103 protein-coding genes (2 of these 103 running past the window's edge) are annotated in these 114,579 nt (G+C 62.1%); 46 read left to right on the forward strand and 57 right to left on the reverse strand.

Going from position 1 to position 114,579, the window contains the following annotated elements; translation table 11 throughout:
• The 3 genes in view from CAY82_RS09410 to zigA are tightly spaced (at most 39 nt apart) and all read right to left on the reverse strand, a layout consistent with a single transcriptional unit that may run on beyond the window.
• Positions 1-753 carry the 5' portion of a GTP-binding protein gene (locus CAY82_RS09410; protein ID WP_087500961.1) on the reverse strand. Its footprint begins 219 nt before the window's first position, so the window shows 753 of its 972 coding nt (coding positions 1-753); the start codon lies at positions 751-753; its stop codon lies beyond the left edge, outside the window.
• Between the two features lie 39 nt (positions 754-792).
• A complete protein-coding gene (locus CAY82_RS09415; protein ID WP_087500962.1) occupies positions 793-1,419 on the reverse strand; it encodes a DUF1826 domain-containing protein in 627 nt (208 codons plus the stop codon).
• Positions 1,416-2,624, reverse strand: a complete 1,209-nt coding sequence (gene zigA, locus CAY82_RS09420; RefSeq protein ID WP_087500963.1) for a zinc metallochaperone GTPase ZigA — start codon at positions 2,622-2,624, stop codon at positions 1,416-1,418. The genes CAY82_RS09415 and zigA overlap by 4 nt, the downstream gene beginning before the upstream one ends.
• A gap of 221 nt (positions 2,625-2,845) precedes the next feature.
• Here zigA and folE2 point away from each other — a divergent pair, with 221 nt between their 5' ends.
• Complete coding sequence (gene folE2, locus CAY82_RS09425; RefSeq protein WP_087500964.1) at positions 2,846-3,751, forward strand: GTP cyclohydrolase FolE2; 906 nt, start codon at positions 2,846-2,848, stop codon at positions 3,749-3,751.
• On the opposite strand, the gene CAY82_RS09430 is transcribed toward folE2, so the two are convergent.
• Positions 3,735-4,262 (reverse strand): DUF3617 domain-containing protein, encoded by a 528-nt coding sequence (locus CAY82_RS09430; RefSeq protein WP_015272374.1) that lies wholly within the window; start codon positions 4,260-4,262, stop codon positions 3,735-3,737. The two genes, folE2 and CAY82_RS09430, sit on opposite strands and share 17 nt — an antisense overlap.
• Positions 4,263-4,394: 132 nt before the next feature.
• Between CAY82_RS09430 and cls the strand changes: the two genes are divergently transcribed.
• Positions 4,395-5,834, forward strand: a complete 1,440-nt coding sequence (cls, locus tag CAY82_RS09435; RefSeq protein WP_087500965.1) for a cardiolipin synthase — start codon at positions 4,395-4,397, stop codon at positions 5,832-5,834.
• A gap of 141 nt (positions 5,835-5,975) precedes the next feature.
• Here the strand turns inward: cls and cfaB are convergent, their stop codons facing one another.
• The gene (cfaB, locus tag CAY82_RS09440) at positions 5,976-7,160 is read right to left on the reverse strand and encodes a C17 cyclopropane fatty acid synthase CfaB (RefSeq protein WP_087500966.1); all 1,185 of its coding nucleotides are present in this window, start codon (positions 7,158-7,160) and stop codon (positions 5,976-5,978) included.
• Positions 7,161-7,367: 207 nt separating this feature from the next.
• Between cfaB and lpdA the strand changes: the two genes are divergently transcribed.
• Positions 7,368-8,768: a dihydrolipoyl dehydrogenase gene (gene lpdA / locus CAY82_RS09445; RefSeq protein ID WP_087500967.1), complete on the forward strand. Its 1,401-nt coding sequence runs from the start codon at positions 7,368-7,370 to the stop codon at positions 8,766-8,768.
• Between the two features lie 109 nt (positions 8,769-8,877).
• Here the strand turns inward: lpdA and CAY82_RS09450 are convergent, their stop codons facing one another.
• The 4 genes from CAY82_RS09450 to CAY82_RS09465 all read right to left on the reverse strand — a co-directional run bounded on the left by CAY82_RS09450 (position 8,878) and on the right by CAY82_RS09465 (position 13,550).
• Entirely contained in the window at positions 8,878-9,201 is a 324-nt protein-coding gene (locus CAY82_RS09450) for an isochorismate lyase (RefSeq protein WP_087500968.1), read from the reverse strand.
• Between the two features lie 31 nt (positions 9,202-9,232).
• Positions 9,233-10,453, reverse strand: a complete 1,221-nt coding sequence (locus CAY82_RS09455) for a histidine decarboxylase (protein ID WP_087500969.1) — start codon at positions 10,451-10,453, stop codon at positions 9,233-9,235.
• A 64-nt stretch (positions 10,454-10,517) separates the two neighbouring features.
• Positions 10,518-12,353, reverse strand: coding sequence for a (2,3-dihydroxybenzoyl)adenylate synthase (locus CAY82_RS09460; protein WP_087500970.1), 1,836 nt, complete (start codon positions 12,351-12,353; stop codon positions 10,518-10,520).
• 27 nt (positions 12,354-12,380) lie between these two features.
• Complete coding sequence (locus tag CAY82_RS09465; RefSeq protein WP_087500971.1) at positions 12,381-13,550, reverse strand: isochorismate synthase MenF; 1,170 nt, start codon at positions 13,548-13,550, stop codon at positions 12,381-12,383.
• Between the two features lie 137 nt (positions 13,551-13,687).
• Between CAY82_RS09465 and CAY82_RS09470 the strand changes: the two genes are divergently transcribed.
• Positions 13,688-18,004, forward strand: coding sequence for an amino acid adenylation domain-containing protein (locus CAY82_RS09470; protein WP_256576247.1), 4,317 nt, complete (start codon positions 13,688-13,690; stop codon positions 18,002-18,004).
• A gap of 74 nt (positions 18,005-18,078) precedes the next feature.
• A complete protein-coding gene (gene basC / locus CAY82_RS09475) occupies positions 18,079-19,398 on the forward strand; it encodes a putative histamine N-monooxygenase (protein ID WP_087500973.1) in 1,320 nt (439 codons plus the stop codon).
• A 64-nt stretch (positions 19,399-19,462) separates the two neighbouring features.
• Here basC and CAY82_RS09480 read toward each other — a convergent pair whose 3' ends face one another.
• The gene (locus tag CAY82_RS09480; RefSeq protein WP_087500974.1) at positions 19,463-21,610 is read right to left on the reverse strand and encodes a condensation domain-containing protein; all 2,148 of its coding nucleotides are present in this window, start codon (positions 21,608-21,610) and stop codon (positions 19,463-19,465) included.
• A 224-nt stretch (positions 21,611-21,834) separates the two neighbouring features.
• Between CAY82_RS09480 and CAY82_RS09485 the strand changes: the two genes are divergently transcribed.
• The 8 genes from CAY82_RS09485 (at position 21,835) to CAY82_RS09520 (ending at position 32,106) form a co-directional block, all read left to right on the forward strand.
• The gene (locus CAY82_RS09485) at positions 21,835-22,353 is read left to right on the forward strand and encodes a sigma-70 family RNA polymerase sigma factor (protein ID WP_087500975.1); all 519 of its coding nucleotides are present in this window, start codon (positions 21,835-21,837) and stop codon (positions 22,351-22,353) included.
• 131 nt (positions 22,354-22,484) lie between these two features.
• Positions 22,485-24,287 carry an ABC transporter ATP-binding protein gene (locus CAY82_RS09490; RefSeq protein ID WP_087500976.1) on the forward strand — a complete coding sequence of 601 codons (1,803 nt, stop codon included), beginning with the start codon at positions 22,485-22,487 and terminating at the stop codon, positions 24,285-24,287.
• On the forward strand, positions 24,281-26,050 hold the full coding sequence (locus CAY82_RS09495; protein ID WP_087500977.1) for an ABC transporter ATP-binding protein: 1,770 nt from the start codon (positions 24,281-24,283) through the stop codon (positions 26,048-26,050). The genes CAY82_RS09490 and CAY82_RS09495 overlap by 7 nt, the downstream gene beginning before the upstream one ends.
• Positions 26,047-26,991, forward strand: a complete 945-nt coding sequence (locus CAY82_RS09500) for an ABC transporter permease (protein ID WP_087500978.1) — start codon at positions 26,047-26,049, stop codon at positions 26,989-26,991. Before CAY82_RS09495 ends, CAY82_RS09500 begins: the two co-directional genes overlap by 4 nt.
• The gene (locus CAY82_RS09505; RefSeq protein ID WP_087500979.1) at positions 26,988-27,938 is read left to right on the forward strand and encodes an iron chelate uptake ABC transporter family permease subunit; all 951 of its coding nucleotides are present in this window, start codon (positions 26,988-26,990) and stop codon (positions 27,936-27,938) included. Before CAY82_RS09500 ends, CAY82_RS09505 begins: the two co-directional genes overlap by 4 nt.
• Positions 27,935-28,717 carry an ABC transporter ATP-binding protein gene (locus tag CAY82_RS09510; protein ID WP_087500980.1) on the forward strand — a complete coding sequence of 261 codons (783 nt, stop codon included), beginning with the start codon at positions 27,935-27,937 and terminating at the stop codon, positions 28,715-28,717. Before CAY82_RS09505 ends, CAY82_RS09510 begins: the two co-directional genes overlap by 4 nt.
• A complete protein-coding gene (locus CAY82_RS09515) occupies positions 28,714-29,703 on the forward strand; it encodes a siderophore ABC transporter substrate-binding protein (protein WP_087500981.1) in 990 nt (329 codons plus the stop codon). Before CAY82_RS09510 ends, CAY82_RS09515 begins: the two co-directional genes overlap by 4 nt.
• 153 nt (positions 29,704-29,856) lie before the next feature.
• Entirely contained in the window at positions 29,857-32,106 is a 2,250-nt protein-coding gene (locus CAY82_RS09520; RefSeq protein ID WP_087500982.1) for a TonB-dependent siderophore receptor, read from the forward strand.
• Between the two features lie 181 nt (positions 32,107-32,287).
• Here CAY82_RS09520 and glmS read toward each other — a convergent pair whose 3' ends face one another.
• The 21 genes from glmS to rpmH all read right to left on the reverse strand — a co-directional run bounded on the left by glmS (position 32,288) and on the right by rpmH (position 52,669).
• Complete coding sequence (gene glmS, locus CAY82_RS09525; RefSeq protein ID WP_087500983.1) at positions 32,288-34,123, reverse strand: glutamine--fructose-6-phosphate transaminase (isomerizing); 1,836 nt, start codon at positions 34,121-34,123, stop codon at positions 32,288-32,290.
• A 3-nt stretch (positions 34,124-34,126) separates the two neighbouring features.
• Positions 34,127-34,903 (reverse strand): DeoR/GlpR family DNA-binding transcription regulator, encoded by a 777-nt coding sequence (locus CAY82_RS09530; RefSeq protein WP_087500984.1) that lies wholly within the window; start codon positions 34,901-34,903, stop codon positions 34,127-34,129.
• Between the two features lie 277 nt (positions 34,904-35,180).
• Positions 35,181-36,548 carry a bifunctional UDP-N-acetylglucosamine diphosphorylase/glucosamine-1-phosphate N-acetyltransferase GlmU gene (gene glmU, locus CAY82_RS09535; RefSeq protein WP_063912288.1) on the reverse strand — a complete coding sequence of 456 codons (1,368 nt, stop codon included), beginning with the start codon at positions 36,546-36,548 and terminating at the stop codon, positions 35,181-35,183.
• Between the two features lie 114 nt (positions 36,549-36,662).
• Positions 36,663-37,088, reverse strand: a complete 426-nt coding sequence (locus tag CAY82_RS09540) for a F0F1 ATP synthase subunit epsilon (protein ID WP_023383131.1) — start codon at positions 37,086-37,088, stop codon at positions 36,663-36,665.
• Positions 37,089-37,132: 44 nt separating this feature from the next.
• Positions 37,133-38,509 (reverse strand): F0F1 ATP synthase subunit beta, encoded by a 1,377-nt coding sequence (gene atpD, locus CAY82_RS09545; protein ID WP_087500985.1) that lies wholly within the window; start codon positions 38,507-38,509, stop codon positions 37,133-37,135.
• A 27-nt stretch (positions 38,510-38,536) separates the two neighbouring features.
• Positions 38,537-39,397, reverse strand: a complete 861-nt coding sequence (atpG, locus tag CAY82_RS09550) for a F0F1 ATP synthase subunit gamma (protein WP_087500986.1) — start codon at positions 39,395-39,397, stop codon at positions 38,537-38,539.
• A 48-nt stretch (positions 39,398-39,445) separates the two neighbouring features.
• Positions 39,446-40,990 carry a F0F1 ATP synthase subunit alpha gene (gene atpA, locus CAY82_RS09555; RefSeq protein WP_087500987.1) on the reverse strand — a complete coding sequence of 515 codons (1,545 nt, stop codon included), beginning with the start codon at positions 40,988-40,990 and terminating at the stop codon, positions 39,446-39,448.
• A 21-nt stretch (positions 40,991-41,011) separates the two neighbouring features.
• The gene (locus tag CAY82_RS09560; RefSeq protein ID WP_043214190.1) at positions 41,012-41,548 is read right to left on the reverse strand and encodes a F0F1 ATP synthase subunit delta; all 537 of its coding nucleotides are present in this window, start codon (positions 41,546-41,548) and stop codon (positions 41,012-41,014) included.
• Between the two features lie 12 nt (positions 41,549-41,560).
• Positions 41,561-42,031, reverse strand: coding sequence for a F0F1 ATP synthase subunit B (locus CAY82_RS09565; protein WP_023383136.1), 471 nt, complete (start codon positions 42,029-42,031; stop codon positions 41,561-41,563).
• A 57-nt stretch (positions 42,032-42,088) separates the two neighbouring features.
• Positions 42,089-42,346, reverse strand: coding sequence for a F0F1 ATP synthase subunit C (gene atpE, locus CAY82_RS09570; protein WP_003097235.1), 258 nt, complete (start codon positions 42,344-42,346; stop codon positions 42,089-42,091).
• A gap of 145 nt (positions 42,347-42,491) precedes the next feature.
• Entirely contained in the window at positions 42,492-43,361 is an 870-nt protein-coding gene (gene atpB / locus CAY82_RS09575) for a F0F1 ATP synthase subunit A (protein ID WP_087500988.1), read from the reverse strand.
• A 16-nt stretch (positions 43,362-43,377) separates the two neighbouring features.
• Positions 43,378-43,785, reverse strand: coding sequence for a F0F1 ATP synthase subunit I (locus tag CAY82_RS09580; RefSeq protein WP_008092225.1), 408 nt, complete (start codon positions 43,783-43,785; stop codon positions 43,378-43,380).
• Between the two features lie 148 nt (positions 43,786-43,933).
• Positions 43,934-44,806, reverse strand: a complete 873-nt coding sequence (locus tag CAY82_RS09585; RefSeq protein WP_087500989.1) for a ParB/RepB/Spo0J family partition protein — start codon at positions 44,804-44,806, stop codon at positions 43,934-43,936.
• A gap of 9 nt (positions 44,807-44,815) precedes the next feature.
• Positions 44,816-45,607: a ParA family protein gene (locus tag CAY82_RS09590; RefSeq protein WP_060499722.1), complete on the reverse strand. Its 792-nt coding sequence runs from the start codon at positions 45,605-45,607 to the stop codon at positions 44,816-44,818.
• 18 nt (positions 45,608-45,625) lie between these two features.
• On the reverse strand, positions 45,626-46,276 hold the full coding sequence (rsmG, locus tag CAY82_RS09595) for a 16S rRNA (guanine(527)-N(7))-methyltransferase RsmG (RefSeq protein ID WP_046615330.1): 651 nt from the start codon (positions 46,274-46,276) through the stop codon (positions 45,626-45,628).
• A complete protein-coding gene (mnmG, locus tag CAY82_RS09600; protein ID WP_087501088.1) occupies positions 46,273-48,165 on the reverse strand; it encodes a tRNA uridine-5-carboxymethylaminomethyl(34) synthesis enzyme MnmG in 1,893 nt (630 codons plus the stop codon). The genes rsmG and mnmG overlap by 4 nt, the downstream gene beginning before the upstream one ends.
• Positions 48,166-48,734: 569 nt before the next feature.
• On the reverse strand, positions 48,735-50,105 hold the full coding sequence (mnmE, locus tag CAY82_RS09605) for a tRNA uridine-5-carboxymethylaminomethyl(34) synthesis GTPase MnmE (protein ID WP_087500990.1): 1,371 nt from the start codon (positions 50,103-50,105) through the stop codon (positions 48,735-48,737).
• Between the two features lie 88 nt (positions 50,106-50,193).
• A complete protein-coding gene (gene yidC, locus CAY82_RS09610; RefSeq protein ID WP_087500991.1) occupies positions 50,194-51,876 on the reverse strand; it encodes a membrane protein insertase YidC in 1,683 nt (560 codons plus the stop codon).
• A gap of 2 nt (positions 51,877-51,878) precedes the next feature.
• Positions 51,879-52,124: a membrane protein insertion efficiency factor YidD gene (gene yidD, locus CAY82_RS09615; protein WP_015268406.1), complete on the reverse strand. Its 246-nt coding sequence runs from the start codon at positions 52,122-52,124 to the stop codon at positions 51,879-51,881.
• Positions 52,117-52,521 (reverse strand): ribonuclease P protein component, encoded by a 405-nt coding sequence (gene rnpA / locus CAY82_RS09620; protein WP_003253166.1) that lies wholly within the window; start codon positions 52,519-52,521, stop codon positions 52,117-52,119. The genes yidD and rnpA overlap by 8 nt, the downstream gene beginning before the upstream one ends.
• A 13-nt stretch (positions 52,522-52,534) precedes the next feature.
• The gene (gene rpmH, locus CAY82_RS09625) at positions 52,535-52,669 is read right to left on the reverse strand and encodes a 50S ribosomal protein L34 (protein ID WP_003253163.1); all 135 of its coding nucleotides are present in this window, start codon (positions 52,667-52,669) and stop codon (positions 52,535-52,537) included.
• Between the two features lie 595 nt (positions 52,670-53,264).
• Between rpmH and dnaA the strand changes: the two genes are divergently transcribed.
• From dnaA to gyrB, 4 genes are read left to right on the forward strand one after another with little or no spacing between them, the layout of a single operon-like run.
• On the forward strand, positions 53,265-54,803 hold the full coding sequence (dnaA, locus tag CAY82_RS09630) for a chromosomal replication initiator protein DnaA (protein ID WP_087500992.1): 1,539 nt from the start codon (positions 53,265-53,267) through the stop codon (positions 54,801-54,803).
• 40 nt (positions 54,804-54,843) lie between these two features.
• Positions 54,844-55,947 (forward strand): DNA polymerase III subunit beta, encoded by a 1,104-nt coding sequence (gene dnaN / locus CAY82_RS09635; protein ID WP_003260019.1) that lies wholly within the window; start codon positions 54,844-54,846, stop codon positions 55,945-55,947.
• Between the two features lie 15 nt (positions 55,948-55,962).
• Entirely contained in the window at positions 55,963-57,066 is a 1,104-nt protein-coding gene (gene recF / locus CAY82_RS09640; protein WP_087500993.1) for a DNA replication/repair protein RecF, read from the forward strand.
• 4 nt (positions 57,067-57,070) lie between these two features.
• On the forward strand, positions 57,071-59,491 hold the full coding sequence (gene gyrB, locus CAY82_RS09645) for a DNA topoisomerase (ATP-hydrolyzing) subunit B (RefSeq protein ID WP_063912295.1): 2,421 nt from the start codon (positions 57,071-57,073) through the stop codon (positions 59,489-59,491).
• A 63-nt stretch (positions 59,492-59,554) separates the two neighbouring features.
• On the opposite strand, the gene CAY82_RS09650 is transcribed toward gyrB, so the two are convergent.
• Both CAY82_RS09650 and CAY82_RS09655 read right to left on the reverse strand, forming a co-directional pair.
• Positions 59,555-59,962 carry an RcnB family protein gene (locus CAY82_RS09650; RefSeq protein WP_087500994.1) on the reverse strand — a complete coding sequence of 136 codons (408 nt, stop codon included), beginning with the start codon at positions 59,960-59,962 and terminating at the stop codon, positions 59,555-59,557.
• A 185-nt stretch (positions 59,963-60,147) separates the two neighbouring features.
• Positions 60,148-61,440: a sigma-54-dependent Fis family transcriptional regulator gene (locus CAY82_RS09655; protein WP_087500995.1), complete on the reverse strand. Its 1,293-nt coding sequence runs from the start codon at positions 61,438-61,440 to the stop codon at positions 60,148-60,150.
• A 222-nt stretch (positions 61,441-61,662) separates the two neighbouring features.
• Between CAY82_RS09655 and CAY82_RS09660 the strand changes: the two genes are divergently transcribed.
• Genes CAY82_RS09660 through CAY82_RS09670 form a run of 3 tightly spaced genes read left to right on the forward strand, consistent with a single transcriptional unit; the run spans position 61,663 to position 64,673 of the window.
• Complete coding sequence (locus CAY82_RS09660; RefSeq protein ID WP_087500996.1) at positions 61,663-62,547, forward strand: MBL fold metallo-hydrolase; 885 nt, start codon at positions 61,663-61,665, stop codon at positions 62,545-62,547.
• 39 nt (positions 62,548-62,586) lie between these two features.
• Positions 62,587-63,858 carry an FAD/NAD(P)-binding oxidoreductase gene (locus tag CAY82_RS09665; RefSeq protein ID WP_087500997.1) on the forward strand — a complete coding sequence of 424 codons (1,272 nt, stop codon included), beginning with the start codon at positions 62,587-62,589 and terminating at the stop codon, positions 63,856-63,858.
• The gene (locus CAY82_RS09670; protein ID WP_087500998.1) at positions 63,855-64,673 is read left to right on the forward strand and encodes a sulfite exporter TauE/SafE family protein; all 819 of its coding nucleotides are present in this window, start codon (positions 63,855-63,857) and stop codon (positions 64,671-64,673) included. Before CAY82_RS09665 ends, CAY82_RS09670 begins: the two co-directional genes overlap by 4 nt.
• Here CAY82_RS09670 and CAY82_RS09675 read toward each other — a convergent pair.
• A complete protein-coding gene (locus CAY82_RS09675) occupies positions 64,662-65,549 on the reverse strand; it encodes a LysR family transcriptional regulator (RefSeq protein WP_087500999.1) in 888 nt (295 codons plus the stop codon). The genes CAY82_RS09670 and CAY82_RS09675 overlap by 12 nt on opposite strands.
• A gap of 178 nt (positions 65,550-65,727) precedes the next feature.
• Here CAY82_RS09675 and CAY82_RS09680 point away from each other — a divergent pair, with 178 nt between their 5' ends.
• Positions 65,728-67,374 (forward strand): GMC family oxidoreductase, encoded by a 1,647-nt coding sequence (locus CAY82_RS09680; protein ID WP_087501000.1) that lies wholly within the window; start codon positions 65,728-65,730, stop codon positions 67,372-67,374.
• A gap of 99 nt (positions 67,375-67,473) precedes the next feature.
• Positions 67,474-69,093, forward strand: a complete 1,620-nt coding sequence (locus tag CAY82_RS09685) for an MFS transporter (protein WP_087501001.1) — start codon at positions 67,474-67,476, stop codon at positions 69,091-69,093.
• Positions 69,094-69,458: 365 nt separating this feature from the next.
• Here CAY82_RS09685 and CAY82_RS09690 read toward each other — a convergent pair whose 3' ends face one another.
• The 4 genes from CAY82_RS09690 to glyQ are packed head-to-tail and all read right to left on the reverse strand — an operon-like array spanning position 69,459 to position 73,817.
• Positions 69,459-70,244 (reverse strand): 1-acyl-sn-glycerol-3-phosphate acyltransferase, encoded by a 786-nt coding sequence (locus CAY82_RS09690; protein WP_087501002.1) that lies wholly within the window; start codon positions 70,242-70,244, stop codon positions 69,459-69,461.
• A 46-nt stretch (positions 70,245-70,290) separates the two neighbouring features.
• The gene (gene gmhB, locus CAY82_RS09695; protein WP_013970259.1) at positions 70,291-70,818 is read right to left on the reverse strand and encodes a D-glycero-beta-D-manno-heptose 1,7-bisphosphate 7-phosphatase; all 528 of its coding nucleotides are present in this window, start codon (positions 70,816-70,818) and stop codon (positions 70,291-70,293) included.
• A 3-nt stretch (positions 70,819-70,821) separates the two neighbouring features.
• Entirely contained in the window at positions 70,822-72,873 is a 2,052-nt protein-coding gene (gene glyS / locus CAY82_RS09700) for a glycine--tRNA ligase subunit beta (RefSeq protein WP_087501003.1), read from the reverse strand.
• Entirely contained in the window at positions 72,870-73,817 is a 948-nt protein-coding gene (glyQ, locus tag CAY82_RS09705; protein WP_023377955.1) for a glycine--tRNA ligase subunit alpha, read from the reverse strand. The genes glyS and glyQ overlap by 4 nt, the downstream gene beginning before the upstream one ends.
• An 83-nt stretch (positions 73,818-73,900) precedes the next feature.
• Between glyQ and CAY82_RS09710 the strand changes: the two genes are divergently transcribed.
• Complete coding sequence (locus CAY82_RS09710) at positions 73,901-74,452, forward strand: DNA-3-methyladenine glycosylase I (RefSeq protein WP_087501004.1); 552 nt, start codon at positions 73,901-73,903, stop codon at positions 74,450-74,452.
• A gap of 41 nt (positions 74,453-74,493) precedes the next feature.
• Entirely contained in the window at positions 74,494-75,381 is an 888-nt protein-coding gene (locus tag CAY82_RS09715; protein WP_087501005.1) for a lysophospholipid acyltransferase, read from the forward strand.
• A gap of 139 nt (positions 75,382-75,520) precedes the next feature.
• On the opposite strand, the gene CAY82_RS09720 is transcribed toward CAY82_RS09715, so the two are convergent.
• Genes CAY82_RS09720 through def form a run of 5 tightly spaced genes read right to left on the reverse strand, consistent with a single transcriptional unit; the run spans position 75,521 to position 80,049 of the window.
• A complete protein-coding gene (locus CAY82_RS09720; RefSeq protein ID WP_046615308.1) occupies positions 75,521-75,835 on the reverse strand; it encodes a tetratricopeptide repeat protein in 315 nt (104 codons plus the stop codon).
• Between the two features lie 11 nt (positions 75,836-75,846).
• Positions 75,847-77,220, reverse strand: coding sequence for a Trk system potassium transporter TrkA (gene trkA, locus CAY82_RS09725; RefSeq protein WP_013970264.1), 1,374 nt, complete (start codon positions 77,218-77,220; stop codon positions 75,847-75,849).
• Between the two features lie 23 nt (positions 77,221-77,243).
• Positions 77,244-78,554, reverse strand: a complete 1,311-nt coding sequence (gene rsmB / locus CAY82_RS09730; RefSeq protein ID WP_087501006.1) for a 16S rRNA (cytosine(967)-C(5))-methyltransferase RsmB — start codon at positions 78,552-78,554, stop codon at positions 77,244-77,246.
• Positions 78,551-79,483, reverse strand: coding sequence for a methionyl-tRNA formyltransferase (gene fmt / locus CAY82_RS09735; RefSeq protein WP_087501007.1), 933 nt, complete (start codon positions 79,481-79,483; stop codon positions 78,551-78,553). The genes rsmB and fmt overlap by 4 nt, the downstream gene beginning before the upstream one ends.
• Before the next feature lie 59 nt (positions 79,484-79,542).
• Positions 79,543-80,049: a peptide deformylase gene (gene def / locus CAY82_RS09740; RefSeq protein WP_051097836.1), complete on the reverse strand. Its 507-nt coding sequence runs from the start codon at positions 80,047-80,049 to the stop codon at positions 79,543-79,545.
• Between the two features lie 207 nt (positions 80,050-80,256).
• Between def and dprA the strand changes: the two genes are divergently transcribed.
• Together dprA and CAY82_RS09750 are read left to right on the forward strand one after the other, a co-directional pair.
• The gene (gene dprA, locus CAY82_RS09745) at positions 80,257-81,354 is read left to right on the forward strand and encodes a DNA-processing protein DprA (protein WP_087501008.1); all 1,098 of its coding nucleotides are present in this window, start codon (positions 80,257-80,259) and stop codon (positions 81,352-81,354) included.
• A gap of 42 nt (positions 81,355-81,396) precedes the next feature.
• A complete protein-coding gene (locus CAY82_RS09750; RefSeq protein ID WP_023660948.1) occupies positions 81,397-81,954 on the forward strand; it encodes an L-threonylcarbamoyladenylate synthase in 558 nt (185 codons plus the stop codon).
• Between the two features lie 535 nt (positions 81,955-82,489).
• Here the strand turns inward: CAY82_RS09750 and CAY82_RS09760 are convergent.
• On the reverse strand, positions 82,490-83,467 hold the full coding sequence (locus CAY82_RS09760) for an NADPH:quinone reductase (RefSeq protein ID WP_087501009.1): 978 nt from the start codon (positions 83,465-83,467) through the stop codon (positions 82,490-82,492).
• Positions 83,468-83,601: 134 nt separating this feature from the next.
• On the opposite strand from CAY82_RS09760, the gene hemF reads away from it, so the two are divergent.
• Both hemF and aroE read left to right on the forward strand, forming a co-directional pair.
• On the forward strand, positions 83,602-84,513 hold the full coding sequence (gene hemF, locus CAY82_RS09765; RefSeq protein WP_087501010.1) for an oxygen-dependent coproporphyrinogen oxidase: 912 nt from the start codon (positions 83,602-83,604) through the stop codon (positions 84,511-84,513).
• Positions 84,514-84,538: 25 nt separating this feature from the next.
• Positions 84,539-85,363 (forward strand): shikimate dehydrogenase, encoded by an 825-nt coding sequence (aroE, locus tag CAY82_RS09770; protein WP_087501011.1) that lies wholly within the window; start codon positions 84,539-84,541, stop codon positions 85,361-85,363.
• A 131-nt stretch (positions 85,364-85,494) separates the two neighbouring features.
• On the opposite strand, the gene CAY82_RS09775 is transcribed toward aroE, so the two are convergent.
• The 3 genes from CAY82_RS09775 to betC form a co-directional block, all read right to left on the reverse strand.
• Entirely contained in the window at positions 85,495-87,060 is a 1,566-nt protein-coding gene (locus CAY82_RS09775; protein WP_087501012.1) for a SulP family inorganic anion transporter, read from the reverse strand.
• Between the two features lie 130 nt (positions 87,061-87,190).
• The gene (gene choX / locus CAY82_RS09780; protein WP_087501013.1) at positions 87,191-88,120 is read right to left on the reverse strand and encodes a choline ABC transporter substrate-binding protein; all 930 of its coding nucleotides are present in this window, start codon (positions 88,118-88,120) and stop codon (positions 87,191-87,193) included.
• Between the two features lie 14 nt (positions 88,121-88,134).
• The gene (betC, locus tag CAY82_RS09785; RefSeq protein ID WP_087501014.1) at positions 88,135-89,652 is read right to left on the reverse strand and encodes a choline-sulfatase; all 1,518 of its coding nucleotides are present in this window, start codon (positions 89,650-89,652) and stop codon (positions 88,135-88,137) included.
• A gap of 108 nt (positions 89,653-89,760) precedes the next feature.
• Here betC and CAY82_RS09790 point away from each other — a divergent pair, with 108 nt between their 5' ends.
• A complete protein-coding gene (locus CAY82_RS09790) occupies positions 89,761-90,660 on the forward strand; it encodes a LysR family transcriptional regulator (protein WP_087501015.1) in 900 nt (299 codons plus the stop codon).
• Positions 90,661-90,697: 37 nt separating this feature from the next.
• Here CAY82_RS09790 and CAY82_RS09795 read toward each other — a convergent pair whose 3' ends face one another.
• Entirely contained in the window at positions 90,698-91,315 is a 618-nt protein-coding gene (locus tag CAY82_RS09795; RefSeq protein ID WP_087501016.1) for an NAD(P)-dependent oxidoreductase, read from the reverse strand.
• A gap of 52 nt (positions 91,316-91,367) precedes the next feature.
• Between CAY82_RS09795 and CAY82_RS09800 the strand changes: the two genes are divergently transcribed.
• Positions 91,368-91,700, forward strand: a complete 333-nt coding sequence (locus tag CAY82_RS09800) for a DOPA 4,5-dioxygenase family protein (protein WP_087501017.1) — start codon at positions 91,368-91,370, stop codon at positions 91,698-91,700.
• A gap of 120 nt (positions 91,701-91,820) precedes the next feature.
• Here the strand turns inward: CAY82_RS09800 and trpA are convergent, their stop codons facing one another.
• Together trpA and trpB are read right to left on the reverse strand one after the other, a co-directional pair.
• Entirely contained in the window at positions 91,821-92,630 is an 810-nt protein-coding gene (trpA, locus tag CAY82_RS09805) for a tryptophan synthase subunit alpha (protein ID WP_087501018.1), read from the reverse strand.
• Complete coding sequence (gene trpB, locus CAY82_RS09810; protein WP_015268451.1) at positions 92,627-93,844, reverse strand: tryptophan synthase subunit beta; 1,218 nt, start codon at positions 93,842-93,844, stop codon at positions 92,627-92,629. Before trpB ends, trpA begins: the two co-directional genes overlap by 4 nt.
• Positions 93,845-93,954: 110 nt before the next feature.
• Here trpB and CAY82_RS09815 point away from each other — a divergent pair, with 110 nt between their 5' ends.
• The gene (locus tag CAY82_RS09815) at positions 93,955-94,851 is read left to right on the forward strand and encodes a LysR family transcriptional regulator (RefSeq protein WP_087501019.1); all 897 of its coding nucleotides are present in this window, start codon (positions 93,955-93,957) and stop codon (positions 94,849-94,851) included.
• Between the two features lies 1 nt (position 94,852).
• Here the strand turns inward: CAY82_RS09815 and CAY82_RS09820 are convergent, their stop codons facing one another.
• Positions 94,853-95,176 carry a YqjD family protein gene (locus CAY82_RS09820; RefSeq protein ID WP_087501020.1) on the reverse strand — a complete coding sequence of 108 codons (324 nt, stop codon included), beginning with the start codon at positions 95,174-95,176 and terminating at the stop codon, positions 94,853-94,855.
• Positions 95,177-95,326: 150 nt separating this feature from the next.
• Between CAY82_RS09820 and CAY82_RS09825 the strand changes: the two genes are divergently transcribed.
• The gene (locus CAY82_RS09825) at positions 95,327-95,542 is read left to right on the forward strand and encodes a dodecin (protein WP_013970282.1); all 216 of its coding nucleotides are present in this window, start codon (positions 95,327-95,329) and stop codon (positions 95,540-95,542) included.
• 102 nt (positions 95,543-95,644) lie between these two features.
• The gene (locus tag CAY82_RS09830; protein WP_087501021.1) at positions 95,645-95,866 is read left to right on the forward strand and encodes a DUF1161 domain-containing protein; all 222 of its coding nucleotides are present in this window, start codon (positions 95,645-95,647) and stop codon (positions 95,864-95,866) included.
• A 99-nt stretch (positions 95,867-95,965) separates the two neighbouring features.
• Here CAY82_RS09830 and CAY82_RS09835 read toward each other — a convergent pair whose 3' ends face one another.
• Positions 95,966-96,970, reverse strand: coding sequence for an LLM class flavin-dependent oxidoreductase (locus CAY82_RS09835; RefSeq protein ID WP_087501022.1), 1,005 nt, complete (start codon positions 96,968-96,970; stop codon positions 95,966-95,968).
• Positions 96,971-97,122: 152 nt separating this feature from the next.
• Here CAY82_RS09835 and CAY82_RS09840 point away from each other — a divergent pair, with 152 nt between their 5' ends.
• Together CAY82_RS09840 and CAY82_RS09845 are read left to right on the forward strand one after the other, a co-directional pair.
• Positions 97,123-97,548, forward strand: a complete 426-nt coding sequence (locus CAY82_RS09840) for an OsmC family protein (RefSeq protein ID WP_087501023.1) — start codon at positions 97,123-97,125, stop codon at positions 97,546-97,548.
• 73 nt (positions 97,549-97,621) lie between these two features.
• Positions 97,622-97,855: a DUF1161 domain-containing protein gene (locus tag CAY82_RS09845; RefSeq protein ID WP_020191563.1), complete on the forward strand. Its 234-nt coding sequence runs from the start codon at positions 97,622-97,624 to the stop codon at positions 97,853-97,855.
• Between the two features lie 35 nt (positions 97,856-97,890).
• Here the strand turns inward: CAY82_RS09845 and CAY82_RS09850 are convergent, their stop codons facing one another.
• A complete protein-coding gene (locus CAY82_RS09850) occupies positions 97,891-98,304 on the reverse strand; it encodes a hypothetical protein (protein WP_087501024.1) in 414 nt (137 codons plus the stop codon).
• A gap of 54 nt (positions 98,305-98,358) precedes the next feature.
• A complete protein-coding gene (locus CAY82_RS09855; protein ID WP_087501025.1) occupies positions 98,359-98,772 on the reverse strand; it encodes a hypothetical protein in 414 nt (137 codons plus the stop codon).
• Between the two features lie 85 nt (positions 98,773-98,857).
• Between CAY82_RS09855 and CAY82_RS09860 the strand changes: the two genes are divergently transcribed.
• Entirely contained in the window at positions 98,858-99,931 is a 1,074-nt protein-coding gene (locus CAY82_RS09860) for an aminopeptidase (protein WP_087501026.1), read from the forward strand.
• A gap of 33 nt (positions 99,932-99,964) precedes the next feature.
• On the opposite strand, the gene CAY82_RS09865 is transcribed toward CAY82_RS09860, so the two are convergent.
• Both CAY82_RS09865 and CAY82_RS09870 read right to left on the reverse strand, forming a co-directional pair.
• On the reverse strand, positions 99,965-100,615 hold the full coding sequence (locus tag CAY82_RS09865) for an HAD family hydrolase (protein ID WP_087501027.1): 651 nt from the start codon (positions 100,613-100,615) through the stop codon (positions 99,965-99,967).
• A gap of 122 nt (positions 100,616-100,737) precedes the next feature.
• A complete protein-coding gene (locus CAY82_RS09870) occupies positions 100,738-101,286 on the reverse strand; it encodes a gamma carbonic anhydrase family protein (RefSeq protein WP_003261048.1) in 549 nt (182 codons plus the stop codon).
• Positions 101,287-101,352: 66 nt separating this feature from the next.
• Between CAY82_RS09870 and prlC the strand changes: the two genes are divergently transcribed.
• The 6 genes from prlC to CAY82_RS09900 all read left to right on the forward strand — a co-directional run bounded on the left by prlC (position 101,353) and on the right by CAY82_RS09900 (position 109,706).
• On the forward strand, positions 101,353-103,440 hold the full coding sequence (prlC, locus tag CAY82_RS09875) for an oligopeptidase A (RefSeq protein ID WP_087501028.1): 2,088 nt from the start codon (positions 101,353-101,355) through the stop codon (positions 103,438-103,440).
• The gene (locus tag CAY82_RS09880) at positions 103,437-103,718 is read left to right on the forward strand and encodes a YheV family putative zinc ribbon protein (protein WP_013970292.1); all 282 of its coding nucleotides are present in this window, start codon (positions 103,437-103,439) and stop codon (positions 103,716-103,718) included. The genes prlC and CAY82_RS09880 overlap by 4 nt, the downstream gene beginning before the upstream one ends.
• Positions 103,719-103,828: 110 nt before the next feature.
• A complete protein-coding gene (locus tag CAY82_RS09885) occupies positions 103,829-105,823 on the forward strand; it encodes a M3 family metallopeptidase (protein ID WP_087501029.1) in 1,995 nt (664 codons plus the stop codon).
• Positions 105,824-105,900: 77 nt separating this feature from the next.
• Entirely contained in the window at positions 105,901-106,959 is a 1,059-nt protein-coding gene (locus tag CAY82_RS09890; RefSeq protein WP_087501030.1) for a PA0069 family radical SAM protein, read from the forward strand.
• Positions 106,960-107,262: 303 nt separating this feature from the next.
• The gene (locus CAY82_RS09895) at positions 107,263-107,982 is read left to right on the forward strand and encodes a carbonic anhydrase (RefSeq protein ID WP_087501031.1); all 720 of its coding nucleotides are present in this window, start codon (positions 107,263-107,265) and stop codon (positions 107,980-107,982) included.
• Positions 107,983-108,173: 191 nt separating this feature from the next.
• The gene (locus CAY82_RS09900; RefSeq protein ID WP_087501032.1) at positions 108,174-109,706 is read left to right on the forward strand and encodes a SulP family inorganic anion transporter; all 1,533 of its coding nucleotides are present in this window, start codon (positions 108,174-108,176) and stop codon (positions 109,704-109,706) included.
• A gap of 141 nt (positions 109,707-109,847) precedes the next feature.
• Here the strand turns inward: CAY82_RS09900 and CAY82_RS09910 are convergent, their stop codons facing one another.
• Positions 109,848-110,489, reverse strand: coding sequence for a hypothetical protein (locus CAY82_RS09910; protein ID WP_087501033.1), 642 nt, complete (start codon positions 110,487-110,489; stop codon positions 109,848-109,850).
• Positions 110,490-110,858: 369 nt separating this feature from the next.
• Here CAY82_RS09910 and coxB point away from each other — a divergent pair, with 369 nt between their 5' ends.
• The 4 genes in view from coxB to CAY82_RS09930 are tightly spaced (at most 43 nt apart) and all read left to right on the forward strand, a layout consistent with a single transcriptional unit that may run on beyond the window.
• Entirely contained in the window at positions 110,859-111,986 is a 1,128-nt protein-coding gene (gene coxB / locus CAY82_RS09915) for a cytochrome c oxidase subunit II (RefSeq protein ID WP_087501034.1), read from the forward strand.
• Between the two features lie 43 nt (positions 111,987-112,029).
• Positions 112,030-113,619, forward strand: coding sequence for a cytochrome c oxidase subunit I (gene ctaD / locus CAY82_RS09920; protein WP_087501035.1), 1,590 nt, complete (start codon positions 112,030-112,032; stop codon positions 113,617-113,619).
• Positions 113,620-113,629: 10 nt separating this feature from the next.
• Positions 113,630-114,196, forward strand: a complete 567-nt coding sequence (locus CAY82_RS09925; RefSeq protein WP_087501036.1) for a cytochrome c oxidase assembly protein — start codon at positions 113,630-113,632, stop codon at positions 114,194-114,196.
• 16 nt (positions 114,197-114,212) lie between these two features.
• Positions 114,213-114,579 carry the beginning of a cytochrome c oxidase subunit 3 gene (locus CAY82_RS09930; RefSeq protein ID WP_087501037.1) on the forward strand. The gene runs 521 nt beyond the window's last position, so only the first 367 of its 888 coding nucleotides appear in the window; its start codon is at positions 114,213-114,215; its stop codon lies off the right edge, out of view.

A 114,579-nucleotide genomic window follows, 5' to 3' on the forward strand; every position in this document is an offset into this window, starting at 1 on the left:
TGGATAAAACTGCTGGCCGGGATGCCAGCGCCAGCCGATGCTCCAACCTCCCTCTCCTTGGTGGGCAATACAGATCGGCTGCCCAGGGTCGGCCCATAGCGCTGCCGGAGGATTTACAAGATTGTCGATAATCCTGTTATCCACAACCGAGCTGTCAACAATGCCCTTGGGTACCGCCGGAAGGTCCGACAGGGGCAGCTTCCCTTGGACGGTCCAGAACATTTTCTTTCCAGTAAATTTGTTATTTATCAATGATTTATATATTTCATCCACAGCCTCTGATTTGTTGAAAACAATGCTTTCAGAAGCATCGAACGCTTGCTGTTGAGCCTCCGGCAGGCGCTCGTTCCGAACCATCGACTGCGCATCCACGACCATCAGCAATGGCTGTATTGTCAGCACGCCAGCCCAAGGGGTTTGCTGCAACTGATCGAGTAACTGCAAGGGATGACCCAGCCCGGACGGTTCGATGAACAACCGGTCCGGCCGGGATTTGCGCAGCAGCCGGCCCAGACCCACCTGGAACGGCATACCATTGACGCAGCACAGGCAGCCACCTGCAACTTCGGCGAGGGCAATACCGTCTTCGTCACGGCTTAGCAAGGCGGCATCCAGACCTACCTGGCCGAATTCGTTGATCAATACAGCCCAGCGCTCATTGGCCGGACGCTGAGCCAGCAGATGACGGATCAAGGTAGTCTTGCCGGCCCCCAGCGGGCCGGCAATTACGTGGGTCGGAATGTTCTGCAGCATGGGTGGCTTCGGGCAGTGGTGATGCCTCACTATGCGCCGTCAGGCCAGCCAGTCAAGGCTGAGCAAAAGGCGCCCCTGTTGCCCCGAGGGCGAACGATGCACCAGGCCTGCACCTTCGTTGCCCTGCCACTTCTCGCCCTTGAGCACGGCTACCTCACCGGCTTGCAGGTGCTGGATGTTATCCACAGATGGCTGGGTTGTGTGTAACTCACCACGCTGACTCGCATGCTCTTGCAACCACTCGCTGCCCGGGCCTATGTAGGTGGTGAGCAAACGCAGCGGCACATTATCCACATGAAAGCGCGGGCACATGGGGCCTGCCAGTACCCGCAGGCGCAATCCGATCCTCCGCGCACCCACCAGGCAGGTATAGGCCGCCACCAACCAGGCCACATCGGCTACGAATGCCTCATAGCCGTGCAAGTCCGCCGCTTCGCGCAACAGCTCGGTCAGTACCGGCATGTGCTGTTCATCCACATCGATGACGCGCTGGTCTGCCAAGGGCTGGCCAAGACTTAGCACCAGCGCGGCAAAGTCCTCCAGTTGCGGCGGCAAACGTCGGCGCCACACCGCCAGGTTCACGCCATCCTGCAGCACATCGGTCAGCACCTGCGGTGTTTCTCCAAATACCTGGCAGATATCCACAGGCTTGCGTGCGGGGTTCATGCTGCCGACGCCTCATGCCATGGACCGAAGGGATCGGGCAAACGCAACCATCCCATGTGCCCCAGGTCCATTTCCTGATCGGTCAACAGGCATGCATTGAGGTCTGTGGATAATTTTACGAAGTTGATATTTTGCCCGATAAATACCAGTTCCTGGCGGCAGTCACCGCTCTCGGCAGTCCAGTTTTTCATGATCGCAGCGGTGTTATCCACATCCTGTGGCCACTGCTCGCGCGGTACGAAGCGCCACCAGCGGCCCGCCAGGCCATGGCGCATCATGCCGCCCGCCTGCGACCAGCTACCAGCCTCCTGGTACTTGCTGGCCAACCAGAAAAAACCTTTCGAACGCAACAGTCGGCCATTGCTCCAGGGCTTGTGGATAAAGTCGAAAAAGCGCTGTGGGTGAAGCGGGCGCCGGGCCTGCCAGGTGGTGGCGGCAATGCCGTACTCTTCGGTTTCCGGCACATGCTCGCCGCGCAACTCCTGCAGCCAGCCCGGTGCCTGGGCAGCCTGCTCGAAGTCGAACAGGCCGGTGTCGAGGATGCGCGCCAACGGCACCTGGCCCATGACCATGGGCACGATCTGCGCCCGGGCATTGAGGCTGCGCAGAATGGCCATGAGCTCTTCGCGTTCGTGCTGGCTTATCAGGTCGATCTTGCTCAGCAACAGCACATCGGCGAACTCGACCTGTTCGATCAGCAAATCACTGATCGAGCGCTCGTCTTCCTCACCCAGGGTTTCGCCACGGCTGGCCAGACTGTCTGCCGCCTGGTAATCACGCAGAAAGTTCAAGCCATCGACCACGGTGACCATGGTGTCCAGCCGAGCCATGTCGGACAGACTGCGCCCCTGTTCGTCGCGGAAAGTGAAGGTCTCGGCCACCGGAAGTGGCTCCGAGATCCCCGTAGATTCGATCAGCAAATAATCGAAACGCCCTTCTTCGGCCAGCCGCGCCACTTCCTCGAGCAGGTCTTCACGCAGCGTGCAGCAGATGCAGCCATTGCTCATCTCCACCAGCTTCTCCTCGGCACGGTTGAGGCTGACGTTGCGCTGCACCTCGCTGGCGTCGATGTTGATTTCGCTCATGTCGTTGACGATGACCGCAACCCGCAGGTCGTCGCGGTTACGTAGCACATGGTTGAGCAAGGTGCTCTTGCCGGCGCCAAGGAAGCCGGACAGCACGGTGACGGGGAGACGGTTGGACATGGCGAAACCTCTTCAGGCGAGCGCATTCAAAACGATGCATTGCACAATGTTATAAAGTAACAATACAATTTCGCCAAGCCGTTCTTGACGGACGAGTGCCCACCGGGGATGAAAATGAACTGCCACACGCCATGGTGCTGCTGTTATTCACCGTGCTTCATTCCCGCATTGCCGCTTGATCGGTGGTGGCTGCTGATCGCCCTTTTTGTTTGGAATGCCAGATGACCCAGCTCAAGCTCCCCGACATAGCCGCACAAACCCAGGAATATGCCTTGCCTCTGAACTGGGTGGGCATGTGCGGGATCGCTCAACCCGTGCAGTTCGAAGGGCGCACAGCGGCCGCCACTGTCGATGCAGGCGTTAGTCTGGTAGACGGCAGTTCACGCGGCATCCATATGTCGCGGCTTTATCTTGCCCTGGAGTCGTTGGAGCATCAGCCCCTGACACCGCTCACCATACGCCAGCTACTGTGCAACTTTCTCGGTAGCCATAAAGGCCTCTCTTCTGCGGCCTATCTGCGTCTGCGCTTCAAGCATCTGCTGAAACGGCCTGCTTTGATCAGCCCGCTGGAAGGTTGGAAAAGCTATGCAGTCACCGTCGATGCCAGGATCGAAAATGAAATGTTCCACGTGGAACTATCCGTTTCCGTCCCCTACTCCTCGACTTGTCCGTGCTCGGCTGCACTTGCACGGCAACTGATTCAGCAACAGTTCCAGGCGCATTTCAGCGATGAGCAGGCCAACAAATCTGCAGTGCTGCAGTGGCTTGGCAGCGCCGAAGGCATCGTAGCGACGCCCCATAGCCAACGTAGTAGCGCGGAAATCCAGGTAAGGCTGCGCAGCAATCAGCAGGAACTACCAATCACCGAGCTGATCGATCGCATAGAAGCAAGCTTGGGGACAGCGGTACAGACCGCGGTAAAACGCGCAGACGAACAAGCCTTTGCCTTGGCCAACGGCCAGAACCTGATGTTCTGCGAAGACGCCGCACGACGCCTGCATAAGGCGCTACGACAAATAGAATGGGCCACGGCCTTCAAGCTGCGTGTAGAGCATGCAGAAAGCCTGCATGCCCACGACGCTGTCGCGACCAGCCAGTGGCAATGGGATATCAGCTACGCGGCTTGACAGAACCGCAGTCATTACCCAACCACACGGCACGGGTGTTCATACTGCCTTGCTGCTGCACACCCGAGGCGTTGAACGTGCCATTGACCTGAGTGGTGAATTCCCGGTCACTGAGGAAAGTCGCCTGGCCACTGCCCTGTGCTTTGGGGCAACTGAACTGGAATTTCCACACATTGCCAGTGCGGTCGGTGATCTTCTGAGTACAACCTGACTTCGGGTCCTGCAGCGGGATATCGTTGGTTGCCACCTGTTCTGGCGTCAGGCAGGAGCGCACCCCCTTACCACCAACAGTCACCCCTTGCTTGGCCAGCACCCCTTCCATCATTGCGCGCTGCTCCGGCGGCAGGTTCTTCAACTGACCGAGCATGAACTCCATATCGGGTAACGGCTTGCCATCGACCTGCATGTTGCTGGTGGTCAACTCCCACAAGCCTGGCTGCAGCATCTGAGCATGCACCAGCGGGCTGCTCACACCTAGGGCCAAGGCCAACAGTGGCAGACGAATCTTCATGGACGAACGCTCCTGGAAAAAAACCGGCCAAGCGGGCCGGGCTGAGCCTTAGACGCCAAATCCACCTGCAGGTTGCAAGGCGGACCGGGAACGTGTTCTGTTACTCAAGTGTACTCGGCAAGCAGGATGCATATGGACTACCACAGCCCCTACTTCTTCGGTTACCTACTCGGCCTGGTTCACCTGCTGGGTATCGTCGCCGCACTGCACGCACTGTTCACCGTGCGCACTGCCCAAGGCGCAATCGCCTGGGCGATGCCGTTGTTCTTCATCCCCTACCTCACCCTGATCCCTTACCTGATCTTCGGTGCCCGATCGTTCTATGCCTACATCAAGGCCCGGCGCCAGGCCAACCAGGAAATGCACGTGGCCATGGCCAACCTAAACTGGCGGCCTTGGGTAGAAGAAGCCCTTACCGCTCGCGAGTCAGAAAGTTATGCGGCCTTGCGCGCCATGCCCAAGCTCGGGCGCATGCCCTGCCTGGCCAACAACCAGGTGAAACTACTGATCGATGGCAAGGCGACATTCGATGCCATCTTCGCCGCTATCGAAAAAGCTCGCGACGTGGTGCTGGTACAGTTCTTCATCATCCATGACGACAGCCTCGGCAAGGCACTGCAGCAACTGCTGCTGCGCAAGGCCGCCGAGGGGGTGCAGGTGTTCGTGCTGTACGACCGCGTCGGCAGCCATGCCTTACCGTCCAGCTACAGCCAGCTGCTACGCGACGGAGGGGTGCAGATCCATGCCTTCGCCACCCGTCGAGGCTGGTTCAACCGCTTCCAGGTGAACTTCCGCAATCACCGCAAGATCGTGGTAGTGGATGGCCTGCTCGGTTTCATCGGCGGGCACAACGTGGGCGATGAGTACCTTGGTGGCCACCCGCAGCTCTCACCCTGGCGCGACACCCATGTGCAGATCAGCGGGCCGGTGCTGGCCTGCCTGCAGGAGTCGTTCGCCGAGGACTGGTATTGGGCCACGCGCCAGCTACCGCCGCTGATCCTGCCAGACGCCTACCCGGATAACGGCGTGCTGTGCCAGGCCTTGGCCAGTGGCCCGGCCGACCCACAGGAAACCTGCTCGCTGTTCTTCCTTGAGGCGATCCATTCAGCCACCCGCCGCGTGTGGATCACCAGCCCGTACTTCATCCCCGACGAGGCAGTATTCGCCGCGTTGCGGCTGGCGGTACTACGTGGGGTCGATGTGCGTGTGCTGATCCCGTCACGCCCAGACCATCGCATCGTTTATGCCGCCTCCAGCCTGTTCGCCTTCGAAGCGGTACGGGCGGGTATACGCATGTTCCGCTACCAACCGGGCTTCCTGCATCAGAAGGTGGTACTGGTGGATGACGATGTCAGCGCGATCGGCAGTGCCAACCTGGACAACCGCTCGTTCCGCTTGAACTTCGAGATCACCCTGCTGACGGTCGACCGCGGCTTCGCTGACCAGGTCGAGAACATGCTGATCAATGACTTTGAACAGGCACGGGAAATTACTGCGGAGGACAGCCGCGATACCCATCGGCTGCAGCAACTGGGCATGCGTATTGCGCGGCTGATTTCGCCGATTCTGTGATGCGTCTGCGCACCTCGCAAGGTATCGCGGCCCTTGTGAGAGCGTGTTTACCCGCGAAGACGTCAGTGGCTGTACCGACGCATTCGCGGGTAAACCCGCTCCCACAGGGTATGGTGTCGCGCTTGCGTGCTTGGTCGCAATTCAGCGATACAAGTCTTCACGCGTCCAGGGCAGGTCATGGTGCCCATCGGCGTAGGGCTTCACGGCCAGTATCTGGTGCAGGTTGATCCAGCCCTTCTGGAAGGCATATGCACACCCGGCCAGGTACAGGCGCCAGATGCGCAACGTCTTCTCGGGCACCAGCGCCGCCGCCTTGTGCAGCTGGTTCTCCAGGTTCTCACTCCAGTGGTGCAAGGTCTTGGCGTAGTGCAAACGCAGGCTTTCCACGTCTACCACCTCCAGCCCCGCTTCACAGATGCTGGCACTGATCATCGACAGGTGCGGCAGCTCGCCATGGGGGAACACGTAGCGATCGATGAACTCGCCAGCGCCACGCCCGACCGGGCGGCCATCGACATGCTTGGCAGTGATACCGTGGTTCATCACCAGCCCCCCTTCCCTCACGGCACCGAACAGCTTCTGGCTATACAGGGCCAGGTTGGCATGCCCGACATGCTCGAACATGCCAACGCTGACAACCTTGTCGAAGCGGCCATCCTGAGGCAGGTCGCGGTAGTCGAGAATCTGCAGGTCGACCTTGTCGGCCAGCCCCTCTGCCTTGACCCGCTCGCGACCGAGCTTGAGCTGCTCCTTGCTCAAGGTGATACCAAATACCTTGGCGCCATATTCGCGAGCAGCGAAACGCGCCAGGCCACCCCAGCCACAACCTACGTCGAGCAGGTAGTCACCGGCGTCCAGGCGCAGCTTGCGGCACAGATGATCGAATTTGTCCTGTTGTGCCTGATCAAGCGTGTTGTCCGGCTCGCGGAAGTAGGCGCACGAGTAGGCCATGTCCTGATCCAGCCATAGCTGGTAGAACGCGTTGGAAACATCGTAATGGTAGGAAATGGCTTCGGCGTCGGTGCTCTTGTCATGGGCCCGCCGCTGCGGTGGTGTGTCATCCGCATCGGTCAGTAGCGCTTCGCTCAGCTCATCGCATACGCGGATGGCTTCACCAATATCGCCTTCCAGCTCCAGCTTGCCTTCGACGAATGCCGTGCCCAGCTGGTCCATGCTCGGGTGGCTCAACTGGCTGATCAGCTGTGGCTCTTTGACCAGGATGGTGACCTGCGGGCTAGGCCCCAGATCGAACTGGTTACCGTCCCACAGTTTCAGCCTCAGCGGCAGATGCAGGCTCTGCAGTGCCGGTGGAAGTTGCGCAAGCATGAACGACCCTCCTGTCCGTATTTGGCCACGACGCCTGATAATTCGAACGTCGCCGGATCAGAGTAGTTCATTCGTGGGATGTTTCCTCTAAACCAGACCATGGTCTAGACCCGGCTGGTCTTATCCATGCGGCAGATTGTATACAATTTTTGCATCTCAGCTTAACCTTGTGGCCCTCTTGCGCTTCTTCATCCTGGAGTTGAACCCATGAAATCCTATGACGTGGTGATCATCGGCGGCGGCCCTGGTGGCTACAATGCAGCCATCCGTGCCGGCCAGTTGGGCTTGAGCGTAGCCTGCGTGGAAGGCCGCTCGACCTTGGGCGGTACTTGCCTGAACGTGGGCTGCATGCCTTCCAAGGCGCTGCTGCATGCATCCGAGCTGTACGAAGCCGCCAGTGGTGAGGAATTCGCCCACCTCGGTATCGAAGTCAAACCCACCCTCAACCTCGCCCAGATGATGAAACAGAAGGACGAGAGCGTGACCGGCCTGACCAAGGGCATCGAGTACCTGTTCCGCAAGAACAAGGTCGACTGGATCAAGGGCTGGGGCCGCCTGGATGGTGTCGGCAAGGTTGTGGTCAAGGCTGGGGACGGCAGCGAAACCGCACTGCAGGCCAAGGACATCGTCATTGCCACCGGCTCCGAGCCTACGCCACTGCCGGGCGTGACCATCGACAACCAGCGCATCATCGACTCGACCGGCGCGCTGTCGCTGCCACAAGTGCCCAAGCACCTGGTGGTCATCGGCGCTGGCGTGATCGGCCTCGAGCTGGGTTCGGTATGGCGTCGCCTGGGCAGCCAGGTCACGGTCATCGAATACCTCGACCGCATCTGCCCGGGCACCGACGAAGAAACCGCCAAGACCCTACAGAAAGCATTGGCCAAGCAAGGCATGGTGTTCAAGCTGGGTAGCAAGGTGACCCAGGCCAATGCCAGCGCCGATGGCGTGAGCCTGACCCTGGAGCCGGCCGCCGGCGGCACCGCAGAAACGCTGCAAGCCGACTATGTACTGGTCGCCATCGGCCGTCGCCCCTATACCAAAGGGCTGAACCTGGAAAGCGTGGGCCTGGAAACCGACAAGCGTGGCATGCTCGGCAACGACCACCACCGCACTTCCGTACCGGGTATCTGGGTGATTGGCGACGTCACCTCCGGCCCGATGCTGGCGCACAAAGCCGAAGACGAAGCCGTGGCCTGCATCGAACGCATCGCCGGCAAGCCCCACGAGGTCAACTACAACCTTATCCCCGGCGTGATCTACACCCGCCCCGAGCTGGCCACCGTGGGCAAGACCGAAGAGCAGCTCAAGGCCGAAGGGCGGGCCTATAAAGTCGGCAAGTTCCCCTTCACCGCCAACAGCCGCGCCAAGATCAACCACGAGACCGAAGGCTTCGCCAAAGTCATCGCCGATGCCCAGACCGATGAAGTGCTGGGTGTGCACCTGGTAGGCCCAAGTGTCAGCGAGATGATTGGCGAGTTCTGCGTAGCCATGGAATTCTCGGCTTCGGCGGAAGACATCGCCCTCACCTGCCACCCCCACCCCACTCGCTCCGAGGCCTTGCGCCAGGCAGCGATGAATGTGGACGGGATGGCGATGCAGATCTGATGCGGAACAAGGCCGCGCCTACAGGAAAATGCCCCTGCGGGAGCGGCCTTGTGCGCCTGATGCGTCTGCCTTCGACCTTGATCGAGCACCCACATTCGAGCCGCTGCGTTCAGGCGCCTTCGCCTGCAGGGTGCAGTGAGCGCCAATGCATTATCTGCCGCTGGATATTCCAGTGGATGATGTGCTCATACAACGCTTTTATGAAACCTGCATCGAATTCGCTGCCGCCGGCCCAGGCCAGGCGCTCCTGGAGCATGGCGGCCACCCGCTCAGGTGCCGGGATGGCTTGCTCGTTGGCCTTGAACTGCACAGCGGCCTTGACGTAGCCCAGGCGCTTTTGCAGCGCCTCGAAGATCTGCCGGTCGTGGAAGTCGATGCCAGCGCGGATGTCTTCGAGGCTGGTGCAGGCATCGGGTTGTTTCGGGAGCGACATATGAGGGTCTCTAAAGTGCGAAGTGGAGTATTCAGATGACATCGAAGCGCGCGTCGAACACCCGCCCCGCTGCTGTCAACGGCAGGTCGCGCGACTCAGCGTGATCGCGCGGGGCGCGCCATACGCCAGGCTGCCGTTCGGCAATGACCTCGTCGATCAGCGCGTCGACCATGCGCGTGTCCTGGTGATGCGGGGTGGTGATGAGGTGCGCGGTGTCGCCCGAAGTCGCCAGGCTGTACTTCCTGGCGATACGCGCCGAGGGGCAGGGAAACACCACCGTAATGGAGTTGTCGTGGCGCCAGGCATCGATGCCGGCGGCCCTCATGCGGTCGACGGCGTGTTGAGCGGTGTTCAGGCTGTGTTGCACTCGACGACGCCATTGCGCGGGCGAATGACTGCGCAGCGCCGCCCACATCATCATCGGTGTATGGCCATTGCGCGACCCGCTGATGGTCTTGTCGCTCGCGCTGATGTAGTCGACCTCCACCGAGATACGCTCAACCGCCTCGCGCTTGGCCACGACAATGCCACAGGGGATCGGCGAGCCAATCATCTTGTGCCCGGAAACACAGATCGAATCGACACCGTCGGCGAAGCTGAACGGCTGCGGGTTGTCGACGAACGGCAAGATCATCCCGCTCAGCGCGGCGTCCGCATGCAGGTAGTAGTCTTCACGCGCGATGCCTGCCTCTGCCAGGCGCTGCTGAATCACCAGGATGTCGTCGACGGCCCCGCGCATGGTAGTACCGATGTTGGCGAAGATGATCGGATGGCGCTCCTGGTCAACGGCTATTTTCGCCAGCAGGTCGTCGTAGTCGATCTCGCCGTTGGGCTGCGATTCCACGGCACGGCACTTGATCCGCAACAGCTTGAGGATCTTGGCCACCGAATAGTGGGTATCCTTCGAGTAGTACAGGGTAGCGTCGGGGAACATCTCCCGGGCCAGGTAGCAGCCGAACATGTTGCCCTCGGTGCCGCCATTGGTAACGTAACCCCAGCTGTCCTCGTGAGGGATGGCGAACAATTCGGCGAAATACGCCATGACCTCTCGCTCGAAGTCAAAGGAGTTGAGTATGTAGTTGCTCGGCTGCGCCCAGTCCCCGCAATTATTGATGGAGAACCGCAGGAAGCGATGCAGCGGGGTGTAGTCGAATTCGGCGTTCTCGGGGTAACCGATGTTGAAGTACTGGTGCTTCAGGCAATGTTGCCAGAAGGCATCCAGCCGGGCCTTGTCGGCGGATGACATAGTCATGTCCAACTCCTTTTAAACTGACTTGCGGGCCGCAACCTGCACCGTGCGGCCCTCTGCGGGGGTATCAGGCTGCCTTCTGCCGCGACTCGACCAGCGCCCACCAATCCTGCAAGGTCGGCGAGGCGGCCAGCTCCTCGAAGCTCACGTCAATGCCACGCGCCTTCAACTCGCTAGCCAGTTTCATCACCTGCAGCGAGTCCAGACCGTAAAAGATCAGGTTCTCCTGTGGGTCCAGATCTTCGCCGTCTTCCAGCAACTGCATCAGGCGCGTCTGCAGCCACTGGCGAGTGGTTTCCACTGCCAGCAAGTGGCGCAACTGCTTTTTGTCGATCTTGCCGACGGCGGTCAGTGGCATGACATCGATCATGCGAATGCGGTCCGGCAGCTTGAACTCAGCGATGCCCAGCTCCAGCAGATGGCGACGCAGGGCCGGGCCCTTGAGCGCGGGGTTGCGCGACACCACAAAGGCGCAGCTCTTCTCGCCGAGCTTGTCGTCAGGCATGGCTACCAGGCCAGCGTGGGTCACCTCCGGGTGCAGCACCAGCAAGTTCTCGATCTCCTCGGAAGCAACCTTCTCGCCGCCGCGGTTGATCTGGTCCTTGATCCGACCTACCACGCGCAGGTCGCCGCTCGGGGTCATCTGCACCAGATCGCCGGAATAGTAGAAACCGTCCCGGTCGAAAGCCTTGGCGTTCTGCTCCGGGCTCTTGTAGTAGCCACAGAAGGTATACGGACCGCGGGTCGCGAGCATGCCTGCAACGCCCGGGGCCACCGGCACACCGTCCTCGTCGACGATCTTGATTTCGTCGCCAGGGCTGACCGGGCGGCCCTGGGTAGTAAACACCCGCTCGTCGCTGTCATCCAGGCGGGTGTAATTGATCAACCCTTCAGCCATACCGAACACCTGCTGCAGGCGACAACCGAGCACCGTCGGCACCTGGCGCGCCAGAGAGTCGGCGAACACCGCCCCGCCAACCTGCAGGTACTCCAGTGATTGCAGTTGATCGCGATGTGCCGGCGCCGCTTGCAGCCACAGCGCTACAGCGCTGGGCACCAGGGCAACAGTGTTGACCTCGTGGCGCTGCACCAACTCGAAGCAGCCCAGCGGCTCCGGATTGGCCGCCATGACCACGCAACCGCCGGCATGCATCACGCCGAGGGCACCTGGGGAGCTGAGCAGGAAGTTGTGCGCCGCCGGCATCGCGCACAGGAAACGGGTATTGGCATTCAGCGCGCAGACTGCGGCACAGGCCCTGGCGTTGTAGTGATAATCGTTGTGGGTGCGCGGGATCAACTTCGGCGTGCCGGTGCTGCCACCCGAAAGCTGAAACAGCGCGACCTGGTCGGCGGCAGTTGGCGCATAGGCCACCGCCTTTGCCGCAGGGATATCGAGCCACTGCGCCAGGCTGCGCTCGGACTCATCTTCGCCCAGTAACAGGGTGACCTGCGGGCGAGTATCAACCTGCTCGAAGAGCCCGATGAAGCTATCGTCGCGGAACACCTCGTGCTCACGGGAAGCGACCAGCAGCTTCGGCGCAATCTGGGTGGCGTAGGCGGTCAGCTCCAGCTTGCGGTGGCTGTACAGCGCATTGAGTGGTGCAATGCCGGCCTTGAGCAGGGCGAACAGGACGACGTAGAACTCGGCAACGTTGGGCAACTGCACCAGTGCCGTGTCGCCTTGGCCGAGGCCACGCTCGGCCAGGCGCGACGCCAGGTTGGAGGACAGCCGGTCAAGGTCGGCGTAGCTGAACCGGCGCTCGCCGCAGATCACCGCCACGGCATTGGGCTGGGCCTGGCAACGGTCATGGAGGATCTGCGACAGCGGTTGGTCGATCCAGAAACCGAGGTCACGATAGGTTTGCGCCCGGTCCTCGGGCCACTGATTGAATTCAAGAGTCATAAGGGGATCACACATCGGGGAGTCGGATTAATGGGAAACGCCGCAAGCGCGCAGCATGGTGCGCAGCTTGGTCTGGACTTCCGCCCATTCAGTGTCGGGTTGCGAGGATTCGACGATGCCGGCGCCGGCGAACAGCCGTACCCGGTTATCCTTGATCGTGCCGCAGCGGATGGTCACCACCCATTCGCCGTTACCCTGGGCGTCACACCAGCCCACCATGCCGCTGAACAGGCCCCGCTCGTGGTGCTCCACAAAGCGGATCAGACGCCGCGCCAGTTCGGTCGGGTAGCCGCAGACTGCCGGGGTGGGGTGCATCCGGCAGGCCAGTTGCAGGGCGTTGACATGAGGGTCGATCAGGGTGCCTTCGATGCGCGTCGACAGGTGCCACAGTGCCGGGGTACTGACCAGCGAGGGCCGAGCCGGAACGTTCAGTTGCAGGCACATCTCGCCGATTCGCGCAGCAATGTCGCTGGTGACGAACTCGTGCTCGTAGTGATCCTTTTCCGATGCCGCCAGCCACTCGGCATTTCGCCGGTCAGCTTCCGCATCTGACATTCGCCTGGCCGAGCCGGCCAGTGGATTGGAGACAAAGCTGACACCCTCCTTGCGCACCAGAAGCTCCGGGCTGACCCCGACCAATGTGCCGCCATCGGCCATCGGTACACGGAAGTGATAGCCGCTGGGATTCTGTGCCCGCAAGTTGCGAACGATGGTGTCGACATCGACCCGGTCGGCAAACACCAGTTCGCGCTGGGTCGACAATACCGCCTTGCGCACATCGCTATGGCGGAAGTTGACGATGGCCTGCTCAACTGACCGCTTGAAGCCCAGTTCGCCGGGAAAATCCTGCTGTTCAACAAGTGTCGGCAGGTTTCCTTCGGCCACTGCCTCGACATCGCCGCAGTCCCTCCATCGACTGTGTTCGGGGATATACAGGCAAGACGCCTCGCGCGGGTCGAACGGCACGGCGCCGACGATCAGCGGGTTGGCCTGCCCGGCCTGGCGAGCACGCTCGAAGGCCTGCGCCAGAGCCTTCTGAAACGCACCCCCGGCATCGTCGCCGTCAACGGCAGGGGTTTCAACGCGTTGCATGGCTCCGCTGACAGCCAGCTCTCGGCCACCCGAGGTGAACGAGAATGTTCCCCCCTGTTGTTGTGCCCCGTCCATGTCACCCGTCATGAGGACGTTCGTGCTCATCGTGGTACAGCCTCCGTGCTAGATCGATCCAAATATATATTGAATCTTAATCATTATCGTTTGTAATAATAGAGGACGCCATTTTCAAGGCCTTGTCAATCACGTGATATGAGTCAGCCATGAGAGAGTTAACTTCGATGCAAGCCGCCTGTTGGATCGGGCGCACTGCTCATGCGGCACTAGGGAAAGTTTCTGCTCACCTGTATGCGGAATTCGACGGCCACGGCTTCGACCTGGACAGACTGCGTACCGCGCTGGCTCAGGTCAGCCAGATGCATCCCATGCTGCGCCTGCGCATCAGCGACCAGGGACAGCAATACATCGCCCCCCTCGACCAGGCGCCACACCTGGAGGTCGAGGACCTGTGCGCGATGAGCTTGCAACAGGCCGAACAGCACCTGCTGCAAAAGCGCGAGCGCTGGAGCCACCAACAACTGGACCTGCGCCATGCCAACCCCGTGCGCTTCAGCGTCAGCCTGCTGGCCGGCGGGCTATGCCGTCTGCACGTCGACACCGACATGATCGCCATCGACCCGTCGAGCTTCCGCACGCTGATGGAAGACCTGGCGCGCCGCTACGAGGCCCCGGACCTGCCCCTGCCCGTTACGCCGAGCTTCTTCGACTGGTGGGACCGGGCGTGTAGCGACGATGAGCTCAAGGCCGCACACGAGCGCGATCGGCGCTGGTGGCGCGAGCGCCTCGGTAGTATCGCCCCGGCGCCAACCCTGCCGCCGCCGACGACGCCGTGCGCCCAGGCCTACAGCCAGCGCCTGACCACACGGCTCCCGGCTTGCGAACGCCAGGCGCTGACACAGCTGGCGCGCGCACGCCGGTTGACCCTGTCCAACCTGATGCTCGGGCTGTTCGCCGCGACGCTGGGCGCGCACACCGGGGACCATCGCCTGCGCCTCAACGTGCCAGCGTTCTGGCGCCCGCCACTGGCGGACGGCGTAGATCGCATGGTCGGAGAGTTCGCCAATGTGCTGATACTCGATGTCGACGTAGCCGCAGCGGCCAATCCGGCGGCAATGTGCGATCAAGTGGCAAGGAACATGGTCGAACTGCTCGCCCATTGCAGTTATTCCGGGGTCAACGTGATGCGCGACCTGTCGCGTCAGCAGGGCACGCCACAGCTGGCACCGGTGGTCTTCACCAGCGCTCTTGACCTGCCTGAGGGTGAGTTGCTGTCCGAACAGGTGCGACGCAGTTTCGGCGACATGAACTGGGTGATATCGCAAGGACCCCAGGTGGCCCTGGATGCTCAGGTGGCATGCGCCGACGGCGGCATCCTGATCAACTGGGACATCCGCCTCGACGCCCTGCCCCTGGCCTGGGTCAGCGAGCTTTTCGAGCGTTTCGTGGCCTTGGTCAAGGCCGTGGCGGCGAAACCGACGGCGCTCGACCAGTCACTGCCACGCAAGGCCGGCGCCCAGCCGTTGAATGCGCTGCAGCAGGCTTACCTGCTCGGTCGCGGCACTCAGGTGCCGCTTGGCGGTGTGGCCATGCAGGAATTTCGCGAATACCGCGGACAAATAAACCCCGCGCTGCTGCGCGAACGGCTGCAGGCGATGGTCGCCCGCCACCCGAGCCTGCGCACCCGCATCGACCCACAGCGGCTGGGGCAGTACGTCAGCGATGAGCAGCAGCTGAACCTGGAAGAAGTCGACCTCGCTCACTTGCCACGAGACCAGGCACTGCGCGCCATCGACGCACGTCGCGACGATTATGCCCACGCCCACTTCGCAATGGACCGCGCGCCCTGGAATGTCACGCTGTTCCACCTGGCCGAGGACCAGTTGGTAGCCTTCGTGCGTATGGACGCGCTGATCCTCGACGGCCGTTCGATCGCCACTCTGATGCTGGAACTGTTCGACGGCTGCGTGCAGGCTGCCCCTGGCGGGGAAAGCGCTGCCACGCCGACCGGGAACGATACGCGCAAGGAAGCCGCCGCCTACTGGGCGGCAAAGCTGGCCATGGTAGAAAGTGCCCCTCGTCTGCCCTGGCAGGTACCTCTGGAGCAGGCCGGTGCCTCGCGCTACGCGCGTCAGAGCCTGGTCATCGACAAGCCGCGTTTCGCGGCGCTGAGCAAGATCGGCGCCCGCCAGCGCCTGTTCAAGAATTCCACGCTGATGGCGGTGGTGCTAGAGGTGCTGTCACGCTGGCAGGCCGAGGGTGACCTGTGCGTTGCAGTGCCGGTGGCGCCCCAGACCGACACCGTCTTCGCCAACCGCTCCAGCTTTATCGCCGTCAACTGGCAAAACGGTCCGGCGAGCCTTGCAGAACGCGCCGCGCGCCTGCAGGTGGACGTGCTCGAAGGCCTGCGCCACCTGGCATTTTCCGGCGTCGACCTGGCCCGTCTGCTGTTCGAGCGCTGCGGCCCCGGCCCGGTCCTGCCGGTGGTTATCACCAACGGCCTGTCCTGGCCCTCGGTACCGGACAACAGCGGCATGCATCTGCACGCTGGTCTGACCCAGACACCCCAGGTGGCCATGGATATCCGCTTCTGGGCCGACACCGAAGGCGCCTTGCACCTGGATGTCGACTATGCCCGAGACCTGCTTGCGCCAGCGCTGGTGGCAGGCTACCTGCAGGCCCTGGACAAGGCCATCGAGCAGATCGCCGAGCAGGGCGAGTTTGCCTTCGACGGCAACACCATCATCGACACCCGCCACTACTGCCTGAACAGCCGACCTGACGCTGCCTGTGAGGAGCGCTTCCTGGCACATATCGCCCGCAGGTTGTTCACCCCTGACAACCACAAGCTGGCGCTGGTCCAGGGTGAACGACACCTGAGTTATGCCGAGCTGGGGGCCGGCGTCGCACGCCTGATCGCCGCGCTACGCAAACGCGGCCTCGACCAAGGCAAGGTACTTGCCCTGTGCCTGCCGCGCAGCCCGGAGCACACCCAGCTGACCTTGGCCTGCGCGCTGACCGGGGTAATCTGGGTGCCGATCGACGCGGCCGCGCCCGAAGAACGGCGCCGCTACCTGCTGGACAACTGCCAGCCCGACCTGGTGGTACTGGCCGAGGGCGAGGCGTTCGGCCACCCGGTCGCGCGCTGTGCCGAGCTGCTGGCCGAGCCAGCGGCGTCGCCCGTGGCGCTGCCCGACCTGTCACTGAGCGAGGCACCGGCCTACTACCTGTACACCTCCGGCACCACCGGCCAGCCGAAGTGCGTGGTACTGAACAATCGCGCCACCGCCAACGTGATTGGCGCCACCTTGGCGCACTGGGCCGTGACCGAGCACGACGTGTTCCTCTCGGTGACCCCGCTGCACCACGACATGTCGGTATTCGACGTGCTGGGCAGCCTGGCCGCCGGCGCTACCCTGGTGCTGCCAGGGCCAGGCGAGGACAAGGACGCACTGCGCTGGAACCAGTTGATCGAACAGTACCGGGTGACACTGTGGTGCTCGGTGCCGGCGATGCTCGAGATGCTCCTGGCCTGCCGCGCAAGCCATACCCTGGCGAGCCTGCGGCTGATCGCCCAAGGTGGCGACTACATAAAGCCGGCGGTGATCGGCGAGCTGCGCGAACTGTTGCCGCAAGCGCGCCTGGTCTCCCTTGGCGGGCCAACTGAAACCACCATCTGGAGCATCTGGCACGACATCACTGCCGAAGACCGCAGCCAGGTACCCTACGGCCGCCCACTGCCGGGCAACGGCTACCTGGTACTCGACGGCCAGGGCCGGCATTGCCCCGCCGGCGTGGTCGGGCGTATCTACACCATCGGGGTCAACCTGGCGCTGGGCTACTTGCAGGGCGGCGAGCTGCTGCAAAGCGACTTCGTCCAGGTCGACGACGAGAACGGCCAGACAGTGCGCGCGTTCCGCACCGGCGACTGTGGGCGCTACCGCGCCGATGGCACCTTGCTGTTCGACAGCCGGGTCAATGGCTACGTCAAGGTGCGCGGGGTGCGGGTCTCGCTGCCGGACATTGAAATGGCACTGGCCAGCCACCCGGCGCTGCGTCATGTGCTGGTGGTCGACTTCGGTGACCCACGCCAGGGCGAAGTGAGCCTGGGTGCGTTGTATGTCGCCGACCCCGCCAAAGGTGCGCCAAGCGTGGCCGACCTGCGCAACCACGCGCATCAGCAGCTGGCGCAGTCCCATGTGCCTACGCGCTTCGTCAGCGTTGCCGAGCTTCCGCTGTCACAGAACGGCAAGCCCGATCGACCCAGGGCCAGGGCGCTGCTGGAGGCCCACGCTCCGGTAGACAGTGCTGTCACGTCGCGCGTCCGCGACCAGGTACTGGAAATCTACCTGGCGGTACTCGGCGCCACGCCACGCGCCGGCGCAGTGGACTTCCTCAGCTTGGGCCTGCGCCCGCAGCACCTGAAAACCCTGGCTGCGCGCCTGCAGGAACACTTCGCCGTGGTCCTGTCCCCTGGGCAACTGCTGCGCTGCCGCACCCCCGAAGATGTCGAACTACTGCTCAGCGCCACTGGCGCCTGAGTCCGCTACGCCCCAGGCGGGCGCCGTCGTGGCGTCCGCCCTTCCCTGACAGCAGGATGTAGGAGAAACACTGGATGAAGGATACACCCACCGTAGATATCGCCGGCATAGGCATCGGCCCGTTCAATCTGGGGCTGGCCGCGCTACTGGCCCGCCACCCCGAGAAAAGCGGCGTATTTCTCGAGCGCAAGGTCGAGTTTCGCTGGCACGAAGGCCTGCTGCTACCAGGTACCACCCTGCAGGTGCCGTTTCTCGCCGACCTGGTAACCATGGCCGACCCCACCCATCCGTTGAGCTACCTGAACTACCTGCACCAGCACGACCGGCTGTACCAGTTCTACTACTACGACAACTTCCAGGTGCCGCGCCGCGAATATGACCACTACTGCCGCTGGGCCTCGCAGCAGCTGGCGAGCTGCCATTTCGCAGAGGAGGTCTGCGACGTCAGCTATGACGCCCAGGCCGACCGCTTCCTGATCGAGAGCCAGTCGCTGTCGGGGTTCAAGCGCTACTACCAAAGCCGCCACCTGGCCGTGGGCATCGGTACCTCGCCGATCCTGCCGCGCTGGGCGCAGGTCAAGAGCAGTGCGCCGATCATGCACTCTGCGGAGTTCGGCAAGCGCCAGGCGCAATTGCGCGACTGCCGCCAGGTCACTGTCATCGGCTCCGGCCAGAGCGCCGCAGAATGCGTGCTGGCCCTGTTCGCCGAGCTGACGCCGGAGCGGGTCGCGGCAGGCGCGTCGATCCGCTGGATCACCCGCACACCGGGCTTCCACCCGATGGAGTACTCCAAGCTCGGCCAGGAGTGCTTCACCCCTTCCTACATGGCCTACTTCCACAGCATCCCCCGCGAACGCCGACGCGATATCGTCGCTGGCCAAGGGTTGTTGTACAAAGGCATCAGTTTCTCGACCATTGGCGACATCTACGACCTGATCTACGAGCGCTCGATCGGTGGCGCCGAAACCGGGCTGACGCTATTGTCCAACTGCGAAGTGGAACGCCTCGAGGACCAGGCCGGTCGCCTCAAGGTCTGCTATCGCCATCGCGAGCTGGAACAGACCGGCGCCTTCGAGACCGATGCCATTGTCGCAGCCACCGGCTATGGCCATGCCTGGCCGCAGTGGTTCAAGCGCCTCAAGGGCCGTGTGCTGGCAACCGACGACCAAGGTGACTGCATTGTCGAGGAGGACTTCACTGCGCGCCGCTGCGACAAGGGCAGCGGCCGCGTGTTCGTGCAGAACGCAGAGATCTTCCAGCACGGCGTCGGCTCGCCCGATCTGGGCATCGCCGCGATCCGCAACGCGACGATCCTCAACCAGTTGCTGGGGCGCGATCACTACCGTCTGCCAAGGCGCTCGGCCTTTCAGCAGTACGGAATGCACGACGCCTGAGCGAAGTACAGCAAAAGAAAACGGGGCGCCTGGCGCCCCGTTTCTTGCTTGCGCAAAACCTGGCTCAGACGTTGAGTTGCTCCAGGCGCACGCTACCGGAGGCCGGGTTGACGAACTGCGCGAACACCCGCTCGATGGCTGCGCTGACACGCGCCATCTGCGCGGCGCTATAGCGATCGGAACAGTAGGTCACCACCAGGCGCAAGGCGCGCTGGCCGTCGAGCATGTTCTCCATGATCTCGAACTGGATACCGAACATCGACTGGCTCTTGTCCGGGTCGATCTGACGGTAGCGAATCGCCTGGCCCTCGGGCGTGCTCAGTGCGCCGTTGAGGGCATTATTGGCATGGATCTGCACATATACGTCGAACAACAGGCCATCTGCGGGGGTCATGCCCAGCGCCTGCTGGATGTGCTCCATCGGCACATCGGCGTAGGCCATGGAGTCATTGATCATGCGGCTGGTGTGCTCGATCAGTGCGCCCAAGGTCTGTTGCCGGTCGAACTGCACGCGGTGCGCAACCATGGTGGTGAAGTAGCCGACGCTTTCGTAATAGGCCGGGTCGCTGCGCCCGGAGGCAGAGGTGCCAATCACCAGGTCCTGCAAGTCGCCCACTTTGTGCAGGGCCAGGGCGATGGCGCTATAGACCACGCCGAACAGCGACGCGTTGTGCTGCCGGGCAAAGCCGTAGAGGCCGTCGATCAGCGCCTGTGACGGGCAAATCTCGAACCACTCGGCACGGGTGCTGGCCTCGCCGTTCGCCACTGCGGTCGGCGCGCCGATGGTGGGCAGGGTCAACCCCGGGGTGGCGGGACGCAGCATGTCGGTCCAGTACGCCAGGTGCCGTTGATCGATGCCCCGGGCCTGCTCGCGCTGCGCATACTCATGGAACGAACGCGCCGGGGTCGCCCAGGTCGGCGCCCGACCGGCAGCACGGGCCAGGTACGCCTGGGCCAGCTCTTCCATGATCACGTTCAGCGACCATTCGTCGATTGCCATGTGGTGAACCAGCAGTGACAAGGTCTGGCGCCCATGCTGCGGGTCGCGGAAGAAACGCACACGCATCGGAAGCTCGCGAGCCAGGTCGAAGCGGTAACCTGCCTCGCTGGCCAGCGAGGCGCCTTCGCCTTCGCCGCTCGGCCAGAACCACTTGTAGTTCGCCAACCCAGCCAACGGCACCATGCGCTGGTAAGCCTGGTCAGCATCGAAGTGGAAAGTGGTGCGCAGGCTGGCGTGGCGCTCGACCAGGTCGGCGAAGGCCCGCTCGAACAGCACCTCGTCGACCTCGTCGAGGAAGTCCATGGCGAACGGCAGGTTGAAGATAGTGCCGAAGTCGAAGGCGGCATAGGTGCGCCCAAGGGAGGCCTGGGCCAGGGCGAAAGGTGCCGTCTGCAGCTCCGGTGCCTGCTCGGGCGCGCTCGCCGCACCTGCCGCTTGCACCTGCGCCCGCGCCGCCAGGGCCCGGGCCGTCGGCGCACTGAAGAAATCGTTGAATTGCAGCCCGATGCCGTGGTTGCCCAACAGCTTGCCGATAATGCGGGTGGCCAGCAGCGAGTGGCCGCCGAAATCGAAGAAGTCGTCGTCCACGGTCATGCCGGGCTCGGCCAGGGCAGTGCGGAACTCGCCGAGAATGACTGCGGCAATATCGTTGCCAGTGCCCGGTACCGCAGCGACAGGCTCGGGGGCGCCGCCGGCACCCTGGCGCCAGGGCAGGTGTGGCGCGCCGAGCGGTCGGCCGGCATAGGCATCCATGACCAGGCGGTAGAGGTCATCCTCGCGACAAGTCTGGTCGAGCACCTGATGAAGGACGAAAGCCAGTATCAACGTCTGGCCGTTGTACAGCACCAGGGCGTTGAACGGCGGTTGCTGTTCAGCATCCCACGGCAGGTTCTGCAAGGTTTGCAAGCGCGCTTCGGCCTGGGCATCGCTTTCGACCGGCGAGACGCTGACGCAAGCACGCCAGTCACTGCCGCTCACCTTGTGCAGTTCGCCGTCATCGTTGAAGCGATAGCGGGCATTGAGTGCTGGCAGTTGGCTGACAACTGCCTGCAACGCCTGTTCGAGCCGGGCCAGATCAAGGCCGTCGGCGAAACGCCAGGCGCTGAAGTGCCTGAATGCCTGGTCCGGATATTGTTGCTGCGTGAGCCATACATGCTCTTCAAAACCACTGACAGAAAGCTGCGCGGCAGCCTCTGGATTTCGTTCCATCATGGAAAATCCCGCCTTAACGAACAAGACAACAGATGGAAAGGACGGCCTGGATACCGACGCCCCTTCCTCGATCCGGTGATGGCACCCGTCTGGACCGGGTGCCAAGGTAATAGCCGCCCTGAGCGCGTTGCATGGTCTAGAGGAACCCCGTATGCTCTGAATATTAATCATAACTATTCTCATTAGTCAAAACAGGGCATTGCCAGCATTCAGGGAGAAGTGTGGTGAACAACGGACCGTTCACGCTCGAGCAGCAATTGGGCCAGTTGTATGTCGAACATCACAGTTGGCTGTACAGCCTGCTGCGGCGCAGGCTGGGAAACTCGTTCGATGCAGCCGACCTCGTCCACGATGTCTATCTCAAACTGCTCAAGCGCGGCAGTGTTCCCGCCGCCGAGGTCAGCCGCTGCTACCTCACGCAGATCGCCAAGGGGCTGGTGATTGATCTCTATCGTCGACGCCGAGTCGAATCCGGACACCTCAATGGCCTCAAGGAACAGAGCGAACCGCTGGCCCCCTCGGAGGAAGCCCGCGCCCTGCTCCTGGAAACCCTGACTCAGATCGAGGCCGCCCTCCATGCCCAGCCTGCCAAGGCTCGCCAGGCCCTGTTGATGTACAAGCTCAACGGCATGGCGCAGCGCGATATCGCCAGCGAACTGCAGGTGTCGGTGTCATCTGTCGAGAAATACATCGCTTCGGGGTTGCGTGCCTGCGTCCCGTTCGCCTCCTCAAGCGGCGCGTGATCATCCACACGCTGTTTGAGGAATTCAGCTCGCCATGCGGAATACCCGGTATGCACAGTGCGAAACGCCAGGCGACAAGGACATCAGGCACGCCCAACGGGCAGCCTGCCGTAGTCATTTCAGGAGATTCAATGAGCGCCAACGATGCAAGCGAGGCAACCCCAACCCCCAGCGGCACGGTAGCGCAGGTGCTGCGGCCGATCCGCAAACGCCTGATCATCGCCGGGACCTTGGCCGCCGTCGGTAGCATGCTGACCCTGGTGCCACTGGCTGGCATCGCCCATGTCGCCCAACTGGTGCTTGCACCACAGGCCGCCGACAACTGGGCCCAGGTCCAGGCCAACGTCTGGCAGGTAGCAGGGCTCAGCCTGCTGAGCCTGCTGCTCGGGATGCTGCTGGTGTCCCTTGGCGAGAGCCTCGCACACCTGGCCGACAACCACATCACCCGCCACCTGCGTCGGGCCATCACCCGGCGCCTGGCCCGGGTGCCGCTGGGCTGGTTCTCCAGCCGCGCCTCCGGCGAGGTCAAGCAGGTGATGCAGGACGATGTTGCCACCCTGCATAGCCTCACCGCGCACTTCTACACCACCGTGGGGCGCTGTTTCGGCGCGGTAGCGATCTCGACGTTGTACCTGTTCGCCATGGACTGGCGCATGGCGCTGGTCTCGCTGTTGCCCTTCCCGCTGTTCCTGCTGTTTTTCCGCCGCGCTACCAAGGCCAGTGGCAAGAACCTGCAGGCGTTCGGCGCCGGCATGGCGCGGATCAACAATGCAGTGGTCGAATTCATCAACGGCACCCCGGTGGTCAAGGCGTTCGGCATTGAGGGCAAGGCCCACGGCAGCTACCGCGAGGCGGTGGATGCCTTCGCCACAGCCTTCACCGACTTCACCCGGCCGCTGGTCAGCGGCATTGCCAACGCCCACGCCATGCTGACCCCGGTGGCAGTGCTGGGGGTGGTGCTGGGCTTCGGTACGCTGTTCTGCGCCCTGGGCTGGATCGCCCCAGCGGGCCTGCTGCCGTTCGCCCTGGTCGCCCCCGGCCTGTGCGCCCCGTTGCTGTTGCTCAGCTACGTGATGCATGACCTGCAACACGCCACCGGCGCGGCGCAACGGCTGCACGCCCTGCTTCAGACCCCGGTGCTCGAGACCTTGCCAGGCGGTCCGGCACGCCTGGCGGCCGACGCACCGATCCATGTCGAGCACCTGGTCTACGGCTACGATGGCCAGGCCCCGGTGCTCGACGACATCAGCTTTACCCTCGAGCCTGGCACGGTCACTGCCATTGTCGGCGCGTCCGGAGCCGGCAAGTCGACCCTGGCCCGCCTGCTGTTACGGTTCTTCGACCCCTGCGCCGGGCGCATCTGCATCGGCAATACCGATCTGCGCCAGATCGACAGCCGCCAGCTCTATCGCCATATCGGCTTCGTGCTGCAGGACGTACGCCTGGTCCACGCCAGCCTGCGCGACAACATCGCCCTCGGCCGGCCTTCGGCCAGCCAGCAGGAGATCGAGCATGCCGCACGCCTGGCCAACATCCATTCACGCATCCTGGCGCTACCACGCGGCTACGACTCGGTCATCGGCGAGGATGCGCAGCTTTCCGGTGGCGAGCTGCAGCGGGTGAGTATCGCCCGTGCCGTACTGCTCGATCCGCCGGTGCTGGTGCTGGACGAAGCCACCGCCGCCGCCGATGCCGAGAACGAGGTGCAGATCCAGCAGGCACTGTCCCGTTTCGCCAAGGGCCGCACTGTGCTGGTAATCGCCCATCGCCTGGACACGGTGATGCACGCTGACCGGATCATCGTCCTCGACAACGGCCACATCCGCGAACAAGGCAGTCACCACCAGCTGCTCGCCCGCAATGACCACTATGCCCGCCTGTGGGCACTGGGTGGCTATCAACAGGCCATGCAAGAGGCGCAAGCACCATGCTGAACACCTTCAACCGATTGCTCGGCAACGACGCCGGGATCTTTCGCCGCTACCTTGGCATGACGCTGGTCTACGGCCTGCTCTGCGGGTTGAGCATCGTCTCGGTGCTGCCGGTGCTGGCCAGCCTGCTGGCCAATGACCTCCCTGCCGCCAGCCGTTGGCTGATTCCGCTGGTACTGGGCGTGGTGCTCTGCTGGGCACTGCGCCGGCGCGTCGAACGGGCGGGTATCCGGGTTGGCGTCGCCGTGCTGCAGCAGGGCCGCCATCGCCTTGGTGACCATGTCGCGCAACTGCCGGTGGGCTGGTTTGACGCGCACAACACAGCACGCCTGAGCCATGTGACTGCCGAGGGCATGATGGCCCTGGCGCAATTGCCGGCCCATGTGTTCACCCCGCTGATTACCGGCCTGGTGACTCCACTGGTGGTAGTGGCGGCCCTGTTCGCCCTTGACCTCAGGATGGGCCTGATCGCGCTGCTCGCCCTGCCGCTGTTGCTGGCGGTGCTGGTACTGACGGCTCGCCTGGGCCAGCGCGCCGACGATCGCTACCACGCCAGTACCGCCCAAGCCAGCCAGCGCATGGTCGAGTTTGCCCAGGCGCAATCTGTGCTGCGCGCGTTCAATGGCGAGGACGGCGGCAGCCACTTTCTTGAGCAGGCCATTACCGACCAGCAGCAGGCCGCGCGCCGCTTGATCCATGTTTCGGCGATGTCGGTGGTGGTCAATACCTGGGCGGTCCAGGCAGTGTTCGCCACACTACTGGGTGCCGCATTGCTGTGGCTCGGCCATCTGGTCGGGCAGCCCCTGGCGCCCGCCGCGCTGGTCCCGTTGGTGCTGACCTTGCTGCTACTGAGCCGCTTCGTCGACCCATTGCTGGAGGTGGCCAGCTACAGCGAAGTGTTGCGCGGCGCGCGCAGCCAGCTGACGACGGTTCGCGAGCTGTTCGCGGTGCAGCCGATGCCACAGGCACAGGCTCCGCAGGAGCCCGCCGACGGTTCGGTGGAATTGCACGAGGTCAGCTTCCGTTATGCCGAGAACCAGCCCGAGACCCTGCGCAAGATCTGCCTGCGCGTAGAGCCGGGCAGCATGACCGCGCTGGTCGGCGCCTCCGGCTCGGGCAAGACTACGCTGATGCGCCTGATCGCCCGTTTCTTCGATGTCAGCCAGGGTAGCGTACGGGTCGGTGGCGTCGACGTGCGGCAGATCGGCGCCGGCCGGCTGGCGGCACAAATCAGCCAGATTTTCCAGGATGCCTACCTGTTCCAGGGCAGCATTGCCGACAACATCCGCGTCGGCAAGCCCGATGCCAGCGAAGCCGAGGTCCTGGCAGCGGCACGCGAGGCCGGGGTCATGGAAATGCTGGAGCGCCTGCCCGAAGGGCTCGACACCCAGGTCGGCGAAGGCGGCACGCGGCTGTCCGGTGGGGAGCGCCAGCGCATTTCCATCGCCCGGGCGCTGATCAAGGACGCGCCGATCCTGTTGGTCGACGAGGCCACCGCCGCGCTCGACGCCGAAAACCAGGTCGCGATCAGCGAGGCGCTGGCGCGGCTGCGCGGCAAGCGCACGGTGATCGTGATCGCCCACCAGCTGTCGACGGTGGCCATGGCCGACCAGGTCGTGGTGCTCGACCAAGGCCAGATCAGCCAGCAGGGGTCCCCTGCCCGGCTCGCTCAGGCGCCAGGCCTTTACGCCCACTTCCTGGCCCAGCGCCGCGCCGCCAAGGGCTGGCGGATCGCCGCACAATCGGTCAGCGAGGACAGTGTTTGAACCGCGTCGTGCTGCCCCTGTTGCTTGTGCTGCTGTGCGGCCTGTCGCTGACGGTCGGTGTCAGCCAGATTTCCTGGTCAGCGCTGCTGGCCTTGTCCGACGAAGCCTGGCTGACCCTGACCGCCAGCCGCTTACCGCGCCTGGCGGCGCTGGTGCTCACCGGCGTAGGCCTGGCGGTATGCGGGGTGATCCTCCAGCAGATCGTACGCAACCGCTTCGTCGAACCTGCCACCAGCGGCGGGCTCGACGCAGCCAAGCTGGGCATACTCATCGCCGTCACCACGCTGCCTGCGGCGAGCACCACCAGCAAGATGCTGTTTGCCCTGGCCTTCTGCTTCATCGCCAGCCTGCTGTACGTGGCAATCATCCGCCGCATCCGCTTCAAGAATACCGTTCTGGTGCCGGTGATCGGCCTGATGTATGGCAGCGTGCTCAGCGCCTTCGCCGAGTTTTACGCCTACCGGCATAATTTTCTGCAAAGCATGCAGGCCTGGCTGCTGGGGGACTTTTCGCGAATCGTCCAGGGCAACTACGAGATCATCTACCTGGTCCTGCCAGTCGTCGCCCTCACCTACCTGTTCGCCCAGCGCTTCACCGTGCTCGGCATGGGCGAGGGAACGGCCAGCAGCCTGGGGCTGAACTACAGCGCCCACGCTGCGATCGGCCTGATACTGGTGGCGGTCACCGTATCGGTCACGGTAATCACCGTCGGCGCAATCCCCTTCGTCGGGCTGGTGATACCCAATCTGGTGGCGCTGCGCTACGGCGAGAACCTGGCCCGTACCCTGCCCATCGTGGCCTTGGGCGGCGCCTCGCTGCTGCTGGCCTGCGACATTCTCGGACGCCTGCTGATCTACCCCTTCGAAGTGCCCATCGGTCTCACCGCCGGCAGCGTCGGCGGCGTGTTGTTCCTTATCCTGCTGATCAGGCAATTCCGATGAACAGATTGCTTGTGCGTTACGGCATCTGGCTGCTGGCTGCGCTGCTGGCCATGGGCTTCGTGCTGCTGGGCTCGAGCCTGGATTTTGACTATGTCATTCCCAAGCGCCTGAACCGTCTGGCGGCAATGATCATTGCCGGGGTTTGCGTGGCCTATGCCTCGGTGATCTTCCAGACCATCGCCGGCAACCGCATCCTGACCCCGGCGATCATGGGTTACGAAGCGGTCTACCTGCTGTTCCAGGCCCTGCTGATCCTGCTGCTGGGCACGCAGAGCCTGGTGCTGCTGGGGCGTCATGCCAATGTCGCGCTGTCGATTGCGCTGATGCTCGGCTACTCCTGGTGGCTGCACCGCTGGTTGCAGCGCGACGGGCGCAACAACGTCTACCTGCTGCTGTTGCTCGGGCTGGTGCTGAGCATGGTGATGACCACGGTTACCCAGTTCATCCAACTGAAGATAAGCCCCGGCGAGTTCTCGATCCTGCAAGGCTTCAACTACGCCTCTTTCAACAAGGCCCAGCCGACACAGGTGCTGTATTCGGGCCTGCTGACAGGCGCGGTCTGCCTGGTGATCCAGCGCCTGCTACCAACCCTTGACGTACTGGCGTTAGGCCGCGACCAGGCGCAGTCCCTGGGCATCGATTATCTGGCCAGCGTGCGCCTGCAACTGGCGCTGATCGCCGTGTTGGTAGCGCTGTCCACCAGCCTGGTCGGGCCGACCGCGTTCATGGGCGTGTTCGTTGCCAACATCAGCTACGCCCTGGCGCGCACCGCCCGCCACCGGGTGACGCTGCCGATGGCCAGCGCCATCGCGATCATCCTGTTCATCGTCAGCCAGTACCTGGTCGAGCAGTTGTTCAACTACAACACCTCCGTCAGCATCCTGATCAACCTGGTGTGTGGCCTGTACTTCCTCACGCTTATGGTTCGCACACGAGGCACCGCATGATCTCCCTACGCCATGTCCACAAGACCTACGGCAACAAGCCGGTGCTGACCGATGTCAGCGTGCGCTTCCCGCGTGGCCAGATAACCTCGCTGATCGGCCCCAATGGCGCAGGCAAGACCACCTTGCTGATGTTGATGGCGCGCCTGCAGGCTCCTGGCCAGGGTGAGCTCAGCCTCGACGGCGAGCCGCTGGCCGCGATCCCGCTACGCGACTACGCCAAGCGCGTGGCCACCATGCGCCAGGCACCGGAATTCAACTTGCGCCTGACCCTGGAAGAACTGGTGGCATTCGGCCGTTTCCCCTACAGCCGCGGCACCCTGACCCGCGAAGACCGGCAGGCCATCGACGACGCCATTGCCTTCCTCGCGCTGCAACCGCTGCGCCAGGCCTATATCGACGAACTCAGCGGCGGCCAGCGGCAGATGGCGTTCCTGGCAATGACCATCGCCCAGCAGACCGACTACCTGCTGCTCGACGAGCCGTTGAACAACCTCGACATGAAACACGCGGTGATGATCATGCGGGCACTGCGCCGGCTGTGCGACGAACAAGGCCGCACGGTGATCATGGTGGTCCATGACATCAACTTCGCCGCCAACTATTCCGACCACATCGTCGCCATGAAACGCGGCGCCGTGCACTGCAGCGGGCCGGTAGACGAGGTGGTCAACGCCGTGCGCCTGGCCGAGCTGTTCGACCTCGAGTTCGAGATCCTGCGCAGCGAACAGGGCTTCGTCTGCAATTACTTCAACCCAACCACGTCAAGGGAGCTGATATGACCGCGGGCAACCGTAATACCCTGGCCGTTGCGCTGCTGGCCATCGCCGCCGCGCTACAAGGCTGTGACCAAACCAAGGCGACCAACGACGCGCCGCAGCCGGCTGCAACTGCGGTCGCAGCCAGCTACCAGCCGATCTCGATCAAGCACCCGCTAGGCACCACCGAGATCGACAAGCTTCCCAACCGCGTGGTGGCCTTCGACATGAGCGAGCTGGACAGCCTCGATCAGCTTGGCGCGCCGGTGGTGGGTATGGCCAAGGACTACGTGGTCGACTTCCTCGGCCACTACCGCGACAACCCGGACGTCGCCGACGTCGGTACCACCATCCAGCCCAACCTAGAGCGCCTGCACGCGCTCAAGCCCGACCTGATCCTGATCTCGCCGCTGCAGGCACAAAGTTACGCCGAGCTGAACCAGATCGCGCCGACCCTGTACGACGACCTGGACCTGACCAACAAGAACGGCAATTACCTGGAGACCGCCAAGCAACACCTGAGGGTGCTCGGGCGGGTGCTCGGCAAGGAGGATCTGGCGCAAGAGAAGATCGACCACATGCAGGCCAAGATCGAGCAGACCCGCAAGGTCACCGAAGGCCGTCCGGAAAAGGCGCTGATCGTGCTGCACAACAACGGCTCGTTCACCTCCTACGGGGTGCAGTCGCGTTACGGCTTCATCTTCGACACCCTGGGCGTCAAGCCGGCCAGCGCCGACATCGCTACCGGCCTGCATGGCCAACCGATCTCCAATGAGTTCATCCAGCAGGCCGATCCGGACATCCTCTTCGTCATCGACCGCACCGCCGTGATGGAGCGCCGTGCCCAGCTCGACCTCGCCAGCCTGGACAACCCGTTACTGCGCAAGACCAAGGCCTGGCACAACGGCCGGGTGATCTTCGTGGATGCCCAGACCTGGTATTTGTGCACCGCCAGTGTGACCTGCCTGGACCGCATGGCAGACGAGGTGATACGCGGCTACCAAGGCTGAGCCACAGCCCCGACCGAGGAGGTGAGGCCGTCGCCTGGCACGGGCGACGGCTTCATTCTTAAATGCTAATGATTTTTATTGAGGATTTTTTTTGCTGGCGCGGAAACCTTTGTGAATACCTTCACTCATCCTGCGCATCGAAAGGAATCCAGCATGTCGGAACGCTGTTCGCCACAGCGCGTTCGCCCCGTGTCACAACGGGCGGCGTCGCACTTTCAGTTCAACCGCACCTTCACTGCCGTGCATATGGCCCTGTTACTGGGCCTGGGCGGTAGCGCTGTAGCCGCAGAGCCAGCCGACAAAGCACAGGAGACGACCGGACAGGCACGCCAGGAAGCTGCCACCGGAAAGCTGGAGCTGAGCGAAACCATGGTCGAGGGCAAACTCGACAAAGCCGCACTGCCGCCGGTGTATGCCGGTGGCCAAGTGGCCACCGGCGGGCGCGTAGGCCTGCTGGGCAACAAGGACTTCATGGACACCCCGTTCAGCACCATCAGCTACACCGACAAGTACATCGAAGACATTCAGGCCCAGAACATCACCGACATCATCGCCGCCACCGACCCCACGGTGTTCAGCAACGGGCTGTCCGGAACCTACAGCGAGAACTATTCGATCCGCGGCTTCGCCTCCAACATCAACGACGTCAGCATCGGCGGGCTGTACGGCATGGCGCCCTACTACCGCATCTCGCCCGAGATGTTCGAGCGCGTCGAGGTACTCAAAGGCCCATCCGCGTTGCTCAACGGCATGCCACCCGGAGGCTCGGTGGCGGGTAGCATCAACCTGGTGCCCAAGCGCGCCGGGGCCGATCCGTTGACCCGAGTCACCACCACTTACATGTCCGATGCACAACTGGGCGGGCATTTGGACGTCGGCCGGCGTTTCGGCGACGAGCAGCAGCTTGGTGTACGTTTCAACAGCGTCTACCGGGATGGCGACACTGCCACCGACCACCAGCAGATGAAGGTCCAGCTCAATTCCCTCGGCCTGGACTGGCAGGGTGAGCGCGCGCGACTGTCGGCCGACCTTTACCAGAGCGAAGACCGCGTCAAAGCTCAGAACCGGGGCATCGGCATCGACCGGGGCGTGCCGGTGCCCCGTCCACCGAAGTCCGACACTTTGCTCAACCCCGACTGGGGCTATGTGCAGACCCGCGACAAAGGCGCGATCGTGCGCGGCGAGTACGACCTCAACGACGCGATTACCGCCTATGCGGCGGCGGGCACCAGCCGCACCGACTACGCCTACAATGGCGCGATCTCGTCCAAGGTGATCAACACCGCCGGCGACTTCGAGACGACCATGGGCCAGTTGAAGATCGACCTGGAAAAGACCTCGGGCGAAGCCGGCCTCCGGGGCAATATGGACACCTTCGGCATCGGTCACCAGTGGTCGCTCAACGCCACCCACTACTCCGACAAGGAGAAGGACTACGGCCGCCGCTCCGTACCCGGGGCTGACTGGGTGACCAACATCTACAATCCGGTCTGGGGCCCGAAGGCACCGGAAAGCTGGCCGGCGATCCTGCACACTGAAACGCGTCTGAGCAGCTACGGGCTTGCCGATACCCTGTCGTTCCTCGACGAGCGTCTGCAGGTGACCCTTGGTGTGCGCCGACAGCAGGTGCTCACCGATACTTTCAGTGTCAGCACTGGTGCGCGCACCTCCCGCTACGACGAAAGCGCCACCACTCCGGCAGCCGCCGTGCTGGTCAAGCTGACCGACGAGGTGTCGCTGTACGCCAACTACATCGAGGGCCTGAGCAAGGGCGCCAGCGCACCGATAAGCGCCGCCAACGCCGGGGAGGTGTTCGCGCCGTACAAGTCCAAGCAGAAAGAAGTCGGGGTCAAGCTCGACCTGGGCGACTTCGCCCATACCGTCAGCCTTTACCAGATCGAGCGGCCCAGCAGCTACACCGACCCAGCCACCAACATTTTCTCGTTCGGCGGCGAGCAGCGTAACCGAGGCATCGAATGGAGCTTCTTCGGCACCCCGCTCACCGACGTACGCCTGATGGGCGGCGTGGCCCGGGTCGACCCCAAGCTGACCAAAACCGCAGGTGGCGTCAACGATGGCAAGATCGCCACGGGTCAGCCGAAGCTGCAAGGCAAGCTGGGCGTGGAATGGGACACACCGATGCTCGAAGGCCTCACCCTGACTGCCAACGCCAGTGCCGTGTCCAAGCAGTACATCAGCGCCGACAACAGCCAATCAATCCCCGGCTACACCATCTACGATGTGGGCGCGCGGTATGCGTTGCAGGTCGCCGACCACCCGGTGACTTTGCGTGGCACGGTGAATAACGTGACCAACAAGGCCTATTGGGGCATGCCGCTGCTGTCCAGCCTTGGCCTGGGCGCGCCACGCACCGTGCAGCTCTCCGCCAGCGTGGACTTCTGAACCACCGGCGAAAAGATTCGATCGGCTAAGGTCACAGAGGGGACCGCAGACAGAGCAACGGCAGCCAGGGAAGGCGTTGAGACAAAGGGGGCCAGCAGCGGCCCCCTTTGTTAGCGACAGATTTAATCACGGAGCGACAGTGTTAATTCTCAGGAACCAGCAAAGCGCCCCAGGTTCCGACTTACTCGACCGTAACCGACTTGGCCAGGTTACGCGGCTGGTCCACGTCGGTGCCCTTGAGCACGGCTACGTAGTACGACAGCAGCTGCAGCGGAATGGTGTACAGGATCGGCGCCAGGGCGTCGGCGATGTGCGGCACCTTGATCACGTGGGTACCTTCGCCATTGGTCATGCCGGCCTGCTCGTCGGCGAACACCACCAGCTCGCCACCACGGGCACGCACTTCCTGCAGGTTGGACTTCAGCTTCTCCAACAGTTCGTTGTTCGGCGCAACGGTAACCACTGGCATGTCGTTGTCCACCAGCGCCAGCGGGCCGTGCTTCAGCTCGCCTGCCGGGTAGGCTTCGGCGTGGATGTAGGAGATTTCCTTGAGCTTGAGTGCACCTTCCATCGCCACCGGGTACTGCGCACCACGGCCGAGGAACAGGGTGTGGTGCTTGTCGGCGAACAGCTCGGCAATTTTTTCGACCGTGGCATCCATGGCCAGTGCTTCGCCCAGGCGGGCCGGCAGGCAGCGCAGTTCTTCAACCAGCTCGGCTTCGACGCCAACTTCCAGGGTACCGCGTACCTGGCCCAAAGCCAGGGTCAGCAGCATCAGCGAAACCAGCTGGGTGGTGAAGGCCTTGGTCGAGGCCACGCCAATTTCCGGACCGGCCAGGGTCAGCAGGGTCAGGTCCGACTCACGCACCAGCGAGCTGATACCGACGTTGCAGATCGCCAGGCTGCCGAGGAAGCCCAGTTCCTTGGCATTGCGCAGCGCGGCCAGGGTGTCGGCGGTTTCGCCAGACTGCGAGATGGAGACGAACAGGGTGTCCGGCTGCACCACCACCTTGCGGTAACGGAACTCACTGGCCACTTCCACCTGACACGGGATGCCAGCCAGGCCTTCCAGCCAGTAACGGGCGACCATGCCGGCGTGGTAGCTGGTACCGCAGGCAACGATCTGCACGTTGCGCACCTTGGCGAACAGTTCGGCAGCCTTCGGGCCAAAGGCCTGGACCATCACATTGTCCTTGCCCAGGCGGCCTTCCAGGGTGCGCTGCACCACGCTTGGCTGCTCGTGGATTTCCTTGAGCATGAAGTGACGGTAAGCGCCCTTGTCGGCGGCTTCGGCACCTTCGTGGTACTGCACGGTTTCACGCTGGACCTTGTGGCCGTCCTGGTCCCAGATGGAGACCTGGTCACGGCGGATTTCGGCGATGTCGCCTTCTTCCAGGTACATGAAGCGGTCAGTGACCTGGCGCAGGGCCAGCTGGTCGGAAGCCAGGAAGTTCTCACCCAGGCCCAGGCCGATGACCAGCGGGCTGCCGCTACGTGCGGCAACCAGGCGGTCAGGCTGCTTGGCGCTGATCAGCGCCAGCCCATAAGCGCCATGCAGGCGCTTCACCGCCGCCTTCAGGGCATCGGTCAGGTCCGGGATGCTCTTCAGCGTGTGGTGGATCAGGTGGACGATGACTTCGGTATCGGTCTGCGAAGTGAATACATAGCCAAGGCCCTTCAGCTCTTCGCGCAGTTCTTCGTGGTTCTCGATGATGCCGTTGTGCACCACAGCCACTTCACTTTCCGAGAAGTGCGGGTGAGCGTTGCCTTCGGTCGGCGCACCGTGGGTGGCCCAACGGGTGTGGGCGATGCCCAGCTGGCCAGCCAGTGGCTCGGCGGCAACAGCGGCTTCCAGCTCGCTGACCTTGCCGATACGGCGGCGGCGCTGCAGTTCACCGTTCTGGGTTAGGACAGCCAGGCCGGCGCTGTCGTACCCACGGTACTCAAGACGCTTGAGGCCTTCGATCAAGATGGCTGTGATGTTGCGCTCGGCGACGGCACCAACGATTCCACACATGGTTTATTGCTCCTGGCTGATCGCGGCGCAGATCAGGTTGATGCCGCGGGCTTGAATTTGTTCGCGTGCCGCTGCGGGCAAGCGTTCGTCCGTAATAAGGGTGTGCACGCTGCCCCAGGGCAGCTCGAGGTTGGGGATCTTGCGCCCTACCTTGTCCGATTCGACCATAACGATCACTTCACGGGCGACTTCGGCCATGACCCGGCTCAGCCCGAGAAGTTCGTTGAAGGTGGTGGTGCCGCGGTCGAGGTCGATACCGTCAGCGCCGATGAACAGCTGGTCGAAATCGTAGGAGCGCAACACCTGCTCGGCCACCTGGCCCTGGAACGACTCGGAATGCGGGTCCCAGGTGCCACCGGTCATCAGCAGCACCGGCTCGTGTTCAAGATCGCAGATGGCGCGGGCGACGTTCATCGAATTGGTCATCACCACCAGGCCAGGCTGGCGCCCCAGTTCGGGGATCATGGCTGCCGTGGTGCTGCCGCTGTCGATGATGATGCGCGCATGTTCGCGGATACGCGCTACGGCGGCGCGGGCAATGGCCTTTTTATAGGAAGACACAGGCTGGGCGGGCTCACCGAGCAGCTCCTGTGGCACCGGGACAGCGCCACCGTAGCGCCGCAGCAACAGGCCATTGGTTTCGAGGGCAGCGAGGTCCTTGCGGATGGTGACTTCCGAGGTTGCGAAACGCTTGGCCAAAGCGTCCACACTCACCTCGCCCTGCTCACTGAGCAAAGCCAGGATGTTGTGCCGCCGCTGCGGGGTGTTTCGTTTCGACATGAGCGCTTAAGTTTCGATTCGAAAGATAATGGTGGCAATCAAAACCTAAGATGAGCGATTCGTCAAGCTGTGGATAAATCCCAATGGAAAATGGGCACCCTGTGGGAGCGGGTTCACCCGCGAAGAATCCAACGCGATGGGATGGCACCGGCTTCGCCGGTGTTCGCGGCTGAAGCCGCTCCCACAGGGATCGTGCCAGCCCTTAGAGATGATTCGCCCACAAAAAAGCCGACTTATTCACATAAGTCGGCTTTCGATCGAAACAGCTGTGTATAACTCAGCTCTTCTTGATTTTCTCTGGCCGCTTCCAACCCGAGATGTTGCGCTGGCGTGCGCGGGCCACGGCCAGGTCGCCAGCCTCAACGGTCTGGGTAATGGTCGAACCGGCTGCGGTGGTCGCACCCGCCATGATTTCCACAGGCGCTACCAACGAGTTGTTCGAGCCAATGAACACGTCCTCGCCCATCACGGTCTTGAACTTGTTGGCGCCATCATAGTTGCAGGTGATGGTGCCAGCACCGATGTTGGTGCGAGCGCCGATTTCGGCATCGCCCAGGTAGGTCAGGTGGCCGGCCTTGGCACCTTCCCCGAGGTGGGCGTTTTTCAGTTCGACGAAGTTACCCACATGGGCCTTGGCGTCCAGCACGCTGCCTGGGCGCAGGCGGGCGAACGGGCCGGCATCGCTGCCCTCGCCCATCACGGCGCCTTCCAGGTGGCTGTTGGCCTTGACCACTGCGCCTTTGCGCAGGGTGGTGTTCTTGATCACGCAGTTAGGGCCAATCTGCACATCGTCCTCGATGACCACCTTGCCTTCGAGAATCACGTTGATGTCGATCAGCACGTCACGGCCAACAGTCACTTCACCGCGTACATCGAAGCGCGCCGGGTCGCGCAGGGTCACACCCTGGGCCATCAGGCGGCGGCCTTCACGCAACTGGTAGTGGCGCTCCAGTTCGGACAGCTGGCGACGGTCGTTGGCGCCTTGCACTTCCATCGGGTCGTGCGGCTGTTCGGTAGCCACCACCAGGCCATCGGCCACTGCCATGGCGATGACGTCGGTCAGGTAATACTCGCCCTGGGCGTTATTGTTCGACAGTCGGCCCATCCAGTCGGCCAGGCGCGCGGCAGGCAGGGCCAGGATACCGGTGTTGCCTTCCTTGATCGCTTTCTGCGCATCGTTGGCGTCCTTGTGCTCAACGATGGCGGTCACCTTGCCCTGCTCGTCACGCACGATGCGGCCATAGCCGGTCGGGTCGTCGAGGGTCACCGTGAGCAGGCCCAGCTGCTGCTCGTTGGCCTTGGCCAGCAGACGCTGCAGGGTCTCTACTTCGATCAACGGCACGTCGCCGTACAGCACCAGCACGGTGTCGGCGGTCAAGGCCGGCAATGCCTGGGCAACCGCATGGCCGGTACCCAGCTGCTTGTCCTGCATGACGAAGTTCAGGTCGTCAGCGGCAAGGCGCTCGCGAACCAGCTCGGCACCATGGCCAATGACCACGTGAATACCTTGCGGCTGCAACTGGCGCGCGCTGTGGATAACATGGCCGAGCATGGAGTTGCCGGCTACCGGGTGCAGCACCTTGGGCAGCGCCGAGCGCATGCGGGTGCCTTGGCCGGCGGCGAGAATAACGATATCGAGTGACATTACTGGCTACCAATCCTGGGCGGTCAGTGAAATGACCGGTTTCATAGGTTACAAAAAAAGAAAAAGGGTAGCCGATGGCTACCCTTGTTCTCAATCTACATGAAGCCTGCGGAATTAACCGCCGAACTTCTTGCGGATCTGCTGGACGGTACGCAGCTGGGCTGCGGCCTCGGCCAGACGTGCGGATGCGGCACTGTAGTCGAAATCCGCGCCTTTCTCATGCAGGGCCTTCTCAGCTGCCTTGACGGCATCCTGAGCGGAGGCTTCGTCCAGGTCGGCTGCACGCTGCACGGTGTCGGCGAGAACCTTGACCATGTTCGGCTGCACTTCCAGGAAGCCACCGGAGATGTAGAACACCTCGCGCTCGCCGCCCTGCTTGGTCAGCGTGATCGGACCTGGCTTCAGATTGGTGATCAGCGGCGCGTGGCCTGGAGCGATACCCAGATCGCCCAGGTTGCCGTGCGCAACCACCATCTCGACCAGACCGGAGAAGATTTCTCCTTCCGCGCTGACGATATCGCAATGGACTGTCATAGCCATCTGCTTGCCTCAACCTGATTAGCGCCCCTTTCGGGGCGCCGGGATTACAGTTTCTTGGCTTTCTCGATCGCTTCGTCGATGCTGCCGACCATGTAGAACGCTTGTTCTGGCAGGTGGTCGTAGTCACCTTTGAGGATGCCGCTGAAGCCAGCGATGGTGTCTTTCAGGGAAACGTACTTGCCTGGCGAACCGGTGAAGACTTCGGCCACGAAGAACGGCTGCGACAGGAAGCGCTGGATCTTACGAGCGCGGGCTACCAGTTGCTTGTCGGCTTCGGACAGTTCGTCCATACCCAGGATCGCGATGATGTCTTTCAGCTCTTTGTAGCGCTGCAGAACATACTGAACCTGGCGGGCAGTTTCGTAGTGCTCGTTGCCGATCACGTTCGGGTCCAGCTGGCGCGAAGTCGAGTCCAGTGGATCGACCGCTGGGTAGATACCCAGGGAGGCGATGTCACGGGACAGAACGACGGTGGCGTCCAGGTGGGCGAAGGTGGTGGCTGGCGACGGGTCGGTCAGGTCGTCCGCAGGTACGTATACGGCCTGGATCGAGGTGATCGAACCTTCTTTGGTCGAAGTAATACGCTCTTGCAGAACGCCCATCTCTTCGGCCAGGGTCGGCTGGTAACCTACTGCGGAAGGCATACGGCCCAGCAGTGCGGATACTTCGGTACCGGCCAGGGTGTAACGATAGATGTTGTCGACGAACAGCAGAACGTCGTTACCTTCGTCACGGAACTTCTCAGCCATGGTCAGGCCGGTCAGCGCTACGCGCAGACGGTTTCCTGGTGGCTCGTTCATCTGACCGTAGACCAGGGCTACTTTGTCGAGAACGTTGGAGTCCTTCATCTCGTGGTAGAAGTCGTTACCCTCACGAGTACGCTCACCCACACCGGCGAACACGGAATAACCGCTGTGCTCGATGGCGATGTTACGGATCAGTTCCATCATGTTAACGGTCTTGCCGACGCCGGCACCACCGAACAGACCAACCTTACCACCCTTGGCGAACGGGCAAACCAGGTCGATAACCTTGATGCCAGTTTCCAGCAGGTCGTTGCCGCCTGCCTGGTCAGCGAAGGAAGGAGCCTTCTGGTGGATACCACGACGCTCTTCTTCGCCGATCGGGCCGGCTTCGTCGATCGGGTTGCCCAGAACGTCCATAATACGGCCCAGAGTGGCCTTACCAACAGGAACGGAAATGGCAGCGCCGGTGTCGACGACACCCAGACCGCGCTTCAGGCCTTCGGTCGAGCCCATCGCAATGGTACGAACCACGCCGTCGCCCAGCTGCTGCTGAACTTCGAGGGTGGTTTCCGCGCCTTCCACTTTCAGCGCGTTGTAAACACTCGGCACGACGTCACGTGGGAATTCCACGTCGATGACGGCGCCGATGATTTGAACGATACGTCCGCTACTCATAGCTGGATCCTCTGAATATTTGAACCGTTAAACCGCGGCAGCGCCGCCGACGATTTCCGAGATCTCCTGGGTGATCGCAGCCTGACGCGCCTTGTTGTAGACCAGCTGAAGTTCGCTGATCAAATCACCGGCGTTGTCTGTGGCGTTCTTCATGGCGATCATCCGGGCCGCTTGTTCAGCAGCGTTGTTCTCGACCACCGCCTGGTACACCTGCGACTCCACGTAACGCACCATCAAGCCGTCCAGCAGCTCTTTTGCGTCGGGTTCGTACAGGTAATCCCAGTGATGCTTGAGATCTTGATCCGGGGTTGCCACCAACGGTACCAATTGCTCGACCGTCGGTTTTTGGGTCATGGTGTTGATGAACTTGTTCGATACCACCGAGAGGCGATCGATGCGGCCGTCCAGGTAGGCGTCCAGCATCACTTTGACGGAGCCGATCAGATCGTTGATCGATGGCTCTTCGCCCAGGTGGCTGATCGCGGCTACGACGTTGCCGCCAAAGATGCGGAAGAAAGTCGCACCCTTGCTGCCGATCACGCACAGGTCGATTTCCACGCCCTGTTCGCGGTTTTCGTTCATGTCCTTGACCAGGGCCTTGAACAGGTTGGTGTTCAAGCCACCGCACAGACCACGGTCACTGCTCACCACGATATAACCGGCGCGCTTTACAGGGCGCTCGATCATGAACGGGTGGCGGTACTCCGGGTTGGCGTTGGCCAGATGACCGATCACCTGGCGGATACGCTCCGCGTAAGGACGGCTAGCAGCCATGCGCAGTTGTGCCTTGCGCATCTTGCTGACCGCCACTTTTTCCATGGCGCTGGTAATTTTTTGCGTGCTTTTGATGCTCGCAATCTTACTGCGAATCTCTTTTGCGCCTGCCATGTATCACCTATCAGGTTAGCAAGCGGGGGCCGCAGCCCCCGCTGCGGCTTACCAGGTCTGGGTGGCCTTGAACTTCTCGATACCGGCTTTCATGCCAGCGTCGATTTCGTCGTTGAAGTCACCCTTCACGTTGATCTTCGCCATCAGTTCGGCGTGATCACGGTTGAAGTAGGCGATCAGTGCTTGCTCGAAGCTACCGACCTTGGAGACTTCCACGTCAGTCAGGAAACCACGCTCAGCGGCGTACAGCGACAGAGCCATGTCCGCAATGGACATCGGCGCGTACTGCTTCTGCTTCATCAGCTCGGTAACGCGCTGACCATGCTCCAGCTGCTTGCGGGTCGCTTCGTCCAGATCGGAAGCGAACTGGGCGAATGCAGCCAGTTCACGGTACTGAGCCAGAGCGGTACGGATACCACCGGACAGCTTCTTGATGATCTTGGTCTGAGCGGCACCACCTACGCGGGATACCGAAACACCGGCGTTCACTGCAGGGCGGATGCCCGAGTTGAACATGGCCGATTCCAGGAAGATCTGACCGTCGGTGATGGAAATCACGTTGGTCGGAACGAACGCGGAAACGTCGCCAGCCTGGGTTTCGATGATCGGCAGGGCGGTCAGGGAACCGGTCTTGCCAGTGACTGCGCCGTTGGTGAACTTCTCGACGTACTCTTCCGAAACGCGCGATGCACGCTCCAGCAGACGGGAGTGGAGATAGAACACGTCACCTGGGTACGCTTCACGTCCTGGTGGACGGCGCAGCAGAAGGGAGATCTGACGGTAGGCAACGGCCTGCTTGGACAGGTCATCGTAAACGATCAGGGCATCTTCACCGCGGTCACGGAAGTATTCGCCCATGGTGCAGCCGGCGTAAGGAGCCAGGAACTGCAGCGCGGCCGATTCCGAGGCGCTGGCGGCAACAACGATGGTGTTGGCCAGGGCGCCGGCTTCTTCCAGCTTGCGCACAACGTTGGCGATGGTCGACTGCTTCTGGCCTACGGCCACGTATACGCAGAAGATACCGCTGTTTTTCTGGTTGATGATCGCGTCGACCGCCATGGCGGTCTTACCGATCTGACGGTCACCGATGATCAGCTCGCGCTGGCCACGACCAACCGGGATCATGGCGTCAACCGACTTGTAGCCAGTCTGTACAGGCTGGTCTACCGACTTACGCCAGATAACACCCGGAGCGACCTTTTCGACCGCGTCGGTTTCGGTGGTGGTCAGAGGACCTTTGCCATCGATCGGGTTACCCAGAGCGTCGACGACGCGGCCCAGCAGGCCTTTGCCGACCGGAACTTCCAGGATGCGACCGGTGCACTTGGCGCTCATGCCCTCGGCGAGGGAGGTGTACGCACCCAGTACCACCGCACCTACGGAGTCTTGCTCCAGGTTCAGTGCCATACCGTATACGCCGCCCGGGAACTCGATCATTTCGCCGTACATAGCGTCGGCCAGACCGTGGATCCGTACGATACCGTCGGAAACGCTTACGACGGTACCTTCGTTACGGGCTTGGGAGCCGACATCGAGCTTCTCGATGCGACCCTTGATGATTTCACTAATTTCGGAAGGATTGAGTTGCTGCATTGCTCTGCTGCCCCTTCAAACTCAAGATTTCAATGCTTCGGCCAGTTTCGCGATCTTGCCGCGAACCGAGCCATCGATTACCAGGTCGCCGGCGCGGATGACGACGCCGCCGATCAGGCTGGCATCCTCCGACGCGTGCAGGCGCACTTCCCGGCTGAGCCGTGCACTGAGAACCTTGGCGAGTTTGTCTTGCTGTTCTTGGTTCAACGCAAAAGCACTGGTGACTTCCACGTCCACGGATTTCTCTTGCTCGGCCTTGTACAGGTCGAACAGGGCGGCAATCTCCGGCAGGAGCAGGAGACGGTCGTTTTCCGCGGCAACATGAATGAAATTCTGTGCCTGTGCATCGAACTTGTCACCGCAGACTTCAATGAATGCGGCGGCCTTTTCTGCGCTTGTCAGTCGCGGGGCCTTGAGCAGGCGCTGCATGGTGTCGTCTTCCGACACCGCAGCAGCCAGGCCGAGCATGGCTGACCAATTGGCCAGTTGCTGATGGGCCTGGGCATGCTCAAAGGCAGCCTTAGCGTAAGGTCGGGCCAACGTGGTCAGTTCTGCCATGATCGCCCTCGCTTAAATTTCAGCGGCCAGTTTGTTAACCAGCTCCGCATGCGCGTTTTGATCGATTGTGGCGCCAAGGATCTTTTCAGCACCGCCAACAGCCAGGGCACCCACTTGGGCACGCAGGGCGTCTTTGACGCTGTTCAGTTCCTGTTCGATCTCGGCTTGAGCCTGAGCCTTCACACGGTCAGCTTCGACGCGAGCCTGTTCACGGGCTTCCTCGACAAGCTGAGCAGCGCGTTTCTTGCTTTGCTCAATGATTTCGGCTGCCTGTGCCTTCGCTTCACGCAGTTGCTGACCCGCTTTCTCTTGGGCCAGCTCCAGGTCGCGAGCTGCGCGGTTGGCAGCGTCCAAGCCGTCGGCAATCTTCTTTTGGCGCTCTTGCAGGGCAGTGATGACCGGAGGCCATACATACTTCATGCAGAAGAGTACAAAAATCAGAAAAGCAACGGATTGGCCAATCAGGGTTGCATTAATGTTCACGCCAACACCTCGCTCGGTCTTTGTCCATCACACCAATCAACTCGTGGAAACGAGTGATTAGCCGGCGATCTGACCAACGAAGGGGTTCGCGAAGGTGAAGAACAGAGCGATACCAACACCGATCATGGTTACGGCGTCGAGCAGACCGGCAACGATGAACATTTTGACCTGCAGCATCGGAACCATTTCAGGCTGACGAGCAGCGCCTTCCAGGAACTTGCCGCCCAGCAGGCCGAAACCAATGGCGGTACCCAGAGCACCCAGGCCGATCAGCAGAGCAACAGCGATAGCGGTCAGACCAACTACAGTTTCCATCTTTCCTCCCGACTTTTACGTCGTATTGGTTAGGTTTTTTAGTTTGAAGCGGTAAAACAAATCGTTTGGTACAGCATGCCCTTGCGGACTTTTTAAGCCCTCCCCCCAAACGAGCGGGGAAGGCTATCAGACACGCCAGGCGGTCTTAATGGTTATCTTCGTGAGCCATCGACAGGTAGACGATGGTAAGCATCATGAAGATGAAGGCTTGCAGGGTGATGATCAGGATGTGGAACACAGCCCACGCCCACTGCAGCACCACACCCAGGCCGCTGAGCCAGAGAATGCCGGCGCCGAACATCACGGCGATCAGGATGAACACCAGCTCGCCGGCGTACATGTTGCCGAACAGACGCAGTGCCAGCGAGATCGGCTTGGCGATCAGGGTGACGAATTCCAGCAGGAAGTTGACCGGAATCAGCAGGATCTGCACGAAGATGTTCTTGCTGCCGAACGGGTGCAGGGTCAGCTCACCGATGAAGCCGCCCAGGCCCTTGACCTTGATGCTGTAGAAGATGATCAGGGCGAACACGCAGAAGGCCATGGCCAGGGTCGCGTTCGGGTCGGTGGTCGACACGGCGCGGAACGGAATGTGCGAGTCACCGGAGATCAGGATGGCCAGCTGAGGAATCCAGTCGACCGGTACCAGGTCGATGGCGTTCATCAGGAACACCCAGACGAAAATGGTCAGCGCCAGCGGAGCGATTACCGGGCTACGGCCGTGGAAGGAATCCTTCACGCTGCCGTTGACGAAGTCCACCAGCACTTCAACGAAGTTCTGCAGGCCGCCTGGTTGGCCGGAAGTCGCCTTCTTGGCCGCCATGCGGAAGATGAACAGGAAGATCAGACCCAGCGCGACGGACCAACCCAGGGTGTCCAGGTGGAACGCCCAGAAGCCCATTGCCTTGGCTTCTGCAGCCGAATGGGCGAAGCCCCAGCTGCCGTCTGGTAGTTGACCGTAGGTCAGGTTCTGCAAGTGGTGCTGGATATAGCCCGAAGCGGTTTCTGCTGCCATGGTTGCCTCAAACGCCCTAAGGTCTCGAAAGTCTTTTATTCATCAGCAGGGGCGCGAACCAGCTGACCAAAAGGGTCAACACGAAGACGCCGAATACTGCTAACGGCGCCAGTGGCTTCACTCCTGCGAAGGTCAGTGCAAAAAGCACTGCCGTCAAAATCATCTTGCCTGCCTCGCCAGCGTAGAACGACTTGACGATGGCTTGTGCCGCCCGGGCCCCGCTGAAGCGAAAAGCCTTCCAGGCGAAATACACATTGGGTAGCCAGGCAATCAAACCTCCGCAAAGGCCTGAATATCCACTGACCGCCCCTTTCCACTGCCACAACACCAAGGTTGCCAGCAGCAGTACGACGAATTGAGCCAGCAGTACCGGGAAAACCGCCCAGCGATGGAAAGGCAGGCGGTTTGGCGTGCGGATTTCCATCACAACTGCTCCTCGGAAGTCGACCAACAAGTCAGTTATGACTTGGCATAATTTGTGCCGACAAAATGCGCGCAGAGTATAGGGGTGGATTAACCCCTATTCAACTCTTCGTAGTGATTTCCGACTGCACGCTACAACGGGAATTGTTTCAACGGATGTGAGCCAGCACGCCTTGCAACTCGTCAAGCGAGTTGTAGCGAATAACCAACTGACCTTTGCCCTTGTTGCCATGACGGATCTGCACGGCCGAGCCCAGGCGCTCTGCGAGCCGCTGTTCAAGGCGTGCGATATCCGGATCAGGTTTGCTCGGTTCGACCGGATCAGGTTTGTCGCTGAGCCACTGACGGACCAGTGCCTCGGTTTGGCGCACGGTGAGGCCACGTGCGACAACATGACGCGCCCCCTCCTCCTGACGGTGTTCTTCCAGGCCGAGCAATGCGCGGGCATGGCCCATCTCCAGGTCGCCATGGGCGAGCATCGTCTTGATCGCCTCGGGCAGGGTGATCAGACGCAGCAGGTTGGCCACGGTTACCCGCGACTTGCCCACGGCATCGGCCACCTGTTGCTGGGTCAGCTCGAACTCCTGCTGCAGGCGCTGCAAGGCCAGGGCCTCTTCCAGCGGGTTGAGGTCTTCGCGCTGGATGTTCTCGATCAGCGCCATGGCGATGGCGGCTTCATCGGGCACTTCGCGGACCATGGCCGGGATCTTGTCCAGGCCAGCCTGCTGGGTGGCGCGCCAGCGGCGTTCACCGGCAATGATCTCGTAGCGGTTGCCATCGATCGGGCGCACCACGATCGGCTGCATCACGCCATGATTGCGAATCGAGTGCGCGAGCTCTTCCAGCGCCTCCGGGTCCATGTCCCGCCGCGGCTGGTACTTGCCACGCTGGATCAGCTCGACCGGCAGGTGTTGCAGTTCTTTCTGGTCGATCTTCACAGCCTGCTCTTCGAGCGCGCTGACGGAAGGACCACTGAGCAGTGCATCCAACCCACGTCCGAGACCCCGTTTCTTGACGGCCATACGGATTCCTTAAGTTGTTTGTGCAGTGCGGGATTGACGGCGTTGACGGCGTACCAGTTCCCCAGCCAGGGCCAGATATGCCAGCGCGCCGCGCGATTGCTTGTCGTAGGCCAGTGCCGGCATGCCGAAGCTCGGGGCCTCGGCCAGACGAATATTGCGCGGAATGACCGTGTCGTACAGCTGCGGGCCAAAGTGCTCCTTCAGCTGCGCCGAGACATCGTTGTTCAGGCTCAGGCGCGGATCGTACATGGTCCGCAGCAGGCCCTCGATCTTCAGCTCCGGGTTCAACCGGGCGGCGATGCGCTTGATGTTATCCACAAGATCGCTGAGACCTTCCAGTGCGTAATACTCGCACTGCATCGGGATGATCACGCCATCGGAGGCGACCAGGGCGTTGAGCGTAAGCATCGACAGCGATGGAGGGCAGTCGATGAGGATGTAGTCGTAGTTATCGCGGATCGGCGCCAGGGCATTGCGCAGGCGGCTCTCCTTGACCTGCATTTCCAGCAGTACCACTTCGGCGGCGGTCAGGTCACGGTTGGCCGGCAGCAACTGGAAACCACCGTGCTCGGAGTAATGCATGGCCTGGGCCAGGTCGCATTCCCCGATCAACAGGTCGTAGACCGAGTGCTCGAGCTCGTGCTTGTCCACACCGCTGCCCATGGTGGCGTTGCCCTGCGGATCGAGGTCGATCAGCAGCACACGACGCTTGGTCGCGGCCAACGAGGCGGCGAGATTGATACAGGTGGTTGTCTTGCCCACACCACCTTTCTGGTTCGCGATTGCGAATACCTTAGCCATTGTTGCGTGTGTTCCCAGTCATGCCTTGCGGCGCAGTATCAGCAGATGGCGCTGGCCCTGGCAACCTGGAACGGTCAGGGCCTGCTCGCTTTCCACTGTGAAGTCTGCGGGCAATGCTACCAGTTCATCGGCAGGATGCAGCCCCTTCATTGCAAGCCATTGCGTCCCGGTGTCGCCCAGGTGGCGGGTCCAGTTGGTAAAGTTCTCCATGCTGCTGAAGGCGCGGGAGATGATTCCGCTGAATGGTTGTGTCGGCTGGAAGGCTTCGACCCGGCTGTGGATAACCGTGAGGTTGTCCAGCTTGAGTTCCATTTTCACCTGGGTCAGGAAACGGGTCTTCTTGCCATTGGCGTCCAGCACCGTCACGCGCTTGTGAGGATGCAGGATAGCCAACGGGATACCGGGCATGCCACCGCCACTTCCGACATCCAGCCAGTTGTCACGCTCGCTGTGGATAAACGGCATGACACTCAGGCTGTCGAGCAGGTGACGCGACACCATCTCGTCGGGGTCGCGCACGGCGGTGAGGTTGTAGGCTTTGTTCCATTTGATCAACAGGGCCAGGTAGCCGAGCAGCTTTTCATGATGCTCGGCGTTCAGCTCGACACCGAGCTGGCGCGCACCTGTGGACAACTCTTCAGCGTGTTGCGGGGTGACCAGGGAACTCAAGCGCTTTGCTCCAATTCGCGGCCAGCGCCGCGTTTTTTCAAGTGAATCAGCAACAGGGAAATCGCCGCCGGGGTCACGCCCGGAATGCGCGAAGCCTGGCCCAGGGTTTCCGGACGGGTCTGGCCCAGCTTGCCCTGGATTTCCTTGGACAGGCCGGAAATCGTCGAGTAATCGATATCCACAGGCAGGCGGGTGTCTTCGCTTGCGCGCAGGCGAGCGATTTCATCCTGCTGGCGGTCGATGTAACCGGCGTACTTGGTGCGGATCTCGACCTGCTCGGCGACCTGTGGATCGATCGCTTCGCCACCGGTTGCCTCGATCAGCCCGGCGTAGTCGATTTCCGGGCGGGCCAGCAGGTTCAGCAGGCTGTACTCGTGGCTGAGCGGGGTGCCGAACTTATCCACAATGGCCTGGCCTTGCTCGGTGTTCGGGCGTACCCAGGTCGACTTCAGGCGCTGCTCCTCGCGCTCGATGCCCTCGCGCTTGGCGCAGAAGGCGGCCCAGCGCTGGTCGTCGATCAGGCCAAGCTCGCGGCCCTTTTCGGTCAGGCGCAGGTCGGCGTTGTCTTCGCGCAGGATCAGGCGGTACTCGGCACGCGAAGTGAACATGCGGTACGGCTCCTGGGTACCCAGGGTAATCAGGTCGTCGACCAATACGCCGATGTACGCTTCATCGCGGCGTGGGCACCAGCTGTCACGGCCCCGCGCCCGCAGCGCGGCGTTGGTCCCGGCCAGCAAGCCCTGGGCGCCGGCTTCTTCGTAACCGGTGGTGCCGTTGATCTGGCCGGCGAAGAACAGGCCGCCGATGACTTTGGTCTCGAGGCTGTACTTGAGGTCGCGCGGGTCAAAGTAGTCGTACTCGATGGCGTAACCCGGGCGCACGATATGGGCGTTTTCCATGCCTCGGATCGAACGCACCAGCTCCAGCTGCACGTCGAACGGCAGCGAAGTGGAAATACCATTGGGGTACAGCTCATGGGTGGTCAGGCCTTCCGGCTCGATGAACACCTGGTGGCTTTCCTTGTCGGCGAAGCGGTGAATCTTGTCTTCGATCGACGGGCAGTAGCGCGGGCCGACACCTTCGATCACACCCGAGTACATCGGCGAACGGTCGAGGTTCGAGGCGATGATTTCATGGGTGCGCGCATTGGTATGGGTAATCCAGCAGCTCACCTGGCGTGGGTGCATCTGGGCATTGCCCATGAACGACATCACCGGGATCGGCGTATCGCCTGGTTGCTCGGTCATTACCGAGAAGTCCACCGAACGGCCATCGATGCGTGGCGGGGTACCGGTTTTCAGACGGCCGACGCGCAGGGGCAGTTCACGCATGCGGTGGGCCAGGGCGATCGAAGGCGGATCACCGGCGCGGCCACCGGAATGGTTTTGCAGGCCTATGTGGATAAGCCCGCCGAGGAAAGTACCGGTGGTCAGTACCACCGATTCGGCGAAGAAACGCAGGCCCATCTGGGTCACCACGCCTTTGACCTGGTCCTGCTCGACGATCAGGTCGTCGCAGGACTGCTGGAATATCCACAGGTTCGGCTGGTTTTCCAGGATTTCACGCACCACTGCCTTGTAGATGGCGCGGTCAGCCTGTGCACGGGTGGCGCGTACAGCCGGGCCCTTGCGGTTGTTCAGAACGCGGAACTGGATGCCGCTCTTGTCGGTGGCTAGCGCCATGGCGCCGCCGAGGGCATCGATCTCTTTGACCAGATGGCTTTTGCCAATACCGCCGATGGCGGGGTTGCAGCTCATGTGACCGAGGGTTTCCACGTTATGGGTCAGCAGCAGGGTTTTCACCCCCATGCGTGCGGACGCAAGCGCAGCCTCGGTACCGGCATGGCCGCCGCCGATGACGATCACTTCAAAACGGGAAGGGAAATCCACCACGCACCTCGTGCCTGTTTTTGCGAATAGAGAAGGTAAGCGGACAAGTATAGGGACTTCACACCCTTTAAAGAAACCGTCTGAGCAAAATTTGACCAGTCTGTGGATGAATGGCAGACAACAGAAATCAAAGAGGAAAAATTTAAAAAAGTTTTGTTTTTATGTTTATTCTTATGCACAGCCCTATCTGTGGATAAAGTCTTGCAGCCCAATATTGCCGCTACTTCCAAAGAATTTAAACCCTGTGGCTGGAGTGCCATGAGGGCTCTGGATAACACGATTTAGCCTGTGGATTAAATGGCTGTTTACCCACAGGCGGGTTTGTCCTCAGAAAAAAAACCCGCTTATCAACGGAGCTGAAGGCGAGTTTTCCACAGGGCTCCTGAGAGCAGATTGGTGTCGGCGAATGAAAAAATGTGAACCTGCACCGGCCTCTTCGCGGGTTCACCCGCTCCCACAGGGTTCTGCACAGCCTTCAGGTGCGGCGCGATTTCCGTAGGAGCTGTGAAATTTGAGGCAAAAAAAAGCCGCTCCCGAAGGAGCGGCGCTTGGCCTTGCCTGGCTGTGGATTACTTGCCGATGCAGAAGCTGGAGAAAATCCGCCCCAGCAGGTCATCCGAGCTGAATGCCCCGGTAATTTCCCCCAGGGCCTGCTGCGCCTGGCGCAGGTCTTCTGCCAACAGCTCACCCGCACCAGCCAGGGTCAGTTGTTCACGACCGTGCTCCAGGTGCTCGCTGGCCTGGCGCAGGGCATCCAGATGGCGCCGGCGGGCGCTGAAACCACTCTCAGCCGTCTGTTCATAACCCATGCAGGCCTTCAAGTGGTCGCGCAGCAGTTGTAGGCCTGCATCATCCCCTTTGGCACTGAGGGTGATCGTTACATGGCCGTCATCGCACTGTTCCAGCGCTACCCGCTCACCACTCAGGTCGGCCTTGTTGCGAATCAGCGTGACCTTGGCCGGGTCTGGCCGCTGGTCGAGAAATTCGGGCCACAGGGCGAACGGGTCGCTAGCCTCGGGCGCGGTGGAGTCCACCACCAACAACACCCGGTCTGCCTCGCCAATGGCCTTCAACGCGCGTTCCACGCCGATCTTTTCCACATGGTCATCGGTGTCGCGCAGACCGGCAGTATCGACCACGTGCAGCGGCATGCCGTCGATGTGGATATGTTCGCGCAGGATGTCCCGCGTGGTACCGGCGATATCGGTGACGATGGCCGCTTCCCGCCCGGCCAGCTGGTTCAGCAGGCTCGACTTGCCGGCATTCGGCCGACCGGCGATGACCACGGTCATGCCGTCACGCAGCAAGGCCCCCTGCCCGGCTTCACGCTGTACTTTGGACAACTCGTCCCGCACCGTATCGAGCATCGCCAGCACGTGGCCGTCGGCGAGAAAGTCGATTTCCTCCTCAGGGAAGTCGATCGCCGCCTCGACGTAGATGCGCAGCGCAATCAACGCCTCGGTCAGGAAATGCACGCGCTTGGAGAACTCCCCCTGTAGCGAACGCAGGGCATTGCGCGCGGCCTGGCTGGAACTGGCCTCGATCAGGTCGGCAATGGCTTCTGCTTGGGCCAGGTCGAGCTTGTCGTTGAGGAACGCGCGCTCGCTGAACTCGCCAGGGCGGGCCAGCCGGCAACCCACTTGTACACAGCGCTGCAGCAGCATATCCAGCACCACCGGGCCACCGTGGCCCTGCAGTTCCAGCACGTCTTCGCCGGTGAACGAATTCGGCCCGGGGAAGAACAGCGCAATCCCTTCGTCCAGCACCAGCCCTTCCTCGTCGCGGAACGGGCCGTAATGGGCATGGCGCGGAGTAAGCGTCCGGCCGGTGATCAACTGGCCTGCCTTGGCAGCCAGAGGGCCGGATAACCTGACAATACCCACACCGCCGCGGCCCTGGGCGGTGGCGATGGCGGCGATGGTTTCACGCACAGTGTTCATGCTGGAAAGCCTCTACGACAAAAACGACAGATAGCAAAAACGCCCCACTAGGGGGCGTTTTTTATTCACAGGCTAGCGCAGTAGCCTGTCAAGCAGCAGCTTTTTTGCTGGCTGCTTCGATGCTGCGGGTGATGTACCACTGCTGTGCGATCGACAGGCAGTTGTTCACAACCCAGTACAGCACCAGACCAGCCGGGAACCACAGGAAGAAGAAGGTGAAGATGATCGGCATCATTTTCATCACCTTGGCCTGCATCGGATCCGGCGGCGTCGGGTTCAGGCGCTGCTGGATGAACATGGTGGCACCCATGATGATCGGCAGGATGAAGAACGGATCCTTGATCGACAGGTCGGTAATCCACAGCATCCATGGGGCCTGGCGCATTTCCACGCTTTCCAGCAGTACCCAGTACAGGGCCAGGAACACGGGCATCTGCACCAGGATCGGCAAGCAGCCGCCCAGCGGGTTGATCTTCTCTTTCTTGTACAGCTCCATCATCGCCTGGGACATCTTCTGGCGATCGTCACCGAAGCGTTCCTTCAGTGCAGCAAGCTTCGGCGCAACGGCACGCATGCGCGCCATCGAACGGTAGCTGGCAGCCGACAGCGGGAAGAACAGGCCTTTGATCAGCATGGTCAGCACGATGATCGACCAGCCCCAGTTACCCAGCAGGCTGTGGATATGTTGCAGCAGCCAGAAGATCGGCTGGGCGATGAACCACAGGAAGCCGTAGTCGACGGTCAGTTCCAGGCCTGGGGACAACTCTTTCAGCTTGGACTGGATTTTCGGGCCGGCGTACAGCATGGCGCTGGTTTCGACCTTGCCGCCAGCAGGAACACTGATAGCCGGGCCGGTGTAGCCGATGATGTAGTTGCCTTGGCTGTCCTTGCGGGTCTGGACAACGTTGTTGTCCGACTTGGCCGGAATCCAGGCGGTAACAAAGTAGTGCTGCAGCCAGGCAACCCAGCCGCCGGACACATTTTCTTTCAAACTACCTTTGTCGATGTCCTTCATCGAGACCTTTTTGTAAGGCTCGGAAGCAGTCCACAGGGCGGCACCCAAATAGGTAGCGGTACCGGTGGCGGTGCTCGATGACGGATCGGAGCTTGCGTCACGTTTGAGCTGGGCAAACATGTTGCCGCTCCAGGCCTGGCCGCTCTGGTTGTCGATCAGGTAGCTGACGTTCAGGTCGTACTCACCACGCTTGAAGCTGAAGCGCTTGATGTAGTTGACGCCGTTGTCGCTGAACTTCAGGTCGACCACCAGTTGCTCCTGGCCATCGGCCAGCTGGTAACTCTTCTTTTCGGCAGCGTACAGCGGGCGACCTGCTGGACGGGCGTCCGGACCGTTGACGCCGGTCAGGCCGCTTTGTGCCAGGTAGACACGCTCGCCACCGTTGTCGAACAGCTGGAACGGAATGTCCGGGTGGTCCTGACGGCGCGGGTACTTCGGCAGGTTCAGCTGGACGATGTCACCACCGACCGGATCGATAGCCAGCTCCAGAACATCGGTCTTGACCCGGATCAGGTCCTTGCTGACCGCGGCCGGTGCCAGTTCGGCTGCGCTGGTTTCAGCGTTGGCACTTGGTACATCGGCGCTGGCGCCGGCATTACCAGCCGGTACGCCATCCGGCAAGCCCGGGGCAACATTGCTGGCAGCAGTATTCTGAGTCGGCAGGGCAGCCTGGCCGTAGTCCTGGTTCCACTTGAGGACCATGACGTAGGACACGATTGCCAGGGCGACGATCAGGATCGTGCGTTTAATATCCATGATTACTCGGCTATCGAAGAAGTTCGGGAGGAAGGAGCGGGAGGAACGGGATCGAAACCGCCGTCGTTCCACGGATGACAACGCCCCAGGCGACGAACGGCTAGCCACCCACCACGCCAGAGGCCGTGGTTTTCAATGGCTTCATAAGCGTAACAGGAGCAACTGGGGAAGAAACGACAGTGATTGGCCATCAGAGGACTAATGGCATAACGGTAAAACTGGATCGGAACGAGTGCCAGTTTACGCATCTTGGCTGTCTACCCCTGCGGAATTGGCGGTAACTGCTGGAGTAGGCCGGCTGCGCGCCAGGCGTTTCCAGAGTTTGCCAAAGTGTTGGTGCAATTCCGGGTTTTCTATCTCACCCAATCCCTTGCGCGCGACGATCACAATGTCCAAGCCGGCAAGCAATTGCTGGTTCAGACGAAAGGAATCGCGCATCAAGCGCTTGAGGCGGTTGCGTTGAACGGCGAGCTTGACGCTCTTCTTGCCGATCACCAGGCCGAGGCGTGGGTGATCGAGGCCGTTCTCGCGAGCAAGGATCAGCAGGTTTTTCCCTGGAACCTTGCCGGTTGGGGAGTCGAAGACCGCTTTGAAATGTCGGGGTGTAAGCAGTCGCTTTTCCCGACTGAAGTCCTGACTCACCACCTGTGCCGAAAAATCAAATGGCCAGACGCTTACGGCCTTTGGCACGACGACGCGACAGAACAGCACGGCCGTTCTTGGTAGCCATACGGGCACGGAAGCCGTGGGTGCGCGCGCGCTTGATGGTGCTTGGTTGGAAAGTACGTTTCATGGCGTGTTACCTGGTTTGTCGACGACGGGCCGGGATGGCCCCCTTTTTAAGAGACCGGCGATTCTAGAGAAAGCAAGCCCGTAGGTCAATTTCCAACCAGTCTTTCCATATAGAGCACGTGATGGACGGTGCCTGCTCGTCCATCGCCAAGGGGTGCTTGATCGGCCACACGAATTGGGGACAACATGAAAAAAAAGAAGAGACATATAAAAAGCTTTTCTGAAGAACTTATAACTCTTAAGTGGATAACCGTCTGTGGATAACCTGCTTTAGGCCTGAAAATACGGGCTATACAGAGGTTTGAAACTATGTTGTGAACCGGTGCTGCGCTTGTTTTTTTCGTGCTCGTAAGCTGTGGATGAAAATGCCGCTTATCCACAGCTGGGTTATCAACAGGGCTGACCCTCGGCTTGTGCATAGCCCTCATGGTCGGTTATCCACAGGGCTTATTCACAGTGTGATGAAGCCGTTTAGGTCGATAAATGGCTGTTTTGTCACGGTTCCTAGCGTGTCCACATGTGGATAACTGAACGCTCGACCGGTACAATGGCGGTTTGTTTTTGCCTCATCCGGCTTTCAAACTCAGGGGATATCCGTGTCAGTGGAACTTTGGCAGCAGTGCGTGGAGCTTCTGCGCGATGAACTGCCTGCCCAGCAATTCAACACCTGGATCCGTCCGCTACAGGTCGAAGCCGAAGGCGACGAGTTGCGCGTCTATGCGCCTAACCGTTTCGTTCTCGATTGGGTCAATGAAAAGTACCTGGGTCGCTTGCTCGAGCTGTTAGGCGAAAACGGCAGCGGCATTGCGCCTGCCCTCTCCTTGTTGATTGGTAGCCGGCGCAGCTCCGCACCACGTGCGGCGCCCAACGCGCCAGTGAGTGCCGCCGTGGCTGCTTCGCTGGCGCACACCCAGACGCAGGGCCAGGCACAGAAGGCAGTACCGGCAGCGGTCGAACCGGTCGCCGTGACGACGGCCGAGCCTGTACTGGTCGATGAACTGGCCGAGCCATCCTCGCGGGACAGTTTCGATGCCATGGCCGAGCCGGCTTCGGCGCCGGCCGGCAGTGCCCGGACCGAACAGCGTACCGTGCAGGTTGAAGGCGCGCTCAAGCACACCAGCTACCTGAACCGCACCTTTACCTTCGACACCTTCGTCGAAGGTAAGTCGAACCAGCTGGCGCGTGCGGCTGCCTGGCAGGTGGCCGACAACCCCAAGCATGGCTACAACCCGCTCTTCCTTTATGGTGGTGTGGGCCTGGGTAAAACCCACCTCATGCATGCTGTGGGTAACCACTTGCTGAAAAAGAACCCGAACGCCAAGGTTGTATACCTGCATTCGGAGCGCTTCGTCGCGGACATGGTCAAGGCGCTGCAGCTCAACGCCATCAACGAATTCAAGCGCTTCTACCGCTCGGTGGATGCGTTGCTGATCGACGATATCCAGTTCTTTGCCCGTAAAGAGCGCTCGCAGGAAGAGTTTTTCCACACCTTCAACGCCTTGCTCGAGGGTGGCCAGCAGGTAATCCTTACCTCTGACCGCTACCCCAAGGAGATCGAAGGCCTGGAAGAGCGCCTGAAGTCGCGCTTTGGTTGGGGCCTGACGGTGGCCGTCGAGCCACCCGAGCTGGAAACCCGTGTGGCGATCCTGATGAAGAAGGCCGACCAGGCCAAGGTCGAACTGCCGCATGACGCGGCCTTCTTCATTGCCCAGCGTATCCGTTCCAACGTCCGCGAACTGGAAGGCGCATTGAAGCGGGTGATTGCTCACTCGCACTTCATGGGCCGCGATATCACCATCGAGCTGATCCGTGAGTCGCTCAAGGACCTGCTGGCGCTGCAAGACAAGCTGGTCAGTGTGGATAACATTCAGCGTACCGTCGCCGAGTACTACAAGATCAAGATCTCCGATCTGTTGTCCAAGCGTCGTTCGCGTTCCGTGGCGCGTCCACGTCAGGTGGCCATGGCCCTGTCCAAGGAGCTGACCAACCACAGTCTGCCGGAAATCGGCGACATGTTCGGTGGTCGCGACCATACGACCGTGCTGCACGCCTGCCGCAAGATCAACGAACTGAAGGAATCCGACGCGGACATCCGCGAGGACTACAAGAACCTGCTGCGGACGCTGACGACCTGATGGCCGTCTGCGCAGCTAATTGAAGGCAAGGGACTAGACCATGCATTTCACCATTCAACGCGAAGCCCTGTTGAAACCCCTGCAACTGGTCGCCGGTGTCGTCGAGCGCCGCCAGACCTTGCCGGTCCTGTCCAACGTATTGCTGGTCGTGCAAGGCCAGCAACTGTCGTTGACTGGTACCGACCTGGAAGTCGAACTGGTAGGCCGCGTGCAACTGGAAGAGCCGGCCGAGCCTGGCGAAATCACTGTCCCGGCACGCAAGCTGATGGACATTTGCAAAAGCCTGCCGAACGACGCCCTGATCGATATCAAGGTCGATGAGCAGAAACTGTTGGTCAAGGCCGGCCGCAGCCGCTTTACCCTGTCGACCCTGCCAGCCAATGACTTCCCGACCGTGGAAGAAGGCCCGGGCTCGCTGACCTGCAATCTGGAACAGAGCAAGCTGCGTCGCCTGATCGAGCGCACCAGTTTCGCCATGGCCCAGCAGGATGTGCGCTACTACCTCAACGGTATGCTGCTGGAGGTTTCCCGCAACACCCTGCGCGCAGTGTCCACCGACGGCCACCGCCTGGCTTTGTGCTCCATGAGCGCGCCGATCGAGCAGGATGATCGCCACCAGGTCATCGTGCCACGCAAAGGTATCCTCGAACTGGCGCGCCTGCTGACCGACCCGGAAGGCATGGTCAGCATCGTCCTGGGCCAGCACCACATTCGCGCCACCACTGGTGAATTCACCTTCACTTCCAAGCTGGTGGACGGCAAGTTCCCGGATTACGAGCGTGTACTGCCCAAGGGCGGTGACAAGCTGGTGGTCGGCGACCGTCAGGCGCTGCGTGAGGCCTTCAGCCGTACTGCGATTCTTTCCAATGAAAAATATCGCGGTATCCGCCTGCAACTGGCTGCTGGCCAACTGAAGATCCAGGCCAACAACCCCGAGCAGGAGGAAGCTGAAGAAGAAATCAGCGTGGACTACGAAGGTAGCTCGCTGGAAATCGGCTTCAACGTCAGCTACCTGCTGGACGTGCTGGGCGTGATGACTACCGAGCAAGTTCGTCTGATTCTGTCCGATTCCAACAGCAGTGCCCTGCTGCAGGAGGCTGGCAATGACGATTCTTCCTATGTTGTCATGCCGATGCGCCTGTAACCCGTAGCAGGCGAAATGTCCCTTCGACGTATCATGGTCACCGCGGTGCGCAACTTGCACCCGGTGACACTCTCACCCTCCCCCCGCATCAACATCCTTTACGGCGCTAACGGCAGCGGCAAGACCAGCGTGCTTGAAGCCGTGCACCTGCTCGGGCTGGCGCGCTCATTCCGCAGCACCCGCCTGAATCCGGTTATTCAGTACGAACAGTCTGCCTGTACCGTGTTCGGCGAAGTGCAATTGGCCGAGGGTGGTAGCAGCAACCTGGGTGTGTCCCGCGAGCGGCAAGGGGAGTTCACTATTCGCATCGATGGGCAGAATGCGCGGAGCGCGGCGCAGCTGGCTGAACTGCTACCGCTTCAGCTCATCAACCCAGACAGTTTCCGCCTGTTGGAAGGCGCTCCGAAAATACGCCGCCAGTTCCTGGATTGGGGGGTGTTCCACGTGGAACCTCGTTTTCTGCCAGCCTGGCAACGGCTGCAGAAGGCACTGCGGCAGCGGAACTCATGGTTGCGGCATGGTACACTTGACCCAGCTTCGCAAGCCGCCTGGGACCGGGAACTGTGCCTGGCCAGCGCGGAAATAGATGAATACCGTCGCAACTACATCAAGGCCTTGAAGCCCGTCTTCGAGCGAACCCTGAGCGAACTGGTCGAGCTGGACGGGTTGACCCTGAGCTACTACCGAGGCTGGGACAAGGACCGGGAACTGCAAGAAGTACTCGCCTCCTCTCTCCTTCGCGATCAGCAGATGGGCCATACCCAGGCCGGTCCGCAGCGCGCTGATCTGCGCCTTCGTCTGGCTGCTAACAACGCGGCTGACATCCTGTCGCGTGGTCAGCAAAAGCTGGTGGTGTGCGCATTGCGCATTGCCCAAGGCCACCTCGTTAGTCAGGCTCGCCGCGGTCACTGTATTTATCTCGTGGATGACTTGCCGTCCGAACTGGACGACCAGCATCGCCGCGCGCTGTGTCGCTTGCTTGAAGAATTACGCTGCCAGGTGTTCATCACCTGTGTAGATCACGAATTACTGAGGGAAGGCTGGCAGACGGAAACGCCAGTTGCTTTGTTCCACGTGGAACAAGGCCGTATCACCCAGACCCACGACCATCGGGAGTGAAGGCATGAGCGAAAATCAAACGTACGACTCCTCCAGCATCAAGGTGCTGAAAGGTTTGGATGCCGTACGCAAGCGTCCCGGCATGTACATTGGCGACACCGATGATGGTAGCGGCCTGCACCACATGGTCTTCGAGGTGGTCGACAACTCGATCGACGAAGCCCTCGCCGGTCACTGCGATGACATTACCGTCATCATCCACCCGGACGAATCCATCAGTGTGCGCGACAACGGTCGCGGCATTCCGGTCGACGTGCATAAAGAAGAAGGCGTTTCCGCAGCCGAGGTCATCATGACCGTGCTGCACGCTGGCGGTAAGTTCGACGACAACTCCTACAAAGTATCTGGCGGTCTGCACGGTGTAGGTGTTTCTGTTGTGAACGCCCTGTCCGAGAAACTGGTACTGACCGTTCGCCGTAGCGGAAAGATCTGGGAACAGACCTACGTTCACGGCGTACCACAGGCTCCGATGGCGGTTGTCGGTGACAGCGAAAGCACTGGTACTCACATCCATTTCAAGCCTTCGGCTGAAACCTTCAAGAACATTCACTTCAGCTGGGACATCCTGGCCAAGCGTATCCGCGAGCTGTCATTCCTCAACTCGGGCGTTGGCATCCTGCTGAAGGATGAGCGCAGCGGTAAGGAAGAGTTCTTCAAGTACGAAGGCGGCCTGCGTGCATTCGTCGAATACCTGAACACCAACAAGACCCCGGTCAATTCCCAGGTATTCCACTTCAACGTCCAGCGTGACGATGGCGTGGGTGTTGAAGTCGCCCTGCAATGGAACGATAGCTTCAACGAAAACTTGCTGTGCTTCACCAACAACATTCCGCAACGCGATGGCGGTACTCACCTGGTGGGCTTCCGTTCTTCGCTGACCCGTAGCCTGAACAGCTACATCGAACAGGAAGGCCTGGCCAAGAAGAACAAGGTGGCGACCACTGGCGACGACGCCCGTGAAGGCCTGACCGCGATCATCTCGGTGAAGGTGCCGGATCCGAAGTTCAGCTCGCAGACCAAGGACAAGCTGGTTTCCTCGGAGGTGAAAACCGCCGTGGAACAGGAGATGAACAAGTACTTTGCCGACTTCCTGCTGGAAAACCCGAACGAGGCCAAGGCCGTCGTTGGCAAGATGATCGACGCTGCCCGTGCCCGTGAAGCAGCACGTAAAGCTCGTGAGATGACTCGCCGCAAAGGTGCGCTGGATATCGCCGGCCTGCCAGGCAAATTGGCGGACTGCCAGGAAAAGGACCCTGCCCTTTCCGAACTGTACCTGGTGGAGGGTGACTCCGCGGGTGGCTCGGCGAAGCAAGGCCGCAACCGTCGTACTCAGGCGATCCTGCCGTTGAAGGGTAAAATCCTCAACGTCGAGAAAGCGCGCTTCGACAAGATGATCTCGTCCCAGGAAGTGGGAACGCTGATCACTGCGCTGGGCTGTGGTATCGGCCGCGAAGAGTACAACATCGACAAGCTGCGTTATCACAACATCATCATCATGACCGATGCTGACGTTGACGGTTCGCACATCCGTACCCTGCTGCTGACCTTCTTCTTCCGTCAGTTGCCGGAGCTCGTCGAGCGCGGCTACATCTACATTGCCCAGCCACCGCTGTACAAGGTGAAGAAAGGCAAGCAGGAGCAGTACATCAAGGACGACGAGGCCATGGAAGAGTACATGACCCAGTCGGCCCTGGAAGATGCCAGCCTGCACCTGGACGAGTCGGCGCCAGCGGTTTCCGGTGTGCAGCTGGAAGCACTGGTGAATGAATTCCGTAGCGTCATGAAGACCCTCAAGCGCCTGTCGCGCTTGTACCCGGAAGAGCTGACCGAGCACTTCATCTACCTGCCGGAGGTGAGCCTGGAGCAGTTGGGTGACCACGCTGTGATGCAAGCCTGGTTGGCCCAGTTCCAGGAGCGTCTGAACAACAGCCAGAAGTCCGGCCTGGTTTACAAAGCCAGCCTGCGTGAAGACAAAGAGCGCAACGTATGGCTGCCAGAAGTGGAGATCACCTCCCACGGCCTGGCCAGCTACGTCACCTTCAACCGGGACTTCTTCGGCAGCAATGACTACCGTACCGTAGTCAACATTGGTGCCAAGCTGTCCAGCTTGTTGGGCGAAGGTGCTTACGTACAGCGCGGTGAGCGCCGCAAAGCAATCGTCGAGTTCAAGGAAGGCCTGGATTGGCTGATGAACGAGACCACCAAGCGACACACCATTCAGCGATACAAAGGGCTGGGTGAGATGAACCCGGACCAGCTGTGGGAAACCACCATGGACCCGACCGTTCGCCGTATGCTCAAGGTCACCATCGAGGATGCGATCGCTGCTGACCAGATCTTCAACACCCTGATGGGTGATGCAGTCGAGCCGCGTCGTGACTTCATTGAAAGCAACGCGTTGTCGGTGTCGAACCTGGACTTCTGATCCGGTGTAGATCGTCAGACACTGAAAAGCCCGCGGAAGCGGGCTTTTTAGTGTCTGTAGAAATCAGTAACCGCTGAGGATGTTGACGATCACACCGCTGGTGATTGCGACCAGTACATAGTCCCCATTCACATACAACCAGCGGTGATCACGCGGAGGCGCATACAGGTGGCGTGCTTTCCAGTCGGTCACCCAGTAACGGTCGCCACGGTAATGCGGGTCAACCACATGGCCGCGCTGCCACTGCTGATGCGGAACTGGCAAACCCTGTTGTGGGTGGAAGTTCGGGTCACGGTAAGCGGGACCGCGGCCATTGTCATGGCGGCCCTGGTGCTGTGGCTGACCATGGGGCGGGTTGCCTTGGTGCGAAGGGCCGCCATCATGCCGATCAGGTGGACCCGGCTGCGCGAAGCTGGCCAAGGGGGCGCTGAGCATGAGCGCGGCGCAGATCACGGTTAGGGTTTTTTTCATTTGATGCGGTCCTCTGCATGTTGACGCCTGGCGGGAGCTGACAGGTTGCCAGGTTCGGTTAACTGATCAGACCACAATCCTTTCTGTTTAATGTCAGGACAGAGGTAAAGGTCCGGTAAAGGTCCGTGAAGCGCCATCACTGTGGGAGCCTGCTTGCCGGCGATAGGGCCGGCGCAGCCAACGCGTCAATTCAGGCCAAGCTCTTTCAACCGGCGATATAGAGTGCGCTCGCTCAGGCCAAGGTGACGGGCCAGTTCGCTGCGCGAGCCCTTGAACTGTTCCAGTGCCTGCGCCAGTTCACCCAGGTGATTGCGCCGGCCACCTGCCTTGATCGCCCCCGACGGCCCGATATCCTCCGGCAAATGCTCGGGCCGGATCAGCCCGTCATCGGCAAACAGGCGTGCCCTTTCCAGAATGTTGCGCAGCTCGCGAATGTTGCCCGGGAATGGATGCAGCCCAAGCTGCTGCAAGGCATCGTCGCTCAGCCTGGGCGTCGGCTTGCCTGCCATGCGTTGCAGCAGGCTCTGCGCTAGCAGGGGTAAATCTTCCACACGTTCGCGCAATGCCGGCAGGCGGATCGGGAAGCCGCTGATGCGGTAGTACAGGTCTTCGCGGAAGGTGCCGTCTGCCACCATCTGCCGGAGCGGTTTGTGCGTCGCTGAAACAAGACGAAAATCCGAATGCACCGTGCGCAGGCTACCTACCGGGCGAAAGCTTCCGGACTCGATCAGGCGCAGCAGCTTCACCTGCATCGCCAGCGGTACTTCGCCAATTTCATCGAGGAACAGGGTGCCGCCATGAGCCGCTTCGGCGAGGCCGATCTTGCGCTGGTTGGCGCCAGTGAACGCGCCCTTCTCGTAGCCGAACAGCTCGCTCTCGAACAACGACTCGGTCAGGCTGGTACAGTCGACCACAACCAGCGGGCCGTTGGCCCTGGGGCTGCCCATGTGCACCGCGCGGGCGAACAGTTCCTTGCCGGTACCCGACTCACCCTGCAGCAACACCGGGATCTGCGCTGGCGCCGCACGCTGCAGGCTGGCCAGGGCCGCCTTGAACGCTGGCGCCCGGCCGACCAGCCCTTGCTCCTGGGGCTGCGCCGATGCGAGGGTGATGCTGGTCAGGCGTTCGACAAAGGCCACCACCCTGCCCTGTTCATCCAGGATCGGCCGCAGCTCGACATCCACATGCTCGGGGCCGCGTGGCGTGTGATGAATGTGCAACACCCGCTCCGGCACCTTGCTGTGCCATGCCTTGCGCATCGGGCAATGCTCGCCGGCCTGGTCGCAAGGCACGGCGTAGTGGTGCGAGACCTTGTGGCATTTTTCGCCCAATGGCGCCTGCTCATGGCGACTGAACTGGCGGCGATAGGCAGCGTTGGCGGCCAGGATGTTGTAGTCGGTATCCAGCACGATGGTTGGCAGGGCATCGTGCTCAAGATAGGAAACCAGGGCTAGGATGAGGGGGTGGGCTTCAGGCATGACGGCACCGTTTGGATGACCGGCGCAGGGTAACAAGGACTGCCAAACACTGCCATTGGCTGACAGTCGACTGCCAGTTGCACTGCCACTGTCGTCGGCAACTGTCAGCAACGGGCCGGTTTCATTGGCCCGCGCGCGGGAGAATGCCTGGCATGCATCTTGATAAACCTCCTGGCACTGCCTACGCCTGTACAAAGCTGGGCGGATAAATTGGAGAACGTGATGATCATCGGCAACAACCTGCACGTGGACGCCTTTTACGACCAGGCGACCTCGACCATCAGCTATCTGGTCATGGACCGTGAAACCCGCCAGTGCGCATTGATTGACAGTGTGCTGGATTACGACCCCAAGTCCGGGCGTACCTGCACTGCCTCGGCCGACCGCCTGATCCAGCGAGTGACCGAGCTTGAAGCCAGCGTGCAATGGGTACTGGAAACCCATGTGCATGCCGACCACCTTTCGGCGGCGGCCTATTTGAAGGAAAAGCTCGGTGGTCATACCGCTATTGGTGCGCACATAACCCTGGTGCAGAAAGTGTTCGGTGACCTGTTCAACGCCGAGCCCGGCTTCGCCCGCGATGGTAGCCAGTTCGATGTACTGTTCGAAGACGAGGAAGGTTTCCGCATTGGCAACCTGCATGCTCGAGCGCTGCACACCCCGGGGCACACGCCTGCGTGCATGAGCTTCATGATCGAGGATGCTGGCGAGACCGCGGTGTTCGTTGGCGACACCTTGTTCATGCCCGACTACGGTACTGCCCGTTGCGACTTCCCGGGGGCCGATGCCCGCACCCTGTACCGCTCGATCCGTCGCCTGCTGGCCTTCCCCGACCAGACCCGGCTGTTCATGTGCCATGACTACCTGCCAGGTGGCCGCGCCATGCAGTACGTCACCACCGTGGCCGAGCAGCGCGCCAGCAATATTCACATTCACCAGGGTATCGATGAGGAGAGCTTCGTCGCCATGCGTGAAGCCCGCGACAAGACCCTCGACATGCCCGTGCTGATCCTGCCTTCGGTGCAGGTGAACATGCGCAGTGGCCAGTTCCCCGCACCGGAAGAGAACGGTGTGAGCTACCTGAAGATTCCGCTGAACAAGCTGTGACCGCCCTGCCCCATAACCAGATTTCCAGGATTTACCGCCATGCCTGCCTTGTTGTCCCCTGCCAATACCGACCACCACAAAGTGGTCATCGTCGGTGCCGGTGCCGCTGGTATCGCCACTGCTTCCAGCCTGATCAGCCGTGACCCGTCGCTGGACGTGGTCTTGATCGACCCCGCCGAGGTGCATTACTACCAACCCGGCTGGACCATGGTCGGTGCTGGTGTTTTCAAGGCACCAAGCACTGCCCGCACCATGGCCTCGACCATCCCGCGCGGTGTTCGCTGGATAAAGGCACGGGTGCAGGGGTTCGATCCTCTGGGCCAACTGGTCCTCCTCGAAGGTGGCTGCGCCATCAGTTATGAACAGCTGGTGGTCTGCCCCGGCCTCAAGCTGGATTGGGCGGCCATTGATGGCCTTAGCGAGACCCTGGGCCGCAACGGCGTCACCTCCAACTATCGCTACGACCTGGCGCCCTACACCTGGGAGCTGGTGCAGAAGCTCAAGCAAGGCCGCGCCCTGTTCTGCCAGCCACCCATGCCGATAAAGTGCGCGGGGGCGCCGCAGAAGGCGCTGTATCTGTCTTGCGATCACTGGCTGCGACACGGTCACCTGGGGGCTGTGAAAGCCAGCTTCTTCAATGCCGGCGCGGTGTTGTTCGGTGTGGCGGACTACGTGCCCGCACTGATGAAGTACATCGACAAGTACGCTGTGGACCTCAATTTTTCCCACCGCCTGGTAGCCGTGGACGGCCCGAACAAGCGCGCCACTTTCGTGCGAACCTTGGCCGATGGCAGCAGCGAAACCCGTATAGAGGCCTTCGACATGCTGCACGTGGTTCCGCCGCAGGTGGCACCGGACTTCATTCGTGAAAGCCCATTGGCCGACAGCGCCGGCTGGGTCGATGTCGATCCGCAGAGCCTGCGCCATCGGCAGTTCGCCAATGTCCATGCCCTGGGGGACGTGGCCAACACCAGCAATGCCAAGACCGCCGCCGCTGCTCGCAAGCAGGCTCCGGTCGTGGCCAATAATGTGCTGGTGGCCTTGGGCAGGCTGCCTACCCTGGCCCAGTACGATGGTTATGGATCGTGCCCGCTCACTGTCGAGCGCGGCAAGATTGTCCTGGCCGAGTTCACTTATGGAGGCAAGCTGGCACCGAGCTTTCCCAATTGGTTACTCGATGGCCGCAAGCCGACACGCCTGGCCTGGTTGCTCAAGGCGCGGGCGCTGCCACCCTTGTACTGGAAAGGCATGCTCAAGGGCCGTGAATGGCTGGCACGCCCTCAGCCGTTGGTATCCGAGGGTGGGCAGTGATCGAACATCAATTGTTGGGTGCGGGCCTGGGCGCGATCATCGGTGCGGTGCTGGCGTTGACCGGTGCAGGTGGTGGCATTCTCGCAGTGCCTTTGCTGGTGTTTGGCCTGGGGCTGTCGATGGTCGAGGCAGCACCGGTCGGCCTGCTGGCTGTAGGCATGGCGGCGGCGGTGGGTGCTGTGCTGGGCTTGCGTCAGGGTCTGGTGCGCTACCGGGCGGCGCTGTTCATCGCATTGATAGGTGTGGCAGCCGCCCCGTTCGGGCTGATGCTGGCGCACCGCTTGCCGAACGCGCCACTGCAGTTGGTGTTCGCCGGGGTGCTGGTGTACGCCTGCGTGCGCATCTGGCGCAAGGCGGCCAAGGAACTGCGCGGCGAAGCCAATGACGCCCATCGCTACATCGAACCCTGCGTGCTGAACCCGTTGCAGGGCCGTTTGCGCTGGACCCTGCCCTGCGCGCGCGCCCTGGCTTTCACCGGCGCATTGGCCGGGCTGCTGTCCGGCCTGCTCGGCGTGGGCGGAGGCTTTGTCATCATCCCGGCCCTGAACCGCTATACCAACCTGCGTATGACCAGCATCGTCTCCACCTCGCTGGCGGTAATCGCCCTGGTTTCCACCGGCAGTGTGGTCAGCGCCAGCCTGGCGGGGGTCATGCATTGGCAGGTTGGCGCCCCGTTTGCAGTCGGCGCGGTGCTCGGCCTGCTGCTGGCGCGGCCATTGGCGGCCAGGCTGGCCGGGCCGCGCTTGCAGCAGATGTTTGCCGTGGCCGGTTGGGCGGCGGCCCTGCTGCTGGCCGGCAAGGCGCTACTGGGCTAGCAGCTCGCTCTGTTCCGCCGCGCACAGCGCCAGCAGGTAGTCCCACACCACCCGCAGGCGCACCGACTTGTGCAGTTCGCGGCGGGTGCAGATCCAGTAGCTGCGCTGGATGGTTTCGCCAGGCAGCACGCGCACCAGCGTCGGGTCGTGGCGGGCCATGTAGTTGGGCAGTACGGCGATGCCCAGCCCGGCGCGGGCGGCGGTTTGCTGGGCGATTACGCTGGTGCTGCGAAACACCACGTTGGGTGCCCGGCAGAAGCTGTTGAGAAACAGCAGTTCCTGGCTGAACAGCAAGTCGTCGACGTAGCCGATCCAGTTGTGCCGGGCCAGGTCCTCGCGGTTGCGCAGCGGGGGCGCACGGTCCAGGTAGGCCTGGCTGGCGTACAGGGCCAGGCGATAGTCGGTGAGCTTGCGGGTGATCAGCAGGTCGGCGTTGGGCCGTTCCAGGTGGATGCTGATCTCCGCCTCGCGGTTGAGGATGCTGACGAAGCGCGGCACCGCCACCAGCTCCACTTCCAGGCCTGGATAGCGGTCGAACAGCGCATTCATGCGCGGGGTGAAGAACATGATGCCGATGCCTTCCGTCACCCCCAGGCGAATCTTGCCCAGCGGAGTGATGGCCTGGGTGATTTCTTCCTGCGCCAGCAGGGCGACGTTTTCCATGGCTTCGGCGTGCTTGAGCAGGGCCTGGCCCGAGGGGGTCAGTTCATAGCCCTGGGCATGCTGCACGAACAGCGCGGTACCCAGGCATTGCTCGATGTTCTCGATGTGCCGGGCCACGGTGCTGTGAGTGGTGTTGAGGCGCTTGGCGGCGGTAAGCAGGCGGCCGCTGCGCTGCAACTCGAGGAAAAACCGCAGATCGTTCCAGTCGAACATGCTGATCCTTTTTTGCAGTTCGTTCCGGCCTCTTCGCGGGCACGCCCGCGAAGAGGCCAGTACAGACTTACCACTGTGCTAAAACGCACAGCGGCTGCGCGAAATCTCGTGTTTCCTCCACGAAATTACTCACTAAGATGGATCGGGACAAGAATAATAATCAGGCCCGAGGTTGCACATGCCATCAGCCGATGCTGTCTTCGACTACGTGGTCGTAGGGGCCGGTCCCGCCGGTTGCCTGCTGGCCAATCGCTTGTCCGCCGACCCTTCCTGCCGCGTACTGCTGCTGGAAGCGGGTGGCCGTGACAACTATCCCTGGATCCACATCCCCGTCGGTTATCTCTACTGCATCGGCAACCCGCGCACCGACTGGTGCTTCAAGACCGAGGCTCAGCCCGGCCTGGGCGGTCGTGCGCTGGGCTATCCACGCGGCAAGGTGCTGGGTGGCTGCTCCTCGATCAACGGCATGATCTACATGCGCGGCCAGGCCGCCGACTATGACCGTTGGGCTGAGCAAGGCAACGACGGCTGGGCCTGGCAGGACGTGCTGCCGTTGTTCAAGGCCAGTGAAAGCCACTTCGCCGGCGCCAGCGAGCACCACGGTGGTGAAGGCGAATGGCGGGTCGAGCGCCAGCGCTACAGTTGGCCGATCCTTGATGCCTTCCGCGATGCCGCCGAGCAAAGCGGCATCGGCAAGGTCGAGGACTTCAATACTGGCGATAACCAGGGTTGTGGATACTTTCAGGTGAACCAACGCAGCGGTGTGCGCTGGAACGCCTCCAAGGCCTTCCTGCGGCCGATCAAGGACCGCCCCAACCTCACCGTGCTGACCGGCGTCCAGGTTGACCAGGTGCTGCTCAACAATACCCGTGCACGGGCGGTGAAGGCGTTCTGGAAAGGTGCCTGGCACGAGTTTGCGGGGCGTCGCGAGATCATCCTCTGTGCGGGCGCGGTGGGCTCACCCGGTATTCTGCAGCGCTCCGGCATCGGCCCGCGCCAGTTACTGGAAAGCCTGGGCATTGGCGTGCGTCATGACATGCCAGGCGTTGGCGGCAACCTGCAGGATCACCTGCAACTGCGCCTGATCTATCAGATCCGCAATACCCGTACCCTGAACCAGATGGCCAACAGCCTGTGGGGCAAGGTGGGCATGGGCCTGCGCTACCTCTATGACCGCAGCGGCCCGCTGGCCATGGCGCCAAGCCAACTGGGTGCGTTCGTGCGTTCGAGCCCGGAGCAGGCCACCGCCAACCTGCAATACCACGTGCAGCCGCTGTCACTTGAGCGCTTCGGTGAGCCACTGCACCCGTTCCCGGCCTTTACCGCCTCGGTGTGCAACCTGCGCCCGGCCAGTCGCGGGCGTATCGATATCCGCAGCACCGACATGAACAGCACGCCGCTGATCGACCCCAACTACCTCAGCGACCCCCAGGACCTGCGCGTCGCCGCCGATGCCATTCGCCTTACCCGGCGTATCGTCCAGGCCCCAGCCCTCGCCGCGTTCGACCCAAAGGAATACCTGCCGGGTCCAGCCCTGCAAACAGAAGAAGAGCTGTTCGAAGCTGCCGGCAAGATTGGCACCACAATCTTCCACCCGGTCGGCACCTGCCGCATGGGTAATGGCGAAATGGACGTTGTGGATAACCAGCTGCGCGTACACGGCATCCCCGGCCTGCGCGTGGCGGACGCCTCGATCATGCCGCAGATCACCTCTGGCAATACCTGTTCACCCACCCTGATGATCGCCGAAAAGGCGGCGCAACTGATTCTCAAAGGAGCTGCCACCCAGACCTATCTGAACGAAGACGCGATACCGACGCCCTGACCCCCGGGTGCGTGCAGTACCGGCAGCTAGCGGTCAGAAGCTGCCGACAGTGGAACAACAAGAATAATCACTGTGGCCTGCGGGCCGAGGACAGCAACGATGTCGGATTACATCCAAGAGCAGGGTGCGGTGGCCAGCAGCTCCAGCCGCCGTGAAGAACGCAAGATCATTTTCGCGTCATCCCTCGGGACAGTTTTCGAGTGGTATGACTTTTTTCTCTATGGCGCACTGGCAGCGGTCATCAGCAAGCAGTTCTTCGCTGGCGTGAACGACACCACCGCCTTCATCTTCGCCCTCATGGCTTTTGCCGCCGGCTTCCTGGTGCGGCCGTTCGGCGCGCTGGTGTTCGGCCGTCTGGGCGACATGATCGGGCGCAAGTACACCTTCCTGGTCACCATCGTGCTGATGGGCCTGTCCACTTTCGCAGTGGGGCTGTTGCCCACCTACGCCAGCATCGGCATCGCTGCACCGATCATTCTGGTGATCCTGCGCATGCTGCAGGGGCTGGCACTGGGCGGTGAGTACGGTGGTGCGGCCACCTACGTGGCCGAGCATGCGCCGCCTGGCAAGCGCGGCTTCCACACCGGTTTCATCCAGTCCACCGCCACCCTCGGCCTGCTGCTGTCGCTGGTGGTGGTGCTGGGCAGCCGCTATATCAGTGGCGACCAGTTCGAAACCTGGGGCTGGCGCCTGCCGTTCCTGCTGTCGATCGTACTGCTGGCGATTTCCACCTGGATCCGCATGAGCATGCACGAGTCGCCGGCGTTCGTGAAAATGAAGGCCCAAGGCAAGGTCAGCAAGTCGCCGATCCGTGAGTCGTTTACCTCCTGGCCGAACCTGAAAGTTGTGCTCACCGCCCTGTTCAGCATCAACGCCGGGCAGGCCGTGACGTTCTACACGGCGCAGTTCTATGTGCTGTTCTTCATGACCCAAATGCTGAAGATGGACCCGGCCCAGGCCAACACCCTGCTGATCATTAGCGTGGTCATTGGTGCGCCGTTCTTCGTGTTGTTCGGTTGGTTGTCCGACCGTATTGGCCGCAAACCGATCCTGATGCTCGGCTTGCTGCTGGCCACGGTGCTGTACTTCCCGCTGTTCAAGGCGCTGAGCCACTACGCCAACCCACAGATCGACGCGGCCAGCCGCCAGGCGCCGATCGTGGTCACTGCCGACCCGCAAGGCTGCACCTTCCAGTTCGACCCGGTGGGCAAGGCGCGTTTCGATAGCCCTTGCGACAAGGTCAAGACCTTCCTGGTCAAGCAGGGCCTGCCGTACAGCTCGGTGGATGTGGCCGGCAGCGATGTGGTGGTGAACATCGGTGACAAGACCATCAACGGCTTCGACGAAGCGGCCATGCGTGCGGCGGTGGAGCAGGCTGGTTATCCGGCTAAAGCCGACCCTGCGCAGGTCAACCAGGTGATGGTGGTGGTGCTGATCGTGGCGATGATCCTGATCGCAACCATGACCTACGGCCCACTGGCGGCAGTGATGGTCGAGCTGTTCCCGACCCGCATCCGCTACACCTCGATGTCGCTGCCCTACCACATTGGTAACGGCTGGTTCGGTGGCTTCCTGCCAACAGTGTCGTTCGCGCTGGTGGTGTATACCGGGGATATCTTCTACGGGCTGTGGTATCCGGTGCTGGTGACCGGCGTCAGCCTGGTGGTTGGGATCTTCTGCCTGAAAGAAACCAAGGATGTGGATATCGACAAGATCTGACGCAGCTCAAGGCCTGCACCAAATGCTCAGGCGCTGAAGCGCTTGTTGTGGGAGCGGCCTTGTGTCGCGATTGGGCTGCGCAGCGGCCCCAGGATTTCAGCTGTGATGCATGAATTGCTGGGGCCGCCTTGCGGCCCTTTCGCGACGCAAGGCCGCTCCCACAGTCTTCTCCCACAGAGGGTGCAATCCTGCTACCGAGCCCATAAAAAAACCGGCTGTAAAAGCCGGTTTTCTTATGCCCCAAAAAAAACTTATGCACGATTTTCAGAAAAATGTCATACACAGAAATAAACAGTTAATTCAAACACTTAGCTATCACTTCAGGCATTTAATCCAAAAACAGTTCACAAGTTATCCACAGATGGTCAGGCCATCTGCTCCTGGGGATTTTCCTCTGCTGGCGGCAGCGAACCCATGGCCCGTTGGGTCGCTTCGTTCCACGCCGCGGCGCGGTCGTTGAGCTCGGCGATGGCCCGTGGTCCGGTCCCGTTGGCGTACATCGGTTCGCCAATCACCACCTCGATGGTACCAGCGCGCTTACCCCAACCTGTCTTCGGCCAGAACTTGCCGGCGTTGTGGGCAATCGGCAGCACTGGCAGCCCGGCATTCACTGCCAGCGCGGTACCGCCACGGGAGAACTTGCCCATGGTGCCGAACGGCACGCGGGTGCCCTCCGGGAATATCAGCACCCAAGTCTTCTGCTTGAGCAGCTCATCACCCTTGCTGGCTACCTGGCGCAGAGCTTCCTTGGGGTTATCGCGGTTGATTGCGATCGGCCGCAGCATGGCCATGGCCCAACCGAAGAACGGCACGTACAGCAACTCGCGTTTGAGCACCTGGCTCAGCGGCGAGAAGTACTGGGAAAGGAAGAAGGTTTCCCAGGTGCTCTGGTGGTTGGACAGGATCACGCACGGTTCATCGGGCACGTTCTCGGCGCCAGTGATCTTGTAGTCAATACCCAGGATGGTGCGCACCAGGAACAACGCGCAACGGCACCAGTACACGTTGATGAACTTGTAGCGCTTGGGGAATGACAGGAACGGCGCGACGAAAAAGCTCAGCGAGCACCACAGCAGCGAACTGGTGCCCAGCAGCAGGTAAAAAAGAAAGATTCTGATCGCCTGCAGGATCGACATAGTGGCTTGTACCATTGCGGGGCATGCCCGCCTGAGAAAAATGCGCCCGAAGGCGCACCGTTTAAATTAGTTCTCTGGCGATAGCTGCCAGATCGTCGAAAATCAGTGTAGTTTCAGGGACGCCTTTTTCCAGAGTCCGCTCGCCCTTGCCGGTTTTCACCAGCACGGGTTGTGCACCGACGGCCAGGGCGGCCTCCAGGTCACCTTTGCTGTCGCCAACGAACCAGACGCCTTCAAGGCCGACCTGGTAATGCTCGGCGATCGCCCGCAGCATGCCGGGCTTGGGCTTGCGGCAATCGCAGCCTTCATCCGGCCCGTGCGGGCAATACACGATGTGGCCCACCTCGCCACCCTGCTCGGCCACCAGCGCACGCAGGCGCGCGTGCATGGCCTCGAGGGTTGTCAGCGCGTAGTAGCCCCGGGCAATACCGGACTGGTTGGTGGCCACGGCCACCGTCCAGCCTGCCTTGCTCAACTGCGCGATCGCTTCGACCGAGCCAGGGATCGGCACCCACTCGTCCAGCGTCTTGATGTAGGCGTCGGAGTCGTAGTTGATTACCCCGTCACGGTCGAGAATCAGCAGTTTCAAGGCTTACCCCAGCAGCGAAATGTCGGCCACGCCCAGGAACAGACCGCGCAGGCGGCTGAGCAGGGCATAACGGTTGGCGCGTACCTTGGCATCCTCGGCGTTGACCATCACCGCCTCGAAGAAGGCATCGACCGGATCACGCAGGGCTGCCAGGCGGGCCAACGATTCGCTGTACTGGCGTGCAGCAGCCATCGGTTGCACAGCCTGGTCGGCCTGCTGGATGGCCGAGTACAGGGAGAACTCGTTGGCGTTGTCGAAGTACTTCGGCTCGACGTGATCGGCGATGGCGCCTTCGGCCTTGCTCAGCAGGTTCGAGACGCGCTTGTTCACCGCGGCCAGGGCCTCGGCTTCCGGCAGCTTGCGGAAGGCTTGTACAGCCTGTACGCGCTGGTCGAAGTCCAGGGCAGAACCTGGTTGCAGGGCACGTACCGACAGGTAGGTGGCCACGTCGATGCCTTCGTCTTCGTAACGCGCACGCAGGCGGTCGAAGATGAACTCCAGCACCTGCTCGGCCAGGCCGGCGGCCTTGACCTTGGCGCCGAACTGCTTGACCGCGAACTCGACCGCGCCGGTCAGGTCCAGGTCCAGCTGTTTCTCGATCAGGATACGCAGCACGCCCAAGGCGGCACGGCGCAGGGCGTACGGGTCCTTGCTGCCGGTTGGCAACATGCCGATGCCGAAGATGCCGACCAAGGTGTCGAGCTTGTCGGCGATGGCCACGGCAGCACCGGTGAGGGTCTGTGGCAACTCGGCGCCAGCACCGCGTGGCATGTACTGCTCGTTCAGGGCCAGGGCCACGTCTTCCGGCTCACCGTCATTGAGCGCGTAGTAGTAACCGGCAACGCCCTGCATTTCAGGGAATTCGCCGACCATTTCGGTGGCCAGGTCGCACTTCGACAGCAGGCCGGCACGGCCGGCGCGCTGGGCGTCGCCGCCGATCAGCGGGGCGATGAAGGCGGCCAGTTTGGAAACGCGCTCTGCCTTGTCGTATACGGTACCCAGCTGAGCCTGGAACACCACGTTCTTCAGGCGCTCGTTGAAGGTTTCCAGCGGTTGCTTCTTGTCCTGCTTGAAGAAGAACTCGGCATCGGTCAGGCGTGGGCGCACGACCTTCTCGTTGCCTTGCACGATCTGTTTCGGATCGCGGCTCTCGACGTTGGCCACGGTGATGAAGCGCGGCAGCAGCTTGCCTTCGCTGTCCAGCAGGCAGAAGTACTTCTGGTTGTCCTGCATGGTGGTGATCAGGGCTTCCTGCGGCACTTCGAGGAAACGCTCCTCGAACGAGCACACCAGCGGCACCGGCCACTCGACCAGGGCGGTCACTTCGTCCAGCAGCGCCGGCGGCACGATGGCGCTGCCTTCCTGCTGCATCGCCAGCTCGGCGGTACGCTTGCTGATCAGCTCGCGGCGCTCGGCGAAGTCAGCCAGCACGTAGGCTTTGCGCAGGTCTTCGACGTAGTTGGCCGGGGTGGTGATGACCACGTTTTCCGGGTGGTGGAAGCGGTGGCCACGGGATTCACGGCCGGCCTTCTGCGACAGGATGGTGCAGTCGACCACCTGATCGCCCAGCAGCATCACCAGCCATTGGGTCGGGCGCACGAACTCTTCACGGCTGGCCGCCCAGCGCATGCGCTTGGGAATTGGCAGGTCGTTGAGCGAATCTTCGACGATGGTCGGCAGCAGGCCGCTGGTGGCCTTGCCCGGGATGTGCTGGGAGAAGCGCAGCTTGGGGCCGCTCTGGTCGATTTCCGACAGCTCCACGCCGCATTTCTTGGCAAAGCCCAAGGCAGCCTGGGTCGGCTCGCCGTCTTTGAAAGCAGCCTGCAGGGGTGGGCCGTCGATGTTGATGCTACGGTCAGGCTGCTGCACGTCCAGCTGGCGGATCAGCACGGCCAGGCGACGCGGCGCGGCGTATACCTGCTTGCCGGTGTAGTTCAGGCCAGCGGCCTGCAAGCCTTTCTCGATACCGGCCAGGAAGGCTTCACCGAGGCTGGCGAGGGCCTTCGGTGGCAGCTCTTCGGTGCCCAGTTCTACCAGGAAATCTTGAGCACTCATTGTGCAGCCTCCAGCTTAGCCAACACTTCGTCACGCAGTTCAGGGGTAGCCATCGGGAAGCCCAGGCGTGCACGGGCTTGCAGATAGCTTTGTGCCACGTCCCGGGCCAGGGTACGTACACGCAGGATGTAGCGCTGGCGCTCGGTTACCGAGATGGCGCGGCGGGCATCCAGCAGGTTGAAGGTGTGCGAGGCCTTCAGGACCATTTCATAGGTCGGCAGCGGCAGCTCCAGCTTGATCAGGCGGTTGGCTTCGCTTTCGTAGAAATCGAACAGTTCGAACAGCTTCTCGACGTTGGCGTGTTCGAAGTTGTAGGTCGACTGCTCCACCTCGTTCTGGTGGAACACGTCGCCATAGGTGACCTTGCCGAACGGGCCGTCGGCCCACACCAGGTCATACACCGAGTCGACGCCCTGGATGTACATGGCCAGGCGCTCGAGGCCGTAGGTGATTTCACCGGTGACCGGGTAGCACTCGATGCCGCCTACCTGCTGGAAGTAGGTGAACTGGGTGACTTCCATGCCGTTGAGCCAGATTTCCCAGCCCAGGCCCCAGGCGCCGAGGGTCGGCGATTCCCAGTTGTCTTCGACGAAGCGAATGTCGTGGACCAGCGGGTCCAGGCCGATGGCTTTCAGCGAGCCGAGGTACAGTTCCTGGAAGTTGGCCGGGTTGGGCTTCAGTACCACCTGGAACTGGTAGTAGTGCTGCAGGCGGTTGGGGTTTTCGCCATACCGCCCGTCGGCAGGGCGACGGCTAGGCTGCACATAGGCGGCGTTCCAGGTTTCTGGACCGACGGCGCGCAGGAATGTAGCGGTGTGGAAAGTGCCGGCGCCTACTTCCATATCGTAGGGCTGAAGCACCACACAACCTTGCTCGGCCCAGTAGTTCTGCAGGGCGAGGATCAGGTCTTGGAAGGTACGCACGGCTGGCGTAGGCTGGCTCACGAAATTCACCTGTATCTGGGGATGCGGATGTAAAGAGCGGGAGTATAACCTGATTCGCCTCGCCCTCTACTCATTGGAGCCTTATGCCACGCTGCTTTTGGTGTACCGACGATCCGTTGTACCAGGCCTACCATGACCAGGAATGGGGAACGCCCCAGCGTGACCCGGCATTGCTGTTCGAGATGCTTTTGCTCGAAGGGTTCCAGGCGGGGCTTTCGTGGATCACCGTATTGCGCAAACGCGAGCGTTATCGCGAGGTGATGCACGGCTTCGATCCGGTGAAACTCGCCGTCATGAGCGACGAACGCATCGAGGAGTTGATGCAGGATGCCGGCATCATCCGCAACCGCCTCAAGCTCAAGGCTGCCAGGCGTAACGCGCAGGCCTGGCTGGCTGTGGATAACCCTGCCGAATGGCTGTGGTCGTTTGTTGGTGGTGCGCCGAAGATCAACCATTTCAGCGATCGCAGCGAAGTGCCGGCGGTTACCGACCAAGCCAAGGCCATGAGCAAGGCCCTGCAGAAAGCCGGCTTCACTTTCGTTGGCCCGACCATCTGCTACGCCTTCATGCAGGCCACCGGCATGGTCATGGACCACACCACCGATTGCGATCGCTACGCCGCCTTGTTGCGCTGAGGGGTTACAATGCGCGCCTTGCTGAAATAAGGAATTCGCCTGTGGAAAAGTTCAAGGGCGCCCTGATGGTCGGGGTGCTGCGTCTGTTTGCCAAGCTGCCCTGGGGCGCTGTGCAGCGCGTCGGCGCCGGTATCGGCTGGCTGATGTGGAAGATCCCCAACGGCTCGCGCAATGTCGTGCGTATCAACCTGGCCAAGTGCTTCCCGGAGATGGACCCGGTCGAGCGCGAGCAGCTGGTGGGCCGCGCGTTGAAGGATATCGGTAAATCCTTCGTCGAAAGCGCCTGTGCCTGGATCTGGCCGCCGCAGCGCTCGCTGGAGCTGGTCAAGGAAGTGCACGGCCTGGAAGTGCTGGAGCAGGCCCTGGCCTCGGGCAAGGGCGTGGTTGGCATCACCAGCCACCTGGGTAACTGGGAAGTGCTGAACCACTTCTACTGCAACCAGTGCAAACCAATCATCTTCTACCGCCCGCCGAAGCTGAAGGCGGTGGATGACCTGCTGCGCGAGCAGCGGGTGCAGATGGGCAACCGCGTGGCGCCTTCGACCAAGGAAGGCATCCTCAGCGTGATCAAGGAAGTGCGCCGTGGTGGCCAGGTGGGTATTCCTGCCGATCCGGAGCCGGCGGAGTCTGCGGGGGTATTCGTGCCGTTCCTGGGAACCCAGGCGCTGACCAGCAAGTTCGTGCCGAACATGCTGGCCGGGGGCAAGGCGGTGGGGGTGTTCCTGCATGCCCTGCGGCTGCCGGATGGCTCGGGCTTCAAGGTGTTCCTGGAGGCGGCGCCGGAAGAGATGTACAGCACCGACGTGACGGTGTCGGCGGCGGCGATGAGCAAAGTGGTCGAGCGCTATGTGCGCGAGTACCCGAGCCAGTACATGTGGAGCATGAAGCGCTTCAAGAAGCGCCCGGCCGGCGAGGCGCGCTGGTACTGAGTTATCCACTGCTCTTCCAGTAGGCTGAATGCACTTCTGCCTGTGGTAGCAGGTACCTTGTGGGAGCGGGTTTACCCGCGAATGCAATGTTGGCTTCACCGGCGCATTCGCGGGTGAACCCGCTCCCACAGGGACCGCGTCAGCTTGAGATTTTGTCGAGCTTCTTCAGGAACACAGTCATCTCTTTCTCGGCCTGCTTGTCCCCATGGGCCTGCGCCGCGACGATCCCCTCCTCCCAGGCCTTGCGCGCCGCCGCCAGGTCACCCTGCAGCTGATGCGCCTTGCCCAGCAGCTTCCATGCCGCCGAGTACTTCGGGTCCTGTTCCACGCAGCGCGCCAGATGCACCGCCGCTTCAGCGCCATTGCCTTCATCCAGCCAGGCTTTACCCAGCCCGAACCGGAGCAATGGGTTATCCACACCCTTGGCCAGCATCTTCTCCAGCGATTCGCGCATGCCCTGTATTCCTAGAAGAAACTCAAGCCGACGTGGAACAGCTTCTCCACATCCCGAATATGCTTTTTATCCACAACGAACAGGATCACATGGTCGCCCGATTCGATCATGGTGTCGTCGTGGGCAATCATCACCTCTTCGTCACGAATGATCGCGCCGATGGTAGTGCCCGGCGGCAGGGCGATGTCTTCGATCGCCTTGCCGACCACCTTGCTCGACTTCGAATCCCCGTGCGCCACCGCTTCGATAGCTTCGGCAGCGCCACGGCGCAGCGAGTGCACGCTGACGATGTCGCCTCGGCGCACGTGCGCCAGCAGGGTGCCGATGGTGGCCAGCTGCGGGCTGATGGCGATGTCGATGTCGCCACCCTGCACCAGGTCGACATAGGCCGGGTTGTTGATGATGGTCATCACCTTTCGCGCACCCAGGCGCTTGGCCAGCAGCGACGACATGATGTTGGCCTCGTCGTCGTTGGTCAGGGCCAGGAAGATGTCGGCGTCGGCGATGTTCTCCTCGAGCATCAGGTCCTTGTCCGAGGCGCTGCCCTGCAGCACCACGGTGCTTTCCAGGGTATCGGAGAGGTGCCGGCAACGGGCCGGGCTCATCTCGATGATCTTCACCTGGTAGCGGCTTTCGATTGCTTCGGCCAGGCGCTCGCCGATCTGACCGCCACCGGCGATGACCACACGCTTGTTGGTTTCGTCGATGCGGCGCAGCTCGCCCATCACCGCGCGGATGTCCTTCTTCGCGGCGATGAAGAACACTTCGTCGTCTGCTTCGATCACCGTGTCGCCCCGCGGGGTGATGGGGCGGTCGCGGCGGAAGATGGCCGCCACGCGGGTGTCGACGTTGGGCATGTGTGCGCGGATCTGGCGCAGTTGCTGGCCCACCAGCGGGCCGCCGTAGTACGCCTTCACTGCCACCAGCTGGGCCTTGCCTTCGGCGAAGTCGATCACCTGCAGCGAGCCTGGGTGCTCGATCAGGCGCTTGATGTAGTTGGTCACCACCTGCTCTGGGCTGATCAGCACGTCGACCGGGATATGGTCGTTGTCGAACAGCTCTTCACGGGTCAGGTAGGCCGACTCGCGCACCCGTGCGATCTTGGTCGGGGTGTGGAACAGCGAATAGGCCACCTGGCAGGCGACCATGTTGGTCTCGTCACTATTGGTTACCGCTACCAGCATGTCAGCGTCGTCGGCACCGGCCTGGCGCAGCACTGTAGGCAGCGAGCCACGGCCTTGCACGGTGCGGATGTCCAGGCGATCGCCCAAGTCGCGCAGGCGGTCGCCGTCAGTGTCGACCACGGTGATGTCATTGGCTTCGCTGGCCAAGTGCTCCGCCAGCGTACCGCCTACCTGGCCTGCGCCGAGGATGATGATCTTCATCCGCTACTCCCTACCTTTTGTTCTTATCCGCGTGAGGCGGCGATCTTGATCAGTTTGGCATAGTAGAAACCGTCGTGGCCGCCTTCCTGGGCCAGCAACTGGCGCCCGTGGGGCTGGCGCAGACCGGCTTCGGTGGCCAGGTCCAGCTCACGGGCGCCCGGGGTGCGGGCAAGGAAGGCATCGATCACTTCGGTGTTCTCGGTCGGCAGGCTGGAGCAGGTGGCGTACAGCAGCATGCCCCCCACTTCCAGCGTCGGCCACAGGGCATCGAGCAGTTCGCCTTGCAACGTGGCCAGGGCCGGGATGTCGTCGGCCTGACGGGTCAGTTTGATGTCCGGATGGCGGCGGATCACGCCGGTGGCCGAGCACGGTGCGTCGAGCAGGATGCGCTGGAACGGCTTGCCGTCCCACCAGCTGGCGGTGTCGCGAGCATCGCAGGCGATCAGCTCGGCGTCCAGCTGCAGGCGGTCGAGGTTCTCGCGCACACGGGTCAGGCGCTTGGCTTCGAGGTCGATGGCCACCACGTGGGCCAGGCCGGCTTCGGCTTCCAGCAGATGGCAGGTCTTGCCGCCCGGTGCACAGCAGGCGTCGAGCACGCGCTGGCCGGGGGCCAGTTCCAGCAGGTCGGCGGACAGCTGCGCGGCTTCGTCCTGCACGCTTACCCAGCCTTCGGCAAAACCTGGCAGGCCGCGCACGTCGCAGGCTTCGGCCAGCACGATGCCGTCACGGCTGTACTGGCAGGCGCTGGCGGCAACGCCCGCCTCGGCCAGCAGTGCCAGGTAGGCGTCGCGGCTGTGGTGGCGGCGGTTGACCCGCAAGATCATTGGCGGGTGGGCGTTGTTGGCGGCACAGATGGCCTCCCACTGCTCCGGCCAGAAGGCCTTGAGCGACTTCTGCAGCCAGCGCGGGTGGGCGGTGCGCACCACCGGGTCGCGTTCCATGCCGGCCAGCAGTTCTTCGCCTTCGCGTTGGGCGCGGCGCAGCACGGCATTGAGCAGGCCCTTGGCCCACGGTTTCTTCAGCTTGTCGGCGCAGCCGACGGTCTCGCCGATGGCGGCGTGGGCCGGGATACGGCTGTAAAACAGCTGGTACAGGCCGACCAGCAGCAGCGCCTGCACATCGGTATCGGCGGCCTTGAACGGCTTCTGCAGCAGCTGCGCGGCCAGCAGGTCGAGGCGTGGCTGCCAGCGCGCGGTGCCGAACGCCAGGTCCTGGGTCAGGCCGCGGTCGCGTTCATCGACCTTGTCCAGTTGCGCCGGCAGCGAGCTGTTCAGCGAGGCCTTGCCGCTGAGCACAGCAGCAAGGGCACGGGCGGCGGCGAGGCGTGGGTTCATTGGCCCAGTACCTTGCCGCTGGCGAATTTCTCACGGCGGCTGTTGAACAGGTCGCTGAAGTTCAGCGCCTTGCCGCCGGGCAGTTGCAGGCGGGTCAGGCTCAGCGACTGATCACCGCAGGCGACCACCAGGCCGTCCTTGCTGGCGGAGAGGATCTCGCCGGGGGTGCCTGTCGCTGTGGACACGTTGGCGGCCAGCACTTTCACGCTTTCGCCATCGAGGGTGCTGTGGCACACCGGCCACGGGTTGAAGGCACGGATCAAGCGCTCCAGCTCGGCGGCCGGGCGGCTCCAGTCGATACGCGCTTCGTCTTTGTTCAGCTTGTGCGCATAGGTGGCCAGGGTATCGTCTTGCACTTCACCGTGCAGCGAACCGTCGGCCAGGCCGGCGATGGCCTGGACTACAGCCGGCGGGCCCATTTGTGCGAGGCGGTCGTGCAGGCTGCCGCCGGTGTCTTCGGCGCTGATTGGGGTGGCTACCTTGAGCAGCATCGGGCCGGTGTCCAGGCCTGCTTCCATGCGCATCACGGTCACACCGCTCTCGGCGTCGCCGGCTTCCACGGCACGCTGGATCGGTGCGGCACCGCGCCAGCGTGGCAGCAGGGAGGCGTGGCTGTTGATACAGCCCAGGCGCGGGATATCCAGCACCACCTGCGGCAGGATCAGGCCATAAGCGACCACCACCATCAGGTCCGGCTGCAGCGCGGCCAGTTCGGCCTGGGCTTCGGCGTTGCGCAGGGTCGGCGGCTGGAATACCGGGATGTCATGGGCCACAGCCAGTTGCTTGACCGGGCTCGGCATAAGCTTCTGACCACGGCCGGCGGGGCGGTCGGGCTGGGTGTAGACGGCCACGATCTCGTACGGGCTGTCGAGCAGGGCCTTGAGGTGTTCGGCGGCAAACTCTGGAGTGCCTGCAAAGACGATGCGCATGGAGTTCTCGCTTCAAAAAAGAAAAAGGCTTGCCGGAGCAAGCCTTCTGGAAGGTGGGATCAGGCTTGCTGGCGGTGCTGCTTTTCCAGCTTCTTCTTGATCCGGTCGCGCTTGAGCTGCGACAGGTAGTCGACGAACAGCTTGCCGTTGAGGTGATCGAATTCGTGCTGCACGCACACCGCCAGCAGGCCTTCGCATTCCAGCTCGTACGGCTTGCCGTCGCGGTCCTGGGCCTTGACCCGTACACGCAGCGGGCGGTCGACGTTCTCGTAGAAGCCAGGGACCGACAGGCAGCCTTCCTGGTACTGGCCCATATCGTGGGTCAGCTCTTCGACCGTGGGGTTGATGAAGACGCGCGGCTCGCTGCGGTCCTCACTGAGGTCCATGACCACGACCTGCTTGTGCACGTTGACCTGGGTGGCCGCCAGGCCGATGCCAGGGGCTTCGTACATGGTTTCAAACATGTCGTCGATCAGCTGACGCAGGGCGTCGTCGAACTCCGTCACCGGTTTGGCGATGGTGCGCAGGCGCGGGTCCGGGAATTCGAGAATGTTCAAGATGGCCATAAGGTCAGGCAGTCACTGTGCGTTCGGTTGAAAACTGAGCACACATAATAAAGGGAAACGGGGATTTCAGCACCTGGCAAAGCTCGGCTAGGGTTTCCAAGGGCTGCTTATAGCCCATTCGATGGACAGGTTGTCAAAGCGTTATCAACAAAGTTATCCACAGCTTGAGCCACGTCGATGGCCCCATTTCGATCAAGGATGATCCATATGCAGACCTACCATTCGTCGCCTCTTCCGCCTGCCGAACTGGAGGCGCGATTACGCCTGCACCGGCTGCCGGAAACAGGATTGCGTCGCTTTAACACCTTGCTGGAGGCCTTTGGCAGTGCCTCGTCGGCACTGTGCGCACCGGCCGGTGCCTGGCGCGCATTGGGCATACCACAGGCCACCATCGATGCTCGGCGTAGTGCCGAAGTACGTGAAGGTGCACTGGCCGCAATGGCCTGGTTAGAGCGCCCGGGCCAGCATTTACTGATGTGGGACGGCCCTGGCTACCCGCCACTATTGGCGGAAGTCGACGATGCCCCGCCGCTGCTTTTCGTCGCTGGCGACCCGGCCTTGCTCGAGCGCCCACAGTTGGCAATTGTGGGCAGCAGACGTGCTTCACCCCCGGCGCTCGACACCGCTGCAGCATTTTCCCGTTACCTGGCGCAGGCAGGTTTCACCATTACCAGCGGCTTGGCCGTGGGCATCGACGGTGCCGCTCATCGGGCCGCATTGCAGGCAGGTGGAGGCACGATTGGCGTGCTCGGTACGGGGTTGCAAAAACTTTATCCACAGCGCCACAAGTCGCTTGCGCAAGCGATGATCGACAACGGTAGCGTGCTGGTTTCCGAGTACCCGCTGGATGCCGGGCCGCTGCCCGGCAACTTCCCGCGACGCAATCGCATCATCAGTGGGCTGTCGCTGGGCGTGCTGGTGGTCGAGGCCAGCCTGGCCAGTGGTTCGCTGATCACCGCACGCCTGGCCGCCGAGCAAGGCCGCGAGGTGTATGCCATACCGGGCTCCATTCATCACCCCGGGGCCAAGGGCTGCCACCAGTTGATCCGTGACGGCGCGCTGCTTGTGGAGAGCGTGGAGCAGATATTGGAAAGCCTGCAGGGCTGGCAGAACCTGCCGCCCGCGGTTGTGGATAAATTCGACCATCCCCTGCTAGCACTGCTGCATGCCGCGCCGCAAACCACCGAAAGCCTGGCCCACTGCAGCGAGCAGCCGCTGGCCGATGTGCTGGCGCAGCTGACCGAGCTTGAGCTGGAAGGCCGGGTCAGCAATGAAGCAGGGCGTTGGTTTGCCCGCGCGGGCTAAGTACACTGCTCACAAGCAAGGTATATAGGCGGAGTAACAGAAATGGTGAGCAGTTTTCGTGTGCAACAAGCCGCACGTGAGATCCGGGCGGGCGCAGTGATTGCCTACCCGACGGAAGCGGTCTGGGGCCTGGGCTGCGACCCGTGGAACGAGGACGCGGTGTATCGCCTGCTGGCGCTGAAGTCACGGCCGGTGGATAAAGGCCTGATCCTGGTTGCCGACAACATCCGCCAATTCGACTTCTTGTTCGAGGACTTCCCCGAAGACTGGATCGATCGCATGGGCAGCACCTGGCCGGGGCCGAACACCTGGCTGGTGCCGCATCAGGACCTGTTGCCCGAGTGGGTGACCGGGGAGCATGACACCGTGGCGCTGCGGGTCAGCGACCACCCGGTGGTGCGTGAGTTGTGTGCGTTGGTGGGGCCATTGATTTCCACCTCGTGCAATCCGGGCGGGCGCCCGGCGGCGAAGACCCGGTTGCGGGTGGAGCAGTATTTCCATGGCCAGTTGGACCTTGTGTTGGGCGGGGCGCTGGGTGGGAGGAAGAACCCGAGTGTGATTCGCAACCTGGCCACTGGCGAAGTCGTTCGTCCAGGCTGATACATATCCACAGGCCTGGCCGCGACCTCCTGTGGGAGCGGGCGAGCCCGCGAAGAATCCAGCGCGGTGCCTGGCACGGGCTGCGCCCGTGTTCGCGGGCATGCCCGCTCCCACAGGTCAGGGCCAGGTCCCCCGCAGATTGTTGTGATTTTTTCTCGGATGGCTGGCGGGCGATCGTGTGAGGGCTGACAGGTGCTCGTCGTGAGGGTTTCAGCGCCTGTGAGATCGAGCGCCGCCCGCGCGGCGCTTCGCGGGGCAAGCCCGCTCCCACATTTGTTGCAACGTGCCGAACCTGTGAGGCCATGGTTGCCTGCCTTGGTGCTTGGCTTGAGGCAGGCGGGGCGGCATCAATGCCCACCTCGAAATCCAGCCATGCCAACAAAGCTGACAACCATGGCCTCACAGGCATGGCCACGTTGCAACAAATGTGGGAGCGGGCTTGCCCCGCGAAGCGCCGCGCGGGCGGCGCTCGATCTCACAGGCGCAGGGAACCTCAAGACAGGCACCTGTCAGCCTTAACACGGTCCTCTGCCAATCAAGGCAACAATACAGTCGACCCCACTGTCCTGCGCGCCGACAGCTCTGCCTGCGCCTTGGCCGCCTCGCTCAGCGGATACCGCTGCTGGATATCCACAACCAGCTTGCCGCTACCAATCATCGCAAACAGGTCATCCGCCATGGCCTGGGTATTCTCGGCATTGTTGGCATAGCTCGCCAACGTCGGCCGGGTCACATACAACGAGCCCTTCTGCGCCAGAGTTCCCAGGTTCACCCCGCTCACCGCACCCGAGGCATTGCCGAAGCTCACCATCAACCCGCGCGGCTGCAGGCAGTCCAGCGAGGTCAACCAGGTATCGGCACCCACACCGTCATACACCACCGGGCATTTCTTGCCGTCGGTCAGCTCCAGCACCCGCTTGGCCACGTCCTCACGGCTGTAGTCGATGGTCGCCCACGCCCCCAGCGCCTTGGCCCGCTCGGCCTTCTCCGCAGAGCTCACGGTCCCGATCAGCTTGGCGCCCAAGGCCTTGGCCCACTGGCACGCCAACGAACCCACGCCGCCAGCTGCTGCGTGGAACAGGATCACGTCACCCGCCTTCACCTCATAGGTCTGCTTCAGCAGGTACTGTACGGTCAAACCCTTGAGCATCACCGCCGCCGCCTGTTCGAAGCTAATGTTGTCGGGCAACTTCACCAGGTTGGCTTCCGGCAACGTATGCACCTCGCTATACGCGCCCAACGGGCCGCCGGCATGGGCCACGCGGTCACCCACCTTCAGGCGGGTCACGCCCTCGCCCACGGCCTCGACCACGCCCGCCGCTTCAGTACCTAGGCCCGAAGGCAAGGACGGCGGCGCATACAGCCCGCTGCGGAAGTAGGTATCGATAAAGTTCAGGCCGATCGCATGGTTACGCACACGTACCTGCTGTGGCCCGGGTGGGGCTGGTTCGAATTCCACAAACTGCAGCACTTCCGGGCCGCCATGCTGGCTGAACTGGATACGCTTGGCCATCTCGCACTCCTGTCGTCGTGATCGGGAAAGGCCTTCTATCGGACGCCTTTGCATGATCGCCGTCAACTGCGGCGCGCGGGCTGGCGGTGGTATGCTACGCGGCGAATTCTTCCCTGCCCGTTCCTGGTGACCCGATGACTAGCCGCACCGAGGCCGTGAAAGCCTACCTGCTCGACCTGCAAGATCGCATCTGCTTTGCCCTCGAAACAGAAGACGGCGGCGCCCGCTTCGTCGAGGACGCCTGGGTGCGCGAAGCCGGTGGCGGGGGCCGCACGCGGGTGATCGGCGACGGTAAGGTGATCGAGAAAGGCGGGGTCAACTTCTCCCACGTGTTCGGTGCAGGCTTGCCGCCGTCGGCCAGTGCTCATCGCCCCGAGCTGGCGGGCCGTGGCTTCGAGGCCCTGGGCGTGTCGCTGGTGATCCACCCGCATAACCCGCATGTGCCCACTTCTCACGCCAACGTGCGCTTCTTCATCGCCGAAAAGGAAGGCGAAGAGGCTGTCTGGTGGTTCGGCGGCGGCTTCGACCTGACCCCGTACTACGGCAATGAAGAAGACTGCATTCACTGGCACCGTGTGGCCGAGCAGGCCTGCGCGCCGTTCGGCGCCGACGTGTACCCGCGCTACAAGGCCTGGTGCGACCGCTATTTCCACCTCAAGCACCGTGGCGAGCCACGCGGCATCGGCGGCCTGTTCTTCGATGACCTGAACGAATGGGACTTCGACACCTGCTTCGCCTTCATCCGCGCCATTGGCGATGCTTACATCGACGCCTACCTGCCGATTGTCCAGCGCCGCAAGGGCACCCCCTACACTCCGCAGCAGCGCGAGTTTCAGGAATACCGCCGTGGCCGCTACGTGGAGTTCAATCTGGTCTACGACCGTGGCACGCTGTTCGGCCTGCAGTCCGGTGGCCGCACCGAGTCCATCCTCATGTCGTTGCCGCCGCAGGTGCGCTGGGGCTACGACTGGAAGGCCGCACCCGGCAGCGAAGAAGCGCGCCTGACCGAGTACTTCCTGCAGGACCGCGACTGGCTCGGTCAGTAAGCCTGTGGATAACCTAGGAGCCGTCATGGACCAGTACGTCGTTTTTGGTAACCCCATCGGCCACAGCAAGTCGCCGCTGATCCATCGCCTGTTCGCCGAACAGACCGGTCAGGACCTGGAGTACGCCACGCTGCTGGCGCCGCTGGACGAGTTCAGCGACTGCGCACGCGGCTTCTTCAAGCAGGGCAGCGGTGCCAACGTCACCGTGCCATTCAAGGAAGAGGCCTACCGCCTGTGCGACAGCCTGACCCCGCGTGCCCGGCGCGCTGGCGCGGTGAATACGCTGAGCAAGCTGGCCGATGGCACTCTGCAGGGCGATAACACCGATGGCGCTGGCCTGGTGCGCGACCTCACGGTGAATGCCGGGGTCGAACTGGCGGGCAAACGCATTCTGATCCTGGGTGCCGGTGGTGCGGTGCGTGGCGTGCTAGAGCCGATCCTGGCGCACAAGCCGCAGTCGCTGGTGATTGCCAACCGTACCGTGGAAAAGGCCGAGCAGTTGGCGCGTGAGTTCGATGAACTGGGGCCGGTGGTAGCCAGCGGGTTTGCCTGGTTGCAGGAGCCGGTGGATGTAATCATCAATGCCACTTCGGCGAGCCTGGCCGGTGAGTTGCCGCCGATTGCCGACAGCCTGGTCGAGGCGGGGCGCACGGTTTGCTACGACATGATGTATGGCAAGGAGCCGACGCCGTTTTGCCAGTGGGCCGAGAAGCTGGGGGCGGCCAAGGTGCTGGATGGTCTGGGGATGCTGGCTGAGCAGGCGGCTGAAGCCTTCTTTATCTGGCGTGGGGTACGGCCGGATACGGCGCCGGTTTTGGCAGAGTTGCGCCGGCAGCTGGCTCGCGGCTGAGATTGTCGGGGCCGCTTTGCGGCCCTTTCGCGACACAAGGCCGCTCCCACATTGGATCGGCGTACACCATACCCTTGTGGGAGCGGCCTTGTGTCGCGATGGGCTGCAAAGCAGCCCCAGGATCTCAGCCATCACTCCTCAAACCGGATCGGGCACAACTCCACCCCTTCCAGCTTCTGCAATTCCTCGATCACCTGCGGCCTGGCCCGGTGCAGGGTCAGACTCCCCCCCGCCCGCCGCAACCGCCGCGCCTCGCGGTGCAACATATCCACACCCGAGTAATCGATGAAGTTCACCTGTCGCGCATCGATCACCACATGTGGCCCCTGACAGCGCTGCAAGCGCACTTGCAAGTAATGCGCAGCGCCAAAAAAGATCGACCCGCCCACCCGCAGCACATCGGCCTCCCCTTCCCGGCTCTGCTGCACCCGTGGCCGTGAGGTGCGCTTCAGATAGAAGAACAGCGACGCCAGCACGCCGGCATAGATTGCCGTTTGCAGCTCCAGCAACAAGGTCGCCGCCGCTGTCAGCGCCATCACCAGGAACTCCGAGCGGCTGACCCGGAACAGCGCACGAATCCCCCGGTGGTCCACCAACCCCCAGCAGATCAGCAGGATGCTGCCGGCCATGGCCGGGATCGGCAGGTGAGCGATCAGCCCGGCCCCAGCAACCGTGAACACCGCCACCCACAGCGCCGAGAAAACCCCGGCCATGGGCGAGCGAGCGCCGGCGTCGTAGCTCAGCCCGGAGCGGGTGAAGGAGCCGGAAGACAGGTACCCCGAGAAAAACGCCCCGACGATGTTAGAAAGCCCCTGTGCACGTATTTCCTGGTCAGCGTCGATCAATTGCTCCGAACGTGCCGACAACGAGCGGGCGATCGACAGGCTGGTGACTAGCCCGAGCATGCCCACCGCCACGGCGCTGGGCAGCAGGCGCAGGATCAGTTCCACATCCAGCAAGGGTAGCGGGCTGAAGGGTGGCAGCTGACCGGTGAACGCCGGTACGCGCGGTACATGGCCAAAGAAGCCGGGCAGCAGCCAGGCCAGCAGGCTGACCAAGATCAGGCTTATCAACAGGTTCGGCCAGCGTGGGCGCCAGAATTTGAAGGCCACGCCGAGCACCACGGTGGCCAGGCCCAAAATCAAGGAAGGCAGGTCGACCTCGCCGGCATGGCTGGCCAGGTCCTGCACGGTCTTGAATGCCGTGGCCTGGCTGGGCAGGTCCATGCCCAGCAGGTTGGGCAACTGGCCCAGGGCAATGACGACAGCGGCGCCCAGGGTGAAGCCGAGCACCACGGAATGGGAGACGAAATTGACCAATGCACCAAAGCGCAAAAGTCCCAGCAGCAACTGGAAGATGCCGGCGAGAAAAGTCAGCAGCAGCACCAGGGTGGCATAGTCGCCGCTGCCGGCCACGGCCAGCGGGCTGATGCTGGCATAGAGGACGATGGAGATGGCGGCGGTCGGGCCGCAGATCAGGTGCCAGGACGAGCCCCACAGGCAGGCGATCAATACTGGCACGATGGCGGCGTACAGGCCGTATTCGGCGGGCAGGCCGGTGATCAGTGCGTAGGCGATGGATTGCGGCAGGGCGAGGATTGCACCGCTCAGGCCCACCAGCAAGTCCTGGCGCAGGCTGCGACCCGATTGACGGGGGAGCCAGGTGAGGAAGGGCAGCAGGTGAGTAAGGCGATGCATGGGTTATCCACAATCCTGAAATTGCACTGTCCCCTGTGGGAGCGGGTTTACCCGCGAATGCTGCAGTGAATCTACCGACGCATTCGCGGGTGAACCCGCTCCCACAGGGATAGAGGTTTTGCTTGTGAGGTTACAGTTTGGCTTTGACGGCCTCCAGCGCATTGCCATCGGCTTTGGTAGTCACTCCGGCCAGCCACCCTTCCAGCAACTCGGGATGCGCCTTCAGCCAGGCCTTGGCCGCATCATCGAAGCTGATCTTCTTGTCCACAACCTCGGCCATGATGGTGTTTTCCATGGCCAGCGTGAACTTCAGGTTACCCAGCAGCTTGGCCGCATTCGGGCAGGCTTGTGGATAACCCTTGCGGGTCAGGGTATACACCTCGCCCTTGCTGCCAAACCACTTCTCCCCGCCGCTCAGGTAATGCATCTTCAGCTTCACGTTCATGGGGTGTGGCGTCCAGCCGAGGAAGGTGATGAACTGCTGTTTCTTCACCGCCCGGTCGACCTGCGCCAGCATCGCCTGCTCGCTGGACTCCACCAGCTTCCATTGGCCAAGGTTGAACTCATTTTTGTCGATGATTTCCTTCAACGACAGGTTGGCTGGTGCCCCGGAGCCAATCCCGTACAGCTTCTTGTCGAACTGGTCGGCGTGTTTCTGCAAGTCGGCGAAATCCTTCACCCCGGCATTCCACACATAGTCGGGCACTGCCAGGGTGAATTCGGTTCCTTCCAGGTTGCGCGCCAGTTGCTGCACATCGCCATTGGCGATGAACTTGTCATGAAAGCCCTGTTGGGCCGGCATCCAGTTGCCGAGGAAGGCATCGACCCGGCCGTCCTTAAGGCCGCCGTAGATGATCGGTACGGCCAGGCTGTCGATCTTCACCCGGTAACCCAGGCTCTCCAGGAGCAGGCGGGCCACGGCGTTGGTGGAGGCAATGTCGCTCCAGCCGGGGTCGGCCATTTTCACGGTGCTGCATTGTGCGTCGCTGTCGGCGGCGTGGGCCGTGGCGGTACCCAGGCTCAGGGCCAGGGCGAACACGGCGGCGGAGAATTTGTGCATGGCGGCCTCTCTTCTCAATCCAGGGGGGCGGGCTGTGGATAACGTGCCTTGCGCTCGAGGTCGTCGAGATCGATGTGGTTGCGCATGTACTGTTGGCTGGCGTCCACCAGCGGTTGGTGGTCCCAGCTTTTCAGTTTGCCGATGGCCAGCGCCTCGGCCACCAGGCGGCGGCGCCGCTGGCTGGCCAGAACTTGCTGGCGCAGGCTGGGGATATCCCAACGCTGCTGAGCTTCATCGACAAATGCCTGCAGCAGCGCCTGGTGCTCCGGGCTGCCGGTGAGGTTCTCCCGCTCGTACGGGTCGCGGCTCAGGTCATAGAGTAGGCAAGGGTCGTCTTCGCTGTACACGAACTTGTACGGCCCGCGGCGGATCATCATCAGCGGGCCGACGGTGCCTTCGGCCATGTACTCGCCGATCACTTCGTCATGGCCGCCCTGCCCTTGCAGGTGGCCGACCAGCGAGCGGCCATCCAGGTGCAGGTGGTTATCCACAGTGCCGCCGGCCAGTTCGACCAGGGTCGGCAGCAGGTCGCAGGTCGATACCGAGGCGCTGACCCGGGCTGGCGCGAAGCGCTTCGGCGCGTGCACCAGCAGCGGCACCCGCGCCGACATCTCGAACCAGTGCATCTTGTACCAGAGGCCACGCTCACCAAGCATGTCGCCGTGGTCGCCGGAGAACACGATCAGGGTGTCGTCGGCCAGGTTGCATTCCTCCAGGGTCTGCAGCAGCAGGCCGATGTTGTCGTCGATGTAGCTGCAGGCGCCGAAGTAGGCACGGCGGGCGTCACGGACCTTGTCCACAGGCAGCGGCTTGTTCCACAGGTCGTAGACCTTCAGTAGGCGCTGCGAGTGCGGGTCGAGTTCTGTCTGGGCGAACTCAGCGCGGGGCATGGGGATATCCACACCCTCGTAGCGGTCCCAGTAGCGCCTGGGGATGGTGTACGGGTCGTGCGGGTGGGTCATCGATACGGTCAGGCAGAACGGCCGGCCATCGTTTTCGCGCACATGGTCGTACAGGTACTGGCGCGCCTTGAACACCACTTCCTCGTCGAAATCCAGCTGGTTGGTGCGCACGCACGGGCCGGCCTGCAGCACCGAGGACATGTTGTGGTACCAGCTAGGGCGAGCTTCTGGCTCATCCCAGTTCACCGCCCAGCCGTAGTCGGCCGGGTAGATATCGCTGGTCAGGCGTTCTTCGTAGCCATGCAACTGGTCCGGGCCGCAGAAGTGCATCTTGCCCGACAGCGCGGTGCGGTAGCCCAGACGGCGAAGGTAGTGGGCGTAGGTTGGCACGTCGGCAGGGAAGTCGGCGGCATTGTCGTAGGCACCGATGCGGCTGGGCAACTGGCCACTGACCAGGGTGAAGCGCGACGGCGCGCACAACGGGCTGTTGCAGTAGGCCGAGTCGAACACCACCGCCTGTTCGGCGAGGCGGGTCAGGTGCGGCATCTGGATAGGCGAAGGGGCGTAGATTGGCAGCAAGGGTGCTGCCATCTGGTCGGCCATGATGAACAGGACATTCGGACGCGTCATGGTGGCTTCCATCGTTGAAGGTTATGCGAACCGCTTGCCTACCAAGATGCGACTGTGGATAACATGGGTAAAGCCCATGGCGGGCAATGATTGGGATTAGCCAGGCTTATGTTTGAGCACCTTGCCGAGCTGTCGCTGGATACCTTTCGCGTGTTCGAAGCTGCCGCGCGGCTGCGCGGCTTTACCGCTGCGGCGCTGGAGTTGGGCACCACGCAGCCGGCGGTGAGCCAGCAGGTGAAACGGCTAGAGGCGCAGTTGGGTACGCGCTTGTTCGACCGTATTTACCGTGGCATCGAGCTGACCGAGGCTGGCCAGGTGCTGTTCGAACAGGTGCATCAGGGCCTGCAGGCCATGGAGGACGGTATTGCCCAGGCCAGTGGGCGTGGCCAGCGCGAAGTGCTGCAGGTGGCTACCGACTTCGCCTTTGCGGCGTTCTGGCTGATGCCACGGCTGCAGCGTTTTCACGAGGCTTATCCACAGGTGGACGTGAGCCTGGTGACCGGTGAGCGCAGCCAGGGCATGCTGCGCCCGGACATCGATGTAGCGGTGCTGTTTGGCGACGGTCGCTTTCATCAGGGCGAGAGCCGCTGGCTGTTCGATGAGGAGGTTTTCCCCGTGTGCAGTCCCCGGCTGACTCATGGCAAACCCTTGTCAGCGGTGGCTTTGCAACGATTGCCCTTGCTGCATTTGAAAGGTGAGCAGGCCAGCCGCTGGTTTGACTGGGCGGGGGTGTTTCGCGGGTTTGGCGTGACCAGCCCGCCGCCGGCGGGGCAGTTGCGGTTCGATAACTATACGTTGCTGATCCAGGCGGCAATTGCCGGGCAAGGGGTGGCGATTGGCTGGGGGCACCTGGTGGATGGGCTGGTGGAGCAAGGGTTGTTGTGCCGACCATTGGAGGGGAGTTTGCGTTCGGCGCGCGGGTATTACGCGGTGTTGCCGCCACGCAAGCGGCGTGGTGCGTTGATCCAGCGGTTTGTGGATTGGCTGGAGCGCGAGCGCAGCCTGTGACATCCCCGGGGCCGCTTTGCGGCCCATCGCCGGCAATCTAGACCACGAAGTTCAGATGCTCGCCCCGGTGCAAATCCAGCTCCAGCATATCCACCATCCCCGCCGCGACCCTGGCCAGGTGCCGCAGCGGCTCAGCCAACCCCGGTTCAAGCGTACCCTCGGTGCTGCGAAAATGCTCCATCCCCAACCCGGGCAGTTCCAGCGGGGCATTGATCAGCGTCCAGTGCAGCGCGCTGCGCTGTAACCCGTCCACCACCTGGTCCACGCACTCCCGCTCTACCTCGTTGTACTTGCCCGGCTCATCCAGCACATCGAAATCGCCCACCAGCAACAGCCGGCGTATAGTCGTACGTTTCAGCCCCGCCACCAGCGCCTCGCTCATGCGGGCTTGCCCGGGCAGATCGCCCGGCGCCAGCGCCGACAACAGGGCAATCACCGCCGAACCGCCTGCCGCGCCCTGCTCCGCCTGGTCGGCATTGCTCAGCCCGCCTATCTTGAAATGCAGGCCCGGGCGCGCGGCGTGGCGGTTGAGGTCATCGACCACGGCGGTGACTTCGTGCTGGCGTGACAGCAGCTCTACCATCAGGGCATTGCCCAGGCTGCTTTCAGGCCCGAACAGGACTAGTTTGAACACTGGGGTTTCGGCGTTTTTCACGGCATCATTCCCCTTGCAAGTGGTGATGATTGGACCGCAATCAGGAGTTATCGTGCAGAGGATCAAGGGTTACCACGCCCACGTCTACTACGACGCAGCGACCATGGAGCAGGCCCGTGAACTGTGCGAGGAGGCCTCGCGGCTGTTCCCCGTGACCATGGGGCGCATGCACCAGCAACCGGTCGGGCCGCACCCGGACTGGAGCTGCCAGCTGGCATTCGGGCCGGAGGTAGTGGGGGTGGTGTTGCCTTGGTTGGCATTGTATCGGAATGGGTTGGTGGTGTTCATGCACCCGCTGACCGGGGATGAACTGGCGGACCACCGGGACCATGCGATCTGGATGGGGGCAGTGCGGCCGCTGGATCTGTCGATGTTTGGGGGATAGGTCTCTATAGCCTGTGCCGGCCTCTTCGCGGGTAAACCCGCTCCCACAGGTTTTGCACAGCCTTGGAGAGCGGCGCGGTTCCTGTGGGAGCGGGTTTACCCGCGAAGCAGGTGACGCGGTTCAGCGGCGGGCGCCGCGCACCCCTTCAGCCAGTGCCGAGCACAGGCTCAATACATCATTGACTGCCTGCTCGGCACTCTTGGCCTGGGCAATCTTGTCGACCAGCGCCGAGCCCACAACCACGCCATCCGACAGGCGGGCAATGGCCGCAGCCTGCTCCGGCGTACGAATGCCAAAGCCAACGCTGATCGGCAGGTCAGTATGCCGACGCAGGCGGGCAATGGCTTCGGTGACGTGCTCGGTGGTCGCCGAGCCAGCACCGGTCACACCGGCCACCGACACGTAGTAGACGAACCCGGAACTGCGCTCCAGCACGCGCGGCAGGCGCGCATCGTCGGTGGTCGGGGTGGTCAGGCGGATGAAGTCGATACCCGCAGCCTGGGCCGGTGTCGCCAGCTCGGCGTCGTGCTCTGGGGGCAGGTCGACGATGATCAGGCCATCGACGCCCACTTGCTTGGCTTCGGCCACGAACTTTTCCACGCCAAAGCGGTGGATCGGGTTGTAGTAGCCCATCAGTACGATCGGTGTGGTCTGGTTATCCACACGGAATTCGCGAACCATCTGCAGGGTCTTGGCCAGCGTCTGGCCAGCTTCCAGGGCGCGCAGGGTGGCCAGCTGGATGGCCACGCCGTCAGCCATCGGGTCGGTGAATGGCATGCCCAGTTCGATCACGTCGGCACCGGCCGCCGGCAGGCCCTTGAGGATCTGCAGCGAGGCGTCATAACCCGGGTCGCCCGCGGTGACGAAGGTGACCAGTGCCGAGCGGCCTTCGGCTTTCAGCTCGGCGAAGCGTTGTTCAAGACGGCTCATGCCTGTTTCTCCTGGGCGGCCATGTGGTTCATGACGGTTTGCATGTCTTTGTCGCCGCGGCCCGACAGGCACACGACCATCAGGTGATCCTTGGGCAGCTTCGGTGCGCGCTTGATCGCCTCGGCCAGGGCATGGGAGCTTTCCAGGGCCGGGATGATGCCTTCCAGGCGGCAGGTGGCGTGGAACGCATCCAGCGCTTCGTCGTCGGTGATGCTGACGTACTCGACACGCTTCACTTCGTGCAGGTAGGCGTGCTCTGGGCCGATGCCCGGGTAGTCCAGGCCGGCGGAAATCGAGTGGGCGTCGGTGATCTGGCCGTCTTCGTCCTGCAGCAGGTAGGTGCGGTTACCGTGCAGCACGCCCGGTACGCCACCGTTCAGGCTGGCGGCGTGCTTGTCGGTGTGCACGCCGTGGCCACCGGCTTCGACGCCGATGATCTGCACGCTTGGCTCTTCGAGGAATTCATGGAACAGGCCCATGGCGTTGGAGCCGCCACCGACACAGGCAACCAGGCTGTCTGGCAGGCGGCCTTCCTTCTCTTGCAGCTGGGCGCGGGTTTCCTTGCCGATGATCGACTGGAAGTCGCGGACCATGGCCGGGTACGGGTGCGGGCCGGCCACGGTGCCGATCAGGTAGAAGGTATCTTCGACGTTGGTGACCCAGTCGCGCAGGGCCTCGTTCATGGCGTCCTTCAGGGTACCAGTACCGGCAGTAACCGGGACGATCTCAGCGCCCAGCAGCTTCATGCGGAACACGTTGGCCTGCTGGCGCTCGATGTCGGTGGCGCCCATGTAGATTACGCAAGGCAGGCCGAAGCGCGCGGCAACGGTGGCAGTGGCCACGCCGTGCATACCGGCGCCGGTTTCGGCGATCAGGCGCTTCTTGCCCATGCGCTTGGCCAACAGCACCTGGCCGATGCAGTTGTTCACCTTGTGCGCGCCGGTATGGTTGAGCTCTTCACGCTTGAAGAAGATCTTCGCGCCGCCGCAGTGCTCGGTCAGGCGCTCGGCGAAGTACAGCGGGTTGGGGCGGCCGATGTAGTCGCGCTGGAAGTAGGCGAGCTCTTCAAGGAACTTGGGGTCTGCCTTGGCCGCTTCGTATTCGCGGGCCAGGTCCAGCACCAGTGGCATCAGGGTTTCGGCCACATAGCGGCCGCCGAACGAGCCGAACAGGCCGTTGGCGTCGGGGCCGGGGCGGTATTGGGACTGGGTCATGGGGCGCTCCAGGGCGTAATGAATGAGTGATGGGCTTTACTCTAACCACGGCAAGCCCGGCTGAAAACCGATAAGATTGCGCAAACTTGTCAGGAAAACTCACAGGTAAAATGGCCCACGACCTCCCTCCCCTCAACGCCCTGCGGGCATTCGAGGCCACAGCCCGGCTCAACAGCGTCAGCCAGGCGGCCGAAGCGCTGCACGTCACCCATGGTGCCGTCAGCCGGCAGATCAAGGTGCTCGAGGAGCACCTGGGGATAGCACTGTTCGTGAAGGACGGACGCGGCATCAAACTCACAGATGCCGGCGTGCGCCTGCGCGATGCCAGTGGCGAAGCCTTCGACCGCCTGCGCAGCGTGTGTGCCGAGCTAAGCCGCGATGTCAGCGAGGCGCCGTTTGTGCTGGGTTGCTCGGGCAGCCTGCTGGCGCGCTGGTTCATTCCGCGGCTGGGGCGGTTGCAGGCGGATCTGCCTGAATTGCGCCTGCACCTGTCGGCGAGTGAAGGTGACCTCGATCCGCGGCGGCCAGGGCTGGATGCGCTGCTGGTATTTGCCGAGCCGCCATGGCCGGCCGACATGCAGGTACATGTGCTGGCCGAGGAGCGCATCGGGCCTGTGCTCAGCCCACACTTCGCCGGTTTCGAGCGTTTGCAGGGCGCGCCGGCCAAGGCTTTGCTGGGCGAGGCCTTGCTGCACACCACCTCGCGCCCGCAGGCCTGGCCGACCTGGGCGCTGGAGCAGGGGCTGGAGCCTGCAACCCTCCACTATGGGCAGGCATTCGAGCACCTGTATTACCTGTTGGAAGCTGCCGTGGCCGGGTTGGGTGTGGCGATCGCGCCGCAACCGCTGGTCGCCGATGACCTGCGGGCGGGTCGTTTGAGTGCGCCGTGGGGCTTTTCAGCTACCCCCGCGGCGCTGGCACTGTGGGTGCCCCGGCGCGCCGCGGACGGGCGCGCGGAGCAACTGGCGCAGTGGCTACGGGCAGAACTTGCGCGACAGAGTGCTTAGTCTAGTTGCGCTTGCACAGCAGGTAGGCTGCCAGCAGGCCCAGCGCACCGATGGCAATACCCGCCGTGGTGTACGGGTGTTCCTGAGCGTAATCGCGTGTAGCGATGCCGGTTTGGCGTGTGCGGTGCTTTACTTCCTCGTAGGCATCGCTCAGCAGGCTACGGGAATGGCGGAGGGCGCTTTCGGCGTTGTTGCGGATGGCCTTCACCGACTTCTGGGACTCTTCGGAAGCATCATGCTTGAGATTCTCCAGGGTCTTCAGAAGGCTTTCGATTTCGGCTTCCATGCTTTCCAGGGACGTTTTACGCAGCGAATTGCGGTGCATGTCGACTCTCCTTCGCGTTGTGGGCTGTAGAGGTTGCGACTGCCTGGTGAAGCGAAAGTGCGATCGAACTTTCACCAACGGTGACAGCTCGCAGGTAAACCCGGCCTGCGCTGCTAGGCTGAATCTCACCGTTATTCAAGGAGAGCGCTCATGACCGATCATCACACCTACAAGAAGATCGAACTGGTTGGGTCTTCGACTACCAGCATCGAAGAGGCGATCAACAATGCCCTGGCTGAAGCAGGCAAGAGCATCAAGCACCTGGAGTGGTTCGAAGTGATAGATACCCGTGGCCATATCCGCGACAACAAGGCGGCGCACTTCCAGGTCACGCTGAAGGTCGGTTTCCGTATCGCCAACAGCTGAAACACTGCCGGGCTGGATGAACCCGGCATGATGGGGTATTTAGGAAAGGGGGCGCCTTGACGGGCGCCCTTTCCGATTTCATCTGCACAAGGAACGCGAGTGATGAACAAACTGATTCTTGCGCTGGGCCTGATGACCCTGGCCGGTGGAGCGCTGGCAGCGGGCAAGCCGTGCGAGGAGCTCAAGGCAGAGATTGCGGCCAAGCTGGATGACAAGGGGGTCACCGGCTACAAGCTGGAGATCGTCGACAAGGGCGACCCGGCCGGCAAGGTGATTGGCAGCTGCGAGGCTGGTACCAAGGAAATTGTGTACCGCCGCGGTTAACGGGTTGGATTCTTCACGGGTAAACCCGCTCCCACAGGTACGGTGCCGGTCTCAGGCCCTGTGATACCCCTGTAGGAGCGGGTTTACCCGCGAAGAAGGTCACTCAGTCTTGAGAGCCTGCGCCATCAGTTCATAGGACCGGATCCGGTCCGCATGCTCATACAAATCACAGGTAAAGATCAGTTCATCCGCCCCGGTCTGTTCCAGCAGCACTTCCACCTTGGCCCGCACCTTCTGCGGGCTGCCAATCATCGCCAGGCCGAGGAAGCTGCCCACCGCGTCCCGCTCATGAGGCAGCCACAACCCATCCATGCTTTCCACTGGCGGCTTCTGCATCAGGCTCTGCCCGCGAATCAGCGCGAGGATGCGTTGGTACACCGAAGTGGCCAGGTACTCGGCCTTTTCGTCGGTTTCCGCCACCACCATGGGGATGCCCAGCATCACATAAGGCTTGTCCAGCGTGGTAGAGGGCTTGAAGTGGTTGCGGTACACGCGGATCGCCTCGTGCATTAAGCGCGGCGCAAAGTGCGAGGCGAAGGCGTAGGGCATGCCGCGCATGCCAGCCAGTTGGGCGCTGAACAGGCTGGAGCCGAGCAGCCACATCGGCACCTCGGTGTCGTGCCCTGGCACGGCGATCACTTTCTGATCATCAGTACGCGGGCCCAGGTAGCGTGACAGTTCCTCGACATCATCCGGGAAGTCATCCGGGCCACCAGCGCGGTCGCGTCGCAGGGCATAGGCGGTCATCTGGTCCGAACCCGGCGCGCGGCCCAGGCCCAGGTCGATGCGCCCTGGGTACAGGCTGGCCAAGGTGCCGAACTGCTCGGCGATCACCAGTGGCGCATGGTTGGGCAGCATGACCCCGCCAGAGCCAACGCGAATGCTCGAGGTACCACCGGCCAGGTAGCCGATCAGCACCGCAGTCGCCGAACTGGCGATGCCGTCCATGTTGTGGTGCTCGGCCACCCAGAAGCGGTTGTAGCCAAAGCGCTCGACATGCTGCGCCAGGTCCAGCGAGTTGCGCAGCGACTGCGCCGGGCCGGCGTCGGCGCGTACCGGCACCAGGTCAAGGGTGGAAATCTTCAGGTCACGCAGCTGCGTCATGGAGCCTCCGCAAAGGTGTTTGGCCACAGGCCTTTTCAACTCTGTATGGGCACATTCGACGGATTCAATGCTTGACGTGCGATTGCTCTGAACTTGCCGTAGGCGGCTGGCCTCTGAAGCCATAAGCATGTAACCCGTGACCAGGAGGCATCATGAAAAAGACAGCATCGGCGATCTGGCAAGGTGGCCTGAAGGACGGTAAAGGCCTGCTTTCCACGGAAAGTGGCGCGCTCAAGCAGAACCCCTATGGCTTCAACACCCGTTTCGAGGGCTCCCCCGGGACCAACCCGGAGGAGCTGATCGGTGCGGCGCACGCCGGCTGTTTCTCGATGGCGCTGTCGATGATGCTGGGCGAGGCGGGGTTCACCCCGGACAGGATCGACACCGCTGCCGAAGTGACACTCGACCAGCAAGATGATGGCTTTGCCATCACGGCGGTGCATCTGGTGCTCAGGGCCAAGGTACCTGGGGCGAGTGAGGCGCAATTTTTGGAGATCGCCAACACGGCCAAGGCCGGGTGCCCGGTGTCCAAGGTGTTGAACGCGAAAATCAGCCTGGATGCGGCGTTGGTGGGTTGAAGCAGTGCAATGAGGGCGGTTTGCTGTAGTCTAAACAGCGTCGGCAGCACGCTGCCCTTTCAGGAGCCGTTTCATGATTCGCGTAGCAATCGCCGTGTTGGCTTCCCTGGTCGCCACATCTGCGCTGGCGGCGGTCAAGCCGTGCGAGGAGCTCAAAGCCGAGATCGAGGCCAAGATCCAGGCCCAGGGTGTTTCGTCCTATACCTTGGAAATTGTGCCCAACAGTGAGGTCAAGGACCAGAACATGGTCGTCGGGACCTGCGATGGTGGGACCAAGAAGATCATTTATCAGAAGAATGATCGGTAGATTCAGGATTTTGGGGCTGCAAAGCAGCCCCGGCATTACGGAATGCAGAACACCTCGCTAGGCTCGTTCACCACCACCTTGCGGCTGCCGTCATACAGCAGCACCTGCGGCTCCATCACCGGGGCCCGTGCCTCCAGGCGATAGCGTTCACCGGCCCTGAAGTCGTCAAAGCGTACGGTCAGGTAGCAGGTACGGTCCCTGGGCTGGGTCATGAGGCCTCCCCCATAGATCTCATAATCGAAGCGCACTACCAGTTCGTGCTTGCCCGGGGTCACCTGGAAGTAACGGCCATCATCCAGGCGCTGGCCGTCGAGTCGGTCGGCCATGATCAACCTGCCGGGAGTCATGGTGTACAGGTCGACCCAGGCCTGCTTGGGGTCGACGGGGGGCAAGGGGCTGGCGCAAGCCCCCAGTGCACTGAGGGCGATCAGCATCATGGGCTGGCGCATGGCAAGACTCCACTTGCGATTTACACGCTACAAGCATAGCGCCGTTTGTGCGATTCAGGTGCGCTGGCAGCCTGCAGGCAAGCCCTGGCCAACCAGTTTTTGCTGATGGTCGTAGAGTTTTATCCACGGGCGGAAACCGATGCTGCCAGCCTGCAGCTGGTAGCGCTGGCCGGCACTGAAATCCTTGAAGGTCAGCTTGACCTGGCAATCACGCCACAACGGCTCCTTGACCGGGCCGATATTGCTGGGGGTAACCGGAAACTGGTAGCGCACGGTCAGCTCGTGGCTGCCGGGTTGTACTTCGAAATAACGGCTGTCGGCCCAGTCGCGTTCATCTACCTGCACGGCGTGCAGCGAGGTGTTGTCGTAGGGCGTGAGGTCGATCCAGGCCTGGTTCGGGTCCGGGGCTGGCAAGGTCGAACAGGCGGATATCAGCAACAGTGAGCCGGTGACCAACAGTGCACGCATAGCGAAACGCCCCCTTGGCGAGATAGTCTTGGAGTGAATCGGCCTTGAGCGAGTCAGACAGTCCCGGATGCTTCGACTTATTCTTATGCAGCGCTCAGGCCCTGGGCCACTCGACCTTGTTTTCACCCGTTTGGTTCCGCTGCTGGCGGTGCTCCTGCTGAACGGTTGCAGCAACGCCGCCTACTATGGGCAGTTGGCCGAGGGCCAGTGGCAGTTGTTGCGTGCACGGCAGCCGGTGGAGCAGGTATTGGCCGACCCGGCCACCTCCGCACAATTGCGCGCGCGCCTGGAACATGCCAGGCAGGCACGGGCATTTGCCAGCCAGCAGCTGAAGCTGCCGGACAACCGCAGCTACCGGGTGTATGCCGACCTTCGCCGGCCCTACGTGGTGTGGAATGTGTTCGCCACCCCCGAGTTGTCGTTGCAGCCGGTAACGCACTGCTTCCCGATCGCGGGGTGTGTGGCCTATCGCGGCTATTACCAGCAAGGCGCGGCGCGTGGGGCGGCGGCGTTGATGCGCCAGGACGGCATGGATGTGTACGTGGGCGGCGTGGAGGCCTATTCGACCCTGGGATGGTTCGACGACCCGATCCTGTCGTCGATGGTCGGTTGGAGCGACGAGCGCTTGGCCACGCTGATCTTCCATGAGCTGGCCCACCAGCGTTTCTATGTGCAGGATGACACCGAGTTCAACGAGTCGTTTGCCTCTTTCGTCGAGCAGGAAGGCACGCGGCAATGGCGCGTGGCGCGAGGGCTTGCTGCGGTTGGAGGGGAGCAAGGGCAGCAGCGTGAGCAGTTCATCCGGCTGGTACTGACCAGCCGCGAGCGGCTGCAGACGATTTATGCCGGGCCTTTGGATGATGTGCAGAAGCGGGCGGCCAAGCAGGCAGAGTTCGAGCGACTAAGGCGGGAATACCGGCAGCTGCGGGATGGCCAGTGGGGTGGTGACAAGCGTTATGACGCCTGGATGTATGGGCCGATGAACAATGCCAAGTTGTTGCCGTTCGGGCTGTATGACCAGTGGGTACCGGCGTTTGCGGCGGTGTTCCGCGAGGTTGACGGGGATTGGGCGCGGTTTTATCAGCGGGTGGAGCAGTTGGGGCGGTTGCCGATTGAAGAGCGGAAGGCGGCGTTGCGGCGGTTGATGGTTCGCCGGTGAGATTTTGGGGCCGCCTTGCAGCCCCAATAGCCATCAAGCCTTGAGAAATGCCTGATGCATCTCGGCCAAGGTAGCAAAGTGGTAGGCCGGCTCTTCGGCCATCAACTCTTCCTGGCTACCAAACCCGTACCCCACCGCCACTGCCTGCAACCCATTGCTGCGCGCACCGATCAGGTCATGCTTGCGGTCGCCGATCATCAGCGTCTGCGCCGGGTCCAGCCCTTCTTCATCAAGCAGGTGGCGAATCAGCTCGACCTTGTTGGTGCGCGTGCCGTCCAGCTCACTGCCGTAGATCACCTTGAAGTGGTGGTCGAAGGCGAAGTGCCGGGCGATTTCACGGGCGAATTCCCACGGTTTGGAGGTGGCGATGTACAGCGTGCGGCCCTGGCCGTTCAGGGCCTCGAGCAGCTCCGGTACACCTTCGAATACCAGGTTTTCGTACAGGCCGGTGACGCTGAAGCGTTCCCGATAGAAGTTCACCGCATCCCAGGCCTTGGCTTCGTCGAAGCTGTAGAACTGCATGAAGGCCTGCAGCAGGGGTGGGCCGATGAAGTGCTCGAGGCGGGTCAGGTCCGGCTCGTCGATGCCCAGCTTGGCCAGGGCATACTGGATCGAGCGGGTGATGCCCAGGCGCGGGTCGGTCAGGGTGCCGTCCAGGTCGAAGAGGATGTTTTGCTGGTGCATTTGCAGGGTTCCACTTTGAATGCTGAGTGGTCTTCTTCGCGGGTAAACCCGCTCCCACAGGGATATCACAGGGCCTGAGGCCGGCGCCGTACCTGTGGGAGCGGGTTTACCCGCGAATGCGGTCATTCCGGTTGGTCGTAGCCTTCGGCCAGGTGCTGGTCCTTGAGCTTCACGTAGTTGCTGGCGCTGTAGGCGAAGAATGCGTGTTCCTGGTCGTTCAGCAGCCGGGCCTGTTTCACCGGGCTGCCCATGTACAGGTAGCCACTGACCAGGCGCTTGCCTGGCGGCACCAGGCTGCCGGCGCCGATGATCACTTCGTCCTCGACGATAGCGCCGTCCATGATGGTGCTGCCCATGCCGACCAGGATGCGGTTGCCCAGGGTGCAGCCATGCAGCATGACCTTGTGGCCGATGGTCACTTCGTCACCGATGATCAGCGGGAAACCGTCCGGGTTGAAGGGACCTGCGTGTGTGATGTGCAGCACGCTGCCGTCCTGCACGCTGGTGCGCGCGCCGATGCGGATGCGGTGCATGTCGCCGCGTATCACGGTCAATGGCCAGACCGAGCTGTCTTCACCGATTTCCACGTCCCCCAGTACTACCGCCGAACGGTCGACGAAGGCCCTGGGCCCAACTTTCGGAGTGTGTTGCTGGAAGCTTCGGATGGCCATGATAGCGTCTCTCATCTGTGCCGATAGGCAGGCTGCCTGCTGCGGTCGGCGTCGATTGTAATTAAGATGGGGCAGTGTTTCTTCTGCCAAGGTATCCAAACCGTGAGTGCGAACAACCCGCTTCTGCAGTCCTACGATCTGCCGCCCTTCTCGCAAATCCGTGCCGAACACGTGTTGCCGGCGATCGAAGCGATCCTGGCCGACAACCGTAAAGCCATTGCCGAGATCCTCGAAAAGCAGGGCAAGAACCCGACCTGGGCCGGCCTGGTACTGGCCATGGATGAGCTGAACGACCGCCTAAGTGCTGCCTGGAGCCCGGTCAGCCACCTCAACGCGGTGTGCAACAGCGCGCAGCTGCGCGAAGCCTACGAGTCGTGCCTGCCGGCGCTGAGCGCCTACTCTACCGAACTGGGCCAGAACCGTGCGCTGTTCGAAGCCTATCAGGCACTGATCGACAGCCCCGAGGCCGCCGGCTTCGACGTGGCGCAAAAGACTATTCTCGAGCATGCCCTGCGTGACTTCCGCCTGTCGGGTATCGACCTGCCGGCGGAAAAACAGCAGCGCTACGCCGAAGTGCAGAGCAAGCTCAGCGAGCTGGGCAGCCGTTTCTCCAACCAGTTGCTCGACGCCACCCAGGCCTGGACCAAGCACGTTACCGACGAAGCCGCGCTGGCCGGCCTGACCGATTCGGCCAAGGCGCAGATGGCTGCCGCAGCCCAGGCCAAGGGCCTTGACGGCTGGCTGATCACCCTGGAATTCCCCAGCTACTATGCGGTGATGACCTACGCCAGCGACCGCGCCCTGCGCGAAGAGCTGTACGCTGCCTACTGCACCCGTGCTTCGGACCAGGGCCCGAATGCCGGCCAGTTCGACAACGGCCCGGTGATGCAGGAAATCCTGAGCCTGCGCCAGGAACTGGCCGAACTGCTGGGCTACAAGAACTACGCCGAGCTGAGCCTGGCCACCAAGATGGCCGAGTCCAGCGACCAGGTGCTGAGCTTCCTGCGTGACCTGGCCAAGCGTTCCAAGCCGTTCGCCGCCCAGGACCTGGAGCAGCTCAAGGCCTATGCCGCCGAGCAGGGCTGCCCTGAGCTGGCCAGCTGGGACGCCGGCTACTTCGGTGAAAAGCTGCGCGAGCAGCGTTACAGCGTTTCGCAGGAAGCCCTGCGCGCCTACTTCCCGATCGACAAGGTGCTGAGCGGCCTGTTCAGCATCGTGCAGCGCCTGTACGGCATCGAAATCGCCGAGCTAAAAGGCTTCGACAGTTGGCACCCAGATGTGCGCCTGTTCGAGATCAAGGAAAACGGCCAGCACGTCGGCCGCTTCTTCTTCGACCTCTACGCCCGCGCCAACAAGCGTGGCGGCGCCTGGATGGATGGCGCGCGTGACCGCCGCCGCACAGCCGCTGGCCAGTTGCAGAGCCCGGTGGCCAACCTGGTGTGCAACTTCACCCCGGCCGCGCCCGGCAAGCCGGCGCTGTTGACCCATGATGAAGTCACCACCTTGTTCCACGAGTTCGGCCACGGCCTGCACCACATGCTGACCCGCATCGAGCATGCCGGTGTATCCGGCATCAACGGCGTGGCCTGGGACGCTGTCGAACTGCCGAGCCAGTTCATGGAAAACTGGTGCTGGGAGCCGGAAGGCCTGGCACTGATCTCCGGCCATTACGAAACCGGTGCGGCCCTGCCCCAGGACCTGCTGGACAAGATGCTGGCGGCGAAGAACTTCCAGTCGGGCATGATGATGGTGCGCCAACTGGAGTTCTCGCTATTCGACTTCGAGCTGCACGCCACCCATGGCGACGGCCGTAGCGTGCTGCAGGTGCTCGAAGGCGTGCGCGACGAGGTGTCGGTCATGCGCCCACCGGCGTACAACCGCTTCCCCAACAGCTTTGCGCACATCTTCGCTGGCGGTTATGCAGCGGGCTACTACAGCTACAAGTGGGCCGAGGTGCTGTCGGCTGATGCCTTCTCGCGCTTCGAGGAAGAAGGCGTGTTGAACGCCGAGACCGGTCACGCCTTCCGCGAGGCGATTCTGGCACGCGGTGGTTCGCGCGAGCCGATGGAGCTGTTCGTCGACTTCCGTGGCCGTGAGCCTTCCATCGATGCCTTGCTGCGCCATAGTGGCCTGAGCGAGGACGCTGCAGCATGAGCGAGGTAGCCGTGAACAAGACCAAGAAACGCTTCATTGCCGGGGCGGTATGCCCGGCGTGCAGCGAGACCGACAAGCTGATGATGTGGAACGAAGACGGTGTACCACACCGAGAGTGCGTGGCCTGCGGCTTTACCGACACCCTCAACGAGCAAGGTCTGTCGGTGCCGAAGGAACTCGGCACCCGGGTCAACCATCTGGAACCGAAAGCCGCGCCGGCCAAGGTACAGACCGTGCAGTTCTTCCCCAACCCGAAGCTGAAGAAGCCGGCTGAATAAAGCTGTCATGCCGCCCGGGCGCCGTGCCCGGGTGGTAGATAGTCAGGCCATCTGCTGCACGCTCGCCATGCAAGCTCGCCTGCTCTTTTATACGAGCAAGGTGTTGCACCATGGACAACCCACTTCTGCAAGATAGCCATATCCCTGTCGATTATCCGTCGATTACGCTTCAGAACATGCAAGTTGCCTTCGACCACGTGCTGTTGGCGCACGAGCAAGGCATCGAACGCATCATCCGTGACCAGCAGGCATTGCCTACCTGGGATGACATGGTGCTGGCTGTGGACGGGCTGGATAGTCAGCTTCTGACGGTGTTGTATGCTGCCTCGCCATTGGTTGGGCGGGATGAAGCCTGGGCCGGTGCCATTTTCGACTTCTTCGCCAAGGCCACGGAGCGGTTCGAACAGAAATTCACCAATTCCGCACTGCAGGCCCTGTATGAGCGCTTGGACAACAGCGACATTGGCAAGCAGCTGGATGCCCAGAAACGCGCCACGTTGCACTGGCATCTGCGCAAGTTCACCTCCAGTGGGGCATCGCTCGACCCAGCAGGCAAGGTGCGCCTGGCCGAACTGCTGAAACAGATTGGCGCTGCGCGAGAGGCGTTTCGCATCAACATCAACCGGCCAGGACTGAGCATCACGGATGAATCCGAACTGAGCGGTGTACCTCAACGCATCCGTGACGAGCTGGCTACAAGGGCACAGCAGGCAGGTGAGTCAGGTTGGTTGATTGCATGTGAAAGCGTGGCCACCGACGCCGTGCTCATACATGCTGACAACAGGCAGCTGCGCGAGCGCGTGTACCGGGCTTATAACACCCGAGGCGTTGGCCTCGGCCAACAGCAGGATAATCGCGGGCACCTGGAGCAACTGGCAAGGCTGCTGGAAGAAAAGGCCCACCTGCTCGGCTTTGCCAGCCATCTGGAGCAGAGCCTGCATACGAAGAGCGCGGGCTCGGTTGCCCAGGTGCGCGGCTTTCTTCATGACTTGGCCGATCATGTCCGTCCTGCCATGTTGAAGTGTCGCGCGCAGATCGAACGGCAGGCCGCAGCCAAGGGGCTGGGGAATGTCCAACCCTGGGACATTGCCTACTTGCAGGCTTCGTCGCGCACGGTACTTTCCACCGAAGACTTGCGCGAATACTTCCCGTTGAATGCTGTGGTCAGCGCATTGCAGCAGCTGGCGGAAAAGCTGTTTGGCGTGACGCTGCAGCCTAGGGCGCTGGAAACCTGGGATGACAGCGTGCAACCGTTCGAGGTGTGGCAGGACAACGCCTTTACCGGCTTTCTGTACCTCGACGCCGTACAGCATGCCGGCAAGCAGCCTGACTCGGTGTTCACCACCTACATTCGCAACCGCCGGGTCGATGCCGAGGGGATCTACCAGGCGGCCTCGGTGGTGGTCTACAGCGACGTGCCTGCAGCGCTGCCGGGTAGCCAGCCGTTACTGGACCATCTGTCACTGCGCAAGCTGTTCCATGAGTTTGGCCATGCCTTGCACCATTTGCTGGTGCGCACGACCAACCACGTGATGTCCAACGTCACCGAACTCGGTACCGATGGCGTGGAGCTGTTCGGCAAGCTGTTCGAGCGCTGGGTCTGGGACGCGGATTACCTGGTGGCGATCTCGTCGCACCAGCACGATGGCAGCCAGCTTACCCGGGCGCGGGTCGATGAGTGCCTGCGCCGCTTGCGGCAGCAAGGTGTGGAAGAAACCGCGCGCGACCTGAGCATGGCGCTGTTCGACCTGGACCTGCATGGCACGCCGAATGATGGCCGGTCCCTTGAGCAGCGCCTGGGCGACGCCCGTGAGCGTTGTGGCTACTGGCCCCTGGCCGACTTCGAACACCCGGCGCATGCCTTCGACCATCTGGTGAACGGCTACGACGCCGGCTATTACGCCTATCTATGGTCAGATGTGCACGCCTTCGACCTGTTCACCCGCTTCGAGGCCCATGGCCTGCTGGACCGGGCCACAGGCCGGGCGCTGCAGGAGACATTGCTTGCCCCAGGGGCATCGCGACCGTTACGTGAAGGCATCGAGGCGTTCCTCGGCCGGCAGTCAAGCCAGCTGCCCTTCCTGCGTTGGCATGGCCTTAAGTGAGAGTGCGCTGACCGGAGGTGCTGGAAAGAATCAGGTATGTGCGATACTGTACATGAATACAGTATTCGAGGTAGGCCATGATTCCTCCAGCACCGCAAAAGGGCCGTGGCACAGCGCACAATCCGCACAACCGCTTTGCCCCCAGCCATTCGGTGGCGGAGGATGACGGCTGGTACCAGGAGGTGCCGCAAACCCAGGGCACCGAGGTACGGGTAGAGACGGCCAAATCGGTGATCAGCCGCAATACCTCGCCCGACCTGCCCTTCGACCGCTCCATCAACCCTTACCGTGGCTGCGAGCATGGTTGCATCTACTGCTATGCCCGCCCTTCCCATGCCTACTGGGACCTTTCCCCCGGCCTGGATTTCGAGACCAAGCTGATTGCCAAGACCAACGCCGCCGAGGTGCTCGCGCAACAACTGAGCAAACCGGGGTACGTGTGCGCGCCTATCAACCTGGGCTCCAACACCGACCCTTACCAGCCCATTGAACGTGAGCAGTTGTTGACTCGCCGCCTGCTCGAAGTGCTCCTGCGTTTTCGTCACCCCGTCACCATCGTGACCAAGGGTTCGCTGGTATTGCGCGATCTTGACCTGTTGGCGGAAATGGCCCGTCAACGTCTGGCGCGTGTGATGATCAGCCTGACGACGCTGGACGATGATCTCAAGCGGGTGATGGAGCCCCGCGCGGCCTCCCCCAGCGCACGCTTGAGGGCCATTCGAGTGCTGCGTGAGGCAGGTGTACCGGTGGGCGTACTGTGTTCCCCGATCATTCCGATGATCAACGACAGTGAACTGGAGCGTCTGCTGGAAGCCGCCAAGGAGGCTGGTGCCCAGAGCGCGGCCTACATGATGTTGCGCCTGCCGCTGGAAGTGGCGCCGCTGTTCGAGCAGTGGTTGCACGACCATTACCCGCAGCGGGCGGCACATGTGTTGAGCCTGATCCGCCAGAGCCGGGGCGGCGAGTTGTATGACAGCCGGTTTGGTGCGCGTATGCGCGGTGAAGGGGTATTTGCCGAGTTGCTGGCGCAGCGCTTTGCCAAGGCCATGAAGCGGCTGGAGTTCGAGGGGCGAGAAGCGCAGGCGCTGGATTGCTCGGCGTTTTGCCCGCCGGGTGGGCAGATGACACTGTTCTGAAACCCTAAGCTCCTACAAGGGCGCATGGCCAGCCCTCAGTGCAACTAATCCAAGTTAGTAATTGCGGTAATGGCTCTTGGCAGTTGATGTTTTTTTGCTATTATTCAGTTCCCGCCTTTTTCATCTGGAACGCCCGTTCTAGAGCCTTTGAATTAAGTTTCAGTTAAGTTTTCCCCGCTAGCGTAGGAAATCAGTCTCCACCGACTGTGATCTATGGCCCGTGCGTGTCATCTAAATCCCTGCATAGCCAGAATCTTTCACGGGTAAAATGGATTTACCTATACACCGTCAAGAGGATGAATCATGCCCATCAAGGACCCATCCAAGGTCGTACCGCAGGTCCCCGCGGAGAGCGCCGATGCCGCCCTGAAGCACATCGTCGACGGCTTCCTGCGTTTTCACCATGACGTTTTTCCCGAGCAGCAAGAGCTGTTCAAGAAGCTCGCCACCGCGCAAACCCCGCGTGCCATGTTCATTACCTGCGCCGACTCGCGCATCGTCCCCGAGCTGATCACCCAGAGTTCGCCTGGCGACCTGTTCGTGACCCGTAACGTCGGTAACGTGGTACCGCCTTATGGCCAGATGAACGGCGGCGTTTCCAGCGCCATCGAATACGCCGTGCTGGCACTGGGTGTGCACCACATCATCGTGTGCGGTCACTCTGACTGCGGCGCCATGCGTGCGGTGCTCAACCCGCAATCGCTGACCAAGATGCCGACCGTTTCCGCCTGGTTGCGCCATGCAGAAGTGGCCCGCACCGTGGTCGAGAACAACTGCTCTTGCGGCAGCGAACACGAAACCATGCAGGTGCTGACCAAGGAAAACGTCATCGCCCAGCTGCACCACCTGCGCACTCACCCTTCGGTAGCCTCTCGCCTGGCAGCCGGTGAGCTGTTCATCCATGGCTGGGTCTACGACATCGAGACCAGCAAGATCGAAGCCTACGACGCCGCCAGCGACAGCTTCCTGCCCCTGGCTGCTGGCGAGCCGGTCCCCTGCGCTACTCCGAGAGGTCGCTACTAAGCGCCCCATCCACCCGCTGGAACCTTGATAGCCGGCTGCACCCTGCAGGGGTGTGGCGCGGCCTTCGGCTGCCTTGAATTCCCTGACTGCCTGCCGGCAAGCCCGCTGGCGGCCCGCGCCTGCGCGCTCGTCAGGGGCAAATGTGCCCACAGCCAGGGGAATGGCTGTGTGACAGAGAAAGGAGAAACACGGTGAACATTACACAGTTGAAAGCGGCCCTGCCGCGTGAGTTGCTGGCGTCGGTGGTGGTCTTCCTGGTGGCCCTGCCGCTGTGCATGGGCATTGCGATCGCCTCGGGCATGCCGCCGGCCAAAGGCCTGATTACCGGTATTGTCGGTGGCATTGTCGTGGGTTTCCTTGCCGGTTCGCCGCTGCAGGTCAGTGGCCCGGCCGCTGGCCTGGCGGTACTGGTGTTCGAGCTGGTGCGCCAGCATGGCATGGCCATGCTCGGGCCGATCCTGCTACTGGCCGGCTTGCTGCAGTTGCTGGCCGGGCGCCTGCGCCTGGGCTGCTGGTTCCGGGTTACCGCGCCGGCGGTGGTGTACGGCATGCTGGCCGGGATTGGCGTGCTAATCGTGCTGTCGCAGGTGCATGTGATGTTCGACACCGCGCCGCAGCCTTCCGGCATGCAGAACCTGCTGGAGTTCCCGGCGACGCTGGCGGCAGCCCTGCCACAGGAAAACGTCGGCTCCGGCTGGATGGCCGGTGCGCTTGGCCTGGGCACCATCGCCATCATGTGGGGCTGGGAGCGCCTGCGGCCGCAGCGGCTGCGTTTCGTCCCGGGTGCCCTGCTGGGCGTGTCGGCAATGACGGTCATCAGCATATGGCTGGCCTTGCCGGTGAACCGCGTACAGGTGCCGGCCGACCTGTCTGAGGCCATCGACTGGATCCGCCCTGGTGACCTGATGCAACTGGCTGACCCTACCCTGTTGGTCGCAGCGTTTGCTCTGGCCTTCATCGCCAGCGCCGAAACCTTGTTGTCGGCTGCAGCGGTTGACCGCATGCACAGTGGCCAGCGCTCGGACTTCGACCGTGAGCTGTCAGCCCAGGGCATTGGCAACATGCTGTGCGGGGTGCTCGGCGCGTTGCCGATGACCGGGGTGATCGTGCGTAGCTCGGCTAACGTGCAGGCCGGCGCACAGACCCGGGCTTCGGCGATCTTCCATGGCCTTTGGCTGCTGGCGTTCGTGGTGGCGCTCAGCAGCGTGCTGCAGCAGATTCCGGTGGCGAGCCTGGCGGGTGTGCTGGTGTTCACCGGGGTCAAGCTGGTGGATTTCAAGGCGTTTCGTGGGCTGGGCCGCTACGGCCGCATGCCGATGTTCACCTATGCGGTAACGGCGCTGGCGATCATCTTTACCGACCTGCTGACCGGCGTGTTGCTGGGCTTTGCCCTGACCTTGCTGAAGCTGGCGCTCAAGGCGGCGCGGCTGAAGATCGGCCTGGTCAGCCTGGAGAAGGCTGGGCACATGGAGTTGCGTCTTAGTGGTGCGGCCACCTTCCTCAAGGTACCGGCGCTGACCCAGGTGCTGGATACCGTGCCGGCGGGGACCACGCTGCATGTGCCGTTGGGCAACCTGAGCTATATCGACCACTCGTGCCTTGAGTTGCTGGAGGACTGGGGCCGCAGCAATTCGGCCAATGGGTCGCGGTTGCTGATCGAGCAGCGGCGCTTGAAGCGGCGGATCGAGGGGCGGATGCGGACTACTGCGGGGGTTGGGGCCTGAAGCTGAAAGCCTGTATCGCCTGAACTGGCCTCTTCGCGGGTAAACCCGCTCCCACAGGTACTGCACAGGGTTCAAAACCTGTGCAGTACCTGTGGGAGCGGGTTTACCCGCGAAGAGGCCGGGACAGCTTATATCAATGGGTCAGGCCGGCTGGCCCAGCTCCACACCCAGCTGCCGCGACAGGCACGGCCAGCGCTTCCACGCCGCACCCGTTTCCGGGCTGCTCAATTTCTCGCGGTAGGCCTCCACTGATTCCACCGCGAAGCTTTCGTCATTCAACATTTCATCCACCGAGTGATGCACCACTTCATCCAGCTGGTTGGCAAAGGTCTCGCCAATCAACTGGTGGGCAATCAGGTTGGCGACGGTGGTGTCCACCGGGATCAGCGGCTGCTGGAAGTGACGGATATACAGGTCGTTCACCTCTTCCACCAGGCGGTGCGCCAGGTAGGCCTCATCCAGCAGGCAGTCCAGGCCCACATGCCCCCGCATCACGCTGGGCGGCTGCAGGAAGTAAGCCTCGGCAATTTTCAGTACCGGTTTGATCTGCGATTCGATCCCGGCCTCGCGGGCGACCTCATGGGCGGCCTCCAGCAGTTCCGGAACCTGGTCGATGTAGGCGCTGACGAAGCGCGCCAAAGTACCCTGGGCGTCCTGCTCAGGCAGGTGGATCGAGGGGTGCAGGTGGGGCAGTTGCAGCTCGAGACGCGCTTTTAATTGGCCGGTCTGGCTCTCGTGTTGGTGGGCTTGGCTTACCTGCTCGCGTACAGCGGCGATGTTCATGACAACTCCAGGGACATTACGTTTCAAACGGAAGACACTAAATTAGCTGGGCATACAGAATACCTAAGACGCATTTGTTATAAGTCGCGCAAACGTGTGCATGCTCAGGCATATCGAAGTGCTATTATTGCGCCATAGCCTATCAAGTGCGCGGTTTTCAGGGCATTCAGCCATTTCATGAAGTTCATTTCACTGGCTTCGTTGCGTGCCATTGGTCGCTGTCTATACTCCCGGTGAACGTGATTCGTTGATGAGGCCCGACTGCTTTTAGCAGGGGCTCGGTCGTCGAAGCCAGGCAGTCTTGACCACCGTTCCCTCTTGCCGCAGGCCACGCCTCCGGGACTACAAGAACGAGAAGGGGAACCCGCAATGATGCGACATCCACATGTCTGGATGGGCCTCCTGTTGTGGTCGGTTTTTGGTCAGGCCAACGCCGCCTGGACCGTGAACATGCACCCGGGGGCGACGGAAGTCTCCAACGCCGTCTTCGACCTGCACATGACCATCTTCTGGATCTGCGTGATCATCGGCGTAGTTGTCTTTGGCGCGATGTTCTGGTCCATGGTCATCCACCGACGTTCCACCGGCCAGCAGGCTGCGCATTTCCACGAACACACCTGGGTGGAAATCCTCTGGACCGTGGTCCCCTTCCTGATCCTGGTGGCCATGGCCATCCCGGCCACCAAGACCCTGATCGATATCTACGATACCAGCGAGTCGGACATCGATATCCAGGTTACCGGCTACCAGTGGAAGTGGCATTACAAGTACCTGGGCCAGGATGTGGAGTTTTTCAGCAACCTGGCTACCCCGACCGAGCAGATTCACAACAAGGCAGCCAAGGACGAGCACTACCTGCTCGAAGTCGACCAGCCGCTGGTGCTGCCTGTGGGCGCCAAGGTGCGCTTCCTGGTGACCGCTGCGGACGTCATCCACTCCTGGTGGGTGCCGGCCTTCGCGGTCAAGCGTGATGCCATCCCAGGCTTCGTCAACGAAGCCTGGACCCGTATCGAGAAGCCCGGCATCTACCGCGGTCAGTGCACCGAGCTGTGCGGCAAGGACCACGGCTTCATGCCGGTGGTGGTCGAGGTCAAGTCCAAGGCCGACTACGACACCTGGCTGGGCGAGCGCAAGGCTGAAGCTGCCAAGCTCAAGGAGCTGACCAGCAAGGAATGGACCCTGGAAGAACTGGTGGAACGTGGTGACAAGGTCTACCACACCACCTGCGTGGCCTGTCACCAGGCCGAAGGCCAGGGCCTGCCACCGATGTTCCCGGCGCTCAAGGGCTCGAAGATCGCCACCGGGCCGAAGGAAGCCCACCTGGGCATCGTCTTCCACGGCAAGCCTGGCACCGCCATGGCCGCGTTCGGCAAGCAGCTCTCGGAAGTCGACATCGCCGCCGTGGTCACCTACGAGCGCAACGCCTGGGGCAACAACAAGGGTGACATGGTCACGCCGAAGGACGTGCTGGCGCTGAAACAGGCAGAAGCGCAATGAACCGGGTTACTCGCGGCAATCAATGGATTGCAGGAGACAGGACATGAGTGCAGTGATCGACGACCACGCCCAAGGCCATGAGCATGCGCATGGCCCGGCCAAGGGCCTGATGCGCTGGGTGCTGACCACCAACCACAAGGACATCGGCACGATGTACCTGTGGTTCAGCTTCATCATGTTCCTGCTCGGCGGCTCGTTCGCCATGGTGATCCGCGCCGAGCTGTTCCAGCCCGGCCTGCAGATCGTCCAGCCGGAGTTCTTCAACCAGATGACCACCATGCACGGCCTGATCATGGTGTTCGGCGCGGTGATGCCGGCCTTCGTTGGCCTGGCCAACTGGATGATCCCGCTGATGATCGGCGCGCCCGACATGGCCCTGCCGCGCATGAACAACTTCAGCTTCTGGCTGCTGCCGGCGGCTTTCCTGCTGCTGGTCTCGACCCTGTTCAGCCCGGGCGGCGGGCCCAACTTCGGCTGGACCTTCTACGCCCCGCTATCCACCACCTACGCGCCCGCCAGCGTCACCTTCTTCATCTTTGCCATTCACCTGATGGGTATCAGTTCGATCATGGGGGCGATCAACGTGATCGCAACCATACTCAACCTGCGCGCCCCGGGCATGACGCTGATGAAGATGCCGCTGTTCGTCTGGACCTGGCTGATTACTGCGTTCCTGCTGATTGCGGTAATGCCGGTGCTGGCCGGTGTGGTGACCATGATGCTGATGGACATCCACTTCGGCACCAGCTTCTTCAGTGCCGCCGGCGGTGGTGACCCGGTGCTGTTCCAGCACGTGTTCTGGTTCTTCGGCCATCCCGAGGTGTACATCATGATCCTGCCGGCCTTCGGCGCGGTCAGCTCGATCATCCCTGCGTTCTCGCGCAAGCCGCTGTTCGGCTACACCTCAATGGTGTACGCCACCGGCGCCATCGCCTTCCTTTCGTTCATCGTCTGGGCCCACCACATGTTCGTGGTCGGTATCCCGGTGGTCGGCGAGCTGTTCTTCATGTACGCCACCATGCTGATCGCCGTGCCTACCGGGGTGAAGGTGTTCAACTGGGTCAGCACCATGTGGGAAGGTTCGCTGACCTTCGAGACGCCGATGCTGTTCGCCATCGCTTTCGTCATCCTGTTCACCATCGGCGGTTTTAGCGGGCTAATGCTGGCGATCGCCCCGGCGGACTTCCAGTACCACGATACCTACTTCGTGGTGGCGCACTTCCACTATGTGCTGGTGCCCGGGGCGATCTTCGGCATCTTCGCCTCGGCCTATTACTGGCTACCGAAATGGACTGGCCACATGTACGACGAAACCCTTGGCAAGCTGCACTTCTGGCTATCGTTCGTCGGCATGAACATGGCCTTCTTCCCCATGCACTTCGTGGGGCTGGCCGGCATGCCACGGCGGATCCCCGACTACAACCTGCAGTTCGCCGACTTCAACATGGTGTCGTCGATCGGCGCGTTCATGTTCGGTGCCACGCAGATCTTCTTCCTGTTCATTGTCATCAAGTGCATCCGTGGCGGCGTGCCGGCACCGGCCAAGCCTTGGGATGGCGCCGAGGGCCTGGAGTGGTCGATCCCTTCGCCTGCGCCTTATCACACTTTCCAGACACCACCGGAAGTGAAATAGGAACCGTGCCATGAACGGCCTTTCGCTAAAACGCCTGGTGTTGCGCCTGCTGATGCTGACGGTGGTGATGTTCGCCTTCGGCTTTGCCCTGGTGCCTATCTACGACGTGATGTGCAAGGCTTTCGGCATCAACGGCAAGACTGGCGGGCAGTACGCAGGCAGCCAGGTCAGCGACCCGACGCGTTCGGTGCGGGTGCAGTTCATGTCGACCAATGCCAGCGACATGGTCTGGGATTTCTACTCCACCGCCGACCAGCTGGAGGTCAACCCAGGGGCGGTGAACCAGATGATCTTCATCGCCCACAACCCGACCGACCGGCCGATGAGTGCGCAAGCCATCCCCAGCATCACTCCGGCCGAGGCGGCAGCATACTTCCACAAGACCGAGTGCTTCTGCTTCACCCAGCAGGTGCTGCAGCCCGGCGAACGCATCGAGATGCCGGTGCGCTTCATCGTCGACCGCGACCTGCCGGCCAGCGTCAAGCACCTGACACTGGCCTATACCTTGTTCGACATCACCGCTCGCCACCCGCCGGTCGCGCATGTCGCGGCTCAGGGCGTCCAAGGCGCCCGTTAAGGGAAGGAGAACAGCAATGGCAAGTCATGAGCACTACTACGTTCCGGCGCAGAGCAAGTGGCCGATCATCGCCACCATCGGCATGTTCATCACGGTGTTCGGCCTAGGCACCTGGTTCAACGACATGAAGGCTGGCCACCCTGAGTCGCACGGGCCGCTGATCTTCTTCATCGGCGCGTTGTTCCTGGCCTACATGCTGTTCGGCTGGTTTGGTTCGGTGGTGCGGGAGAGCCGCGCGGGACTGTACAGCCCGCAACTGGACCGCTCGTTCCGCTGGGGCATGAGCTGGTTCATCTTCTCCGAGGTGATGTTCTTCCTGGCCTTCTTCGGTGCGCTGTTCTACGTGCGTGTGCTGGCCGGGCCGTGGCTGGGCGGTGAAGGGG

The organism is Pseudomonas sp. SID14000, assembly GCF_002165135.1.
GTDB lineage: Bacteria > Pseudomonadota > Gammaproteobacteria > Pseudomonadales > Pseudomonadaceae > Aquipseudomonas.

Coding starts and splice junctions, on each gene's coding strand:
- CAY82_RS09415 (WP_087500962.1), bottom strand. CDS start 1,419: ATGAACCCCGCACGCAAGCCTGTGGATATCTGCCAGGTATTTGGAGAA.
- zigA (WP_087500963.1), bottom strand. CDS start 2,624: ATGTCCAACCGTCTCCCCGTCACCGTGCTGTCCGGCTTCCTTGGCGCC.
- folE2 (WP_087500964.1), top strand. CDS start 2,846: ATGACCCAGCTCAAGCTCCCCGACATAGCCGCACAAACCCAGGAATAT.
- CAY82_RS09430 (WP_015272374.1), bottom strand. CDS start 4,262: ATGAAGATTCGTCTGCCACTGTTGGCCTTGGCCCTAGGTGTGAGCAGC.
- cls (WP_087500965.1), top strand. CDS start 4,395: ATGGACTACCACAGCCCCTACTTCTTCGGTTACCTACTCGGCCTGGTT.
- cfaB (WP_087500966.1), bottom strand. CDS start 7,160: ATGCTTGCGCAACTTCCACCGGCACTGCAGAGCCTGCATCTGCCGCTG.
- lpdA (WP_087500967.1), top strand. CDS start 7,368: ATGAAATCCTATGACGTGGTGATCATCGGCGGCGGCCCTGGTGGCTAC.
- CAY82_RS09450 (WP_087500968.1), bottom strand. CDS start 9,201: ATGTCGCTCCCGAAACAACCCGATGCCTGCACCAGCCTCGAAGACATC.
- CAY82_RS09455 (WP_087500969.1), bottom strand. CDS start 10,453: ATGACTATGTCATCCGCCGACAAGGCCCGGCTGGATGCCTTCTGGCAA.
- CAY82_RS09460 (WP_087500970.1), bottom strand. CDS start 12,353: ATGACTCTTGAATTCAATCAGTGGCCCGAGGACCGGGCGCAAACCTAT.
- CAY82_RS09465 (WP_087500971.1), bottom strand. CDS start 13,550: ATGAGCACGAACGTCCTCATGACGGGTGACATGGACGGGGCACAACAA.
- CAY82_RS09470 (WP_256576247.1), top strand. CDS start 13,688: ATGCAAGCCGCCTGTTGGATCGGGCGCACTGCTCATGCGGCACTAGGG.
- basC (WP_087500973.1), top strand. CDS start 18,079: ATGAAGGATACACCCACCGTAGATATCGCCGGCATAGGCATCGGCCCG.
- CAY82_RS09480 (WP_087500974.1), bottom strand. CDS start 21,610: ATGATGGAACGAAATCCAGAGGCTGCCGCGCAGCTTTCTGTCAGTGGT.
- CAY82_RS09490 (WP_087500976.1), top strand. CDS start 22,485: ATGAGCGCCAACGATGCAAGCGAGGCAACCCCAACCCCCAGCGGCACG.
- CAY82_RS09495 (WP_087500977.1), top strand. CDS start 24,281: ATGCTGAACACCTTCAACCGATTGCTCGGCAACGACGCCGGGATCTTT.
- CAY82_RS09505 (WP_087500979.1), top strand. CDS start 26,988: ATGAACAGATTGCTTGTGCGTTACGGCATCTGGCTGCTGGCTGCGCTG.
- CAY82_RS09510 (WP_087500980.1), top strand. CDS start 27,935: ATGATCTCCCTACGCCATGTCCACAAGACCTACGGCAACAAGCCGGTG.
- CAY82_RS09515 (WP_087500981.1), top strand. CDS start 28,714: ATGACCGCGGGCAACCGTAATACCCTGGCCGTTGCGCTGCTGGCCATC.
- CAY82_RS09520 (WP_087500982.1), top strand. CDS start 29,857: ATGTCGGAACGCTGTTCGCCACAGCGCGTTCGCCCCGTGTCACAACGG.
- glmS (WP_087500983.1), bottom strand. CDS start 34,123: ATGTGTGGAATCGTTGGTGCCGTCGCCGAGCGCAACATCACAGCCATC.
- CAY82_RS09530 (WP_087500984.1), bottom strand. CDS start 34,903: ATGTCGAAACGAAACACCCCGCAGCGGCGGCACAACATCCTGGCTTTG.
- glmU (WP_063912288.1), bottom strand. CDS start 36,548: ATGTCACTCGATATCGTTATTCTCGCCGCCGGCCAAGGCACCCGCATG.
- CAY82_RS09540 (WP_023383131.1), bottom strand. CDS start 37,088: ATGGCTATGACAGTCCATTGCGATATCGTCAGCGCGGAAGGAGAAATC.
- atpD (WP_087500985.1), bottom strand. CDS start 38,509: ATGAGTAGCGGACGTATCGTTCAAATCATCGGCGCCGTCATCGACGTG.
- atpG (WP_087500986.1), bottom strand. CDS start 39,397: ATGGCAGGCGCAAAAGAGATTCGCAGTAAGATTGCGAGCATCAAAAGC.
- atpA (WP_087500987.1), bottom strand. CDS start 40,990: ATGCAGCAACTCAATCCTTCCGAAATTAGTGAAATCATCAAGGGTCGC.
- CAY82_RS09560 (WP_043214190.1), bottom strand. CDS start 41,548: ATGGCAGAACTGACCACGTTGGCCCGACCTTACGCTAAGGCTGCCTTT.
- atpE (WP_003097235.1), bottom strand. CDS start 42,346: ATGGAAACTGTAGTTGGTCTGACCGCTATCGCTGTTGCTCTGCTGATC.
- atpB (WP_087500988.1), bottom strand. CDS start 43,361: ATGGCAGCAGAAACCGCTTCGGGCTATATCCAGCACCACTTGCAGAAC.
- CAY82_RS09580 (WP_008092225.1), bottom strand. CDS start 43,785: ATGGAAATCCGCACGCCAAACCGCCTGCCTTTCCATCGCTGGGCGGTT.
- CAY82_RS09585 (WP_087500989.1), bottom strand. CDS start 44,806: ATGGCCGTCAAGAAACGGGGTCTCGGACGTGGGTTGGATGCACTGCTC.
- CAY82_RS09590 (WP_060499722.1), bottom strand. CDS start 45,607: ATGGCTAAGGTATTCGCAATCGCGAACCAGAAAGGTGGTGTGGGCAAG.
- mnmE (WP_087500990.1), bottom strand. CDS start 50,105: ATGAACACTGTGCGTGAAACCATCGCCGCCATCGCCACCGCCCAGGGC.
- yidC (WP_087500991.1), bottom strand. CDS start 51,876: ATGGATATTAAACGCACGATCCTGATCGTCGCCCTGGCAATCGTGTCC.
- yidD (WP_015268406.1), bottom strand. CDS start 52,124: ATGCGTAAACTGGCACTCGTTCCGATCCAGTTTTACCGTTATGCCATT.
- rpmH (WP_003253163.1), bottom strand. CDS start 52,669: ATGAAACGTACTTTCCAACCAAGCACCATCAAGCGCGCGCGCACCCAC.
- dnaN (WP_003260019.1), top strand. CDS start 54,844: ATGCATTTCACCATTCAACGCGAAGCCCTGTTGAAACCCCTGCAACTG.
- recF (WP_087500993.1), top strand. CDS start 55,963: ATGTCCCTTCGACGTATCATGGTCACCGCGGTGCGCAACTTGCACCCG.
- gyrB (WP_063912295.1), top strand. CDS start 57,071: ATGAGCGAAAATCAAACGTACGACTCCTCCAGCATCAAGGTGCTGAAA.
- CAY82_RS09650 (WP_087500994.1), bottom strand. CDS start 59,962: ATGAAAAAAACCCTAACCGTGATCTGCGCCGCGCTCATGCTCAGCGCC.
- CAY82_RS09655 (WP_087500995.1), bottom strand. CDS start 61,440: ATGCCTGAAGCCCACCCCCTCATCCTAGCCCTGGTTTCCTATCTTGAG.
- CAY82_RS09660 (WP_087500996.1), top strand. CDS start 61,663: ATGATCATCGGCAACAACCTGCACGTGGACGCCTTTTACGACCAGGCG.
- CAY82_RS09665 (WP_087500997.1), top strand. CDS start 62,587: ATGCCTGCCTTGTTGTCCCCTGCCAATACCGACCACCACAAAGTGGTC.
- CAY82_RS09675 (WP_087500999.1), bottom strand. CDS start 65,549: ATGTTCGACTGGAACGATCTGCGGTTTTTCCTCGAGTTGCAGCGCAGC.
- CAY82_RS09680 (WP_087501000.1), top strand. CDS start 65,728: ATGCCATCAGCCGATGCTGTCTTCGACTACGTGGTCGTAGGGGCCGGT.
- CAY82_RS09685 (WP_087501001.1), top strand. CDS start 67,474: ATGTCGGATTACATCCAAGAGCAGGGTGCGGTGGCCAGCAGCTCCAGC.
- CAY82_RS09690 (WP_087501002.1), bottom strand. CDS start 70,244: ATGGTACAAGCCACTATGTCGATCCTGCAGGCGATCAGAATCTTTCTT.
- glyS (WP_087501003.1), bottom strand. CDS start 72,873: ATGAGTGCTCAAGATTTCCTGGTAGAACTGGGCACCGAAGAGCTGCCA.
- CAY82_RS09710 (WP_087501004.1), top strand. CDS start 73,901: ATGCCACGCTGCTTTTGGTGTACCGACGATCCGTTGTACCAGGCCTAC.
- CAY82_RS09720 (WP_046615308.1), bottom strand. CDS start 75,835: ATGCGCGAATCGCTGGAGAAGATGCTGGCCAAGGGTGTGGATAACCCA.
- trkA (WP_013970264.1), bottom strand. CDS start 77,220: ATGAAGATCATCATCCTCGGCGCAGGCCAGGTAGGCGGTACGCTGGCG.
- rsmB (WP_087501006.1), bottom strand. CDS start 78,554: ATGAACCCACGCCTCGCCGCCGCCCGTGCCCTTGCTGCTGTGCTCAGC.
- fmt (WP_087501007.1), bottom strand. CDS start 79,483: ATGCGCATCGTCTTTGCAGGCACTCCAGAGTTTGCCGCCGAACACCTC.
- def (WP_051097836.1), bottom strand. CDS start 80,049: ATGGCCATCTTGAACATTCTCGAATTCCCGGACCCGCGCCTGCGCACC.
- dprA (WP_087501008.1), top strand. CDS start 80,257: ATGCAGACCTACCATTCGTCGCCTCTTCCGCCTGCCGAACTGGAGGCG.
- CAY82_RS09750 (WP_023660948.1), top strand. CDS start 81,397: ATGGTGAGCAGTTTTCGTGTGCAACAAGCCGCACGTGAGATCCGGGCG.
- CAY82_RS09760 (WP_087501009.1), bottom strand. CDS start 83,467: ATGGCCAAGCGTATCCAGTTCAGCCAGCATGGCGGCCCGGAAGTGCTG.
- hemF (WP_087501010.1), top strand. CDS start 83,602: ATGACTAGCCGCACCGAGGCCGTGAAAGCCTACCTGCTCGACCTGCAA.
- aroE (WP_087501011.1), top strand. CDS start 84,539: ATGGACCAGTACGTCGTTTTTGGTAACCCCATCGGCCACAGCAAGTCG.
- CAY82_RS09775 (WP_087501012.1), bottom strand. CDS start 87,060: ATGCATCGCCTTACTCACCTGCTGCCCTTCCTCACCTGGCTCCCCCGT.
- choX (WP_087501013.1), bottom strand. CDS start 88,120: ATGCACAAATTCTCCGCCGCCGTGTTCGCCCTGGCCCTGAGCCTGGGT.
- betC (WP_087501014.1), bottom strand. CDS start 89,652: ATGACGCGTCCGAATGTCCTGTTCATCATGGCCGACCAGATGGCAGCA.
- CAY82_RS09790 (WP_087501015.1), top strand. CDS start 89,761: ATGTTTGAGCACCTTGCCGAGCTGTCGCTGGATACCTTTCGCGTGTTC.
- trpA (WP_087501018.1), bottom strand. CDS start 92,630: ATGAGCCGTCTTGAACAACGCTTCGCCGAGCTGAAAGCCGAAGGCCGC.
- trpB (WP_015268451.1), bottom strand. CDS start 93,844: ATGACCCAGTCCCAATACCGCCCCGGCCCCGACGCCAACGGCCTGTTC.
- CAY82_RS09815 (WP_087501019.1), top strand. CDS start 93,955: ATGGCCCACGACCTCCCTCCCCTCAACGCCCTGCGGGCATTCGAGGCC.
- CAY82_RS09820 (WP_087501020.1), bottom strand. CDS start 95,176: ATGCACCGCAATTCGCTGCGTAAAACGTCCCTGGAAAGCATGGAAGCC.
- CAY82_RS09825 (WP_013970282.1), top strand. CDS start 95,327: ATGACCGATCATCACACCTACAAGAAGATCGAACTGGTTGGGTCTTCG.
- CAY82_RS09830 (WP_087501021.1), top strand. CDS start 95,645: ATGAACAAACTGATTCTTGCGCTGGGCCTGATGACCCTGGCCGGTGGA.
- CAY82_RS09835 (WP_087501022.1), bottom strand. CDS start 96,970: ATGACGCAGCTGCGTGACCTGAAGATTTCCACCCTTGACCTGGTGCCG.
- CAY82_RS09840 (WP_087501023.1), top strand. CDS start 97,123: ATGAAAAAGACAGCATCGGCGATCTGGCAAGGTGGCCTGAAGGACGGT.
- CAY82_RS09845 (WP_020191563.1), top strand. CDS start 97,622: ATGATTCGCGTAGCAATCGCCGTGTTGGCTTCCCTGGTCGCCACATCT.
- CAY82_RS09850 (WP_087501024.1), bottom strand. CDS start 98,304: ATGCGCCAGCCCATGATGCTGATCGCCCTCAGTGCACTGGGGGCTTGC.
- CAY82_RS09855 (WP_087501025.1), bottom strand. CDS start 98,772: ATGCGTGCACTGTTGGTCACCGGCTCACTGTTGCTGATATCCGCCTGT.
- CAY82_RS09860 (WP_087501026.1), top strand. CDS start 98,858: ATGCAGCGCTCAGGCCCTGGGCCACTCGACCTTGTTTTCACCCGTTTG.
- CAY82_RS09865 (WP_087501027.1), bottom strand. CDS start 100,615: ATGCACCAGCAAAACATCCTCTTCGACCTGGACGGCACCCTGACCGAC.
- CAY82_RS09870 (WP_003261048.1), bottom strand. CDS start 101,286: ATGGCCATCCGAAGCTTCCAGCAACACACTCCGAAAGTTGGGCCCAGG.
- prlC (WP_087501028.1), top strand. CDS start 101,353: ATGGGGCAGTGTTTCTTCTGCCAAGGTATCCAAACCGTGAGTGCGAAC.
- CAY82_RS09880 (WP_013970292.1), top strand. CDS start 103,437: ATGAGCGAGGTAGCCGTGAACAAGACCAAGAAACGCTTCATTGCCGGG.
- CAY82_RS09885 (WP_087501029.1), top strand. CDS start 103,829: ATGGACAACCCACTTCTGCAAGATAGCCATATCCCTGTCGATTATCCG.
- CAY82_RS09890 (WP_087501030.1), top strand. CDS start 105,901: ATGATTCCTCCAGCACCGCAAAAGGGCCGTGGCACAGCGCACAATCCG.
- CAY82_RS09895 (WP_087501031.1), top strand. CDS start 107,263: ATGCCCATCAAGGACCCATCCAAGGTCGTACCGCAGGTCCCCGCGGAG.
- CAY82_RS09910 (WP_087501033.1), bottom strand. CDS start 110,489: ATGAACATCGCCGCTGTACGCGAGCAGGTAAGCCAAGCCCACCAACAC.
- coxB (WP_087501034.1), top strand. CDS start 110,859: ATGATGCGACATCCACATGTCTGGATGGGCCTCCTGTTGTGGTCGGTT.
- ctaD (WP_087501035.1), top strand. CDS start 112,030: ATGAGTGCAGTGATCGACGACCACGCCCAAGGCCATGAGCATGCGCAT.
- CAY82_RS09925 (WP_087501036.1), top strand. CDS start 113,630: ATGAACGGCCTTTCGCTAAAACGCCTGGTGTTGCGCCTGCTGATGCTG.